The organism is Burkholderia pulmonis (assembly GCF_984667975.1).
This window is the reverse complement of sequence record NZ_OZ480186.1, coordinates 2,787,719-2,898,870: the sequence shown is the minus strand read 5'-3', so window position 1 is coordinate 2,898,870 and position 111,152 is coordinate 2,787,719. Positions and strand designations below refer to the sequence as shown.

The 111,152-nt window shown below is 67.6% G+C and carries 104 protein-coding genes, 1 tRNA gene, 1 other RNA gene and 1 riboswitch (2 of these 107 running past the window's edge); of the genes, 58 read left to right on the top strand and 48 right to left on the bottom strand.

Going from position 1 to position 111,152, the window contains the following annotated elements; translation table 11 throughout:
• On the bottom strand, positions 1–2,421 hold the 5' portion of the coding sequence (ileS, locus tag AC5LXK_RS13455) for an isoleucine--tRNA ligase (protein WP_493389257.1). It extends 417 nt beyond the left edge of the window; 2,421 of the gene's 2,838 nt are visible here — the first part of the coding sequence; the start codon lies at positions 2,419–2,421; the stop codon falls past the left edge of the window.
• Between the two features lie 102 nt (positions 2,422–2,523).
• Entirely contained in the window at positions 2,524–3,516 is a 993-nt protein-coding gene (locus tag AC5LXK_RS13450) for a bifunctional riboflavin kinase/FAD synthetase (RefSeq protein ID WP_493389256.1), read from the bottom strand.
• Positions 3,517–3,639: 123 nt separating this feature from the next.
• Between AC5LXK_RS13450 and purN the strand changes: the two genes are divergently transcribed.
• The 6 genes from purN to nadC all read left to right on the top strand — a co-directional run bounded on the left by purN (position 3,640) and on the right by nadC (position 10,699).
• Positions 3,640–4,302: a phosphoribosylglycinamide formyltransferase gene (purN, locus tag AC5LXK_RS13445; protein WP_493389255.1), complete on the top strand. Its 663-nt coding sequence runs from the start codon at positions 3,640–3,642 to the stop codon at positions 4,300–4,302.
• Entirely contained in the window at positions 4,299–5,564 is a 1,266-nt protein-coding gene (locus tag AC5LXK_RS13440) for an RsmB/NOP family class I SAM-dependent RNA methyltransferase (RefSeq protein ID WP_493389254.1), read from the top strand. The genes purN and AC5LXK_RS13440 overlap by 4 nt, the downstream gene beginning before the upstream one ends.
• A gap of 18 nt (positions 5,565–5,582) precedes the next feature.
• Positions 5,583–6,965 carry a mechanosensitive ion channel family protein gene (locus AC5LXK_RS13435; RefSeq protein ID WP_493389253.1) on the top strand — a complete coding sequence of 461 codons (1,383 nt, stop codon included), beginning with the start codon at positions 5,583–5,585 and terminating at the stop codon, positions 6,963–6,965.
• Positions 6,966–7,185: 220 nt separating this feature from the next.
• Positions 7,186–8,382: a DesA family fatty acid desaturase gene (locus AC5LXK_RS13430; protein WP_493389252.1), complete on the top strand. Its 1,197-nt coding sequence runs from the start codon at positions 7,186–7,188 to the stop codon at positions 8,380–8,382.
• A 302-nt stretch (positions 8,383–8,684) separates the two neighbouring features.
• Positions 8,685–9,821, top strand: a complete 1,137-nt coding sequence (nadA, locus tag AC5LXK_RS13425; protein WP_493389251.1) for a quinolinate synthase NadA — start codon at positions 8,685–8,687, stop codon at positions 9,819–9,821.
• Entirely contained in the window at positions 9,818–10,699 is an 882-nt protein-coding gene (gene nadC, locus AC5LXK_RS13420) for a carboxylating nicotinate-nucleotide diphosphorylase (protein ID WP_493389250.1), read from the top strand. The genes nadA and nadC overlap by 4 nt, the downstream gene beginning before the upstream one ends.
• Before the next feature lie 96 nt (positions 10,700–10,795).
• On the opposite strand, the gene nadB is transcribed toward nadC, so the two are convergent.
• The 4 genes from nadB to radC form a co-directional block, all read right to left on the bottom strand.
• Positions 10,796–12,382, bottom strand: coding sequence for an L-aspartate oxidase (nadB, locus tag AC5LXK_RS13415; RefSeq protein WP_493389249.1), 1,587 nt, complete (start codon positions 12,380–12,382; stop codon positions 10,796–10,798).
• Between the two features lie 160 nt (positions 12,383–12,542).
• Positions 12,543–12,710: a 50S ribosomal protein L33 gene (rpmG, locus tag AC5LXK_RS13410; protein WP_006478046.1), complete on the bottom strand. Its 168-nt coding sequence runs from the start codon at positions 12,708–12,710 to the stop codon at positions 12,543–12,545.
• 17 nt (positions 12,711–12,727) lie between these two features.
• Positions 12,728–12,961, bottom strand: a complete 234-nt coding sequence (gene rpmB, locus AC5LXK_RS13405; protein ID WP_004186391.1) for a 50S ribosomal protein L28 — start codon at positions 12,959–12,961, stop codon at positions 12,728–12,730.
• A gap of 237 nt (positions 12,962–13,198) precedes the next feature.
• Positions 13,199–13,972, bottom strand: coding sequence for a RadC family protein (radC, locus tag AC5LXK_RS13400; protein ID WP_493389248.1), 774 nt, complete (start codon positions 13,970–13,972; stop codon positions 13,199–13,201).
• Here radC and AC5LXK_RS13395 point away from each other — a divergent pair.
• From AC5LXK_RS13395 to AC5LXK_RS13355, 9 genes are all read left to right on the top strand, one after another.
• The gene (locus AC5LXK_RS13395) at positions 13,971–14,096 is read left to right on the top strand and encodes a hypothetical protein (RefSeq protein ID WP_493389247.1); all 126 of its coding nucleotides are present in this window, start codon (positions 13,971–13,973) and stop codon (positions 14,094–14,096) included. The genes radC and AC5LXK_RS13395 overlap by 2 nt on opposite strands.
• A gap of 11 nt (positions 14,097–14,107) precedes the next feature.
• Positions 14,108–14,563 (top strand): FKBP-type peptidyl-prolyl cis-trans isomerase, encoded by a 456-nt coding sequence (locus tag AC5LXK_RS13390; RefSeq protein ID WP_493389246.1) that lies wholly within the window; start codon positions 14,108–14,110, stop codon positions 14,561–14,563.
• Positions 14,564–14,565: 2 nt separating this feature from the next.
• Positions 14,566–15,546: a 4-hydroxy-3-methylbut-2-enyl diphosphate reductase gene (gene ispH / locus AC5LXK_RS13385; RefSeq protein WP_493389245.1), complete on the top strand. Its 981-nt coding sequence runs from the start codon at positions 14,566–14,568 to the stop codon at positions 15,544–15,546.
• A gap of 269 nt (positions 15,547–15,815) precedes the next feature.
• Positions 15,816–16,460, top strand: coding sequence for an amino acid-binding protein (locus tag AC5LXK_RS13380; protein ID WP_493389244.1), 645 nt, complete (start codon positions 15,816–15,818; stop codon positions 16,458–16,460).
• A gap of 211 nt (positions 16,461–16,671) precedes the next feature.
• Entirely contained in the window at positions 16,672–17,622 is a 951-nt protein-coding gene (locus AC5LXK_RS13375) for a branched-chain amino acid ABC transporter permease (protein WP_493389243.1), read from the top strand.
• 19 nt (positions 17,623–17,641) lie between these two features.
• Complete coding sequence (locus AC5LXK_RS13370) at positions 17,642–18,811, top strand: ABC transporter permease subunit (RefSeq protein WP_493389242.1); 1,170 nt, start codon at positions 17,642–17,644, stop codon at positions 18,809–18,811.
• Between the two features lie 24 nt (positions 18,812–18,835).
• Entirely contained in the window at positions 18,836–19,612 is a 777-nt protein-coding gene (locus AC5LXK_RS13365; RefSeq protein ID WP_027785192.1) for an ABC transporter ATP-binding protein, read from the top strand.
• Complete coding sequence (locus AC5LXK_RS13360; RefSeq protein ID WP_493389241.1) at positions 19,612–20,328, top strand: ABC transporter ATP-binding protein; 717 nt, start codon at positions 19,612–19,614, stop codon at positions 20,326–20,328. Before AC5LXK_RS13365 ends, AC5LXK_RS13360 begins: the two co-directional genes overlap by 1 nt.
• Positions 20,329–20,626: 298 nt before the next feature.
• Positions 20,627–21,298, top strand: a complete 672-nt coding sequence (locus AC5LXK_RS13355) for a DUF2278 family protein (RefSeq protein ID WP_493389240.1) — start codon at positions 20,627–20,629, stop codon at positions 21,296–21,298.
• 21 nt (positions 21,299–21,319) lie between these two features.
• Here AC5LXK_RS13355 and AC5LXK_RS13350 read toward each other — a convergent pair whose 3' ends face one another.
• The 3 genes from AC5LXK_RS13350 to AC5LXK_RS13340 form a co-directional block, all read right to left on the bottom strand.
• Positions 21,320–21,775: a GNAT family acetyltransferase gene (locus AC5LXK_RS13350; RefSeq protein ID WP_493389239.1), complete on the bottom strand. Its 456-nt coding sequence runs from the start codon at positions 21,773–21,775 to the stop codon at positions 21,320–21,322.
• A gap of 13 nt (positions 21,776–21,788) precedes the next feature.
• Positions 21,789–22,973, bottom strand: a complete 1,185-nt coding sequence (locus tag AC5LXK_RS13345; RefSeq protein ID WP_493389238.1) for an acetylornithine transaminase — start codon at positions 22,971–22,973, stop codon at positions 21,789–21,791.
• A gap of 294 nt (positions 22,974–23,267) precedes the next feature.
• Positions 23,268–24,299: a CDP-6-deoxy-delta-3,4-glucoseen reductase gene (locus tag AC5LXK_RS13340; protein WP_006478058.1), complete on the bottom strand. Its 1,032-nt coding sequence runs from the start codon at positions 24,297–24,299 to the stop codon at positions 23,268–23,270.
• A 107-nt stretch (positions 24,300–24,406) separates the two neighbouring features.
• Here AC5LXK_RS13340 and AC5LXK_RS13335 point away from each other — a divergent pair, with 107 nt between their 5' ends.
• Positions 24,407–25,444 (top strand): NAD-dependent epimerase/dehydratase family protein, encoded by a 1,038-nt coding sequence (locus AC5LXK_RS13335; RefSeq protein ID WP_493389237.1) that lies wholly within the window; start codon positions 24,407–24,409, stop codon positions 25,442–25,444.
• Here AC5LXK_RS13335 and AC5LXK_RS13330 read toward each other — a convergent pair.
• A complete protein-coding gene (locus AC5LXK_RS13330; RefSeq protein ID WP_011546000.1) occupies positions 25,427–25,615 on the bottom strand; it encodes a hypothetical protein in 189 nt (62 codons plus the stop codon). The two genes, AC5LXK_RS13335 and AC5LXK_RS13330, sit on opposite strands and share 18 nt — an antisense overlap.
• 107 nt (positions 25,616–25,722) lie before the next feature.
• Complete coding sequence (locus AC5LXK_RS13325) at positions 25,723–26,439, bottom strand: pseudouridine synthase (protein ID WP_493389236.1); 717 nt, start codon at positions 26,437–26,439, stop codon at positions 25,723–25,725.
• 114 nt (positions 26,440–26,553) lie between these two features.
• Between AC5LXK_RS13325 and copC the strand changes: the two genes are divergently transcribed.
• From copC to AC5LXK_RS13305, 4 genes are all read left to right on the top strand, one after another.
• Positions 26,554–26,925 carry a copper homeostasis periplasmic binding protein CopC gene (copC, locus tag AC5LXK_RS13320; RefSeq protein WP_493389235.1) on the top strand — a complete coding sequence of 124 codons (372 nt, stop codon included), beginning with the start codon at positions 26,554–26,556 and terminating at the stop codon, positions 26,923–26,925.
• A gap of 65 nt (positions 26,926–26,990) precedes the next feature.
• On the top strand, positions 26,991–27,491 hold the full coding sequence (locus AC5LXK_RS13315) for a DinB family protein (RefSeq protein ID WP_493389234.1): 501 nt from the start codon (positions 26,991–26,993) through the stop codon (positions 27,489–27,491).
• A gap of 179 nt (positions 27,492–27,670) precedes the next feature.
• Positions 27,671–28,444, top strand: a complete 774-nt coding sequence (locus AC5LXK_RS13310; protein ID WP_493389233.1) for an SDR family oxidoreductase — start codon at positions 27,671–27,673, stop codon at positions 28,442–28,444.
• Positions 28,445–28,610: 166 nt separating this feature from the next.
• Complete coding sequence (locus tag AC5LXK_RS13305) at positions 28,611–29,546, top strand: LysR family transcriptional regulator (RefSeq protein ID WP_493389232.1); 936 nt, start codon at positions 28,611–28,613, stop codon at positions 29,544–29,546.
• A gap of 2 nt (positions 29,547–29,548) precedes the next feature.
• Here AC5LXK_RS13305 and AC5LXK_RS13300 read toward each other — a convergent pair whose 3' ends face one another.
• Positions 29,549–30,445, bottom strand: coding sequence for a LysR family transcriptional regulator (locus tag AC5LXK_RS13300; RefSeq protein ID WP_493389231.1), 897 nt, complete (start codon positions 30,443–30,445; stop codon positions 29,549–29,551).
• A 108-nt stretch (positions 30,446–30,553) separates the two neighbouring features.
• Between AC5LXK_RS13300 and AC5LXK_RS13295 the strand changes: the two genes are divergently transcribed.
• Positions 30,554–31,444 carry an alpha/beta fold hydrolase gene (locus tag AC5LXK_RS13295; RefSeq protein ID WP_493389230.1) on the top strand — a complete coding sequence of 297 codons (891 nt, stop codon included), beginning with the start codon at positions 30,554–30,556 and terminating at the stop codon, positions 31,442–31,444.
• Between the two features lie 97 nt (positions 31,445–31,541).
• Here AC5LXK_RS13295 and AC5LXK_RS13290 read toward each other — a convergent pair.
• From AC5LXK_RS13290 to AC5LXK_RS13280, 3 genes are all read right to left on the bottom strand, one after another.
• Positions 31,542–31,626, bottom strand: a tRNA-Leu gene (locus AC5LXK_RS13290).
• 95 nt (positions 31,627–31,721) lie between these two features.
• A complete protein-coding gene (locus tag AC5LXK_RS13285) occupies positions 31,722–32,879 on the bottom strand; it encodes an ABC transporter substrate-binding protein (protein WP_493389229.1) in 1,158 nt (385 codons plus the stop codon).
• 62 nt (positions 32,880–32,941) lie between these two features.
• On the bottom strand, positions 32,942–33,883 hold the full coding sequence (locus AC5LXK_RS13280; RefSeq protein WP_113045514.1) for a CysB family HTH-type transcriptional regulator: 942 nt from the start codon (positions 33,881–33,883) through the stop codon (positions 32,942–32,944).
• Positions 33,884–34,097: 214 nt separating this feature from the next.
• Between AC5LXK_RS13280 and AC5LXK_RS13275 the strand changes: the two genes are divergently transcribed.
• The 6 genes from AC5LXK_RS13275 to cobA all read left to right on the top strand — a co-directional run bounded on the left by AC5LXK_RS13275 (position 34,098) and on the right by cobA (position 40,278).
• Complete coding sequence (locus AC5LXK_RS13275; RefSeq protein WP_493389228.1) at positions 34,098–35,777, top strand: nitrite/sulfite reductase; 1,680 nt, start codon at positions 34,098–34,100, stop codon at positions 35,775–35,777.
• Positions 35,778–35,803: 26 nt separating this feature from the next.
• Entirely contained in the window at positions 35,804–36,346 is a 543-nt protein-coding gene (locus AC5LXK_RS13270) for a DUF934 domain-containing protein (protein WP_493389227.1), read from the top strand.
• The gene (locus AC5LXK_RS13265) at positions 36,343–37,086 is read left to right on the top strand and encodes a phosphoadenylyl-sulfate reductase (RefSeq protein ID WP_493389226.1); all 744 of its coding nucleotides are present in this window, start codon (positions 36,343–36,345) and stop codon (positions 37,084–37,086) included. Before AC5LXK_RS13270 ends, AC5LXK_RS13265 begins: the two co-directional genes overlap by 4 nt.
• Positions 37,087–37,161: 75 nt before the next feature.
• Positions 37,162–38,124 (top strand): sulfate adenylyltransferase subunit CysD, encoded by a 963-nt coding sequence (gene cysD, locus AC5LXK_RS13260; protein WP_493389225.1) that lies wholly within the window; start codon positions 37,162–37,164, stop codon positions 38,122–38,124.
• Positions 38,125–38,146: 22 nt separating this feature from the next.
• Complete coding sequence (locus AC5LXK_RS13255) at positions 38,147–39,463, top strand: sulfate adenylyltransferase subunit 1 (RefSeq protein WP_493389224.1); 1,317 nt, start codon at positions 38,147–38,149, stop codon at positions 39,461–39,463.
• Between the two features lie 65 nt (positions 39,464–39,528).
• Positions 39,529–40,278: a uroporphyrinogen-III C-methyltransferase gene (cobA, locus tag AC5LXK_RS13250; RefSeq protein ID WP_493389223.1), complete on the top strand. Its 750-nt coding sequence runs from the start codon at positions 39,529–39,531 to the stop codon at positions 40,276–40,278.
• 81 nt (positions 40,279–40,359) lie between these two features.
• Here the strand turns inward: cobA and AC5LXK_RS13245 are convergent, their stop codons facing one another.
• Genes AC5LXK_RS13245 through lptF form a run of 3 tightly spaced genes read right to left on the bottom strand, consistent with a single transcriptional unit; the run spans position 40,360 to position 43,014 of the window.
• A complete protein-coding gene (locus AC5LXK_RS13245) occupies positions 40,360–40,743 on the bottom strand; it encodes a sirohydrochlorin chelatase (protein WP_493389222.1) in 384 nt (127 codons plus the stop codon).
• A 27-nt stretch (positions 40,744–40,770) separates the two neighbouring features.
• Positions 40,771–41,919, bottom strand: coding sequence for an LPS export ABC transporter permease LptG (gene lptG / locus AC5LXK_RS13240; protein ID WP_493389221.1), 1,149 nt, complete (start codon positions 41,917–41,919; stop codon positions 40,771–40,773).
• A gap of 3 nt (positions 41,920–41,922) precedes the next feature.
• On the bottom strand, positions 41,923–43,014 hold the full coding sequence (lptF, locus tag AC5LXK_RS13235) for an LPS export ABC transporter permease LptF (RefSeq protein ID WP_493389220.1): 1,092 nt from the start codon (positions 43,012–43,014) through the stop codon (positions 41,923–41,925).
• 122 nt (positions 43,015–43,136) lie between these two features.
• Here lptF and AC5LXK_RS13230 point away from each other — a divergent pair, with 122 nt between their 5' ends.
• From AC5LXK_RS13230 to AC5LXK_RS13220, 3 genes are read left to right on the top strand one after another with little or no spacing between them, the layout of a single operon-like run.
• Positions 43,137–44,648 (top strand): leucyl aminopeptidase, encoded by a 1,512-nt coding sequence (locus AC5LXK_RS13230; protein ID WP_493389219.1) that lies wholly within the window; start codon positions 43,137–43,139, stop codon positions 44,646–44,648.
• Between the two features lie 34 nt (positions 44,649–44,682).
• Positions 44,683–45,099, top strand: coding sequence for a DNA polymerase III subunit chi (locus AC5LXK_RS13225; protein ID WP_128842938.1), 417 nt, complete (start codon positions 44,683–44,685; stop codon positions 45,097–45,099).
• 25 nt (positions 45,100–45,124) lie between these two features.
• The gene (locus AC5LXK_RS13220) at positions 45,125–45,886 is read left to right on the top strand and encodes a DUF2486 family protein (protein WP_493389218.1); all 762 of its coding nucleotides are present in this window, start codon (positions 45,125–45,127) and stop codon (positions 45,884–45,886) included.
• 132 nt (positions 45,887–46,018) lie between these two features.
• Here AC5LXK_RS13220 and AC5LXK_RS13215 read toward each other — a convergent pair whose 3' ends face one another.
• Together AC5LXK_RS13215 and ilvD are read right to left on the bottom strand one after the other, a co-directional pair.
• A complete protein-coding gene (locus tag AC5LXK_RS13215; protein ID WP_493389217.1) occupies positions 46,019–46,345 on the bottom strand; it encodes a c-type cytochrome in 327 nt (108 codons plus the stop codon).
• A gap of 127 nt (positions 46,346–46,472) precedes the next feature.
• Positions 46,473–48,146 carry a dihydroxy-acid dehydratase gene (gene ilvD, locus AC5LXK_RS13210; protein WP_493389216.1) on the bottom strand — a complete coding sequence of 558 codons (1,674 nt, stop codon included), beginning with the start codon at positions 48,144–48,146 and terminating at the stop codon, positions 46,473–46,475.
• 134 nt (positions 48,147–48,280) lie between these two features.
• Here ilvD and AC5LXK_RS13205 point away from each other — a divergent pair, with 134 nt between their 5' ends.
• Both AC5LXK_RS13205 and lgt read left to right on the top strand, forming a co-directional pair.
• On the top strand, positions 48,281–49,195 hold the full coding sequence (locus tag AC5LXK_RS13205) for a LysR substrate-binding domain-containing protein (protein WP_493389215.1): 915 nt from the start codon (positions 48,281–48,283) through the stop codon (positions 49,193–49,195).
• Positions 49,196–49,284: 89 nt separating this feature from the next.
• Positions 49,285–50,175, top strand: a complete 891-nt coding sequence (lgt, locus tag AC5LXK_RS13200) for a prolipoprotein diacylglyceryl transferase (protein WP_493389214.1) — start codon at positions 49,285–49,287, stop codon at positions 50,173–50,175.
• A 114-nt stretch (positions 50,176–50,289) separates the two neighbouring features.
• Here lgt and AC5LXK_RS13195 read toward each other — a convergent pair whose 3' ends face one another.
• The 5 genes from AC5LXK_RS13195 to AC5LXK_RS13175 form a co-directional block, all read right to left on the bottom strand.
• Complete coding sequence (locus AC5LXK_RS13195; protein ID WP_493389213.1) at positions 50,290–51,030, bottom strand: SIMPL domain-containing protein; 741 nt, start codon at positions 51,028–51,030, stop codon at positions 50,290–50,292.
• 180 nt (positions 51,031–51,210) lie between these two features.
• The gene (locus tag AC5LXK_RS13190) at positions 51,211–51,672 is read right to left on the bottom strand and encodes an EVE domain-containing protein (protein WP_493389212.1); all 462 of its coding nucleotides are present in this window, start codon (positions 51,670–51,672) and stop codon (positions 51,211–51,213) included.
• Positions 51,673–51,743: 71 nt separating this feature from the next.
• Positions 51,744–51,925, bottom strand: a non-coding RNA gene (ssrS, locus tag AC5LXK_RS13185) — 6S RNA.
• Positions 51,926–52,009: 84 nt separating this feature from the next.
• Complete coding sequence (locus tag AC5LXK_RS13180) at positions 52,010–52,324, bottom strand: cell division protein ZapA (RefSeq protein ID WP_006478091.1); 315 nt, start codon at positions 52,322–52,324, stop codon at positions 52,010–52,012.
• Positions 52,321–52,671, bottom strand: a complete 351-nt coding sequence (locus AC5LXK_RS13175) for an ATPase (RefSeq protein ID WP_493389211.1) — start codon at positions 52,669–52,671, stop codon at positions 52,321–52,323. Before AC5LXK_RS13175 ends, AC5LXK_RS13180 begins: the two co-directional genes overlap by 4 nt.
• 154 nt (positions 52,672–52,825) lie before the next feature.
• Positions 52,826–53,077, top strand: a riboswitch (cobalamin riboswitch).
• Between the two features lie 159 nt (positions 53,078–53,236).
• On the opposite strand from AC5LXK_RS13175, the gene AC5LXK_RS13170 reads away from it, so the two are divergent.
• The 5 genes from AC5LXK_RS13170 (at position 53,237) to cobC (ending at position 57,499) form a co-directional block, all read left to right on the top strand.
• The gene (locus tag AC5LXK_RS13170; RefSeq protein ID WP_493389210.1) at positions 53,237–54,235 is read left to right on the top strand and encodes a FecCD family ABC transporter permease; all 999 of its coding nucleotides are present in this window, start codon (positions 53,237–53,239) and stop codon (positions 54,233–54,235) included.
• Positions 54,232–55,047 carry an ABC transporter ATP-binding protein gene (locus tag AC5LXK_RS13165; RefSeq protein WP_493389209.1) on the top strand — a complete coding sequence of 272 codons (816 nt, stop codon included), beginning with the start codon at positions 54,232–54,234 and terminating at the stop codon, positions 55,045–55,047. The genes AC5LXK_RS13170 and AC5LXK_RS13165 overlap by 4 nt, the downstream gene beginning before the upstream one ends.
• A gap of 61 nt (positions 55,048–55,108) precedes the next feature.
• Complete coding sequence (gene cobT, locus AC5LXK_RS13160; protein WP_493389208.1) at positions 55,109–56,164, top strand: nicotinate-nucleotide--dimethylbenzimidazole phosphoribosyltransferase; 1,056 nt, start codon at positions 55,109–55,111, stop codon at positions 56,162–56,164.
• On the top strand, positions 56,154–56,930 hold the full coding sequence (locus tag AC5LXK_RS13155; RefSeq protein ID WP_493389207.1) for an adenosylcobinamide-GDP ribazoletransferase: 777 nt from the start codon (positions 56,154–56,156) through the stop codon (positions 56,928–56,930). Before cobT ends, AC5LXK_RS13155 begins: the two co-directional genes overlap by 11 nt.
• Entirely contained in the window at positions 56,915–57,499 is a 585-nt protein-coding gene (cobC, locus tag AC5LXK_RS13150; RefSeq protein WP_493389206.1) for an alpha-ribazole phosphatase, read from the top strand. The genes AC5LXK_RS13155 and cobC overlap by 16 nt, the downstream gene beginning before the upstream one ends.
• A 105-nt stretch (positions 57,500–57,604) precedes the next feature.
• Here the strand turns inward: cobC and AC5LXK_RS13145 are convergent, their stop codons facing one another.
• Genes AC5LXK_RS13145 through cobU form a run of 4 tightly spaced genes read right to left on the bottom strand, consistent with a single transcriptional unit; the run spans position 57,605 to position 61,023 of the window.
• The gene (locus AC5LXK_RS13145) at positions 57,605–58,522 is read right to left on the bottom strand and encodes a cobalamin-binding protein (protein WP_493389205.1); all 918 of its coding nucleotides are present in this window, start codon (positions 58,520–58,522) and stop codon (positions 57,605–57,607) included.
• On the bottom strand, positions 58,519–59,538 hold the full coding sequence (gene cobD / locus AC5LXK_RS13140) for a threonine-phosphate decarboxylase CobD (protein WP_493389204.1): 1,020 nt from the start codon (positions 59,536–59,538) through the stop codon (positions 58,519–58,521). The genes AC5LXK_RS13145 and cobD overlap by 4 nt, the downstream gene beginning before the upstream one ends.
• Complete coding sequence (cbiB, locus tag AC5LXK_RS13135; RefSeq protein WP_493389203.1) at positions 59,531–60,475, bottom strand: adenosylcobinamide-phosphate synthase CbiB; 945 nt, start codon at positions 60,473–60,475, stop codon at positions 59,531–59,533. Before cbiB ends, cobD begins: the two co-directional genes overlap by 8 nt.
• Positions 60,469–61,023 (bottom strand): bifunctional adenosylcobinamide kinase/adenosylcobinamide-phosphate guanylyltransferase, encoded by a 555-nt coding sequence (cobU, locus tag AC5LXK_RS13130; protein ID WP_493389202.1) that lies wholly within the window; start codon positions 61,021–61,023, stop codon positions 60,469–60,471. Before cobU ends, cbiB begins: the two co-directional genes overlap by 7 nt.
• A 74-nt stretch (positions 61,024–61,097) precedes the next feature.
• Here cobU and AC5LXK_RS13125 point away from each other — a divergent pair, with 74 nt between their 5' ends.
• The 4 genes from AC5LXK_RS13125 (at position 61,098) to AC5LXK_RS13110 (ending at position 64,179) form a co-directional block, all read left to right on the top strand.
• Positions 61,098–62,600 (top strand): cobyric acid synthase, encoded by a 1,503-nt coding sequence (locus AC5LXK_RS13125; RefSeq protein ID WP_493389201.1) that lies wholly within the window; start codon positions 61,098–61,100, stop codon positions 62,598–62,600.
• Positions 62,601–62,682: 82 nt separating this feature from the next.
• Complete coding sequence (locus AC5LXK_RS13120; RefSeq protein WP_174992953.1) at positions 62,683–62,820, top strand: hypothetical protein; 138 nt, start codon at positions 62,683–62,685, stop codon at positions 62,818–62,820.
• A 148-nt stretch (positions 62,821–62,968) separates the two neighbouring features.
• Positions 62,969–63,382, top strand: coding sequence for a DoxX family protein (locus AC5LXK_RS13115; RefSeq protein WP_493389200.1), 414 nt, complete (start codon positions 62,969–62,971; stop codon positions 63,380–63,382).
• Between the two features lie 137 nt (positions 63,383–63,519).
• Positions 63,520–64,179, top strand: a complete 660-nt coding sequence (locus AC5LXK_RS13110) for a ParA family protein (RefSeq protein WP_493389199.1) — start codon at positions 63,520–63,522, stop codon at positions 64,177–64,179.
• A gap of 135 nt (positions 64,180–64,314) precedes the next feature.
• On the opposite strand, the gene panD is transcribed toward AC5LXK_RS13110, so the two are convergent.
• From panD to AC5LXK_RS13090, 4 genes are all read right to left on the bottom strand, one after another.
• Positions 64,315–64,701: an aspartate 1-decarboxylase gene (gene panD / locus AC5LXK_RS13105; RefSeq protein ID WP_031398432.1), complete on the bottom strand. Its 387-nt coding sequence runs from the start codon at positions 64,699–64,701 to the stop codon at positions 64,315–64,317.
• Positions 64,702–64,745: 44 nt separating this feature from the next.
• A complete protein-coding gene (gene panC / locus AC5LXK_RS13100) occupies positions 64,746–65,585 on the bottom strand; it encodes a pantoate--beta-alanine ligase (RefSeq protein ID WP_493389198.1) in 840 nt (279 codons plus the stop codon).
• A 259-nt stretch (positions 65,586–65,844) separates the two neighbouring features.
• Positions 65,845–66,717, bottom strand: coding sequence for a segregation and condensation protein A (locus AC5LXK_RS13095; protein WP_493389197.1), 873 nt, complete (start codon positions 66,715–66,717; stop codon positions 65,845–65,847).
• A gap of 4 nt (positions 66,718–66,721) precedes the next feature.
• On the bottom strand, positions 66,722–66,910 hold the full coding sequence (locus AC5LXK_RS13090) for a DUF3460 family protein (protein WP_011352889.1): 189 nt from the start codon (positions 66,908–66,910) through the stop codon (positions 66,722–66,724).
• A gap of 249 nt (positions 66,911–67,159) precedes the next feature.
• On the opposite strand from AC5LXK_RS13090, the gene AC5LXK_RS13085 reads away from it, so the two are divergent.
• The 4 genes from AC5LXK_RS13085 (at position 67,160) to AC5LXK_RS13070 (ending at position 75,044) form a co-directional block, all read left to right on the top strand.
• Complete coding sequence (locus AC5LXK_RS13085; protein WP_493389196.1) at positions 67,160–68,974, top strand: autotransporter assembly complex protein TamA; 1,815 nt, start codon at positions 67,160–67,162, stop codon at positions 68,972–68,974.
• A gap of 28 nt (positions 68,975–69,002) precedes the next feature.
• Entirely contained in the window at positions 69,003–73,037 is a 4,035-nt protein-coding gene (locus tag AC5LXK_RS13080; protein WP_493389195.1) for a translocation/assembly module TamB domain-containing protein, read from the top strand.
• Between the two features lie 271 nt (positions 73,038–73,308).
• Positions 73,309–74,031 carry a hypothetical protein gene (locus tag AC5LXK_RS13075; RefSeq protein WP_493389194.1) on the top strand — a complete coding sequence of 241 codons (723 nt, stop codon included), beginning with the start codon at positions 73,309–73,311 and terminating at the stop codon, positions 74,029–74,031.
• Entirely contained in the window at positions 74,028–75,044 is a 1,017-nt protein-coding gene (locus AC5LXK_RS13070; protein WP_493389193.1) for a methyltransferase, read from the top strand. Before AC5LXK_RS13075 ends, AC5LXK_RS13070 begins: the two co-directional genes overlap by 4 nt.
• 85 nt (positions 75,045–75,129) lie before the next feature.
• On the opposite strand, the gene metG is transcribed toward AC5LXK_RS13070, so the two are convergent.
• Entirely contained in the window at positions 75,130–77,286 is a 2,157-nt protein-coding gene (gene metG, locus AC5LXK_RS13065; protein ID WP_493389192.1) for a methionine--tRNA ligase, read from the bottom strand.
• A 376-nt stretch (positions 77,287–77,662) separates the two neighbouring features.
• Positions 77,663–78,307 carry a YiaD family glycine zipper/OmpA-like lipoprotein gene (locus AC5LXK_RS13060; protein ID WP_493389191.1) on the bottom strand — a complete coding sequence of 215 codons (645 nt, stop codon included), beginning with the start codon at positions 78,305–78,307 and terminating at the stop codon, positions 77,663–77,665.
• 351 nt (positions 78,308–78,658) lie between these two features.
• Here AC5LXK_RS13060 and apbC point away from each other — a divergent pair, with 351 nt between their 5' ends.
• The 5 genes from apbC to AC5LXK_RS13035 all read left to right on the top strand — a co-directional run bounded on the left by apbC (position 78,659) and on the right by AC5LXK_RS13035 (position 84,378).
• Positions 78,659–79,750 (top strand): iron-sulfur cluster carrier protein ApbC, encoded by a 1,092-nt coding sequence (gene apbC / locus AC5LXK_RS13055; RefSeq protein ID WP_493389190.1) that lies wholly within the window; start codon positions 78,659–78,661, stop codon positions 79,748–79,750.
• 133 nt (positions 79,751–79,883) lie between these two features.
• Positions 79,884–80,420 (top strand): superoxide dismutase [Cu-Zn], encoded by a 537-nt coding sequence (sodC, locus tag AC5LXK_RS13050; protein WP_493389189.1) that lies wholly within the window; start codon positions 79,884–79,886, stop codon positions 80,418–80,420.
• A gap of 194 nt (positions 80,421–80,614) precedes the next feature.
• On the top strand, positions 80,615–81,184 hold the full coding sequence (dcd, locus tag AC5LXK_RS13045; protein WP_493389188.1) for a dCTP deaminase: 570 nt from the start codon (positions 80,615–80,617) through the stop codon (positions 81,182–81,184).
• 81 nt (positions 81,185–81,265) lie between these two features.
• Positions 81,266–83,545 (top strand): arginine/lysine/ornithine decarboxylase, encoded by a 2,280-nt coding sequence (locus AC5LXK_RS13040; RefSeq protein ID WP_175846277.1) that lies wholly within the window; start codon positions 81,266–81,268, stop codon positions 83,543–83,545.
• The gene (locus tag AC5LXK_RS13035) at positions 83,545–84,378 is read left to right on the top strand and encodes a lysozyme inhibitor LprI family protein (protein WP_493389187.1); all 834 of its coding nucleotides are present in this window, start codon (positions 83,545–83,547) and stop codon (positions 84,376–84,378) included. Before AC5LXK_RS13040 ends, AC5LXK_RS13035 begins: the two co-directional genes overlap by 1 nt.
• An 81-nt stretch (positions 84,379–84,459) precedes the next feature.
• Here the strand turns inward: AC5LXK_RS13035 and AC5LXK_RS13030 are convergent, their stop codons facing one another.
• The 3 genes from AC5LXK_RS13030 to AC5LXK_RS13020 all read right to left on the bottom strand — a co-directional run bounded on the left by AC5LXK_RS13030 (position 84,460) and on the right by AC5LXK_RS13020 (position 87,563).
• On the bottom strand, positions 84,460–85,143 hold the full coding sequence (locus AC5LXK_RS13030) for an HAD family hydrolase (RefSeq protein ID WP_493389186.1): 684 nt from the start codon (positions 85,141–85,143) through the stop codon (positions 84,460–84,462).
• 96 nt (positions 85,144–85,239) lie between these two features.
• A complete protein-coding gene (argH, locus tag AC5LXK_RS13025; RefSeq protein WP_493389185.1) occupies positions 85,240–86,649 on the bottom strand; it encodes an argininosuccinate lyase in 1,410 nt (469 codons plus the stop codon).
• 104 nt (positions 86,650–86,753) lie between these two features.
• Positions 86,754–87,563 carry a helix-turn-helix transcriptional regulator gene (locus tag AC5LXK_RS13020; RefSeq protein WP_493389184.1) on the bottom strand — a complete coding sequence of 270 codons (810 nt, stop codon included), beginning with the start codon at positions 87,561–87,563 and terminating at the stop codon, positions 86,754–86,756.
• A 218-nt stretch (positions 87,564–87,781) separates the two neighbouring features.
• Between AC5LXK_RS13020 and AC5LXK_RS13015 the strand changes: the two genes are divergently transcribed.
• Positions 87,782–88,534 carry a class I SAM-dependent methyltransferase gene (locus AC5LXK_RS13015; protein ID WP_493389183.1) on the top strand — a complete coding sequence of 251 codons (753 nt, stop codon included), beginning with the start codon at positions 87,782–87,784 and terminating at the stop codon, positions 88,532–88,534.
• 104 nt (positions 88,535–88,638) lie between these two features.
• Here the strand turns inward: AC5LXK_RS13015 and ppc are convergent, their stop codons facing one another.
• Positions 88,639–91,674 carry a phosphoenolpyruvate carboxylase gene (ppc, locus tag AC5LXK_RS13010; protein ID WP_493389182.1) on the bottom strand — a complete coding sequence of 1,012 codons (3,036 nt, stop codon included), beginning with the start codon at positions 91,672–91,674 and terminating at the stop codon, positions 88,639–88,641.
• A 207-nt stretch (positions 91,675–91,881) separates the two neighbouring features.
• On the opposite strand from ppc, the gene hemC reads away from it, so the two are divergent.
• Genes hemC through AC5LXK_RS12995 form a run of 3 tightly spaced genes read left to right on the top strand, consistent with a single transcriptional unit; the run spans position 91,882 to position 96,043 of the window.
• A complete protein-coding gene (hemC, locus tag AC5LXK_RS13005; protein WP_493389181.1) occupies positions 91,882–92,883 on the top strand; it encodes a hydroxymethylbilane synthase in 1,002 nt (333 codons plus the stop codon).
• A complete protein-coding gene (gene hemDX, locus AC5LXK_RS13000) occupies positions 92,883–94,853 on the top strand; it encodes a fused uroporphyrinogen-III synthase HemD/membrane protein HemX (RefSeq protein WP_493389180.1) in 1,971 nt (656 codons plus the stop codon). Before hemC ends, hemDX begins: the two co-directional genes overlap by 1 nt.
• Positions 94,854–94,855: 2 nt before the next feature.
• A complete protein-coding gene (locus tag AC5LXK_RS12995; RefSeq protein WP_493389179.1) occupies positions 94,856–96,043 on the top strand; it encodes a heme biosynthesis protein HemY in 1,188 nt (395 codons plus the stop codon).
• Between the two features lie 80 nt (positions 96,044–96,123).
• Here the strand turns inward: AC5LXK_RS12995 and AC5LXK_RS12990 are convergent, their stop codons facing one another.
• The 5 genes from AC5LXK_RS12990 to AC5LXK_RS12970 all read right to left on the bottom strand — a co-directional run bounded on the left by AC5LXK_RS12990 (position 96,124) and on the right by AC5LXK_RS12970 (position 101,719).
• On the bottom strand, positions 96,124–97,350 hold the full coding sequence (locus tag AC5LXK_RS12990; RefSeq protein ID WP_493389178.1) for an alpha/beta fold hydrolase: 1,227 nt from the start codon (positions 97,348–97,350) through the stop codon (positions 96,124–96,126).
• Complete coding sequence (locus AC5LXK_RS12985; protein WP_493389177.1) at positions 97,347–97,760, bottom strand: helix-turn-helix domain-containing protein; 414 nt, start codon at positions 97,758–97,760, stop codon at positions 97,347–97,349. Before AC5LXK_RS12985 ends, AC5LXK_RS12990 begins: the two co-directional genes overlap by 4 nt.
• Before the next feature lie 213 nt (positions 97,761–97,973).
• Positions 97,974–99,278, bottom strand: a complete 1,305-nt coding sequence (locus AC5LXK_RS12980) for an MFS transporter (protein WP_493389176.1) — start codon at positions 99,276–99,278, stop codon at positions 97,974–97,976.
• 164 nt (positions 99,279–99,442) lie between these two features.
• Positions 99,443–100,201 (bottom strand): SDR family oxidoreductase, encoded by a 759-nt coding sequence (locus tag AC5LXK_RS12975; protein ID WP_493389175.1) that lies wholly within the window; start codon positions 100,199–100,201, stop codon positions 99,443–99,445.
• Between the two features lie 78 nt (positions 100,202–100,279).
• The gene (locus AC5LXK_RS12970; RefSeq protein ID WP_493389174.1) at positions 100,280–101,719 is read right to left on the bottom strand and encodes an aldehyde dehydrogenase family protein; all 1,440 of its coding nucleotides are present in this window, start codon (positions 101,717–101,719) and stop codon (positions 100,280–100,282) included.
• Positions 101,720–102,042: 323 nt separating this feature from the next.
• Between AC5LXK_RS12970 and ppa the strand changes: the two genes are divergently transcribed.
• A complete protein-coding gene (ppa, locus tag AC5LXK_RS12965) occupies positions 102,043–102,570 on the top strand; it encodes an inorganic diphosphatase (protein WP_011352863.1) in 528 nt (175 codons plus the stop codon).
• 54 nt (positions 102,571–102,624) lie between these two features.
• Here the strand turns inward: ppa and AC5LXK_RS12960 are convergent, their stop codons facing one another.
• Both AC5LXK_RS12960 and AC5LXK_RS12955 read right to left on the bottom strand, forming a co-directional pair.
• Positions 102,625–103,440, bottom strand: coding sequence for a GIY-YIG nuclease family protein (locus AC5LXK_RS12960; protein ID WP_493389173.1), 816 nt, complete (start codon positions 103,438–103,440; stop codon positions 102,625–102,627).
• A 49-nt stretch (positions 103,441–103,489) separates the two neighbouring features.
• Entirely contained in the window at positions 103,490–104,524 is a 1,035-nt protein-coding gene (locus AC5LXK_RS12955; protein WP_493389172.1) for a helix-turn-helix transcriptional regulator, read from the bottom strand.
• 151 nt (positions 104,525–104,675) lie between these two features.
• Here AC5LXK_RS12955 and AC5LXK_RS12950 point away from each other — a divergent pair, with 151 nt between their 5' ends.
• On the top strand, positions 104,676–106,934 hold the full coding sequence (locus AC5LXK_RS12950) for a glycoside hydrolase family 3 C-terminal domain-containing protein (RefSeq protein WP_493389171.1): 2,259 nt from the start codon (positions 104,676–104,678) through the stop codon (positions 106,932–106,934).
• A gap of 71 nt (positions 106,935–107,005) precedes the next feature.
• Here the strand turns inward: AC5LXK_RS12950 and AC5LXK_RS12945 are convergent, their stop codons facing one another.
• Positions 107,006–108,184 carry a GNAT family N-acetyltransferase gene (locus AC5LXK_RS12945; RefSeq protein ID WP_493389170.1) on the bottom strand — a complete coding sequence of 393 codons (1,179 nt, stop codon included), beginning with the start codon at positions 108,182–108,184 and terminating at the stop codon, positions 107,006–107,008.
• 108 nt (positions 108,185–108,292) lie between these two features.
• Here AC5LXK_RS12945 and AC5LXK_RS12940 point away from each other — a divergent pair, with 108 nt between their 5' ends.
• Complete coding sequence (locus AC5LXK_RS12940; RefSeq protein ID WP_493389169.1) at positions 108,293–110,011, top strand: NAD+ synthase; 1,719 nt, start codon at positions 108,293–108,295, stop codon at positions 110,009–110,011.
• Between the two features lie 83 nt (positions 110,012–110,094).
• Entirely contained in the window at positions 110,095–110,433 is a 339-nt protein-coding gene (locus tag AC5LXK_RS12935) for a P-II family nitrogen regulator (RefSeq protein WP_006398637.1), read from the top strand.
• 141 nt (positions 110,434–110,574) lie between these two features.
• Here AC5LXK_RS12935 and AC5LXK_RS12930 read toward each other — a convergent pair whose 3' ends face one another.
• Positions 110,575–111,152, bottom strand: partial view of a porin gene (locus tag AC5LXK_RS12930; RefSeq protein WP_493389168.1) — the 3' portion only. It continues 499 nt past the right edge of the window; 578 of the gene's 1,077 nt are visible here — the last part of the coding sequence; its start codon lies off the right edge, out of view; the stop codon is at positions 110,575–110,577.

Here is a 111,152-nt window from a genome sequence, read left to right as displayed (position 1 = left end):
CGTGAAGATCGTGTCGCTGGCCGGCTGGAACACCTTCCACGCTTCTTCCGCCGTGAACGACAGGAACGGTGCGAGCACGCGCAGCAGGCCGTGCGTCAGGTGGTACAGCGCGGTCTGCGCGGAGCGGCGCGCGCGCGAATCGGCCGCGCTCGTGTACAGGCGGTCCTTCAGCACGTCGAGGTAGAAGCCGCCGAGATCTTCCGAGCAGTACGTCTGCAGCTTCGCGACGACCGGGTGGAATTCATACTTCTCGTAGTGGCCGAGCAGTTCCGTCTGCAGTTGCTGCGAGAACGCGACCGCATAGCGGTCGATCTCGAGCCATTCCTCGGCCGGCACCGCGTGCTGCGCGAAGTCGAAGTCCGACAGGTTCGCGAGCAGGAAGCGCAGCGTGTTGCGGATGCGGCGATAGCCTTCGGTCACGCGCTTCAGGATTTCCTCGGAAATCGCGAGTTCGCCCGAGTAGTCGGTCGATGCGATCCACAGGCGGATGATTTCCGCGCCGAGGCGGTTCGCGACTTCATCCGGGTCGATGCCGTTGCCGAGCGACTTGCTCATCTTGCGGCCTTCGCCGTCGACCGTGAAGCCGTGCGTGAGCAGGCCCTTGTACGGCGCGCGGCCGTCGATCATCGACGCGGTCAGCAGCGACGAGTGGAACCAGCCGCGGTGCTGGTCCGAGCCTTCGAGGTACAGGTCGGCCGGGAACTGCAGTTGATCCTTGTGCGAGCCGCGCAGCACGTGCCAGTGCGTCGTGCCCGAGTCGAACCACACGTCGAGCGTGTCGCGGTTCTTCTCGTACAGGTTTGCGTCGTCGCCGATCAGCTCGCGCGGATCGAGCGATTGCCACGCCTCGATGCCCGACTGCTCGACGCGCTTCGCGACTTCCTCGAGCAGCTCGAGCGTGCGCGGGTGCAGCTCGCCGGTTTCCTTGTGCACGAAGAACGCCATCGGCACGCCCCATTGACGCTGGCGCGACAGCGTCCAGTCGGGACGGTTCGCGATCATGCTGAACAGGCGCTGCTTGCCCCACGACGGGTAGAACGCGGTCGCGTCGATGCCCTCGAGCGCCGTTTCGCGCAGCGTCTTGCCGCCGTCCTTCGGCGTCACGTCCATGCCGGCGAACCACTGCGACGTCGCGCGGTAGATGATCGCCGTCTTGTGGCGCCAGCAGTGCATGTAGCTGTGCGTGTACTTCTCGCTGCGCAGCAGCGAGCCGGCCGCGTTCAGCGCGTCGACGATCTTCGGGTTCGCATCCCAGATCGACAGGCCGCCGAACAGCGGCAGCGATTCGATGTAGCGGCCGTCGCCCATCACCGGGTTGATGAAGTCCGAATCGGTCATCCCGTGCGCCTTGCACGACATGAAGTCCTCGATACCGTAGGCGGGCGACGAGTGCACGACGCCGGTACCCGTGTCGGTCGTCACGTAGTCGCCGAGGTAGACGGGCGCCGTACGCTTGTAGCCGGGGTGGGCCGATGCGAGCGGGTGGTGGAAGCGCAGGCCGGCGAGCTTCACGCCCGGCGCGGTCGCGACGACGCGGCCCGTCAGCTTGAAGTCGGTCATGCACGCTTCGACGCGCTCTTCCGCGATGATCAGCAGCCCGCGCTCGGTGTCGACCAGCGCGTAGACGATTTCCGGATGGAGGTTCAGCGCCTGGTTGGCGGGGATCGTCCACGGCGTGGTGGTCCAGATCACGATGCCGCCTTCGGCGCGCGGCAGCGCCGGCAGGCCGAACGCCTGCGCGGTCTTTTCCGGTTCCGCGAACGCGAACATCACGTCGATCGTCGGATCGGTGCGGTCCTTGTACTCGACTTCCGCTTCGGCGAGTGCCGAGCCGCAGTCGAAGCACCAGTTCACCGGCTTCAGCCCGCGGTACACGTAACCCTTCTCGATGATCTTGCCGAGCGCGCGGATTTCTTCCGCCTCGTTCACGAAGTTCATCGTCTTGTACGGATTGGCCCAGTCGCCGAGCACGCCGAGGCGCTTGAAGCCGACCTTCTGCTTTTCGATCTGCTCGGTCGCGTACGCGCGCGCCTTGCTCATCACTTCGGCCGCGGGCAGCGACTTGCCGAACTGCTTCTCGATCTGGATCTCGATCGGCATCCCGTGGCAATCCCAGCCCGGCACGTACGGCGCGTCGAAGCCGGCCATGTTGCGCGACTTGACGACGATGTCCTTCAGGATCTTGTTGACCGCGTGGCCGAGGTGGATGTCGCCGTTCGCATACGGCGGGCCGTCGTGCAGGATGAACTTCGGACGGCCCTTGCTGGCCGCGCGGATCTTCTCGTAGAGGCCGCGCTCTTCCCATTCCTTGACCCACTGCGGCTCGCGCTTGGGCAGGTCGCCGCGCATCGGGAACGGCGTGTCGAGCAGGTTGACCGGATACTTTGCCTGCGGTTTCGAATCGGCTTTCTTGTTGCTCATGATGGGATCGCTATCTAAATCGGGAGACGCTCGGGCGTCGTGAATCGGGGATGCGCGCGAGTAGGCGGCGCGTGGGTGCGGCGCCAGGCGCCGCCGTCCGGATCAGCTAATTCGATCGGTGGCCGACGTCGAGAAGCCCGTGGCGCGGCTGCCCGGCGCACGGTCGCGCTCGATGAAATACGCACGCGCATTCGCGACGTCCAGTGCGATCGCGCGCGATAGCGCCTCGAGATCGTCGAACTTCGCCTCGTCGCGCAGCTTCTTCAGGAATTCGACGCGGACGAGCTTGCCGTATGCATCGCCGTGCCAGTCGAGCAGGTGGACTTCGAGCAGCACGCGGCCCGAATCGTCGACGGTCGGGCGCAGGCCGAGGCTGGCCACGCCCGGCAGCGGGTCGGGGCCGAGGCCGTGTACCTGCACGACGAAAATGCCCATGAGCGCCGGCCGCTTGTGCGCGATCGGCAGGTTCAGCGTCGGGAATCCGAGGTCGCGGCCGAGTTTCAGCCCGTGCGCGACGTGGCCGCTGATCGCATAGCCGTGGCCGAGCGCCTGCGCGGCCGCGTCGAGATCGCCGGCCGCGAGCGCGGCGCGCACGCCGGAGCTGGAGATGCGCGTGCCGTCGCTGCCGGCCACCGTGCCCATCTGCTCGACCTCGAAACCGTGCCGCTCGCCGGCCGCCTTCAGCGTGTCGAACGTGCCCGCGCGCTTCGCGCCGTAGCAGAAATCGTCGCCGACCATCATCCAGCGCGTGTGCAGCCCGTTCACCAGCGTGCGTTCGACGAACGCTTGCGGCGACTGGCTCGCGAAGGTGTGGTTGAAGTGCTCGACGACGACGCGGTCGACCCCGTGATCGCGCAGCGCCTCGAGCTTGTCGCGCAGCATCGCGATGCGCGGCGGCGCGCCGGCCGGGTTGAAGAATTCGCGCGGGTGCGGCTCGAACGTCATCACGCACACGGGCAGGCCGCGCGCGTCCGCTGCCGCGCGCACGCGCGCGAGCAGGGCCTGGTGGCCGCGATGGACACCGTCGAAGTTGCCGATCGTCAGCGCGCACGGGGCGCGGCTCTCGGCGTTGGGCAGGCCGCGGAAGACTTTCACGATAGCGGATGCAGCGTCGGGGGAATGGGCGGTGGGGTGCCGCAAAGCAGAAGATTATAAACGTTCGGGCGGGCCGGCGGCCGAGAAGGCGGGAAACGCGGGGGCGAATGGTAAAATTCGCGGATGAAAAAACTCGTGATCCTGATTTCCGGTCGCGGCAGCAACATGGAGGCCATCGTCCGCGCGTGCGCGCAGGAACGCTGGCCGGCCGAGATTGCCGCCGTGATCGCCAACCGGCCCGATGCGGCCGGGCTGGCTTTTGCCGCGTCGCACGGGGTGGCGACGGCGGTGGTCGACCACCGGTCGTTCGACGGCCGTGACAGCTTCGACGCGGCGCTCGCTGCCGAGATCGACCGTTTCGCACCCGATCTCGTCGTCCTCGCCGGCTTCATGCGCATTCTCACGCCCGTATTCGTCAGACGATACGAGGGCCGGCTGCTGAACGTCCACCCGTCGCTGCTGCCGAGCTTCAAGGGCATCCACACGCACCAGCAGGCGCTCGACGCCGGCGTCGCGCTGCATGGCGCGAGCGTGCATTTCGTCATTCCCGAGCTCGACAGCGGCGCGATCGTCGCACAGGGCGCGGTGCCCGTGCGTGCGGGCGACGACGCGGCCGCGCTCGCGCAGCGCGTGCTGACCGTCGAGCATGTGCTGTACCCGCGTGCGGTTCGCTGGTTCGTCGAGGGGCGTCTGCGCCTCGAGAACGGCCGTGCAGTAGTGGCGCCGGAAGAGGCGCGCTGGATTTTCGCGGATCAACCGCATACCGAAACGAGTGAGGGCGTATGAAGCTGCACGGATTCCTGATCGGCCAGACCGAGACTTTGCTGGCCGAGGTGCTGAAGTTCGCCGGCCCCGCCGACGCGACGACGAGCCGGTTCTTCCGCGCGCACCCGAAGCTCGGGCATGCCGAGCGCGGCGTGATCGCCGAGGCCGTGTTCGCGGTACTGCGCCGGAAGATGGAGTTTTCGCATCTCGCCGAGAGCGGCACGGGCACGCCTGCGCGGCGCCTCACGCTGCTCGGCCTGATGCAGACGGCCGGCCGCAATGCGCTGAAGCCGTTCCTGTCCGACACCGAGTCCGCCTGGCTCGAGCACGTATCGAAGATCGATCCGGCGAGCCTGCCGGTGCGTATTCGCACGAACCTGCCCGACTGGATCCACCAGGCGCTGTCGGCCCGTTTCGACGCTGACGAGCTCGCGCAGCTCGCGGCCGCGCTGAACTACCCGGCGCCGCTCGACCTGCGCGCCAACGCGCAGAAGGCGACCCGCGACCAGGTGATCGACGGCCTGCGCGCAAGCGGCATCGATGCGGGCGCGACGCCGTTCGCGCCGTTCGGCGTGCGCGTGATCGGCAAGCCGGCGCTGACGCGCCTGAAGCTGTTCGAGGAGGGCGCGATCGAGGTGCAGGACGAAGGCAGCCAGCTGCTGTGCTCGCTGGTCGCCCCGCGCCGCGGCGAAATGGTCGTCGATTTCTGCGCGGGCGCGGGCGGCAAGACGCTCGCGCTCGGCGCGATGATGCGCTCGACCGGGCGCCTCTATGCGTTCGACGTGTCGGAGAAGCGCCTCGCGAAGCTGAAGCCGCGCCTCGCGCGCAGCGGGTTGTCGAACGTGAACCCGGTGCTGATCGACAGCGAGCATGACGCGAAGATCAAGCGGCTCGCCGGCAAGATCGACCGCGTGCTGGTCGACGCGCCGTGCAGCGGCCTCGGCACGCTGCGCCGCAATCCGGACCTGAAGTGGCGCCAGGCGCGCACCGCGATCGACGAGCTGGTGCCGAAGCAGGCGTCGATCCTCGCGAGCGCCGCACGTCTCGTGAAGAAGGGCGGCCGGCTCGTCTACGCGACCTGCAGCGTGCTCGACGCCGAGAACGAGCGGATCGTCGAGCAGTTCCTGGCCGACCATCCCGAATTCGTGCTGGTGCCGGCGCAGAAGGTGCTGGCCGACCAGCGCATCGAGCTCGAGATGGGCGACTACCTGTCGCTGTGGCCGCATCGTCACGCGACCGACGGCTTCTTCGCCGCGGTGCTCGAACGGCGCGCCGCGCAGTAACGACAGCCCGGACGGACGATGGAAAATCTGCAGAGCCGCCTGCTGTCGCACCGGCTGGCGTCGGTCATCCGCGATTTCCACCAGCCGGTGATGATCTGGCAGGCGGCGATCCTCGTCGGCGCACTGTGTTTCGCATGGGTGGTCGCGCGCTTCGTGCACGGCCGGATCGACGCACGCCGCCGCGCGGCCGGCCGCACGCCGGGCGCGGGCGCGCAGAGCCTGAAGCGCGCGCTGTTCCCGTTGTTCGGCAGCGTGTTCGTCGGCGGTGCGCAGCTCGCGTTCGATCCGTTCATGTCGACGTCGCTGCTGTCGCTGGCGCTCGTGCCGCTGTTCGGCATCGGGCTGATCTACGTGCTGTTCTTCTTCGCGCGGCGCGTGTTCGCACGCGACGGCCATACGCATGCGTGGCTGTCGATCGTCGAGAAGGTCGTGTCGACCGTCGTGTGGGCCGCGATGGTGCTGACGGTGCTCGGCATCCAGCGCGACGTGCTCGGCTGGCTCGACAGCGTGCAGTTCCGCGTCGCGAACGCGCACCTCACGCTGCTGTCGGTGATTTCCGGCGCGCTGTGGGTGTGCGTGACGCTGATGGTCGCGATGTGGCTCGGCTCGGTGCTCGAGGATCGTCTCACGCGCGCGAGCACGCTCGACGCGAACCTGAAGGTCGTGCTGTCGCGGGTCGGCCGCGCGCTGCTCGTGTTCGCGGCGATCCTGATCGGGCTGTCGCTGGTCGGCATCGACGTGACGGTGCTCGGCGTGTTCGGCGGCGCGGTGGGCGTCGGCCTCGGGTTCGGGCTGCAGAAGATCGCAAGCAACTACGTGTCGGGCTTCATCATCCTGCTCGACCGCTCGCTGCGGCTCGGCGATGCGATCAGCGTCGGCGGGCTGCAGGGCGTCGTCACGCAGATCCGCACGCGCTACACGGTCGTGCGCGGCCTCGACGGCAACGAGACGCTGATCCCGAACGAGAAGCTGATCACCGACGTCGTGCAGAACCAGTCGTCGTACCTGACGCGCGGCTATGCGAAGGTCGCCGTGCAGGTGGCGTACACGAGCGACGTCGAGCACGCGCTCGCGCTGCTCGCCGACGCGGCGAAGGGCGTGCCGCGCGTGCTGGCCGAGCCCGCGCCGACCCCGTATCTGGTGAGTTTCGGCGCGGACGGCATCGACCTGGAGCTCGGTTTCTGGATCGAGGATTCCGCAAAAGGCACGTCGGGCGTGCGTTCGGGCGTGAACCGCAACATCTGGCGGCTGTTCGGCGAGCACGGGATCTCGATTCCGTTTCCGCAGCGCGAAGTGCGGGTGGTCGGATTGCCGGACGGTTTTCCTGCCGCGGGCGCGGCGGCCGGGCTCGATTCCGCTGCCGCGAGCGGTGCGGTGGACGGGCACGCGCCGGCTGCGTAGCGCGCGCCGGCCGTCAAATGGTTTGACCCCGCGACCGAAACCGGATCGCGGGCCTTTCCAGGTCCGCCCGTGGACTGCGCCAGTTGCGCCAGGGCAAGAAAATATTCATTTTTTACAAAGACTTGGAACGGTTGAAGTAAAATTCAAGTCTATACGCGGTATGCTTTCATTTTTCTGACGCTTGCGCGAGCCGGCGTCGCTCTCATCACAGGTAACTGCCTTGTTGAATTCCCTGCTCGATTTTCTTTCCCACGGGCTCCTGCGTTTTTCGTGGTGGCAGGTCGCGTTGTTCGCGCTCGCCGTCACGCACGTCACGATCATCGGCGTGACGGTCTATCTGCACCGTTGCCAGGCGCACCGCGCGCTGGAGCTGCATCCGATCGCGAGCCACTTCTTCCGCCTGTGGCTGTGGATGACGACCGGCATGCTGACGGGGCAGTGGGCGGCGATTCACCGCAAGCACCATGCGAAGTGCGAGACCGAGGAAGATCCGCACAGCCCGCAGACGCGCGGCATCTGGAAGGTGTTCCTCGAAGGTGCTGAACTGTATCGCGCGGAAGCGAAGAACGAAGAGACGATGCGCAAGTTCGGCCACGGCACGCCGAACGACTGGCTCGAACGCAATCTCTATTCGAAGTACCCGATTCTCGGCATCAGCATGATGATGGTGATCGACGTCGCGCTGTTCGGCGTGCTCGGCCTGACCGTGTGGGCCGTGCAGATGGTCTGGATTCCGTTCTGGGCGGCGGGCGTCGTCAACGGCTTCGGTCACTTCTGGGGCTATCGCAACTTCAACTCGACCGACGCGAGCACGAACCTGTTCCCGTGGGGCATCGTGATCGGCGGCGAAGAGCTGCACAACAACCACCACACGTTCGCGACGTCGGCGAAGCTGTCGAACAAGTGGTACGAGTTCGACATCGGCTGGATGTACATCCGCATCATGTCGGCGTTCGGTCTCGCGAAGGTGAAGAAGGTCGCGCCGACGCCGCGCCTGAACAAGCCGAAGACGGTGCTCGACCAGGAAACGCTGCAGGCCGTGCTGTCGAACCGCTACGAAGTGATGGCGCGTTACGGCAAGGCCGTGAAGCGTGCGTATCGCCAGGAGCTCGCGCACCTGAAGGAACTCGGTTCGAGCGAGAAGTACCAGCTGATGCGCGGCGCACGCAAGTGGTTCCACAAGGACGCCGACGGCCTCGACGAGCCGCAGAAGAAGTTGCTGCCGGAAATCTTCGCGAACAGCCAGAAGCTGCATACGTACTTCCAGCTGCGCCAGGATCTGGCCGCCATCTGGGATCGTTCAACCGCATCGCGCGAACAGCTTCTCGCGCAATTGCAGGATTGGTGCCATCGCGCAGAACAAAGCGGCATCAAGTCGCTGCAGGAATTCGCGACGCGCCTGCGCCGCTACGCCTGATTCGAAATCGATTAGAATCTCAGGACGTCACAAACCCCGCGTTGGCGGGGTTTTTTCATTTGGGCCGCCGGTTTTTGAAGGGCGTCGGCAGCGCCGGATTTGTATGAAGCTTGGGGCAGAGTGATGGTGTGCCCCGGGCGAGCGCAGAGGATGGGATCAGGGTGAGTGCCAAAGCGCCAACGCTGATCGACCGCGAAGCATGGGACCCGAGTAAGCGCTCAAGTGCTAACTCGGGTCGACCGCGAAGCATGGGACCCGAGTAAGCGCTAAAGCGCTAACTCGGGTCGACAGGAGATATGGAGATGCAATCGACGATCAAACCCGTCGAGTACGACCGGCCCGTCGCAGCAGGGACCGTGTGCGGCGTGGGACAGGCCTGGGCCAAGGTGCCCGACGCGCCGTCCGCCGCGGAGCGCGCTGCACTGAAGGCACGCATCAAGGCGCTGCTCGTGCGTGAAAAGGCCGTGCTGGTCGCCCACTACTATGTGGATGCCGAACTGCAGGAACTCGCCGACGAAACGGGTGGCTGTGTCGCCGATTCGCTCGAAATGGCCCGCTTCGGCCGCGATCACGACGCGCAGACGCTGGTTGTCGCCGGGGTGCGCTTCATGGGCGAAACCGCCAAGATCCTGAGCCCGAACAAGCGGATCCTGATGCCCGATCTCGACGCGACCTGCTCGCTCGATCTCGGCTGCCCGGTCGACGAATTCTCGGCGTTCTGCGATGCACATCCGGATCGCACCGTCGTCGTCTACGCGAACACCAGCGCGGCCGTGAAGGCGCGCGCGGACTGGATGGTCACGTCGTCGATCGGCCTCGAGATCGTGGCCGACCTGCACGCGCGCGGCGAAAAGATCATCTGGGCGCCGGATCGCCATCTCGGCAGCTACATCCAGAAGAAAACCGGCGCGGACATGCTGCTGTGGCAAGGCTCGTGCCTCGTCCACGACGAGTTCAAGGGCATCGAGCTCGACCTGCTGCGCGCCGAATATCCGGACGCGAAGGTGCTCGTCCACCCCGAATCGCCGGAAAACGTCGTCGCGCAGGCCGATGTCGTCGGCTCGACCACGCAACTGATCGACGCAGCCGTCAAATTCGATGCGACGCACTTCATCGTCGCGACCGATCTCGGCATCCTGCACAAGATGCAGCTCGCGGCGCCCGGCAAGACCTTCATCGCCGCACCGACGGCCGGCAACAGCGCGACCTGCAAGAGCTGCGCGCACTGCCCGTGGATGGCGATGAACGGACTCGCGAACCTCGCCGACGTGCTCGAACGCGGCCACAACGAGATCTTCGTCGACCCTGCGATCGGCGAGCGTGCGCGTTTGCCGATCGACCGGATGCTCGAATTCGCGGCCGCGCACAAGAAGCGCGTGCAGACGAGCGGCGATCTGCAGTGCGACCAGCAACTGTTTGCGAACGTGGGGGCTGCATGAGCGAGGCCGTATCCCCGCTGTTCGGCATTGTCCGCGAGCAATACGGCGCGGCATTCGACGATGCCATCGCGCGCAACGTGGCCGATGCGATCGCGGAAGACGTCGGTAGCGGCGACCAGACCGGGCGGCTCGTGCCGGCCGGCGGGCACCACCGCGCGCGCATCATCGTGCGCGAGGAAGCCGTGCTGTGCGGCGTGCCGTGGTTCGAGGCCGTGATCGCCCGGATCGATCCGTCGATCGTCGTGCAATGGCGCTATCGCGAAGGTGACCGGATGACGCCCGATTCGACCGTCTGCGAACTCGAAGGGCCGGCGCGCGGGCTGCTGACGGCCGAGCGCAACGGGTTGAATTTCCTGCAGCTGCTGTCGGGCGTCGCGACCGCGACGCGCCGTTACGTCGATCGCGTCGAAGGCACGCGCGCGAAGATCCTCGATACGCGCAAGACGCTGCCGGGCCTGCGGCTCGCGCAGAAATACGCGGTGCGGGTCGGCGGCGGCGAGAACCAGCGTCTCGCGCTGTACGACGGCATCCTGATCAAGGAGAACCACATCGCGGCGGCGGGCGGTGTCGGCGAAGCGCTCGACGCGGCATTCGCGCTGGAATCGGGCGTGCCCGTGCAGGTCGAAGTCGAGACGCTCGCGCAACTCGAAACGGCACTCGCGCATCGCGCGCAGTCGGTGCTGCTCGACAACTTCACGCTCGACATGATGCGCGAAGCGGTGCGCGTGGCGAATGGCGGCGCGGTGCTCGAAGTATCGGGCGGTGTCAATTTCGACACGGTGCGCGCGTTCGCGGAGACGGGCGTCGATCGCATTTCGATCGGCGCGCTGACGAAGGACGTACGCGCGACGGACTATTCGATGCGGATCGTCGACTGATCGCACGTCTTTCGGTCAGGTAAAAAAGCCGCTGGCGCGCAAACGCCGGCGGCTTTTTTCATTTCATGTGCGGTCCCGCGACAGCCGGGCGGACGCTCAGCGGCGCGCGCGCGGCGTGAGCACGCTGGGCAACGCCTTCGGCAGCGTATTCGGCCAGTCGCGGCTGTAGTGCAGCCCGCGGCTTTCGCGGCGCGAGTGCGCGCTTTTCACGATCAGCGTTGCCACGTCGACGAGGTTGCGCAGTTCGAGCAGGTCGCGCGTCACGCGGAAGTTCGCGTAGTACTCGTGGATTTCGTCGCGCAGCAGCGACAGCCGGTGCTTCGCGCGTTCGAGGCGCTTGTCGGTGCGCACGATGCCGACGTAGTTCCACATCAGGCGGCGCAGTTCGTCCCAGTTGTGCGCGACGACGACTTCCTCGTCGGCATCCGACACGCGGCTTTCGTCCCAGGCGGGCAGCGTGGCCGGCGTGTCGGCATCGAAGCCGGCCGCCTCGATCGCCTCGGCTGCCGTTCGGCCGATCACGAGGCATTCGAGCAGCGAGTTGCTCGCGAGCCGGTTCGCGCCGTGCAGCCCCGTGTACGACGTTTCGCCGACCGCATACAGGCCTGCGAGATCGGTGCGCCCGGCGAGATCGGTGACGACGCCGCCGCACGTATAGTGCGCGGCCGGTACGACGGGGATCGGCTCTTTCGCGATGTCGATGCCGAATTCGAGGCAGCGTGCATGGATCGTCGGGAAATGTTCGCGCAGGAACGCTTCCGGTTGATGGCTGATGTCGAGATACACGCAGTCGATCCCGCGTTTCTTGATCTCGAAGTCGATTGCGCGCGCGACGATGTCGCGCGGCGCGAGTTCGGCGCGCGGATCGTGCGCGGGCATGAAGCGCGTGCCGTCCGGCAGCTTCAGCAGACCGCCTTCGCCGCGCACGGCTTCCGAGATCAGGAACGATTTCGCATACGGATGGAACAGGCAGGTCGGGTGGAACTGGATGAATTCCATGTTCGACACGCGGCAGCCTGCGCGCCACGCCATCGCGATACCGTCGCCGGTCGCGGTGTCGGGGTTCGTCGTGTACAGGTAAACCTTGCCGGCGCCGCCCGTGGCGAGCACCGTGTGCGGCGCCTCGATCGTGATCGTGCGGTCGTTGTCGACGTCGAGCGCATACAGGCCGTGACAGCGGCGGCCGGGCAGGCCGAGCCGGTCCGACGTGATCAGGTCGATGGCGTGATGATTTTCGAAGAACGTGATGTTCGGATGCTGGCGCGCGCGCTCCGACAGTGTCGCGAGCACCGCATGGCCGGTCGCATCGGCCGCATGGATGATCCGGCGGTGACTGTGACCGCCTTCGCGCGTCAGGTGAAAACCGAGTTCGGCCGCGTCATCCTTCGTGAACGGCACGCCTTGCGAGATCAGCCATTCGATCGCCTCGCGGCCGTGCTCGACGATGTAGCGCGTCGCGCCTTCGTCGCACAGGCCGCCACCGGCGACCAGCGTGTCGTCGACATGGTTCTCGATGCTGTCCGCCGAATCGAGGACGGCCGCGATACCGCCTTGCGCGTGATCGCTTGCCCCCTCCATCATCGAACGTTTCGCGATCAGCGCGACACGTCGCGTGCTGGCCAGGTTGAGTGCGACCGACAGCCCTGCCAGGCCGCTGCCGACGATCGCCACGTCGAATTTCATGCTGCATCTCCATCGTTACGCTTTTGATCTTGTGCGTTCCGGCGGCCGTGGCCGCGGAAAGGGGAGAGCATACCGCGTCGGGCAAGAGCGTGCGCGCAAAACAAAAAGCCCCGCAAGTGCGGGGCTTTTCGGTCGCCGTCAGGCTGGCAGAAACCGGAGATTACTTGATCTTGGTTTCTTTGTATTCCACATGCTTGCGGACGACGGGATCGAACTTCTTGATCGCCATCTTTTCCGGCATGTTGCGCTTGTTCTTCGTGGTCGTGTAGAAGTGACCCGTACCAGCGGTGGACTCGAGCTTGATCTTGTCGCGTGCGCCTTTTGCCATGATTGTGCTCCTTGGGCTTAGGCTTCGCCGCGTGCGCGCAGGTCAGCGAGCACGGAATCGATGCCGTTCTTGTCGATCAGGCGCAGGCCTGCGTTCGAGACGCGAAGGCGCACCCAGCGGTTTTCGCTCTCTACCCAGAACCGGCGGTTTTGCAGGTTCGGCAGGAAGCGGCGCTTCGTCTTGTTGTTGGCGTGGGAAACGTTGTTGCCGCTCATCGGCGCTTTCCCAGTTACTTGGCATACGCGTGCCATGAGAGCACTCCTAATACGCTAAATTCGGGGTTCGATCGCCGGTGAAGGTTCCATCGCACCGCCACGTGATCCATGGCTGCACTCAGAACGCCGTAGCCCTTACAGACAAGGCCCTTCGGTGGCTAGAACTGGTTGGAAAAAAGACAGACGACGATTCTAGCAGAAAAAGTTCAGAAAAATCAAACCTAATTTCGCTTCGTCGTTTCGGCGCCCTGGGGCGGGCTGCCGGCGCACAGTCTACAGCCAACCGGCGCGTGCGAACGAAAAAGTGTCACCGGTGCCGACGACGACGTGGTCCAGCAGCCGCACGTCGACGAGTTCGAGCGCGTCTTTCAGTACACGGGTCAGGCGGCGGTCTTCCGCGCTCGGCTGCACCGCGCCGGACGGATGGTTGTGTGCGACGATCAGCGCTGCGGCGTTCCGCGCCATCGCACGGCGCACGATCTCGCGCGGGTAGACGGCCATGCGCGTCAGCGAGCCGCGCGCGATTTCCTCGATGTCGATCATGCGGTTGCGGGCGTCGAGGAATACCGCGACGAATACCTCATGCGGGCGCGTGCCGATCTTCAGTCGCAGGCAGTCCTCGACGGCGCCCGGCGAATCGATCTGCCTCCGCTCCCGCGCCTTGTCCTCCAGCATGCGTCGCGCGATTTCGGTGACGGCGACCATTCGCGCGGAGCGCGCGGGGCCGATGCCGGGGTGCGCCTCGAAATCGTCGGCGGTTGCTTCGAGCAGCCCGCGCAACGTACCGAACTGCTTGACCAGCGCGTGGGCAGTGACGAATACGTCGTGCCCGGGCTTGCCGGTGCCGAGCAGCAGCGCGATCAACTCGTCGTCGGTCAGTGCGGTCGGCCCGCGCTCGAGCAATCGCTCGCGCGGCCGTTCGGGCCGCCAGTTACCCGGGCGGCGCTTGCGCCGGCGGATCGGGATGACCCGGCCGGGCGGATCGGCCGGCGCATCGGCGGCGTCGCGGCATTCGGCCGGCGGCAGGATGGGGCAGGGTGACGGCATGATCGAAACTCCATTGGCGGCGGGCGGTGTGCGCAACGTCGTCGCACTTTCCGCCTTGCGCGCTCAGGTGACTTACAATATTGGCTTTGCGCCGGGCCATTCGGCCGTATCGGGCGCCGACTGAACGAGTAATTCATGAGCCTCATCGATCTATCCGAAGTGAAGCCCGGTTCCCACGTCACGTTGCATTACCGGCTGGCACTGGCCGACGGCGCCGACATCGTCAACACCTTCGCCGACAAGCCGGCCACGTTGCTGCTGGGCGCAGGGCAACTGGCGCCGTCGCTGGAACAGATTCTGCTCGGGCTCAGGGTCGGCGACCACTCGACTTTTCAGCTAGCCCCCGATCAGGGGTTCGGTCCCCGCAATCCCGACATGCTCCAGCGCGTGACGCTGTCGACGCTGCGTGAGAACGGAATGGTCGGCGACGATTTCACGCCGGGCGAACTGATCGAGTTCAACGCGCCGGACGGCGGCCGCTACGCGGGGGTGCTGAAGGAGGTCGGCGAAACCTCCGCGCTGTTCGACTTCAATCATCCGCTCGCGGGCCAGGCGCTCACGTTCGAAGTGAAAATCATCGGAATCCTGTAATCATGAGCACCACCGATACGCTGTCCGGGCAGACCGTCGCCGCCGATGCCGAAATCCTGCTGGCCCAGCCGCGCGGTTTCTGCGCAGGCGTCGACCGCGCGATCGAGATCGTCGAGCGCGCCATCGCGATGCACGGTGCGCCGATCTACGTCCGTCACGAAATCGTCCACAACAAGTACGTGGTCGAGGATCTGAAGAAGAAAGGCGCGATCTTCGTCGAGGAACTCGAGGAAGTGCCGGCCGGCAACACCGTGATCTTCAGTGCGCACGGCGTGTCGAAGGCCATTCGCGACGAGGCCGACGTACGCGGGCTGCGCATTTACGACGCAACCTGCCCGCTCGTCACGAAGGTGCACGTCGAAGTGGCGAAGATGCGCCAGGACGGCGTCGACATCGTCATGATCGGGCACAAGGGCCACCCCGAAGTCGAAGGCACGATGGGGCAGGTCGAGCGCGGCATGCATCTCGTCGAGAGCGTCGAGGACGTGCAGAAGCTCGAACTCGCCGATCCCGAGCGCATCGCGCTCGTCACGCAGACGACGCTGTCCGTCGACGATGCAGCCGAGATCATCGGCGCGCTGAAGGCGAAGTATCCGAAGATCCGCGAGCCGAAGAAGCAGGACATCTGCTATGCGACGCAGAACCGCCAGGACGCGGTGAAGTTCATGGCGCCGCAGTGCGATGTCGTGATCGTCGTCGGGAGTCCGAACAGCTCGAATTCGAGCCGGCTGCGCGAAGTGGCCGAAAAGCGCGGCGTGGCCGCGTACATGGTCGATGCGCCCGACCAGATCGACCCGGCATGGGTCGCCGGCAAGCGCCGCATCGGCGTGACGGCCGGCGCATCGGCGCCCGAGGTGCTCGCCCAGGCGGTGATCGCGCGGCTGCGCGAACTCGGCGTGCGCAATGTCCGCGCGCTCGACGGCATCGAGGAAAACGTGTCGTTTCCGCTGCCGCGCGGGTTGAACCTGCCGCCTGCCGCCTGATTGCCGCATCGCACCCGCGGAACACCGAAGCGCGCCTCCTGGCGCGCTTTTTTTTGTGTCTTGAAATTGTAATCGCAACCATAATCGATGATTGTGGTGCAACCCGGTTGCTCTCGCGGCGCATAAGCGTCTCTCAAAATTGGTTGCAATGCAGGAAAACCCCATCGAATCAGGTTTATTGGCGTCCTATAAATGGAGTTACAATGCGCCCGTTTTCAAGCCGGAATGGCTTTGAAATCGGATTTTGGCAAGGCGCGGGAGACCATTCAATGCATGTGAAGTTGGCTTACGCCATGTCCGTCGCCGCACCGGTTGCAATGCTTGTCGGGTGCAGCAAAAAGAGCGACGACGGGGCGGGTAGGGAGGCTGCGGTGTGCGCGGCACCGCCGGCCAGCGGCGTGCGCGTCGCCGGAACCGGGCGTGCGGCGCCATCGGCGCGCCGTATCGCGCAACTGGGCAAGGACAAGGAAAACGGGGCACGTTTGACGATCGAGGAAATCAACGCGCCTGGCCGGGCGATCGGTTCGGCAACGGGCACGCGGGTTGCACTGCTGCAGGCCGCCGATCGACGGACGCCGGACGATTACGGCGTTGCAGGCACCGTGCCGAGGTCACCGTCCCCCCTTCATTTCGATTCGACGAAACAGCGAACTGCGGCGACCGATCGTGTCGTGTCGCGCGGGCTGGTTCGTACGACGGATTCCGATGCAGTCCTGACGAAAGTCGGGCGCGGCCGCCGCAACGCCTTGCCGGGCGACGCGGTGCGGAATCCGCTCCGTTCGCGTGCGATGCTCGCGTCGCGCCGGACGGGCCAACGCACGGATGCCGGGAAACCGGACGACGGCCGTCTCGGCATGCTGCCCTACGACTTCAAGGAGGCTACGACCACCGTCCTCGATGTCGTGACGATTTAGCGACGGGACTCATGACGGCACCGGAACAGTGCGGTGCCGTTTTTGTATCCGCTCCGGCGGCAGGTCCGGCCGTACAGGCCGGGCGGCGCGCGCCGGGACGATCCACCCTTACCGGTATCGACTAGTACCCGCAGTGTCGCCGAGAAGGCGCGATTCCTCGCTTACCCGCGGGGCGCAACGTCCTCCGGCAGCACGGGCCAAGGAGCTTTAAATGGATATCTTCGTCCAGCAGGTTCTCAACGGGCTGGTGCTCGGCAGTGTCTACGCCATCATCGCGTTGGGCTACACGATGGTGTACGGCATTCTCGGCATCATCAACTTCGCACATGGCGACGTGCTGATGATCGGCGCGATGGTCGCCCTGTCGGCCATCACCGTGCTGCAGAACCACTTCCCCGGACTCGGCAACGTCGCGACGCTGACGATTGGCCTGGGCATTGCCGCGGTCGTCTGTGCGTTCGTCGGCTTCACGATCGAGAAGGTCGCATACCGGCCGCTGCGCCGCGCGCCGCGCCTCGCGCCGCTGATCACTGCGATCGGCGTGTCGATCCTGCTGCAGACGGCTGCGATGATCATCTGGTCGCGTAACCCGCTGCCGTTCCCGCAGCTGCTGCCGACCGATCCGATCAACGTGATCAAGGCGACCGACACGACGCCCGGCGCGGTGATCTCGGTCACTGAAATCGTGATCATCGCGGTGGCGTTCATCGTGATGGCCGGCCTGTTGCTGCTCGTGCACAAGACCAAGCTCGGCCGTGCGATGCGCGCGATCGCCGAAAGCCCGAATACGGCCAGCCTGATGGGCGTGAACCCGAACTTCGTGATCTCCGCGACGTTCATGATCGGCTCCGCACTGGCCGCGCTGGCCGGCGTGATGATCGCATCCGAATACGGCAACGTGCACTTCTACATGGGCTTCATCCCCGGCATGAAGGCATTCACGGCGGCGGTGCTGGGCGGGATCGGCAACCTCGGCGGCGCCATGGTCGGCGGCGTGCTGCTCGGCCTGATCGAGCAGCTCGGGGCCGGCTACATCGGCAACCTCACGGGCGGCGTATTCGGCAGTAACTACCAGGACGTGTTCGCCTTCATCGTGCTGATCATCGTGCTGGTGTTCCGTCCGTCGGGCCTGCTGGGCGAACGTGTCGCGGATCGCGCGTAACGGAAGGGGAGCAAACAACATGACATCCATTCAACCGATCGAATCGTCGACGTCGCTCGTCGAACAGCGCAATACGGCCAAGACCGTCGTCATCGGCATCCTGACCGCGGCCCTCGTGATCGCCGCGCCGATCGTGATCGGCTCGGCAGGCGGCAACTACTGGGTCCGCGTGCTCGACTTCGCGATGCTGTACGTGATGCTCGCGCTGGGCCTGAACGTGGTGGTCGGCTTCGCCGGCCTGCTCGACCTCGGCTACATCGCGTTCTATGCGGTGGGCGCGTACACCGCGGCACTGCTGAGCTCGCCACACCTGTCCTCGCAGTTCGAGTGGATCGCGGCGCTCGCGCCGAACGGCCTGCACTTCCCGTTCCTGATCATCGTGCCGATCGCGATGGCGCTGGCGGCGACCTTCGGGATCCTGCTCGGTGCGCCGACGCTGCGCCTGCGCGGCGACTACCTGGCGATCGTCACGCTCGGCTTCGGTGAAATCGTCCGGATCTTCATGAACAACCTCGACCGTCCGGTGAACATCACCAACGGCCCGAAGGGGATCACGGGCATCGATCCGGTGCACTTCGGCGACTTCAGCCTCGCGCAGACGCACTCGCTGTTCGGGATCCAGCTGCCGTCGGTGTACCTGTACTACTACCTGTTCGTGCTGTGCTCGCTGATGGTGATCTGGATCTGTACGCGCCTGCAGCACTCGCGTATCGGCCGTGCGTGGGCCGCCATCCGCGAAGACGAAATCGCGGCGAAGGCGATGGGTATCAACACCCGTAACGTGAAGCTGCTCGCGTTCGCGATGGGTGCGTCGTTCGGCGGCCTGTCGGGCGCGATGTTCGGTTCGTTCCAGGGCTTCGTGTCGCCGGAATCGTTCACGTTCTGGGAATCGATCGTCGTGCTCGCTTGCGTGGTGCTCGGCGGCATGGGCCACATCCCGGGCGTGATCCTGGGTGCGGTGCTGCTCGCGATCTTCCCGGAATTCCTGCGCTCGACGATGAGCCCGTTGCAGCACGCGCTGTTCGGTCATGACATCGTCGATACGGAAGTGATCCGTCAGGCGCTGTATGGCCTCGCGATGGTCGTCATCATGCTGTATCGCTCGGAAGGCCTGTGGCCTGCGCCGAAGCACGAGGACAGGATCGCGAAACTGGCGAAGCGCAACAGCAAGAAGCCGGTGCGCGCTTAACCAACGGACACAGGGGATACACACATGAGCGACAAGCAAATCCGACTGTCCGTGCAAGGCGTGAACAAGCGCTTCGGCGGGCTGCAGGCACTGTCCGACGTCGGCCTGCAGATCCGCGAAGGCGAGATCTACGGCCTGATCGGCCCGAACGGCGCCGGCAAGACCACGTTCTTCAACGTGATCACGGGCCTCTACACACCGGATTCCGGCGATTTCAAGCTGGACGGCACGAACTACACGCCGACGGCCGTGCACCAGGTGGCCAAGGCCGGCATCGCACGCACGTTCCAGAACATCCGCCTGTTCGGCGGGATGACGGCGCTCGAGAACGTGATGGTGGGTCGCCACGTGCGCACCAAGCACGGGCTGCTCGGCGCGGTGTTCCAGACGCCGGCCGAACGCCAGGAAGAGCGCGAGATCAAGGAGCGCGCGATCGAGCTGCTCGAATACGTCGGCGTGCTGCAGTACGCCGACTACACGTCGCGCAACCTGTCGTACGGTCACCAGCGCCGGCTGGAAATCGCGCGCGCACTGGCCACCGACCCGAAGCTGCTCGCGCTCGACGAGCCGGCGGCCGGGATGAACGCGACCGAGAAGGTCGAACTCACGCGCCTGCTCGACAAGATCCGCTCGGACGGCCGCACGATTCTCCTGATCGAGCACGACGTGAAGCTCGTGATGGGGCTGTGCAACCGGATGACGGTGCTCGATTACGGCAAGGTGATCGCCGAGGGTCTGCCGCAGGACGTGCAGAAGAATCCGAAGGTGATTGAGGCATATCTCGGCGCAGGGGTGCACTGATGGCAGCGGCAATGTTGAAAATCAAGGGCTTGCAGGTCAACTACGGCGGCATCCAGGCCGTCAAGGGCGTTGACATGGAAGTCCGTCAGGGCGAGCTCGTGACGCTGATCGGCGCGAACGGTGCGGGCAAGACCACGACGATGAAGGCGATCACGGGCCTGAAGCCGTACTCGGCGGGCGACATCGAGTACGACGGCAAGTCGATCAGGGGCATTCCGCCGCACGAGCTGCTCAAGCGCGGCCTCGCGATGGTGCCGGAAGGCCGCGGGATCTTCGCGCGCATGTCGATCATCGAGAACATGCAGATGGGCGCGTACCTGCGCAACGACAACGATCAGATCAAGAAGGACGTCGAGCGGATGTTCGGCTTCTTCCCGCGCCTGAAGGAGCGTGCGTCGCAGCTCGCGGGCACGCTGTCGGGCGGCGAGCAGCAGATGCTGGCGATGTCGCGCGCGATCCTGTCCAAGCCGAAGCTGCTGCTGCTCGACGAGCCGTCGATGGGCCTGTCGCCGATCATGGTCGAGAAGATCTTCGAAGTGGTGCGCGAGATCTCGAAGGAGGGCATCACGGTGCTGCTGGTCGAGCAGAACGCGCGCCTCGCGCTGCAGGCGGCCGACCGCGGCTACGTGATGGACTCGGGTGTGGTCACGATGGAAGGCGATGCGAAGCAGATGCTCGACGATCCGAAGGTGCGCGCCGCGTATCTGGGCGAGTAAGCGGGTGAATGAGCGGGCCCGGTGATGCGCGGCGGCAGGTGCCGCGCGCCGCACCAGGGCTTTCGAAAGGCTGTCACGAAATGCCGTGACGGCCTTTTTTTTCGTGTCGTGCGATTCTTGTCGAACTGTGCACGCGGCAGCGACTCCATTCGATTGTTGCGCCGCGCATGCGGCGCGGGAACGGTGGTGCGCAGGCTCGCGGCCGGTCGCCCGATGCAGGTCGCCCGATGCCGGTCGCCCGCAAATCGACACACGGGCCGCGTAGCATCGGTGGCCCATCCGAACACGGAGAGCACGCATGAGTCTGGACTACGGTTTCGTCAAGGCGAAGGTGACGTCGGTGGCGACGCTCAAGGGCTCGCCGCACGGCAGCGAGATCCAGTATCACATCCACCTGACGCTGGCGCTGCCGTCAGGCGACTGGGATGTCGCGATCAACGTCGGCACCAGCGACGCGGACGACTTGCTGAACTACAAGCTCGTCTACGATTTCCATCACCCCGTCACGCAGACGCTTGCTGCCGCGGCCGAAGGCTACACCGACCTCACGGGGCAGGCCGCGCTGCCTGCGCTCGACTACCTGCGCAGCGACATCCTGAACGAGACGGGCGCGTGGCGCGCGAGTGCGGTGATGGACGGGACCGAGAATCCGGAGCCGATTCCGTCGCTGCTGCGGCTCGTGAACGCCGCGCAGTCACAGGGCCTCGACGTCGTCGTGTTCGGCCGGACCTATTCGGAAGGCAATGGAATCCACGACACACACATGAACCAGGGCTCGACGGGTCCGAACTACCTGCATCGCGCGGGTGACGACCATAACGACCACAACGACGTGTGGCAGGACGGCGCGCTGATCGTGCGCGTGAGCGACACGCAGTGGGCTGCGTACTTTGCGGCGTTCGAGCAGCAGGCCGTGCCGACCGACGCGCTCGGCAATCCGCTGCCGGGCGCGGGGCCGATCACGCGCTGAGACGGGCCGCTGCCGGCTGCATCACGCGGCCGGCAGCGTCTTGCCGAACGAGATGCGTTCCTCGACACGATAGCCGAGTGCCGCATAGAAGCGGCACGCGTCGTCGTTGCCGGGCAGGACCTGCAGGTTGATCTTCATGCAGCCGCGCGCGGCGAGCGCGTGTTCCGCATGCGCGATCAGCGCGCGGCCGACGCCGAGCCGGCGCGCGTCGTTCGCGACGCCGAACGAGTAGAGCCAGCCGCGATGTCCATCGAAACCCGCCATCAGCGTGCCGACGACGCGCGCGCCGCTGGTCGCGACGAAGAACAGCTCCGGCTGCGTCGCGAGCTTCAGCTCGATCGATCGCAGCGGATCGCGGTGCGGCGGCGCACCGGTTTCTTCGTATTGCGGGAACGCATCACGCCATACCGCGAGCACGGCATCGGTGTCGGTGCGTTCGAACGGGCGGATCACGACAGCATCGGCGGCGGCATCCATCGTGGTGGTCTCCTTAGAGCGTGTCGAGGATCGACCGCAGCATCGCCATCATCTGGTCGATTTCTTCGGTCGTCACGTTCAGTGCGGGCATGAAGCGCAGCAGGTTCGGCCGCGCGGCGTTCAGCAGCAGGCCGTCGGGTTGCATGTCGCGCGCCTTCTCGACGATCTGCGGGCCGATGTCCTTGCCGAGCAGCAGCGCGCGCAGCAGGCCTTCGCCGCGTTCGCCCTCGAAGCCGCGCTCTTCCGACAGTTCGAGCAGCTTGCGCTTCAGGTATTCGCCGCGTTCGCGCACGCCTTCGAGGAAACCGGGCGCGACGAGCTGCGAGATCACCGAGTAGCCGGCCGCCGTCATCAGCGGGTTGCCGTTGTACGTGCCGCCCTGGTCGCCGGCCTCGAATACCGCGACATCGGCCTTCGACAGCAGTGCCGCGAGCGGCACGCCGCTGCCGATGCCCTTGCCGAGCGTCATGACGTCCGGCTCGATGTCGGCGAGTTCGTATGCGAACAGCGTGCCCGCGCGGCCGCAGCCGCTCTGCACTTCGTCGACGATCAGCAGCAGGTTGTGCTGCTGCGTCAGCGCGCGCAGCTCGCGCATGAATTCGCGCGTGGCCGGAATCACGCCGCCTTCGCCCTGGATCGGTTCGAGCATCACGGCGACGGTCTTGTCGGTGATCAGCTTCTCTACCGAGTTGATGTTGTTCAGCTCGGCCTTCGGGAAGCCCGGCACCTGCGGTGCGTAGATCGTGTCCCAGCCCGGCTTGCCGCTGGCCGACATCGTCGCGAGCGTACGGCCGTGGAAGCTGTGGTCGAACGTGATGATTTCGTACGCGCCGTTCTTGAACTTGCGGCCCCACTTGCGCGCGAGCTTGATCGCGCCTTCGTTGGCTTCGGCGCCGCTGTTCGTGAAGAACACCTTGTCGAACACGCTGTGCTGCGTGAGCAGGCCCGCGAGCTTCGCCATCGGTTCGTTGTAGAACGCCGGCGACGGGTTCAGCAGCTTCTCGGCCTGCGTCTTCAGTGCGTCGACGACGCCGTCGTTGCAGTGGCCGAGGCTGTTGACGGCCCAGCCCTGGATGAAGTCCAGATAGCGCCTGCCCGTGTGATCGTAGATCCACGAACCCTTGCCGTGCGTAAACACGATGTCGGGGCGGTTCGTGATGTACATCAGCGAGTCGATCGGATAATCGTTCAGGGGCATGGCAGCAGACTCCAGCGGACGTTGAAAGGGAAACGGGCAATAAAAAAGCCACGGAAGGCCGTGGCTGGTGGGTTCGAACAGCTTGTGCGTAACCGGTGAAGCAGTGTGGGTTACGCGCGAGTCCGTGACGAGCCTGCGGCATCCGGGCGGAGCGGCGAGCGGCGACGTCGAAGGGCGGACAGGAAGCAGTTCATGTGCGCAAGCATAAGGCATCCCGCGCCCCACTGTAAACCGCCGCGATGCCACGGATGTGACATGGCGGCGCGCAGCGGGGGACGCGGACGCGCCCGGCGCTCAGACCGGATGTGCGAGATCGGCGGCGCTCGTGAACGAATCCGCGTAGAACTCGTCGGCCGGCAGCGCGTGGTGTTGCGTGAAGTCGCGCTGCGCGGATTCGACCATCACCGGCGCGCCGCACGCGTACACCTGGTGACCCGACAGATCGGGCAGGTCCTCGATCACCGCGCGATGGACGAAGCCCGTGCGGCCCGTCCACTGGTCGGCGTCGTCCGGCTCCGAGAGCACCGGCACGTACTTGAAGTTCGGGATCTCGCGCGCCCACTGCTCGGCGAGTTCGGCGAGGTAGATGTCCTTCTTGCGGCGGGCGCCCCAGTAGAGCGTCATCGGCCGCGTGATGCCCGAGTGCTTCACGTGCTCGATGATCGCCTTGATCGGCGCGAAGCCCGTGCCGGACGCGAGCAGCACGATCGGCTTGTCGGAATCCTCGCGCAGGAAGAACGTGCCGAGCGGGCCTTCGAAGCGCAGGATGTCGCGCTCCTTCATCGCGCCGAACACGTGGTCGGTGAACTTGCCGCCCGGCATGTGGCGGATATGCAGCTCGATCGGGCCTTCCTCGTGCGGCGCGTTCGCCATCGAGTAGCTGCGGCGCGAGCCGTCCTTCAGGATGAACTCGACGTACTGGCCCGCGAGGTACTGCAGACGTTCGTTGGCGGGCAACTGAAGCTTCACGACCATCACGTCGTCGGCCTTGCGCTCGAGCGCGGCGATCCGGCACGGCAGCTTCTTGACCTGCACGCCGTCGACGCCGGCGATTTCACGCACGTCGATCTCGAGGTCGCACTGTGCCTTCGAGCAGCACAGCAGCGCGAGGCCGCGGGTGCGCTCGTCGTTGGACAGCGCCGATGCGGCGTGCGGGCCCTGTTCGATCTGGCCCGACACGATCTGGCCCTTGCAGGAGCCGCACGCGCCGTTCTTGCAGCCGTACGGCAGATGGACGTTCTGGCGCAGCGCGGCCGCCAGCACGGTTTCGTCCGACTCGACCTGGAATTGCCGGCCGCTTTGCTTGAGAGTGACGTTGAATGCCATAGAACCAAACTAGAACAAAATGTGGGGACCGTGCATGTCGCGCACGGCAGCTACAATGCAAAACCGTTGCGCGTCGCGCAACGGCGGCTACTGATTTCGCAACCAACATGATCGCGACACGAATCCTGCGCCGGCCACGCGCCCTGATCGTCGGCTGCGGCGACGTCGGCATGCGCTGCGTCGCGCAATGGCGCGACACGCGCCGCAACCTGCGGATCTTCGCACTGACGAGCCACCCGGCCCGCCGCGACGAACTGCGCGCCGCGGGCGCCACGCCGATCGTCGGCGACCTCGACCGCCCGGCGACCCTTGGCCGGCTCGCGGGCCTTGCCCGCACGATCCTGCATCTCGCGCCGCCGCAATCCGACGGCCGCGATGATCGGCGCACGCGTGCGCTGATCGCCGCAACGTCCATGCCCGCGCGTCGACCGGCGGCTCCGCCGGCTCCGGCGGTCGGCCGGCTCCGAACGCTGCGCACCGCTGCCCGGCAGGCCGGCGCACCCGTTCGGGGAGCGCGTATTGTACCCGACGGCCTTCGCGCGCCGAGGCTCGTGTACGCGAGCACGACAGGCGTATACGGCGACTGCGGCGGCGCGCGCATCGACGAAACGCAGCCGCTGCGCCCGGCGAATCCGCGCGCGTTCCGGCGCGTGTCGGCCGAGCGGCAACTGCGTGCGGCGACGGTGCGCGGCGTGCTGTCCGCCCGCATCGTGCGCATTCCCGGCATCTACGCGGCGAACCGCTTGCCGGTCGCGCGGCTCGAGCGCGGCACGCCGGCGCTCGAGCCGGCCGACGACGTCTACACGAACCACATCCACGCGGACGATCTCGCGGCGATCCTGCGCCGTGCGGCCGAGCGGGGCAGGCCGGCGCGTGCCGTGCACGCATCGGACGACAGCGAACTGCGGATGGGGGAGTATTTCGACCGGGTCGCGCAGGCGCTTGGCCTGCCGAGGCCGCCGCGCGTCAGCCGCGCGGACGCCGAGCGCCAGCTCGAACCGACGCTGCTGTCGTTCATGCGCGAGTCGCGGCGCTTGTCCAACGCACGGCTCAAGGCCGAATTGTGCGTGACGCTGCGCTATCCGACCGTAGATGAATTCCTTCAAACGCTCGCGCCGGGCAGCGCGTCAGGTCAGCGCCGGTAACGCCTCGATCAGCAGGAAGCAGAGCAGCGCACCGATCAGCGCGCCAATCAGGTTCGGATGATATTTGTGCTTCAGGTGCATCGTGGCCAGCAGGCCGCCGATCACGATGACACCGATGACCGCGAACGCGATCATCACCGACGACAGTTCGAAAGAATGGTTGATGTTCATGATGTCCCCCCTGCATCGCTGTTCTCTTACAGCTTGTGATTTCAGTATAGCGGGGGATCATGCGGCCGAGAGGCGCGCGGACGTCGAACGGTCGTGCGGATTTTCCCTTACAGGGTTTTGACGGGATTGCGCAGCAATGAAAGGTCCGCTTCCTCGAGCCACCGCCACGCGCCGGGTTCGAGGTCGCCCGGCAGCGCGAAGCCGCCGATGCTTTCGCGGTGCAGCAACTCGACGCGGTTGCTCGCCGCCGCGACCATGCGTTTCACTTGGTGGTATTTGCCTTCGAGGACGGTCAGCGCGAGCGTGTGCGTGTCGCGCGCGTCGGCGGCGACGGCCGCGATCGGCTTCGGTTCGCCGTGCAGCTGCACGCCGGTGCGCAGCGCGTGCAATTGCGCGTCGTCGAGCGGGTGGCGCACGGTCGCGACGTAGGTCTTCGGCACCTTGCGCTTCGGCGACGTGTACGTGTGCACGAACTGGCCGTCGTCGGACAGCAGCAGCAGGCCGGTCGTGTCCTGGTCGAGACGGCCGACGCACTGCACGCCGCGTGCGACGAGCGGCGCGGGCAGCAGGCTGAACACGCTCGCGTGATGTTGCGGGTCGCGCGAACATTCGTAGCCGGCCGGCTTGTTGAGCGCGAGATACGCGCGCGCATGGAACGGCCATGCCGTATCGTCGATCGAGAACACGAGTCCGTCGGTGTCGAACGCGGCGTCGGGGTTGGTCGCGGCGGTGCCCGCGACGGCAACGCGGCCGGCTTCGATCAGGCCGCGGCACTGGCGGCGCGAGCCGAAGCCCTGAGTGTAGAGAATGCTTTCGAGATCCATAGCGGGCGCATTCTATCAAGCGGCGACGCATGGCCGACATGAACGCGCATGCGCTGGTAAGCTGCCGGAACGCCGCGCGGCGCGCGGTGCACGTTCATTCTTCACGGAAAGTCCATGTCATTCGATTCGTTCACGTTCGGCCGCCAGGCCGCCGCCATCATCGTTGCCGCGACCGTTTCGTCGGCCGCGTTCGCGCACGCGCATCTCGCGAAGAGCGACCCGGCGGCGGGAGCGGTAGCCGCCGCGCCGGCTGCCGTCACGATCGACTTCACCGAGCCGCTCGAGCCGGCATTCAGTTCGATCGTCGTCGTCGACGATAGCGGCAAGACGGTGTCCGACGGCCGCGCACGCATCGACGCGTCGAACCGCAAGCGGATGACGGTGCCGCTCACGGCGGTTGGCGCGGGCGCGTATACGGTGAAATGGGTGGCCGTCGCGACCGACGGGCATCGCACGCAGGGCGCATACGGCTTCAGCGTGAAGTGACGCAACGGCGGCGGCAGGCCCGTGCCAGGGTTGCCGCCGCCCTTATCCGACAGGGGGTCTCCCGCATGAATCCGACGACGCTCGACGCACTCGCCGATTTTCCCCGTCAGCTCGAAGCGCATTTCGCGGCCGTGCCCGACGGCTACGCGCGCTGGACGCCCGACGACTGGGCCGGCATCCCGAGCGAGCATTTCTCGCCGCTCGGGCAGCTGTGCCACGTGCGCGACATCGAGATCGACGGCTATCAGGTGCGGCTGCGGCGGATGCTCGACGAGGACCGGCCACGGCTCGTGTCGATCGACGGTGACGCACTCGCGATCGAGCGCCGCTACAACGACGCCTACGCATCCGACGTGCTCGCGGCGATCCGCGAGGCGCGACACGAGACGCTGGAGCGCGTGTCGCGCCTCACGCCCGACCAGTTCGAGCGTACCGGCGAGTTCGACGGCTACGGCTCGCTGACCGTGCGCGGGCTCGTCCATTACCTGTGCAGCCACGACCAGCAGCACCTGGCCGGCATGCAGTGGCTGCTCGGCAAGATCGACGCGACGCTGCACGGGCGCTGAACCGGCCGGCGGAAGGGGCATCCCTTTCAGATTCGGGCGCCACTGTCGGTGCGGCAACCCACATTGCACCGCTTGGATTGGATCGGTTTTCTGGATAATCCATCCAGCCGCAACCGGCTGACCGGCGCGTCGCGTGTGCCTACACTCCTAGCTTCGTTCAACGAAAAAAGGAGTCAACCGTGGCAACTCATACGCTCGCAGACAAGGTCGTCCTGATCGCAGGCGGGGCAAAGAATCTCGGCGGCCTGATCGCACGCGATCTGGCAAGCCACGGCGCGAAGGCGGTGGCGATTCACTACAACAGCGCGGCGTCGCAGGCACAGGCCGAGGAGACGGCCGCCGCGGTGCGCGCGGCCGGCGCGGAAGCCGCGACTTTCCAGGCCGACCTGACGACGGCCGCCGCGGTCGGGAAGCTGTTCGACGACGCGAAGCAGCGCTTCGGCAAGATCGACATCGCGATCAACACGGTCGGCAAGGTATTGAAGAAGCCGTTCACCGAGATCAGCGAAGCCGAGTACGACGAGATGTTCGCGGTCAACAGCAAGTCGGCGTTCTTCTTCATCAAGGAAGCCGGGCGGCACCTCGAGGATCACGGCAAGCTCGTCACGCTCGTGACGTCGCTGCTCGGCGCGTTCACGCCGTTCTATGCGGCGTACGAAGGCTCGAAGGCGCCCGTCGAACACTTCACGCGTGCCGCATCGAAGGAATACGGCGCACGCGGGATTTCGGTGACGGCCGTCGGGCCCGGCCCGATGGACACGCCGTTCTTCTACCCGGCCGAAGGTGCCGATGCGGTCGCGTATCACAAGACGGCCGCTGCGCTGTCGCCGTTCAGCAAGACGGGCCTGACCGACATCGAGGACGTCGTGCCGTTCATCCGCCATCTCGTGACCGACGGCTGGTGGATCACGGGGCAGACGATCCTGATCAACGGCGGCTATACGACCAAGTAACCCGGCCGCTCGCGGGCCGCGCGGCGCACCGTAATGGCGCGTTTGCGTGGACAATGGACGGGCGCGTAGCCGTGAGGCCACGCGCCCGTTTTCTTTGTGCCGCCGAGGCGCGCCGCGATGCGCGGCGGCTGGCGGCGACTGTCGTTCGAACCCGGGTTCTCCGCCGATGGACAAGCTGGATCAGGTCAGGATCTTCCTGCAGGTTGCCGAGATGGGCAGTTTCATCAAGGCCGCGCGCGCGCTCGACGTGCCGCGCGCGACCGTGTCGGCGGCCGTCCAGCAGCTCGAGACGGGGCTCGGCACGCGTCTCCTGCACCGCACGACGCGTCAGGTGCAATTGACCGCCGACGGCGCGCTGCTGCTCGAACGCGGCCGGCGCCTGCTCGCGGAGGCCGACGAACTCGACCGCCTGTTTCGCCGCCGCGACCGCGACGTGGTGGGGCGGCTGAACGTCGACGTGCCCAGCCGGATCGCGCGCCGCGTCGTGGCGCCTGCGCTGCCGTCGCTGTTTCGCCGCTACCCGAAGCTGCAGTTGTCGCTCGGTTCGACGGATCGCTCGATCGACCTCGTGCAGGAAGGCGTCGATTGCGCGATCCGCGTCGGGCGGCTCGCGGACAGCAGCCTCGTCGTGCGCCCGCTCGGGCAATTCACGCTGATCAACTGCGCGAGCCCCGACTACCTGCGCGAATGCGGGGTGCCCGAGCATCCGGATGCGCTCGCGCATGGGCACTGGGCGATCGGCTATGCATCGCCGACGACGGGGCGCGAACTCGGATGGGAATACCGCGCGGACGGGCAGCGGCACACGCTGACGCTGCCGAGCCGCGTGATCGTCAACAACGCCGAAACCTATATCGCCAGCTGCATCGCGGGAATGGGGCTGATCCAGATTCCACGGTTCGACGTCGGGCATCTGCTGGAGAGCGGCGCACTCGTCGACGTGATGCCCGGCCACCGCGCCGAGCCGATGGACGTGTCGGCCGTGTATCCGCATCGCCGGCACCGGTCGCGCCGGCTCAATGCATTCATCGAGTGGTTCGGCGAGTTGATGACGGATGCGCTGGCGAGGGCCGGGGAAACGCCGGACGCAGCGGGCGACTGACTTCAGTCGGCGCGTGTCGCGAACTGCGTGTCGCGCCCGATTGCCCGCACGGCATCGATCAATGCCGCGCCCGGGCCGTCCGGTTTCGCCGCGAACGCGTAGAAGCGTGCGGCCGGCAGCGCGGGCAGGCCGTCCTGCGGCCCGCATTCGCGCAAGCCGTTGCGCAGCTGGCTGCGGGCCAGCGCGGTGACCGCGAAGCCCGCGAGCGCTGCCGACACGCAGCCGGCCATGCTGCTGCTCTCGAACAGTACGCGGAACGGCCGCAGCGCGGCGGCGAGCGCCGCGACGGCGGCCTCCCGATAGACGCACGGCTGCGGAAACAGCGCGAGCGGCACGTCGCCGCCTGCGTCGAGCGCGCGGTCCGACGCGAACGCCCATACGAGCGGCTCTTCCCACAGCAGCTCGCCCGGCGTGTCGACCTGCCGGCACTGCTTGCCGAATACGACGTCGAGCCTGCCGAGCGTCTGCTCGCGCAGCAGCGACGCGGTGATCCCGACCTTCAGCTCGATCGACGTGCGCGGGTGACGGTCGCGGAACGTGCGCAGCACGAGCGGCAGCCATGCCCCGGCGAAGTCCTCCGACGCGCCGACCCGCAGCGGCCCGTGTGCCGGCGCGCCCCGCAGCCGCGCGCGTACTTCGCGCTCCATGTCGACGATGTTGCGCGCGTACGCATACAGCGTGTCGCCGGCCGGCGTGAGCGCGATACGGCGTGTCGTGCGCGCGAGCAGCACGGTGCCGGCCGCCTGTTCGAGCCGCTTGATGTGGCCGCTGACGGCGGACGGCGTCAACGCGAGGCGTTCCGCGGCCGGGGCGAACCCGCGGCTGTCGACGACTTCGAGGAAGGTGCGCAGCAGCGCGATGTCGAGCGAAGTCGACGCGGGATCGGTCGGCGGTTCCATGGCGATCAATTCAACGTAATACTTGACTAATGAATCATGATACTCCGTGAATCGTGATGAAAGGCCAGCCTACCATCGTGCGTTCAAACTGACCTGACGGAGTACACGATGACGACTTACGCGCAGGCGACGACCGCGTCGCTCGATATTGCCTATCTCGAATGGAATCCGCGGGGCGGGCGCGTGGCCGTGCTGCTGCACGGCTGGCCGGACAGTCCGGTCGGCTGGGAGCCGGTGGCCGCTGCGCTCGCCGCGCGCGGCTACCGCGTGCTCGCACCCGCGCTGCGCGGTTTTGCACCGACGCGCTTTCGCGAGGCTTCCGTGCCGCGCAGCGGCCAGCTTGCTGCGCTCGGGCGCGACCTGCTCGAATTCGTCGACGTGCTCGGCATCGAACGGCCCGTGCTGGTCGGCCACGACTGGGGCGCCCGCGCGGCCGCGAATGCGTGCGGGTTGCGCGACGGCGCCGCATCGCATCTCGTGATGCTGTCGGTCGGGTATGGCACCAACGATCCCGCCCAGCCGCTGTCGCTGCAGCAGGCGCGCAATTACTGGTATCACTGGTTCATGGCGACGCCGCGCGGCGAGCAGGCGCTGCGCGACGATCGCCGCGCGTTTGCCCGCCTGATGTGGGATACGTGGTCGCCGCCGGGCTGGTACCGCGACAGCGATTTCGATGCGGCTGCCGTCGCGTTCGACGGACCCGACTGGATCGACGTCGTGCTGCACTCGTACCGGCAGCGCTGGGGCTTCGCGCCGGGCACGCCGGCGTATGCGGGCGACGATGCGCGGCTGAACCCGGCGCCCGTGCTGGCGGTGCCGACGCTCGTGCTGCACGGCGGCGCGGACACCTGCAATCATCCGGACAGCTCGTCCGGGCGCGAACGGTTCTTCACCGGGCGCTACGAGCGGCAGGTAATCGACGCGGTCGGGCACTTTCCGCAGCGCGAGGCGCCGGCGGCCGTCGCGGACGCGATTCTCCGGTTCTGCGAGCGGGATTGACGATGGCGGAGCCGGGCGGCCCGGGCAATAAAAAACCCGCGAAGCCTTCGGCATTCGCGGGTTCGGATAGCGTTCAGCGCATCGAGCGCTGCAATCTTGGTGCCCAGGGCCGGAATCGAACCGGCACGCCTTGCGGCGGGGGATTTTGAGTCCCCTGCGTCTACCAATTTCACCACCTGGGCTTTGATCCTGGCCGCGCATGCGGTTGTACGCGGCGAAACGCGGATTATGGCGGAAAACGGGGCCCCGGGCAACCCACCCGGTGCCCGATCACACGTTACTGGCTCAGGTAGACGAACCGGCCCTGCTTCACGATTCCCATCACGCTCGCGCGCTGGTCGAGCCCCACGTGATCCTTGTCGCTCGTGTTGACGACGCCGTTCGGCACGACGAGCTCGTGCGCGCGTTCGAGCTCGCGGCGCAGCGCCGCGCGGAACGCGGGCGTGCCGGGCTGTGCGGTCTTCAGCGCGCGGCCGACTGCGTCGGCGAGGCGCGGGTAGACGCCTGCCGCGTCGCCCGCGAACTGCGTGACCGTGCCGGTGCCGTACTTCGCCTCGTATGCATCGACGAACGCGAGCGCGGCCTTGCGGGCCGGATGGTCGGCCGGCAGCGTGCGCGCGACGACGACCGGCTGGGTCGGGAACAGCGTACCGTCGACGTCCTTACCGCCGAGCTTGATGAATTCCGGCGTCGCGATCCCGTGCGTCTGGTAGATGGGGCCCTTGTAGCCGCGCTCGATCAGCGTGCGCTGCGGCAGCACGGTCGGCGTGCCGGCACCCGCGATCAGGATCGCGTCGGGTTTCGCCGCGATCAGCTTCAGCGCCTGGCCCGTGACGCTCGCATCGGTGCGGTTGAAGCGCTCGGTTGCGATGATGCGGATCTTGCGCAGGTCCGCGAAGCGCGTGAATTCGTTCAACCAGCTGTCGCCATAGCTGTCCGCGAAGCCGATGAAGCCGACCGTCTTCACGCCGTGGTTCGCCATGTAGCGCGTCATCACGTCGGCCATCGCGCTGTCGCTCTGCGCCATCTTGAACGCCCAGGTCCGCGCGCCTTCCTGCGGCTCGACGATCGCGGCGGAGCCGACCAGCGTGATCATCGGCGTCTGCGCGGCGGCCACGGCGTCGAGCGCCGCCAGCGCGGCCGGCGTGATGTTCGGCCCGACCACGACGTCGACGTGATCCTCGTCGACCAGCTTGCGGATGTTGCGCACCGCGGTGCCCGGGTCCGATGCATCGTCGAGCACCGTCACCTGCACGGGCTGCCCGGCGATCGTCTTCGGCCACATCAGGATCGCGTTCTTGCTCGTGATGCCGATCGCGGCGGCCGGGCCGGTCGACGACAGGTCGACGCCGACCTTCAGGTCGGCATGCGCGGCCGCGCAGGCCAGCACGAGGGCGGCGCCGGCGGCGCGGCGCAACAGGGCGGGAAGCGTCATGCGGGAATCTCCGTCGGGCAGTAAAAAGGGGCGCGATATGCGTCCCTGTTCGACCAGGCTGGTCAAAGCTCGTACGATTCGGCTTCGCCCTTGAGCGCCTGTTCGATCAGCTTGCGGTTCAGCGTCGGCGACAGCAGCTCGACGAGCGTATACACATAACTGCGCAGGTAGGCGCCCTGCTTCAGCGCGACGCGCGTCACGTTGCTGCCGAACAGGTGGCCGACCGGGATCAGCCGCAGGTTGCGGTCGCGCTCCGGGTTGAACGCGATGTCGGCCATGATGCCGACGCCGAGGCCCAGTTCGACGTAAGTCTTGATCACGTCGGCGTCGATCGCCTCGAGCACGATGTCCGGCGACAGCCCGCGCAGCGCGAACGCATGATTGATCTTCTTGCGGCCCGCGAACGCGTCGTCGTACGTAATCAGCGGGTACTGCGCGAGATCGTCGAGCGTGACCGGCTTGCGTTCGAGCAGCGGGTGGTCGGCCGGCACGACGGCCGCGTGATGCCACTGGAAGCAGGGCAGCGACACCAGCTCTTTGTAGTCGGAGATCGCCTCGGTCGCGATCGCGAGATCGGCCTGGTCGTGGATCACCATCTCGGCGACCTGCGTCGGGCTGCCCTGCAGGATCGACAGGTGCACCTTCGGGAAGCGCTTCTTGAACTCGGCGATCGCGGCCGGCAGCGAGTAGCGGGCCTGCGTGTGGGTGGCGGCGATGGTCAGGTTGCCCTGGTCCTGCGCCGCATAATCTTTTCCGACCCTTTTAAGGCTTTCAACCTCCTGCAGGATCCGCTCGACCGATGCGAGGATGATCCTGCCCGGCTCGGTGAGCGAGCGCACGCGCTTGCCGTGCCGCGTGAAGATCTCCACGCCCAGCTCGTCCTCGAGCTCGATGATCGCCTTCGAAACCCCCGGTTGCGACGTGTAGAGCGCCTTGGCGGCCTCGGTGAGGTTGAAATTCTGCCGGACGGCCTCGCGCACGAAGCGAAATTGGTGCAGGTTCATTTATAACCCTTCCGCATATCAACAGAATTTTTTAGTCGTTTGAAATATAAGGCGAGTTTATTACGATTCACCGGAGTTTTTCAAATATGGATATCTGTTTTCGTCATTAGCAATCCACCCGGCAGCGGATGGGAGCGGTGACGGCGGAACGGAGATTCGGGCGCGACGTGGCTAGGACGTCGCGCGGTCACCACGAAAACCCTGGGGTCCCCGAATGTATCAGTACGACCAATACGACCAGACGATCGTCGACGAGCGTGTCGCGCAGTACCGCGATCAGGTGCGCCGCCGGCTGTCGGGCGAGTTGAGCGAAGACGAGTTCCGGCCGCTGCGCCTGCAGAACGGCCTGTACATGCAGCGCCACGCGTACATGCACCGCATCGCGATTCCGTACGGCAACCTGCGCAGCGACCAGCTCCGGATGCTGGCGCGCATCGCCCGTGAACACGACCGCGGCTACGGCCACTTCTCGACCCGCTCGAACATCCAGTTCAACTGGGTCGAGCTGGAAGACACGCCCGAGATCCTCGCGAAGCTCGCGTCCGTGCAGATGCACGCGATCCAGACGTCGGGCAACTGCATCCGCAACATCACGGCCGACCAGTTCGCCGGCGTCGCGCAGGACGAAGAGATCGATCCGCGCCCGTGGGCCGAGGTCTTGCGCCAGTGGTCGACGTTCCATCCCGAATTCGCATGGCTGCCGCGCAAGTTCAAGATCGCGGTGTCGGGGTCGAAGGACGACCGCGCGGCCGTGCAGATCCACGACCTCGGCGTGTACCTGAAGAAGAACGCGCAGGGCGAAGTGGTCGCGAGCATCCTCGCGGGCGGCGGCCTCGGCCGTACGCCGATCGTCGGCGCGGTGATCAAGGAAGACCTGCCGTGGCAGCACCTGATCACGTATTGCGAAGCCGTGCTGCGCGTGTACAACCGCTACGGCCGCCGCGACAACCTGTACAAGGCGCGGATCAAGATCCTCGTGAAGGCGCTGTCGCCGGCGAAGTTCGCGCAGCAGGTCGAGGAAGAGTGGCAGCACCTGAAGGACGGCCCGTCGACGCTCACGCAGGCCGAGCTCGACCGCGTGTCGCAGTACTTCAAGCCGCCCGTCTACGAGAAGCTGGCCGATACCGACGCATCGTTCGAACAGCACCTGCTCGAGAACAAGGCGTTCGCGCGCTGGGTCGAGCGTAACGTCGCGCCGCACAAGGTGCCGGGCTATGCCGCCGTCACGCTGTCGCTGAAGGATCACCGCGTGGCCCCGGGCGACGCGACCGACGCGCAGATGGAGCTGGTGGCCGACTGGGCCGACGCGTACTCGTTCGGCGAGCTGCGCGTATCGCACGAGCAGAACCTGATTCTCGCGAACGTGAAGAAGCACGACCTGTTCGCGGTGTGGGAAAAGGCGAAGGCGGCCGGTTTCGCGACGCCGAACATCGGCCTGCTGACCGACATCATCGCGTGCCCGGGCGGCGACTTCTGCTCGCTCGCGAACGCGAAGTCGATCCCGATCGCGCTCGGCATCCAGCAGCGTTTCGACGATCTGGACTACGTGTACGACCTCGGCGACCTGTCGCTGAATATCTCCGGTTGCATGAACTCGTGCGGTCACCATCACGTCGGCAACATCGGCATCCTCGGCGTCGACAAGGACGGCGCCGAGTGGTACCAGGTGTCGCTTGGCGGCGAGCAGGGCACGGGCCAGAACGGCGCGCGCCTCGGCCGCGTGATCGGGCCGTCGTTCTCCGCGGAAGAAGTGCCGGACGTGATCGCGAAGCTGATCGACACGTTCGTCGAGGCACGCGTCGACGGCGAGCGCTTCATCGACACGTACGACCGCATCGGCATCGCGCCGTTCAAGGAGCGCGTGTATGCGGCGCGCCAGGCAGTGAACGCGTAACCAACCGGGTAGAAGGAATTTTGCAGATGGCTTCGATTATCAAGAACCGCGCAGTGATCGACGATGCATGGCAGGTCGTGCGCGCGGCGGAAGACGGTGCGCTGCCCACGGTCGACGCATTGCCGGCCGGCAAGGTGCTGGTGCCGTTCGCGTTCTGGCAGGCCGAGCGTGCGGCGCTGGTCGCCGCGAAGACGAAGGACGAACTCGGCGTGTGGCTTGCGCCGGACAGCGAACCGGCCGACCTCGTGGCCGATTTCGGCGCGATTTCGCTGATCGCGGTCGAATTCCCGCGCTTCGCGGACGGCCGCGGTTACAGTATCGGCCGCCTGCTGCGCGAGCGTCACGGCTGGACCGGCGAGCTGCGCGCGATCGGCGACGTGCTGCGCGACCAGCTGCTGTACATGTCGCGTTGCGGCTTCGACGCCTTCGCGGTGCGTGCCGACAAGGACATCCGCGACGCGCTGAATGCGTTCTCGGAATTCACGCAGCGTTACCAGGGCGCGTTCGACGAGCCGGCACCGCTGTTCCGCCGCCGCGCTGCCGCCGCCGACGCGAAGGTGAGCGCATGAGTTCCGCCACCGCGCTGACGCCGGAACTCGCCGCGAAGGTCGAGCGCCTCGATGCGCTGCTCGCGCAGATCGGCGCCCGTCACGACAAGGTGAAGTTCGCGAGCAGCCTCGCGGCGGAAGACATGCTGCTCACGCACGCGATCCTGTCGAAGGGCGTGTCGATCGGCATCTTCTCGCTGAACACGGGCCGCCTGCATGCGGAAACGCTCGGCATGATCGACCGCGTGCGCGAGCGCTACGGCTACGAGATCGAGCAGTTCCACCCGCAGCAGGACGCGGTCGACCAGTACGTTGCCGCGCACGGGCTGAACGCGTTCTACGAGAGCGTCGAGCTGCGCAAGTCGTGCTGCCACATCCGCAAGGTCGAGCCGCTGAACCGCGCGCTGGCGGACGTCGGCGCGTGGGTCACCGGCCAGCGCCGCGAGCAGTCGGTCACGCGTGCGGAGCTGCACGAGGAAGAACAGGACGACGCGCGCGGGATCGTGAAGTACAACCCGCTCGCCGACTGGACGGAAGCCGACGTGTGGACGTACCTTGACGCGTTTGACGTGCCGGTCAACCCGCTGCATGCGCGCGGCTACCCGAGCATCGGCTGCGAGCCGTGTACGCGAGCGATCCGCCCCGGCGAGGACAGCCGCGCGGGCCGCTGGTGGTGGGAATCGCGCGATACGAAGGAATGCGGCCTGCACATCACGATCACGCCGATTCCCGCGGAAGCCGAAGCTGGCGCCACGCACTGAAAGCCGACAAGAAACTGAATATTGCGCCGCCGGCGAAAGCGGGCGGCACGAACCCAGAAGAGAAGGACTGAAATCATGAGCACGACGCTCGAGCAATCCGCCTTTGCCCCGGCCACCGGCGCAGACAGCCGCATGGGCCACCTCGACTGGCTCGAAGCCGAGTCGATCCACATCCTGCGCGAGCTGGTTGCCGAGTGCAGCAAGCCGGCGCTGCTGTTCTCGGGCGGCAAGGATTCGGTCGTCGTGCTGCATCTGGCCCTTAAAGCGTTCGGCCTCGGCGCGAACCGCAAGACGACGCTGCCGTTCCCGCTCGTGCACATCGACACGGGCCACAATTACGAAGAAGTGATCGATTTCCGCGATCGCCGTGCGCAGGAGCTCGGCGCCGAGCTGATCGTCGGCCACGTCGAGGATTCGATCAAGCGCGGCACGGTCGTGCTGCGCCGCGAAACCGATTCGCGCAACGCCGCGCAGGCCGTCACGCTGCTCGAGACGATCGAGCAGTACGGCTACACGGCGCTGATCGGCGGCGCGCGCCGCGACGAAGAGAAGGCGCGTGCGAAGGAGCGCATCTTCTCGTTCCGCGACGAATTCGGCCAGTGGGATCCGAAGGCGCAGCGCCCGGAACTGTGGAGCCTGTACAACGCCCGCCTGCACAAGGGCGAGCACCTGCGCGTGTTCCCGATCTCGAACTGGACCGAGCTCGACGTGTGGCAGTACATCGCGCGCGAGAACCTCGAACTGCCGTCGATCTACTACGCGCACCAGCGCGAGATCGTGCGCCGCAACGGGCTGCTCGTGCCGGTCACGCCGCTCACGCCGATGCGTGACGGCGAGACGAGCGAGCTCGCGCAAGTGCGCTTCCGTACGGTCGGCGACATCAGCTGCACGTGCCCGGTCGAAAGCGATGCGGACGACGTCGAGAAGATCATCGCCGAGACGGCGGTGACCGAGATCACCGAACGCGGCGCGACCCGGATGGACGACCAGGCGTCCGAAGCCGCGATGGAACAGCGCAAGAAGCAAGGTTATTTCTGAAGCACACGAGGACATTCACATCATGAGCATCATCGAGAACACCGAAGACCTCGGCGTGTTGCGTTTCATCACCGCGGGCAGCGTCGACGACGGCAAGAGCACGCTGATCGGCCGCCTGCTGTACGACAGCAAGGCGGTGCTGTCCGACCAGCTGTCCGCGCTGTCGCGCGCGAAGAACAAGCGCACGGTCGGCGACGAGCTCGATCTCGCGCTGCTGACGGACGGCCTCGAAGCCGAGCGCGAGCAGGGCATCACGATCGACGTCGCGTACCGCTACTTCGCGACCGCGAAGCGCAAGTTCATCATCGCCGACACGCCGGGCCACGAGCAGTACACGCGCAACATGGTGACGGGTGCATCGACCGCGCACGCGGCGATCATCCTGATCGACGCGACGCGCGTGACGATCGAGAACGGCGTGGCGGATCTGCTGCCGCAGACCAAGCGCCACAGCGCGATCGTCAAGCTGCTCGGGCTGCAGCACGTGATCGTCGCGATCAACAAGATGGACCTCGTCGAATACAGCGAGGCGCGCTTCAACGAGATCCGCGACGCATACGTCGCCCTCGCGAAGCAGCTCGGCATCACCGAGGTGCGTTTCGTGCCGGTGTCGGCGCTGAAGGGTGACAACATCGTCGGCGCGAGCGAGCGCATGCCGTGGTACGCGGGCGAACCGCTCCTCGACGTGCTCGAGTCGCTGCCGGTCGAGACGCAGGCGCATGACGCGCTGCGCTTCCCGGTGCAGTGGGTCGCGCGCCAGGATGGCAGCTCGGCCGACGATTTCCGCGGCTACATGGGCCGGATCGAGTCGGGCGAAGTGAAGGTCGGCGACGAGATCGTCGTGCTGCCGTCGAACCGCACGGCGACGGTCGCCGAGATCGTCGCGCCGGTGCCGGGCGGCACCGCGTCGGTCGCGCACGCGTTCGCGGGCCAGACGGTGACGATCCGCCTCGGCGAGGATGTCGACGTGTCGCGCGGCGACATGTTCGTCACGACCGCCGAGCCGGTCGAGCCGGCCAAGAAGCTCGAGGCCGACCTGTGCTGGTTCGACGAGACGCCGCTGTCGTCGCAGCGCAAGTACCTGCTGAAGCAGACCACGAGCACGGTGTTCGCGAAGATCGGTGCGGTCAAGCAGGTGCTCGACGTGCATACGCTGTCGCACGCCACCGACCGTCACGAACTGAAGATGAACGACATCGGCCGCGTCGCGCTGACGCTGCAGAAGCCGATCGTCTGCGACACGTACGATGCGCATCCGGGTACGGGCGCGTTCGTGCTGATCGACGAGGCGACGCACCACACGGTCGCCGCGGGCATGATCCGCGCGTTCTCGGCGTAATCGTCAATCTGAGCGGCGTGCGGGCCGGCCGGCCGCCGTCGCAGGACCCTAGCGAAGCGACAAACATGGGCAAGGTGTATCTGATCGGAGCAGGGCCGGGCGCGGCCGACCTCATCACGGTGCGCGGCGCGCGCCTGCTCGCGCAGGCGGATGTCGTGCTGCACGACGCGCTCGTCGAGCCCGCGATGCTCGACTACGCGCCGAACGCGCGCCGGATCGCGGTTGGCAAGCGCTGCGGGCAGCGTTCGACCGCGCAGCATTTCATCAACAAGCAGATCGTCGACGCGGCGCGCGAGCACGCGTGCGTCGTGCGGCTGAAGGGCGGCGACCCGATGCTGTTCGGTCGCGCCGAAGAGGAAATGCGCGCGCTCGAGGCGGCCGGCATCGACTACGAGGTCGTGCCGGGCATCACCGCGGCGCTGGCCGGCGCGGCGACGCTGAAGCGCTCGCTGACGTTGCGCGGCGTGTCGCGCAGCGTCGCGTTCGCGACGCACAGCCGTGCACCGGGCAGCGACGAGATCCGCGAGGCCGCGCGCGCCGATTCGATCGTCTACTACATGGGCCGCGACAGCGCGCCCGGCATCGCGCAGGAACTGATCGACGCCGGCCGTGCACCGGCGACGCCCGTGGCGATCGTCGAGGCATGCAGTACCGCGCGCGAGCGCTCGCTGACGCTGACGCTCGCGCAGATGGCGGCGGGCGACGCGCAGGCGTGGCTCGATCCTGCGGAGCCGAGCCTGCTGATGATCGGCGATGCATTCGCCGAGCGAGCCCGGCAGATGAGCGCGGGCGATCCGCTGCGCAATGCCGCCTGAGCGCGGTTCGACGGCAGTCCGAAACGAAAAAAGCGCTGGCTTCGGCCAGCGCTTTTTCTTTGTGCACGGGGAAAGGGTGGCCTACGCGTCGTCGCCGATCTGGTCGACGCAATAGCGCGCGATCGCGTCGAGCACGCCGTCGTCTTCGCCGACGGCCGTCGCGCAGCGGATCTCGATGCCCGGATGTGCGGCGCGGCATGCATCGACGAGCTGCGGCAGGTCACGGCGGACGTGGCCGCCCTGGCCGAAGAACACGGGCACCACGGTGATGCGCGTGCAGCCGGCCGCGACTTGCGCGGCGACGGCCTCACCGAGCGACGGTGTCATCAATTCGAGAAACGCTAGCGACACCTGCGCGGCAGGGGAGCCGGTGCCGCGCAACCGCGCGGCGAGCCGCTCGAACGGCTCGGCCCAGCGCGGGTCGCGAGCGCCGTGGCCGAACAGGACGATGCCGTGCGAACGCATGTCGAAGCCTCCGTCGTGGCGCGGCGCTCAGTGCCGGTCGACCCACTTGAGCGCGAACAGCCCGAGCGCGAGATAGATCAGGCCCGGCGTCGCCGCAGTGAGCGGTGCCGGCCACGTGTTCAGCGTGCCGATGTGAGAGAACAGCGTATTGAGCAGCTGGAAGCTCATGCCGAGCATGATGCCGCCGAACACCTTCACGCCGACCACGCCCGCACGCGTGTGCAGGTACGCGAACGGCAGCGACAGCACGAGCATCACGAACACCGCGAACGGATACAGCAGCTTGCGCCACAGCGCGATGTCATAGCGCTGCGTGTCCTGCTGGTTTTCGCGCAAGTGCTGGATGTAGCGGAACAGGTTGATGATCGACATGCGCTCCGGCGACACGAGCAGCACCGACAGGATCTGCGGCGTCAGGTCGGAGCGCAGCCGGTATTCGGGTAGCGACACCTGCTGCGACCGGTACACCGGGTTCAGCGCGTCGGCCGGCTGGCCGGTGACCGGCTTGATCGGCGTGAGCTCGGTTTCGGTGACGCCCTTCAGCAGCCAGTGGCCAGGCGGCTCGTAGCTGCCCGTCTGCGCGATCCGCACGTTCCGCAGCTGAAATTTCGAGTCGAATTCGTAGATGCGCACGTTGCTGATCGTCGAGTCGGGCGACAGGCTGCCGACGTTGACGAAGCGCGTGACCTGCTCGCCGTTTTCGCGGGCCGCGAGCGTGTCCTTCACCCACACGCCCGACTGGAAGTTCGACGACACGGACGCGCCGAGTGCCTGCAGCCGCACACGTTCCGACAGCTGGTCGGCGTACGGGCCGACGAATTCGCCGATCAGGTAGGTGACGATCACGAGCGGCACGCCGATCTTCAGCAGCGAGCGCAGCGCCTGGTTGGTCGCGAGGCCCGACACGCGGAAGATCGTGAATTCCGAGTTCGCGGCCATCTGCGCGAACACGTAGATCGCGCTGATCAGTGCGGCGACCGGGATGATCTCGTAGAAGCGCGACGGCGTCTGCAGCGCGACGCGCAGCACCGCGTAGCCGAACTTGTAGTTGCCGTGCCCGACCGAATTCAGTTCGCTGATCAGGTCGAAGAAGAAGAACAGGCCCGAAAACGCGAACAGGATGAAGACGAACGTGATGTAGATCTGTCGCGCGAAGTACTTTTCATAGAGCCGCATCGATCATGCTCCCGAGCGGCCGAACAGCGCGCGTGTAAACAGCGGACGATTGCGCACGCGCAACCAGAAAATGAACGCGACGATCACCGCGACGAGCGCGTGCAGGCCGACGAGGCCGACGCCGAACGACATCTTGCCCTGCTCGATCTGCGCCTGCACGACGTTCAGCAGGTTCGAGTACGTCAGGTAGATCAGCACGGCCATCACGAGGTTGATCGTACGGCTGCGGCGCGGGTTCTGGTACGCGAGCGGGATGCCGAGCACCATCAGGTTGAGTGCGATCAGCGGCAGCCCCGCGCGCCACGCGAATTCCGCGAGATTGTCGCGGGTCGGGTTGCGCAGCAGGTCGAGCGTCGGCGTGCTGTTGGTGGTCGGCACGTTGACGACCGGGGTGCTCGTGATCTTCACGCCGTAGCGTTCGAACTCCATGATCTTGAAGTTCGGCTGGCCGGGCGTGCCGTCGTAGCGGCGGCCGTCTTCCAGGACGACGAAACGGTTGCCGTCCAGCGTTTCCGTGTGCCCCGTCTGCGACACGACGACGTTGACCTTGCCGTTCTCGGTCGACGTGACGAATACGTTCTGCACCTTGCTCTGGTCAGGCGACATCTTCTCGATGAAGAACACGCGGTGGTTCGTGGCCGACTCGCGGAACTGGCCCGGCGCGAGCAGCGAGATCTCGTCGCGCTGCTGGAAGCGGGCCTTGATCATCTTGCTCTGCTGGTTCGACCACGGCCAGCCGACGAACGCGAAGAACGCGATCAGCAGGACGATCGGCGTGGCGAACACGCCGATTGGCTTGATGAGGCGCGTGAGGCTCACGCCCGACGCGAGCCACACCACCATTTCGGAGTCCCGGTACCACCGGGTCAGCACGAACAGGATCGACACGAACAGCGTGACGACCAGCATCACGGCGAGATAGCCGATCACGGTCAGGCCGATCAGCACGAGCACGTCCCGCGGATCGATTTCACCGGACGCGGCATAGCCGACGATGCGGATCATCATCGTCGTGAGCATGATCGTGAGCAGCACCATGAACACGGCGCCAGCCGTATACGCAAGCTCGCGCTGGAGGGAGCGTTCGAAGATCATTCTTGATGAGAAGAGGGCGGGAGGCTGCGCACGCGTGGTGGAGCGCTCGCGCCGCCACGGGAAAAATAGCGGATAATTGCGGCTTTCATCCTTAGCCCAGATTTTATCCGAGGACAAGCGCGATGGACTTTAGCATAAAAGGCTGTGATTGGAGCAAAGGCGAGGCCAAGGGGTTCCTGACCGGGAAGTCCGACTGCATCGTGCTCGGCATCTTCGAGGCGCAGACCCTTTCGGGCGCCGCACTCGACATCGACACGGCCACCAAGGGCCTGATTTCGCGCGTGGTGAAGGCCGGCGACATGGACGGCAAGCGCGGCAAGACGCTGTTCCTGCACGAAGTATCGGGCATCGGCGCATCGCGCGTGCTGCTCGTCGGGCTCGGCAAGCAGGATGCTTTCAATCAGAAAGCCTACAACGATGCGGTGACGGCCGCCTGGCGTGCGCTGCTGGCGACGAAGGTCGTCCAGGTCACGTTCTCGCTCGCGCAACTGCCGGTTGACGAGCGTAGCTCCGACTGGGGCGTGCGCGCCGCGATTCTCGCGCTGCGCAACGAGACCTACCGCTTCACGCAGATGAAGAGCAAGGTGGAGCCGGTGTCGCACACGCTCAAGCGCGTCGTGTTCAGCGTCGACCCGGCGGACGAAAAGGCCGCGAAGGTCGCGGTCAAGCAGGCCGTCGCCCTCGCGAACGGGATGGATCTGACCCGCGATCTCGGCAACCTTCCCGGCAACGTCTGCACGCCGACCTACCTCGGCAACACCGCGAAGAAGATCGCGAAGGATTGGGGCCTGAAGGCGGAAGTGCTCGGCCTCAAGCAGATCCAGGCGCTGAAGATGGGCTCGTTCCTGTCGGTCGCGCGTGCGTCGGTCGAGCCGCCGCAATTCATCGTGCTGCATTACCAGGGCGCCGCCGCGAAGGCCGCGCCGGTCGTGCTGGTCGGCAAGGGCATCACGTTCGACACGGGCGGCATCTCGCTGAAGCCGGGCGAGGGCATGGACGAGATGAAGTACGACATGTGCGGTGCGGGCTCGGTGCTCGGCACGATGCGCGCAGTCGCCGAGATGGGCCTGAAGATCAACGTCGTCGCGATCGTGCCGACCTGCGAGAACATGCCGGGCGGTAACGCGACGAAGCCGGGCGACATCGTCACCAGCATGAAGGGCCTGACGATCGAAGTGCTGAACACCGACGCCGAAGGCCGCCTGATCCTGTGCGATGCGCTCACGTATGCCGAGCGCTTCAAGCCGGCTGCGGTGATCGACGTCGCGACGCTGACGGGCGCGTGCGTGATCGCGCTGGGCGGCCACAACAGCGGCCTGTTCTCGACCAACGACGCGCTCGCGGGCGAACTGCTCGACGCGTCGCGCGAGGCGAACGACCCGGCATGGCGCATGCCGCTCGACGACGAGTACCAGGACCAGCTGAAGTCGAACTTCGCGGATCTCGCGAACATCGGCGGCCGGCCGGCCGGCGCCGTGACGGCCGCGTGCTTCCTGTCGCGCTTCACGGAGAGCTATCCGTGGGCCCACCTCGACATCGCGGGCACCGCCTGGAAGGGTGGCGCGGCGAAGGGGGCGACGGGCCGTCCGGTGCCGTTGCTCGCGCAGTTCCTGATCGACCGCGCCGGCCAGTGATGGCGGTGCTGACGACGATGCGGGTACGCGGGCAATGACGCGGATCGATTTCCACTCGAACGTCGGCGATTCGCTCGCGTACGCGTGCCGGCTGCTGCGCAAGGCCTACCAGGCCGGGCAGCCGGTCGTCGTGCTCGCCGAGCCTGCGCGCCTGCGCGCGCTCGACGAGCGGCTCTGGACGTTTTCGCCGCTCGATTTCATCCCGCATTGCGGCGTCGACAGCGAGCACGCAGCCGGCACGCCTATCGTGCTGGCCGCCGATCTCGACCGCACGCCGCATCATCACGTGCTGCTGAACCTCGGCGCGGCCGTGCCCGCGCAGTTCGCCCGCTTCGAGCGTCTGCTCGAAGTGGTCGGCAACGCGCCGGACGAGCTCGCCGCGGGCCGCGACCGCTACCGGTTCTACCGCGATCGCGGATACGCGCTGAACAACTACAAGCAGGGCAGCTAGCCGCAACCGTCGACGGAGTGTTCCCGTGACAGAAGCCGATTCATCCTCGATTCCGACGCTGACCGATGTCCTGGTGCCGGGCAAGCCGGTGCCGGCACGCTCGCCTGCGTCTGCCGCACCGCAGCCGCACGACAGTGCGGCGATTCCGGTGCTCACCGACGTGATCGCACCGGGTGCCGCGGGCGCGGCGCCGGCCGGTCCCGTCAATATGGAAACCGACCCCGAATCCGTGGTCGTTGAACCCGTACCGACGCCGCATGTACCGGCCGTCGAACTTCCGGGCGACGTGGCGACGGTCGCTGCGGCCGCCGCGGGCGAGACCGATGCGCCGGCCGAGCCGGCCGCCGCGGAGCATGTGGTCGCCGACGATGCGGCGGCGATGACGGCGCCGCTGCAGTCGTCGCTGGTCGATGGCGACATGCCGCCGCACGCGTTTGCCGGGATGGCGCACGAAACGGTCGGGCAGGCGCCTGACACGGCAATGCCGGAGGCGGTTCTGCCCGGCGCAGTATCACAACCGGATGTGCAGGCTGCAGCCGGGCTGACGCCGGAAGATGCGCAGCATATCGCCGAGCGTCTCCGCAATCGCCTGACGAACTATCTGACCGGAGCGGGGCGGGAAGCGATCGAAGCACGCTGTCGCGACGCGCTGCACGAGCATTCGGCCTGGCTCGTCGGCCAGATCACGCGCGAAGTCGCACTCGCGCTGGAAACCGAGGTCATGGATTGGGTTCGCGACGCGGTCGACGAAGAGATCGCGCGCCGCCGCACCGGTCATTCGGGCTGAAAGCGCGATCGTTTGCGACGGCGCAAAGAGGGTGCGGTTCCGGTCGATGCCGGCGAAGCTGCCGGTGAGGCACCGGTCAGTCGGTGCAGGCGCGCCTGGTACAACGGGCTCACCTCGTCCGGGGCAACCGGTTCAGCGCACCGACAGCACCCATTGGGCAAGCGTGTGGGCTTCGGCGTTCGTCAGTTGCGTATTGGCGGGCATCGGCACGCTGCCCCATACGCCGACACTGCCTTTCACGATCGACTGGGCCAGATAGTCGACGGCGTCGCCGCGCGCCGCGTATTTGGCGGCGATGTCGCGGAACGACGGACCCATCAGCGGCTTGCCGATCGCGTGGCAGGCCATGCAGTTCTTGCGCTGCGCAAGTGCGAGCCCGTCAGCCTGGTCGGCGCGCGCCGCCGCTGTGCTGCCGATCAGCAGCGTGGCGAGCAGGCCGCGCAATATCGTTTGTTTCATGCGGTTCTCCGCCGGCGGGGACAGCCGGCTTCATGGTCCGCGCATTATAAAAGCAAAGGGGAAGCGCGTTTTGCGCGTTCCCCGGGCAGCCATGCCTATTGGGGGCGCATGGGTTGACGCGCCCGCGTCAACCCGTGACGGCACCCTTGTTCGCCGGCCGGGCGAGCGCCGCGAACTTCGCGAGCACCCCACGCGTATAGCGCGGTGCCGGCTGCCGCCACGCGGCACGGCGGCGCGCGAGTTCCGCATCGTCGACGTTCAGTTGCAGCAGCAGGCGGTGCGCGTCGATCGTGATCGGGTCGCCTTCCTGCACGAGCGCGATCGTGCCGCCGACGAACGCCTCGGGCGCGACGTGGCCGACCACCATGCCCCAGGTGCCGCCCGAGAAACGGCCGTCGGTGATGAAGCCGACCGATTCGCCGAGCCCCTTGCCGATGATCGCGGAAGTCGGTGCGAGCATTTCCGGCATGCCGGGGCCGCCCTGTGGGCCGAGGTAGCGCAGCACGAGGATGTCGCCCGCTTGGATCCGGTCGCCGAGAATCGCATCCATCGCGCTTTGTTCGTCGTCGAACACGCGGGCCGGGCCCGTGATCACGGGATTCTTCAGGCCGGTGATCTTCGCGACCGCACCGTCTTCCGCGAGATTGCCCTTCAGTATCGCCAGATGGCCCTCCTTGTACAGCGCGCGGTCGATCGGGAAGATCACGTCCTGGTCGGCGCGCGGCACGCCCGGCACGTCCTTCAGCTCGTCGGCGATCGTGCGGCCGGTGATCGTCGTGCAGTCGCCGTGCAGCAGCCCCGCGTCGAGCAGGATCTTCAGCACCTGCGGAATCCCGCCAGCCCGATGCAGATCGGTCGCGACGTACTTCCCGGACGGCTTCAGGTCACAGATCACGGGCACGCGCTTGCGGATGCGCTCGAAGTCGTCGATCGTCCAGTCGACCTCGGCTGCGTGCGCGATCGCGAGATAGTGCAGCACCGCATTGGTCGAGCCGCCCGTCGCCATGATCACCGACACAGCGTTCTCGATCGATTCCTTCGTGATGATGTCGCGCGGCTTCAGGTCGCGCTTCACGGCTTCGACCAGCACGCGCGCCGATTCGGCGGCCGAATCGACTTTTTCCTGGTCGGGGTTCGCCATCGTCGACGAATACAGCAGCGACATCCCGAGCGCCTCGAACGACGAACTCATCGTGTTCGCCGTGTACATCCCGCCGCACGAGCCCGACGTCGGGCACGCATTCTTCTCGACCCCTTCGAAATCCTCCTGCGACATCCGGCCCGCGGTGAATTCGCCGACGGCCTCGAACGACGACACGATCGTCAGGTCCTTGCCCTTCCAGTGGCCGGGGCGGATCGTGCCGCCGTACACGTAGATGCCTGGCACGTTCAGGCGCGCAAGCGCGATCATGCCGCCCGGCATGTTCTTGTCGCAGCCGCCGACCACCACCACGCCGTCCATCCACTGGCCCTGCACGCAGGTCTCGATACAGTCGGCGATCACCTCGCGCGACACGAGCGAGTACTTCATGCCTTCGGTGCCCATCGACATGCCGTCCGAAATCGTCGGCGTGCCGAAGATCTGCGGGTTCGCGCCAGATGACCGCACGGCGTCGACGGCGGCGTCCGACAGGCGCTGCAGGCCGGAATTGCACGGAGTGATCGTCGAATGGCCGTTCGCGATGCCGACCATCGGCTTGTCGAAATCGTCCTTCTGGTAGCCGAGTGCGTAATACATCGAGCGGTTCGGCGAACGGGCCACGCCTTGCGTGATGTGCTTCGAGCGACGGTTGTACGACATGGGGGGCTCCATCGTTGTAGGGGCATCGCTCGTGAGGGCGCGCCGGTTCGGATCAATCAAGAATGGAGTTTCCTGATTGGGATGTCCAATATATTATTTGTCGCTTATTAAGTTGTTTTATGAATGAGTCGAGCATGGCCGATCCGACCCCCGACCTGCGCCAGTGGCGCTATTTCGCAACCGTTGCCGACGAGCGCCATTTCGGCCGTGCGGCCGAGCGCCTGTCGATGACGCAGCCGCCGCTGTCGCAGGCGATCCGGGCGCTGGAGGACGCGCTCGGCGTCGCGCTGTTCGTGCGCACCAAGCGCTCGGTGGCGCTGACGACGGTCGGCGCGGCGTTGTTGCCCGACGTGCGCCGCCTGCTGGAGTCGGCAGACGCGCTGCCGCCGCTGGCGCGACGGCTCGCGCGCGGCGAGGCCGGTTCGCTGTCGCTCGCGTTCGTGTCGACGGCCGATTACGGGCTGCTGCCGTCGTTGCTGCGGGCGTTCGGCGCGCGCTATCCGCAGGTGCGCCTGCAGCTGGCGGAGGCGACGAGCGACGTGCAGATCGACGAGCTCGTCGCCGGGCGCATCGACGCGGGGCTCGTCATTCCGCCCGTGCCGCCGCGCCATGCGGCCGGGCTGTCGTACCTGCCCGTCGTGCGCGAGCCGCTGGTCGTCGCGATGCCGGCCTCGGCGTCCGACGGGCCCGAGGACGCGCCCGTGCATCTCGCCGAGGTCGCCGCATTGCCGCTCGTGATCTTTCCGCGTCGTTTGGCGCCCGGCTTTTATGACATCATTACGGGCTGCTACGGCGCAGCGGGGGAAACCCCGCACATCGGCCAGGAGGCGATCCAGATGCAGACGATCGTCAGCCTCGTGTCGGCCGGCATGGGCGTTGCACTGGTGCCGCAATCGCTGCGTAACCTGCGGCGCACCGGCGTGGTCTACCGGCCGCTCGCCGGTCACGCGCCGGTCGTCGAGACGGGGCTGGTGTGGCGCACGGGCGACGTGAGCCCCGTGCTCGCCGGCTTCATCGACGTCGTGCGCGCGCAGGGTCTTGCCGCATGACGTGAACGATGGTGCGCGCGTACCGTCCAACGCGCGGTGCTGCGCACGTGCGGCGGCCGTACCGTATTCGAAAACTTCTTCGCTAACCCATGATCATTCACCCGAATTTCGACCCCGTTGCGATCCATCTCGGGCCGCTGGCCGTGCGCTGGTACGGCCTCATGTATCTCGTCGGCTTCATCGCGGCGATCGTCGTCGGCCGGATCCGCCTGAAACTGCCGCACGTCGCGGCGCAGGGCTGGACCGCGAAGGACATCGACGACATGATGTTCTACGGCGTGCTAGGCACCGTGCTCGGCGGCCGGCTCGGCTACGTGCTGTTCTACAAGGCCGATTTCTACTTCTCGCATCCGCTCGACGTGTTCAAGGTGTGGGAAGGCGGCATGTCGTTTCACGGCGGCTTCCTCGGCGTGACGCTCGCGATGGTGCTGTTCGCGTGGCAACGCAAGCGGCACTGGCTGCAGGTCACCGATTTCGTCGCGCCGATGGTGCCGACGGGGCTCGCGGCCGGGCGGCTCGGCAACTTCATCAACGGCGAGCTGTGGGGCCGCGTGACCGATCCGACGTCACCGTGGGCGATGATGTTCCCGGGCGCGATGCGCGACGATGCGGCATGGCTGCCGAAACATCCGGAGCTCGTCGAGAAGTGGCATCTCGCCGACGTGTTCATGCAATACCAGATGCTGCCGCGCCATCCTTCGCAGCTCTATGAAATTGCGCTCGAAGGTATCGCGCTGTTCTTCGCGCTGTTCTTCTTCTCGCGCAAGTCGCGGCCGATGGGTGCCGTGTCGGCGCTGTTCCTGATCGGCTATGGCCTCGCACGCTTCACGGTCGAGTTCGCACGCGAACCCGATGACTTCCTCGGCCTGCTTGCGCTCGGCCTGTCGATGGGCCAGTGGCTGTCGCTGCCGATGATCCTCGCGGGTATCGCGCTGATGGTCTGGGCGTATCGCCGCCGCGCGGCGAATGCGGCTGCGTGACGCGGTATCGATGTACGCGCGACCCGCGCGTGCATCGCCCATTCGGATGCAGATGAAAAAAACGCCGGCCCTCGGGCCGGCGTTTTTCGTTTCTGACAAGCTGCGCGACGCGCGTTACTTCATCTGCACCGAGCCGTTGACGGTGACCGACACGGTGGCCTTGCCGCCTTCGACCGCGATCGGCGCGCTCATCTTCGCGCTGTCCATCGGTGCCGCGGCCATCGCCATCATGCGCGTGTACGGCTGCACGTTGCGGCCGCTGCCGACATTCACGTCGCGGATCGTGTAGCTGCTGTAGCCGAATGCCTTGGCCGCTTCATCCGCGCGTGAGCGGAACGACTTGATCGCTTCGGTCGTGAGCTTCTGTTCGGCCGTGCGCTGTGCTTCAGGCGACAGCGAGAACTCGACGTTCGCGACCTGCATCAGGTTCGACAACTGGCCTGCCAGCTTCGACGCCGCGGCGAAATCGCGCGATTCGAGCGCCACCTCGGTACGGCCGCGCCATGCGGAGATCTTCCCGTCGCGATCGGTGCTCGGATACACGGAGAACGCGCCCGTGTGTGCGGTGACGCCCGATACGCCCTTCGCCTGCGACAGGGCCGCGTCGGCGCGCTGGTTCAATTGCGCCGTCAGGCTGCCCGGATCCTTGGCCTGCTGCTCGTAGAACAGCGTGATGTGGATGATGTCCTGCGGCACGTCTGCACTGGCCTGCGACGAAAGCGACAGCACGCCGGCCGGCTCCGGAAAATGCGGATTCGCCGTCTGTGCGTGCGCGGCGGGCGACGCGAGCGTCAGCGCGACGGGAACGGCGGCGGCGAGGGCGAGCGACAGCGCGAGTGCGGATTTCTTGGTCATTGTTGGACTCCTTGTGCGAGGGCGTGCACGCGGATCACGCGTGCACGACGCGGGCGTACCGCGCGACAAAAAAACGACAGCCGGCCCGATCGGCCGACAGCGGTTGCTTAGGCTGCGCGAAAGTGCCGCGAGTTCCGTCGCGGCGGTACAGGCTGACCAGATTTGACCTTTGGCGCACGCCTACTTCATCAGCTTTTCGGTGATGAACCGCCATTCGGCGCGTGTGACGGGCGTGATCGACAGCCGGTTGCCGCGCGCGAGCACGCGCATGTCGGCGAGTTCGTCGTGGTCGCGCAGCGCGGCGAGCGGCACGAGCGGCGACTTCTTCACGTAACGCACGTCGACGAGCAGCCAGCGCGGCGCTTCCTGCGTCGATTTCGGGTCGTAATAGGGGCTTTTCGGATCGAACTGCGTGGGATCGGGGTAGGGCGTCGACGACACTTCGGCGAGGCCCGCGATGCCCGGCTCGGGGCAGCTCGAGTGATAGAACAGCACGCCGTCGCCGATCTTCATCGTGTCGCGCATGAAATTGCGCGCCTGATAGTTGCGCACGCCGGTCCACGGCAGCGAGCGCTGCGGGGCGTTGGCGAGATCGTCGATGCTTGCTTCGTCCGGTTCGGACTTCATCAGCCAGTATTGCATGGATCGTGATCGACGCAGAAAGAGGCTGCTACAAAAGAAAACGGCATCGGGATTCGCCCGATGCCGTTGGATAGGCCCCCGCCTTGGCCGCTAGGCCGGCATCCTGAACCTGGGGTTCAGAATTGGTCGCAGTTAGCAGCACTTCGGGTACATCAGACAGAGTGACGCGCGCGCCCGTGCTACAAATTTCCGCAACCGTGCACATGGCATTGGTTCAAGGAATATATGACCTTGGCGAACCAGGCAGGGAAGCTGACTGAACTGTGATTCTTCGATGCGCCAATTTGACCACCGTTGATCGCCGAGATCAAGGGGAATCGACGCATCGATTAAAACGTTACTGCGTCTCGTGCTGTGCGAGCACCGCGCCGAGCTGTTCGTTCATCTGATGCATTGTACGACGGATTTCCTCCGCCGGAAATGCTTCACCGTGTCGCACGCTCGTTTGCAGCCGCAGCAATTCCGATGCGAGCGACAGCGCCGCCATCACCGCAATGCGATCGGTGCCGCGCACCGAGCTGTTCGAGCGGATTTTCGACATTTCGGCGTCGACGCGCGCGACTGCCTCGAGCAGCGCCGCTTCGGTCTCGGCCGAACAGGCGAGCCGATAGGGCTGACCGAGGATCGAGACTTCGATCTGCTTGGTGCTCATGCATGTTCTCCGTGGCTGGCCGCGTCATCGCCATCCGCACGCGCCTGCGCATCCAGCAGGTCGAGCTGGTTGTCGGCTTGCTCCGCGCTTTTCGAGCGCGGCAGCTTTTCGAGAATCGCGTTCAGTTTCACCTGAGCGTCGTCGATCTTTGCCGACAGCGTGTCACGCTCGGCCGCGAGCGCATTGCGTTCGTCGCGCAGTTCCGCGAGTTCCGCGCGGACCGTGTCCGCTTCCGCGCGCAATTGCGCGACCTGCTCCTCGAGCGCGAGCCGTTCCGAGTGATAGCGCTTGTTCAGCGAAATCAGACGGCCAATATTTTGAGATAAGGTTTCGAGTTCGTTGAGCATTTGCTGCGTCCTCTAAAGACCCAGCATTTTAGCGCGGAATAACGCGCAAACCGACATCTGTAACGTTTCCAGTCGTAACTGCCCTGCTTCTTGCCGTGAATCGGTGCTTCATGCGCGGGTTCGGGCGCTTCCTTGACGCTTGTGCGACCGGCTCCTAAACTGGCGCCGCCTCGGTGCTCGCGCGTGGCACGCGCGGTTAAACGGGAAGCAGGGCGCACGCTCCGGGAGCGTGTCAACCTGCGCTGCCCCCGCAACGGTAAGCGGCCGCGTTCGTTGACGCAGGCCGGCTCGGGCGCGTTTTGCGTGCAGCTGTCGCACGCGGGCGCGGGCCACTGCGCGTGAAACGCGCGGGAAGGCGAGCCGGACCGCCGCCAGCCCGGATACCGGCCGAGACGGGAAGCCCGCACGGGCTTCGTGACGCGCGGCCTGCGGGGAAGCGGGGCGCGCAATGCTTGACGGAATGTTCTTCGATGCCGACCCCAATCATCCGCCAGGCGCCGATGTCGCGCCCGGCCGGCTACCGCCAGCGGACGCGCCGCGCGTCATGCGCACGGCTGCGCGCGGCATGAGCGCCGCACGCGCCACCGCGATCTGGGCCGCGCTGGCTACCGTCGTCGCGTTGCTGTTCGTCGCGTCGCTGTCGATCGGCAGCGTGCCGATGTCGCCGTGGCAGGCGCTCGCGTCGCTCGTGCCGCATGGCGGCGATGCGCTGTTCGCCGATATCGTCCGGACGCTGCGCCTGCCGCGCGCGCTCGCGGGTTTCGCGTGCGGCGCGCTGCTCGCGCTGGCCGGTGCGCTGCTACAGGTGCTGCTGCGCAATCCGCTCGCGGAGCCGTACGTGCTCGGCGTGTCCGGCGGTGCAGCCGGCTTCGCGTTCGTGGCGATGATCGCGGGCGGTGCGTGGTGGCTCGTCGACGCGTCGGCGTTCGCCGGTTCGCTCGTCTCGGTCGCGCTCGTGCTCGGTCTTGCACGCCGCGAGCTGTGGCGCGGCGATTCGCGCGATGCGTCGCCGCGGCTGCTGCTCACGGGCGTCGTGATCGCGGCGGGGTGGGGCGCACTCGTCACGCTGCTGTTGTCGCTCGCGCCCGATGCGCGGTTGCGCGGCATCATCTTCTGGCTGACGGGCGACCTGAACGGCGTGACGGCGCCGTGGTTCGCGTGGGGCGCGCTGTTGCTGGCCGCATGCGTCGCGCTGCCGGCCGCGCCGCAGCTGAACGTGCTGTTGCGCGGCGACGCGACCGCGCTCGCGCTCGGCGTGCCGGTCGCGCGCCTGCGCGTGCGGATCTATCTCGTCGCGTCGCTGGCCGCGGCGGCCGCAGTGACGACCGCCGGCACGATCGGTTTCGTCGGCCTCGTCGTGCCGCATGCGCTGCGGCTTGCGTTCGGCAACGACCAGCGGATGTTGTTGCCGGCCGCGATGCTCGCGGGCGGCGGTGGCGTGATGGCGGCCGACCTGCTCGCCCGTACCGCGATCGCGCCCGCGCAATTGCCGGTCGGCGTGATGACCGCGTTGATCGGCGTACCGGTGTTCCTGTGGATGTTGCTGAGGAGGCCGATGCGATGACGGACAACGCGTTGCATGCCGCTGCCGGCGACATGCGTTACATGGCTGCCGCTCTGACGCTGAAGGCCGGCGCACGCACGCTGCTCGACCGCTTCACGCAGGCGTTCCGCCCCGGCGAGATCTGGTGTGTCGCGGGGCCGAACGGCGCGGGCAAGACGACATTGCTCGCGACGCTCGCGGGGCTGCAGCCGCCGGCCGGCGGACAGGTCGAGATCGACGGCCGGCCGCTAGCCGCATGGCGGCCCGAGCAACTCGCGCAGCGTCGCGCACTGATGCCGCAGCAATTGCACGACGCGTTCAGCGCGACCGTGTTTGACACGGTGCTGCTCAACCGCTTTCCGTATCTTGGCGGCTGGGGCTGGGAGCGTGACGGCGACCGTGAGGCCGTGCGCGATGCGCTCGCGACGTTCGATCTGGCCGCGCTCGCGTCGCGCGACGTGCTGTCGCTGTCGGGCGGCGAGCGGCAGCGCGTCGCGCTGGCCGCGACGCTGTGCCAGGATGCGCCGCTGATGCTGCTCGACGAACCGCTCGCGCATCTCGACCTGCATCACCAGATCGATTGCCTGACCGCGCTGGCCGCATGGCTCGACGGGGGCCCGCGCACGGTGCTGTTCTCGTGCCACGACCTGAATCTCGCGCGGCGTTTCGCGACGCATGCGTTGCTGCTCGATGGCCGCGGCCACGCATGGGCCGGCCCCGTGCACGACGTGCTGACGCCCGAGCGTGCAAGCGATGCGTTCGGCTATCCGCTCGTGCTGATTCGCGAGAACGGCCGCGATGCGCTGCTGCCGGCGTGGCCTGCGCGACAATGACTTTTCCTTTCCCGATTCTTCCGATGCGCGGTGCATGCCGCGCGAACGACACGGCTTCTCGATGACGACTCCGACCCACTTCCCGCCCGCGATCGCGCCGCTCGACGACGCGCTGCGTAAGCGCCTGCAGCATGTGATCGACCACAAGACCAAGCCGCCCGGCAGCCTCGGCCAGCTCGAGGCGGTCGCGCTGCAGATCGGCCTGATCCAGTGCACCGAGCGGCCGGTCGTGCAGCGTCCCGTGACGATCGTGTTCGCCGGCGACCACGGGATCGCGGCCGAGGGCGTCAGTCCTTATCCGCAAGCGGTGACCGCGCAGATGGTCGCGAATTTCCTGGCCGGCGGCGCGGCGATCAACGCGTTCTCGGGCGTCGCGCAGAGCACGCTCGAGATCGTCGATGCGGGCGTCGCGTCGCCGCTGCCCGTGTCGGACCGGCTGGTGTCGCTGTCGGTCGCGCGCGGCACGCGCAACTTCGCGGCGGAGCCGGCGATGACGCGCGACGAGGCAATGACGGCGCTGGCCGCCGGCGCGGCGCGCGTGCGCCTGCACGCATCGCTCGGCACGAACGTGATCGGCTTCGGCGAGATGGGGATCGCGAACACGTCGTCGGCCGCGTGCCTGATGAGCCGTCTGCTCGACGTGCCGATCGACGCATGCGTCGGCCGCGGCACGGGCCTCGACGACCAGGGGCTTGCGCACAAGCGCGCAGTGCTCGGCCGTGCGCTCGTCAGGCATTCGCACGCGGTTGCGCCGCTCGACGTGCTCGCGACGTTCGGCGGCTTCGAGATCGCGATGATGACGGGCGCGTACCTCGCGGCCGCGAGCGAGCGGATGACGATCCTGGTCGACGGCTTCATCGCGACGGCCGCGCTGCTCGTCGCCGAACGCATCGCCCCCGGCGTGCGCGACTACTGCGTGTTCTCGCATACGTCGCACGAGGCCGGGCACCGGCGCATGCTCGAGCATTTCGGCGCGAAGCCGCTGCTCGCGCTCGACCTGCGGCTCGGCGAAGGTACGGGCGCGGCGCTCGCGCTGCCGCTCGTGCGCGCGGCGGCGGCCTTCCTCAGCGAGATGGCGAGCTTCGAGTCCGCCGGCGTCGACAATCGTGACGCCTGATCGCGCGCGCGGCGTGCGGGCCGAACTGCGTTACTTCTTCGTCGCGCTCGGCTATTTCACGCGCGTGCCGGTGCCGCGTTCGATCGGCTATGCGGCCGGCGATCTCGACCAGGCCGCGCGATATTTCCCGCTCGTCGGCGCATGCGTCGGCGCGTGGGGTGCGCTGGTCTATCTGGTGGCGCTGCGCGCGCTGCCGGTGTCGATCGCGGTCGGGCTGTCGATGGCCGCGACGCTGCTCGCGACCGGCGCCTTCCACGAAGACGGCCTGGCCGACAGTTGCGATGCGTTCGGCGGCGGCTATACGCGCGACGACGTGCTGCGCATCATGCACGATTCGCGGATCGGCACGTTCGGCGCGGTCGCGCTCGTGATCTCGCTGGGCGTGAAATGGCAGGCGCTTGCGTCGATGCTGCCGTTGCGTGCCGCATGGACGATGATCGCCGCGCATGCGGCGAGCCGCGCGACCGCCGTGAGCCTGCTGATGACGCTCGACTACGTGCGGCCCGAAGGCAAGGCGAAACCGGTCGCGCAACGGATGGGCGCGCGCTCGGCATGCGTCGCGGCGGTATTCGGATTGCCCTGGCTGTTCTGGCCGGACTGGCGCATGGGCGTTGCCGCATGCGTCGCGCTCGTCCTCGTGCGCGCGTGGGCGGCCCGCTATTTCGTGAAGCGGATCGGCGGTTATACGGGCGACTGTCTTGGCTTCGCGCAGCAGCTGAGCGAACTGGCGATCTATCTCGTGGTGCTCGGATGGACGTCGTCCTGATCCGTCACCCGGCCGTCGGTGTCGAGCCAGGCGTATGCTACGGCCGCAGCGACGTGCCGCTCGCCGCGCCGGCCGACGCCGGCGCGCAGGCGGTGCGCGCGCATCTGTCGGATCTCGGCGCGCCGCTGCCTGAACAACTGTGGACGAGCCCGCTGACGCGCTGCGCGTCGGTTGCCGAACGGCTGGCGCGGGCATTCGACGTGCCGCTGCAGTGCGATGCCGACTGGCAGGAGATGGATTTCGGTGCGTGGGAAATGCAGCGTTGGGACGACATCGACCGCGCGGCACTCGACGCATGGGCGGCCGACCTGATGCATGCGTGCGTACACGGTGGCGAAAGCGTCGCGCGGTTCGTCGCACGTGTGGCACGGCGGGCCGATGCGATGGCACAGATCGACGGGTCGCAATGGGTCGTCACGCACGCGGGCGTGATCCGTGCATTCGCATCGCATGCGTTGCGTGTGCCGCTCGATACGCTGCTGTCGCGGCCGGTGCCGACCGGCGGTGTCGTCTGGCTGCGTGCGGATGCCGCGACGCGAGTGTGGGAAGTCGTGCGCTGGGACGCATAGGCGCAACGGCGTCCGCATGTGAACGACGCGGCGTGCGGTCAGCGGCATCCGATGCATCGGATGCGCCACGCACCGGTGCGCGACGCGCGCACCAGTCGCCGAAAATCAGTGCGCCGGCCGCCGCGTACGCGCGGCATCGAGATCCTCGCACAGCGCAGCTGCGCCTTGCGCGATCCGCGGCGATGGCCGCGTCAGCAGATCGCCGTCGATCGCGAACAGGTTGTTGCGCGCCACGGCCGTCAGCGCGGGCCATGCGCGCCAGCGGGCAAGGCTCGGCAGCGCGTCGTTCGAACGGGTCGCGCCGGCGCTCGTCGTCACGATCGCCTCCGGATTTGCCGCGAGCACGGCTTCGTCGGTGACGGTCGGCACGAGCGGCTTGAGCGATGCGAACACGTTACGGCCGCCGCACAGTTCGATCACGTCGTTGATCAGGTGTGCGCCGTTGAGCGTCATCAGCGGCCGGTCCCAGACCTGGAAGAACATCGTGACGGGCGGGCGTGCCGCATAGCGTGCGCGCAGCGCCGCGATGTCGCGCGTGTAGGCGTCCGCGGCCGCATCGGCCGCCGGTTGCGTGCCGAGCAGCGTGCCGAGCCGGCGCAGCGACGACGACACGTCGTCGAGATGCTTCGGTTCACTGAAGAACAACGGGATGTGCAGCGCGCGCAGCGCGTCGGTCTGCCGCTCGGCGTTGCCGTGCCGCCAGACGACGATCAGGTCGGGCTTCAGTGCGGCGATTCGCTCGAGGTCGAGCGCCTTGTTGTCGCCGACGCGCGGCACGGCCTGCGCAGCGGGCGGATAGTCGCTGTACGTGACGGTGCCGACCAGTTTTGTCCCGCCGCCGGCCGCGTCGACGAGTTCTGTCGCGTGCGGGGCGAGGCTGATCACGCGCTGTGCGGGCGCAGGCAGCGTGACCGTATTGCCGGCGTCGTCGCGTGTCGAGACATCGGCGTGGGCAAGCGGCACGTGAGTGAGCGCGGCGAGTAATGCGACCGGCGCGAGCCGGTGAAGCATGCACGGATTCATGCGGATTCCTGTTGCAGCGTCGGCACGCAATGCGCGAGCGCGTCGCCGAGCCGTTGCCATTCGGCTTCGCTGCCCGGCAGGCCGACGCGCATGCTCGACGGTGTCGGGAAGTGTCGCGTCCAGATTCCGTGTGCCGCGAGCGCCGCATGCAGCGCGGCGGCGCGCGGGTCGTCGGTCCAGCTGAAGAGCGGTGTCGCACGAACCGCGAAGCCGTGCGCGCGCAGCAGCGCGGCCAGGCGTTCGCCGTCGGCCGTGAGCCGTTCGCGGGCGGCGGCCTGCCACGCGCGATCGGCGAACGCCGCGGCCACCGCGTGACGTGCCGGACCGCTGACTGTCCACGCGCCGAGCATGTCGCGCAACGCGACGATCCGGTCGGGACACGCGAGCACGAAGCCCGCACGGATACCGGCGAGCCCGAAGAACTTGCCGACCGAGCGCAGCACGACGAGCCCCGGGCGATCGACCTGCGGCGCAAGCGATGGCGTTGCGCCCGTATCGGCGAACGCCTCGTCGACGATCAGCGTGCCGCCGCGCGCGGCGAGCTGCGCATGCCAGCCGAGCAGGCGCTCGGCCGGTACGCATTCCGCGGTCGGGTTGTTCGGATTCCCGACGATGACGTGGCGCAGTGTCGCTGGCAGCGTAGCGGCGCGGATATCGAGTGGAACGACGCGATGGCCGTGACGCGTGAACGCAGGCGCATATTCGCCGTAGGCGAGTGCCGCGACACCGGCGTCGCCGGCCGGCAACAGCGCCGGCAGCGCACGGATCGCGGCCTGGCTGCCGGCAACCGGCAGCACGTGTGCGGGATCGGGTGCGTGGTAGTACTGCGCGGCGCAGGCCGCGAGGTTGTCGCCGTCGTCGGGCAGCCGGCGCCACGCATCGGCCGGGACGGGCGGCACCGGATAGCCGACGGGATTGATGCCGGTCGACAGGTCGAGCCATGCGTCGTACGGAATGCCGTGGCGGCGGGCGGCCTCATGCAGGTTGCCGCCGTGCGCGATGCGTGTATCAGACATGATGGGTGGCCATGGCGAGTGCGCCGCTCGCGACCAGCAGCGCGAGCCACAACGCGAGTGTGCGCGTGACGAGCGACAGCGCAGCGACGATGTGGAGGGCGGTGGCCGTCGCGCCCGTGCCGAGCGCCGGGCGATCCTCGATTTCGCCGTGATAGACGGCCGGGCCGCCGAGCTGAACGTTCAGGCTGCCGGCGCCCGCGGCCATCACCGGGCCGGCGTTCGGGCTGTCCCAGTGGCGCGCCTGCGTGCGCCAGCAGCGCCATGCGGCAGCCGTGTCGCCGAGCAGCGCGTAGCTTGCGGCCGTGAGGCGCGCGGGTATCCAGTTCAGCGCGTCGTCGAGGCGCGCGGCGGCCCAGCCGAAGGTCAGGAAGCGCGGCGTGCGGTAGCCCCACATTGCGTCGAGCGTGTTCGCAAGGCGGAACAGCAGCGCGCCGGGGCCGCCCGCGACGACGAACCAGAAGAGGGCGCCGAAAATCGCGTCGTTGCCGTTCTCGAGTGCCGATTCGACGGCCGCGCGCGACAGCGCGCCTTCGTCCGCGTCGCTCGTGTCGCGCGACACGATGCGCGCAGTCAGCGTGCGGGCGGCCGCGAGGTCGTGCCGCAGCAGCGCGGCGGCGATCGGTGCGACATGGTCGGCGAGGCTCTTCGCGCCGAGCGCGAACCACAGCAGCGCGACGTGCAGCGCGGCCGCGAGCGGCCACGGCAGCACGGACACGAGCCATGCGGCGACGGCCACCGGCGGCACGACGGCCGCGAGCCACGCGGCGACGCCGATCATGCGGCCGCGCCGGCCGGTGTTCAGTGCGCCTTCGATGCGTGCGGCGAGCCGCCCGAACGCGACGAGCGGATGCCAGCCGGCCGGCTCGCCGATTGTGCGGTCGACGATCGCGGCCGCGACCGCGAGCATCGCGACGACGGGCAGCGACAGCATCAGCATGACGGCGCTCCCGCCTTGAGGTCGAGCGGCAGCCCGGCGACGAGCAGCGTCACATGGGTGGCGAGCGCGGCGACGCGCTGGTTCAGGCGTCCGAGCTCGTCGACGTAGCGGCGCGTGACCGACCCGAGCGGCACGACGCCGAGCCCGATCTCGTTGCTGACGACGATCACCTTCGCGCGCGCGCCGCGCAATGCGCGCTCGAGCCGCTCGACCTGCGTCGCGTACTGCGCATCGTCGAGCGGTTCGCCTTCGGCCGGGCACAGCAGGTTCGTGAGCCACAGCGTCAGGCAGTCGACAAGCAGGCATGCGTGCGGATCGTCGAGCCCCGCGAGCGTGCCCGGGAGGTCGACGGGCGCGTCGGCGAAGCCCCAGGCGGCCGGCCGGCGCGCGCGGTGATGCGCGATGCGCTGCGCGAATTCCGCATCGGCGGCAGTCGCGGTCGCAATATAGGTCACGGGGCGGCCGCTGTCGGCGGCGAGCTGCTCGGCGTACGCGCTCTTGCCCGAACGCGCGCCGCCGAGGACGAAGGTGAGGTCGTGCGGAATCATCGCGTGATTGTAACGGCGCGGGCTTGCCGGCGCGGGCGATAATGCGGCCTTCGCTTCGCCACGACCCTTACACGATGAATGCACCCGAGCCGCGGCCGCGCGGCACGCTGATGATCCAGGGCACGACCTCCGACGCGGGCAAGAGCACGCTCGTCGCCGGCCTGTGCCGCCTCGCCCGCCGCGCCGGCGCGCGCGTCGCGCCGTTCAAGCCGCAGAACATGGCGCTCAACAGCGCGGTGACGGCCGACGGCGGCGAGATCGGCCGCGCGCAGGCGTTGCAGGCGCTGGCCGCCGGCGTCGCGCCGCATACGGATTTCAACCCCGTGCTGCTGAAGCCGACGAGCGACCGCGGCGCGCAGGTGATCATTCACGGCAAGGCGCGCATGAACCTCGACGCACGCGCATATCACGACTACAAGCCGGTCGCGTTCGACGCGGTGCTCGAGTCGTACGCGCGCTTGCGCGCCGGTTACGACACGGTGATCGTCGAAGGCGCCGGCAGCCCGGCCGAGATCAACCTGCGCGCGGGCGACATCGCGAACATGGGATTTGCCGAGCGCGTCGACTGCCCGGTCGTGCTCGTCGCCGACATCGATCGCGGCGGCGTGTTCGCGCACCTGGTCGGCACGCTCGCGTGCCTGTCGGACAGCGAGCGCGCACGCGTGCGCGGCTTCGTGATCAATCGCTTTCGCGGCGACATCAAGCTGCTCGAACCCGGGCTCGACTGGTTGCACGAGCAGACGGGCAAGCCGGTGTTCGGCGTGCTGCCGTACCTGCACGGGCTGCTGCTCGACGCAGAGGACATGCTGCCCGCGCAGGCGTGCAGCGCCGCAGCACGTGGCGAGGCCGGCGTGCTGCGCGTCGTCGTGCCCGCGCTGCCGCGCATCAGCAACCACACCGATTTCGATCCGCTGCGTGCGCATCCGCAGGTCGAATTCACGTACTGGAAGAGCGGCCCGGTGCCCGACGCCGACCTGCTGATCCTGCCCGGTTCGAAGAACGTTCAGCGCGATCTCGCCTGGCTGCGCGATGCGGGCTGGGAGGCGGTGATCCGTCGCCACCTGCGCTACGGCGGGAAGGTGATCGGCATCTGCGGCGGAATGCAGATGCTCGGCCGCACGCTCGACGATCCGCTCGGCCTCGAAGGCGCACCCGGCAGCGTGCCGGGGCTCGGGCTGCTCGATTTCGACACGACGCTGCAACCCGACAAGACGCTGAAGAACGTCACGGGGCAACTTGCGCTGCCGGGCGCGGCTGCCGTGCGCGGCTACGAGATCCACATGGGCGACACCCGCGGGCCCGCGCTCGCGACACCCGCGCTGATGCTGGCAGCCGATGCCGCGCAGGATGGCGCGCGCCCCGACGGCGCGATGTCGGCTGACGGCCAGATCCTCGCGACCTACGTGCACGGGTTGTTCGACGCGCCCGATGCATGCGCGGCGCTGCTCGCGTGGGCCGGGCTCGACGGCGCGGAGCGCATCGACTATCCGGCGCTGCGTGAGGCATCGCTCGAGCGGCTGGCCGACACGTTCGCCGAACATCTCGACCTCGACGCGCTGTACGCCGAATTTCGTTGAGACGACGGCGGTTCGCGCTCGCATTTTCCGCCCGATCGCGTACAACAGAGGAGGGTGGAGGTCCGCCCGAAGGAGTGCGACGATGAAGGCTCGATGGTGGTGGAGCGTGCTGCTCGCGGCGCTGCTGGGCGCGTCGGCGGTGGCGCACGCGTGCGATTCGTACGCGCCGGGCGGCCAGTCCGGTTCGGGCGACGCCACACAAGGCAAGAGCGGTTACTGAGCAGGATGCAGGGCATGATCGGTCATGCCCTTTTTTTGACTTGATTATTTCCGTTAGGGAATCAATTAAAGCGGATTGACGTATTTATCGGCGTGATCGATTCGAATAGAGTGCGATCCATCCCCATCCACTCTTGAAGGAATCCGCCATGAACCCCGATCGTCTCAACGATTTCGCCGCGACGCTGCTGCGCGTCGCACTCGGCGTGCTGTACCTCGCGCACGTCGCGCAGAAGGTGTTCGTCTTCACGCTGCCGGGCACTGCGCAGTTCTTCGCGTCGATCGGCCTGCCGGGCTGGCTCGCGTACCTGACGACGGCCGTCGAACTGGCGGGCGGTCTGGCGCTGCTCGCGGGCTTCCGCGTGCGCGTCGCCGCGCTCGTGCTGCTGCCGTTCATGCTCGGCGCGACCGCCGCGCATCTGCCGAACGGCTGGAGTTTCTCGTCGCCGAACGGCGGCTGGGAATATCCGGCGTTCTGGGCCGTCACGCTGGCCGTGCAGGCGCTGCTGGGCGGCGGCGCGTTCGCGATCGGCGCGCGCGAGGCTGCGGTCCGGCACGCGTAAGGCAGCCGAAAGCGGCGCGCGGCCCGGCGCAACCCGTTCCGGTGACCCCCCGTTTGCCGATATCATCGCTCCCTGTATCCGCAATCGAGCGGCGCCTGCCATGCGGCCGGCGCCGCGTGGCTTTTTCGGGGGAATTCATGACGGTGATCGTGGTGGCGAATCCGAAGGGCGGCGTGGGGAAGAGCACGCTGTCCACCAATCTGGCCGGCTACTTCGCGGCGCAGGGCGCCTGGGTCGCGCTGGCCGACCTGGACCGGCAGCAGTCCGCGCATGCATGGCTCGATCTGCGGCCGGCCGGCTTGCCGCCGATCGAGGCATGGGATCTCGACCCGGATGCGCCGTCGAAGCCGCCACGCGGCCTCGAATATGCGGTGATCGACACGCCGGCCGGCCTGCACGGCACGCGGCTCAACGTCGCGCTGCAACTGGCCGACAAGGTGATCGTGCCGCTTCAGCCGTCGATGTTCGATATTCTCGCGACCCAGCAGTTTCTGGAGCGCCTCGCCGGCGAGAAGGCCGTGCGCAAGGGCAGCGTCGAGGTCGGGATCGTCGGGATGCGGGTCGATGCGCGCACGCGCTCGTCCGACCAGCTGCACCGCTTCGTCGAAGGGCTCGGCCTGCCGGTGCTCGGCTACGTGCGCGATACGCAGAACTACGTGCAGATCGCCGCGCACGGCCTGACGCTGTGGGACGTCGCGAAGAGCCGTGTCGAGAAGGATCTCGAACAGTGGCGGCCGATCGTCGAATGGGCCGAGCGCCGCGCGCCGAAGGCGGAGAAGGCCGCGAAGGCATCCTGAGCGCGCGGCCGCCGGGCCGGCGCGAGACCCGATGAGAAAGGGCCGGATCCCGTGGTGTACGGAATCCGGCCCTCCGGTCGCCTGCCGCTTCGCCGCACCTGCGCGCCAGGGCACGCGGGCGGCGAGTCGGTCAGGTTACGTCCAGTTCTGCGTCGGCACGTGATCGCGGTGCCCCTTGATCTTGTTGCCGTCGTCGATGAACACGAGCTTCGGCTTCCAGCCGGCCTGCAGTTCGGCTTCGTCGACCATCGCGAATGCCGCGATGATCACGAGGTCGCCGAGCTGCGCACGACGCGCGGCCGAGCCGTTCAGCGAGATCATCCCGCTGCCGCGCTCGCCCTTGATCGCGTACGTCGAGAACCGCTCGCCGTTGTTGATGTTCCAGATGTCGATCCGTTCGTTTTCGACGATGTTCGAGGCTTCGAGCAAGTCTTCGTCGATCGCGCACGAACCTTCGTAGTGCAGTTCGCAGTGCGTGACCGCCGCACGGTGGATCTTCGATTTGAGCATGTGGCGCTGCATGGTGTCTCCGTGATGCGTCGTGAGAGGCGCGGGCGGGCCGCCCGTCAGATTTCCAGGTTGTCGATGAGGCGCGTCGGGCCGAGCTTCGCGGCCGCGAGCACGACGAGCGGCTCGCCGGCTTCGAGTTCGGCGGCGCTCGGTGCGATCAGGTTCGCGCGACGGCGGATCGACAGGTAGTCGGGCGCCCAGCCGCGATCGGCCAGGTGCGTGCGGGCCTGCTGCTCGAGCTTGCCGAGGTCGCGCTCGCCGGCGAGCACGCTTTCGCGCATGCGCTGCAGCGTCTTCGCGAGCTCGGGCGCTTCCTTGCGCTCGTCGGTCGACAGGTAGCGGTTGCGCGACGACAGCGCGAGGCCGTCCTCGTCGCGCACGGTTTCGGCGGCGATGATGTCGACCGGCAGCGCGAGTTGCTGGCACATGCGGCGCACGATCATCAGCTGCTGGTAATCCTTCTTGCCGAACACGGCGACGCGCGGCTGCACGCAGGCCATCAGCTTCGACACGACCGTGCACACGCCGGTGAAGAAGCCGGGCCGGAACTCGCCTTCGAGGATGCCGCCGAGATCGTCCGGCGGCAACACGCGGTATTCCTGCGGCTCGGGGTACATGTCGCGCTCGGTCGGCGCGAACAGCACGTACACGTTTTCCTTCTGCAGCTTCTCGATATCGTCCTGCAGCGTGCGCGGATACTTGTCGAAATCCTCGTTCGGGCCGAACTGCAGCCGGTTGACGAAAATGCTCGCCACGACCGGGTCGCCGTGCTGGCGCGCGAGGCGCATCAGCGACAGGTGCCCTTCGTGCAGGTTGCCCATCGTCGGCACGAACGCCGTGCGGTTCTGTCCGCGCAGCTGGTCGCGCAGTTCATGGATCGAGCTGATGACTTTCATGATCGGGTAGCGGGTTCCTCGCGCATGCGCGCGTTGGCGCCGCAGCAGCGGCGTCGGGGTCGAAGCGGAGAACGTCGGCGCGCGGGCGGCGCATCGGGCGTCGGCGGATTGTAGAGGATTTGGCCGCCGGACGCATCGATAAAAGAACGATCGTTCACTTTTTATTCGGGCGTGCCGGAAACCTGCCTGACGGCCATCCGCCGCGATGAAGCGGCGGGCGTCAGGGGGAGCCGGGAACCGGAAGCGGCGGGGGCGGGTTTTACGCGGGCAGGTATGCGAGGCGCACGTAGATCGGCGCGAACGGCTCGGCCTGCGTGATCTCGAGGAGCGATTCGCGCGCGAGCTCGAGCATCGCGATGAAGTTCACGACGACGACCGGCACGCCGCGCGACGTGTCGAACAGGTCGGCGAACTCCATGAAGCGCGCGTTCTGCAGCCGGCGCAGGATCAGGCTCATGTGTTCGCGCACCGACAGCTCCTCGCGGGAGATCTTGTGGTGCTGGACGAGCTTCGCGCGCTTGAGCACGTCGGCCCATGCGGCGCGCAGGTCGTCCGAATTCACGTCGGGAAAGCGCGGCGTGACGCTTTGCTCGATGTACACGTCGGCGCGCAGGAAATCGCGGCCGAGTTGCGGCAACCGGTCGAGCCGCTGCGCGGCGAGCTTCATCTGTTCGTATTCGAGCAGCCGGCGCACGAGTTCGGCGCGTGGATCCTCGGCTTCCTCGCCGGTGTCGGCCTTCTTGACCGGCAGCAGCATCCGCGACTTGATCTCGATCAGCATCGCGGCCATCAGCAGGTACTCGGCCGCCAGCTCGAGGTTCGACTCGCGGATCTGGTCGACGTAGCCCAGATATTGCGCGGTGACCTGCGCCATCGGGATGTCGAGCACGTTGAAGTTCTGCTTGCGGATCAGGTACAGCAGCAGGTCGAGCGGGCCTTCGAACGTCTCGAGGAAAATCTCGAGCGCATCGGGCGGGATGTAGAGATCCTGCGGGAGCTTGAAGAGCGGCTCGCCGTACAGGCGAGCGAACGCCGCGACACCGTCGACCGTGTCGGGCGTCGAATCCGCGCCCGCGGGCGCGGCGATCGCGTCGTCCTGCCGGGCGGCGCTGGCCTCGTCGGCGGCGCTCACGTCGTCAGAAGTTCTGGTAGTAGACGTAAGACGTTTGCTTCACGCGCGATTCCTGCTGCTCGGCGCGTTCTTCGAGGTCGATCGGCTGCTTGTCCCACAGCAGGGAACGGCCCTTGCGCTGCTCGTCTTCGAGCGTCGGCTTCTGTTGCTTGAGCTGGTTCAGGAACTGCGTGACGTCGGACTGGTACGGCATGGCTGGATCTTCCGTTTCGGGCGGCGCACGATGCGCCGGATTCTCGATGGCGGGATTTTACCGCATCGCGGGGAACAGCCGGCGCCAATCGCGCGTCGAATCGGCTGGCGCGGTGCCGGCACGCGTCCCGTGGCCGTATTGCCGGGAGCTGGCACTCTTTCACAATCGTTTGGCTGTCACGCCCGTACCCTGTGGTCAAATACAGGGTTTTCCACGAAACCGTAACAATCCAGGACGGCGAGGTCATATTTGGCGGGGCAGTCGAACCAGCAAGCACACACGATGCACGACGCGGGCCCGCGCGCGGTACGCGATCGCGCCGGCGTCGCGGCCCGTGTCGCTCGGACGGCCCTGGCGGGTTGCCTCGCCGCGTTCTTCGCGCTGCCGGCCCATGCGAAGTACGACGTCGACATCGACGCGCCGCGCTCGATCCGCACGCTCCTCAAGACGCATCTCGATATCGCGCGCTTCGCGAAGCGCGACGACATCAGCGACGACCAGTTCGACTTCCTCGTGACCGCCACACCGCAACAGGTGCGTGACCTGACCGCGACGGCCGGCTATTTCTCGCCGGTCGTGCGCACCGACGTGCGCACGCGCGACGGCAAGCGCGACGTGCGCATCGCGGTCGATCCCGGCAAGCAGACCGTCGTGTCGACGGTCGACCTGACGTTCAAGGGGCCCGTCGACACCGAGGATCCGAAGCAGGAGGCCGCGACCCGGTTCGCCTTTTCGCTGAAGCCGGGCGACCCGTTCACGCAGTCCGACTGGGACGGTGCGAAGGGCGCGGCGCTCAAGCAGCTGCAGTCGCGCCGTTATATCGGCGCGAAGATCGTGTCGTCCGAGGCCCGCATCGATCCGCGTACGCAGCGCGCGACGCTCGCGGTGACGTTCGACAGCGGCCCGACGTTCACGATCGGCAAGGTCGACGTCGAGGGCGTGCGTCGCTATCCGGAGAAGATCGTCACGAACGTCAATCCGCTGTCGGAAGGCGAGATCTACGACGTGCAGCGGATCGCCGAATTGCAGCGGCAGTTGCAGAACACGCCGTACTACGCGAGTGTCGCGATCGACGTCGGCGACGATACGTCGAAGCCCGAGCGCACGCCCGTGCACGTGAAGGTCAGCGAGTTCCCGTACAACAACATCCGTGGCGGCGTGGGTTTTGCCACGGATACCGGGCCGCACGTGCAGGGCTCCTATACGTATCTCGACACGTTCGGCGCCGCGTGGCCGCTGACCGTATCGGGCCGGCTCGACCAGATCCAGCAGTACGGGCAGGTCCAGCTGTCGATGCCGCCGGGCGAGAAGGGCTGGACCAACAGCGTGCTCGCGTCGTACACGAACACCAACGTGTCGGACACGCGCATCTACAGCGCGCGGATCGGCGCGCAGCGCACGCGCACCGGCCAGTTCATCGACTATTCGTATTCGCTGATGTTCTACCAGGACCGGCTCGACCAGAACGGCGCCGGGCCGACCACGAGCCGCGCACTCGTGCCGCAATGGGCGTGGACGCGCCGCAACGTCGACGATCCGCTGTTCCCGCGCTCGGGCAACCTGATTCACGCGGAGGCCGGCTTCGCGGTCAAGGGCCTGCTGACCGACCAGACCTTCGTTCGCGGCTACGCGCGCGGCCAGCAGTACCTGCCGGTCGGCAAGCGCGACCTGTTCGTGTTCCGCGCGGAGCTCGGCGGCGTGTTTACGGGCGGCAGTTCGACCGGTGTGCCGGCATCGCTGCTGTTCCGCGCGGGCGGCTCGAATTCGGTGCGCGGCTACGGCTACCAGAGCATCGGTAACAGCGTCGACGGCTCGGTGCTGCCGACCAAGTACCTGATGACGGGCACGGCCGAATATCAGCACTGGTTCAACCGCGACTGGGGCGCCGCGACGTTCTTCGACATCGGCACCGCGACCGATGCGTGGGGCGAGCGCGTGTTCTACCCGGGTGTCGGCGTCGGCGCGCGCTGGCGCAGCCCCGTCGGCCCGATCAACGTCGACGTCGCGTACGGGTTGCGCAACCATAGCGTGCGCCCGTACCTGACGCTCGGCATCGCTTTCTGACCGTACTGCTTCATCGACGACGAACCGCATGACGAAGGACCCGAACGACACGCCGCCGCCTCACGATCCGGACTCGCCCGACGGCGCGCCCGACACGCCGCCGCGCGCGCCGCGCCGCGGCCGGGCGGTGCGCGTCGCCGCGTGGACGCTCGCGACGGTGGTGCTGCTCGTCGTGCTGGCGGCAGGGCTCGTGCTGGGTGCGGTGACGACCGAGCGCGGCACGCGGCTCGCGTGGCAGGTGGCCGGGCACGTGCTCGGCAAACGGCTTGCGGGCACGCTCGACGGCGGCTCGCTCGCGACCGGCGTGCGGCTGCGCGGCTTCGCGTGGACGAGCCCCGACGGCTCGGGCACCGAGGTCCGCATCGACCGGCTCGACGGGCGCTGGGCGCTGACGCGTGCGCCGTGGCGGCTGTCGATCGCCTACCTTCGCGCCGGCACGATCGACGTGCGGATCGCGCCGGGACCGTCGACGCCGAGCACGACGCCGCAGGACCTGAGCTTGCCGCTGCAGTTGCGGATCGACGACCTGCGCGTGGATCACCTCGCGATCCACGACGGCGGCTCGACGACGCAGCTCGACCACCTCGCGCTGAACGGCCGCAGCGACGGCCGTCACCATGAACTCGTGCTCGACGGCGTCGATACGTCGTTCGGTGCGCTGACCGCGCGCGCGAAGCTCGACGGCGTGAAACCGTTCGCGCTGACGGGCGAAGCCACCTACGCGGGCAAACTGTCCGACGAGCCGGTCGACGCGCGGGCCCGTGTGTCGGGTTCGCTCGAGGCGCTCGTCGCCGATGTCGACGCGAGCGGGATGAAGCTGAACGGGCGCGCGCACGTCGAGGCCGCGCCATTCGGCGCGGTGCCGCTCACGCGCGCGTCGCTCGCGTTCGATCACGTGAACCCGCAGGCACTTTCGCCCGGCGCGCCGGCAGCCGATCTCGCGGTACGTGCGGAACTTGCGCCGGTGACGGCGCCGGCCGGCGCGGCGCCCGCGAAGGGTTTTGCGGTGACGGGCCCCGTGTCGATCGTCAACGCGAAACCCGGCACGCTCGGCGACCACCTGCTGCCGGTGATCGACGCGCATGCGAACGTGCATCTCGACGCGCACGCGCAACGGATCGACGATCTCGCGCTGAAGCTGATCCGCGACGGCAACGTGACCGGCAGCGGCACGCTCACGGGCGGCAAGGGCCGCTTCGACCTGAAGGTCGCGAACCTCGACCTGAACGCGTTCGTTGCGGAGCTGCGGCCGATGCGCCTCGGCGGCCCGCTCGGTGTGACGCTCGCAGGTGACGTGACGACCGTCGACTTCAACCTCAACGACCCGAAGCTTGCACTCGGCGCACGCGCGAAGGTTGCGCTGACGGCGCAGCAGACCGTGCTGACCGACGCGCGCGTGACGGCGGGCAAGGGGCGTATCGACCTGACGGGCGTGTTCCGCCATGACGCGCATTCGAGCTACGACGCGAAGGCGACGCTGACCGCGTTCGATCCGCTGCTGCTCGCCGCGATGAATGCACCGAAGGCGGGCGGCGGCAAGGCGGCCGCCAAGGCACCGGCCAAGCGCGGCGAGACGCGCGTGTCGGGCACGCTGACGGCGTCGGGCGCGTTCGCGCCGCAGGTCACGACGAAGGCGACGTTCAAGCTCGGCGACAGTCTGTACGACGGCGTGCCGTTGACGGGCGCCGGCGTTGTGCAGCTCGCAGGCTCGCGGATCCTGCCGAGCAACGCGAACCTGTCGATCGCGGGCAACCACGTCGATTTGCGCGGCAGCTTCGGCGCGCCCGGCGACCGGTTGCGCTTCGTCGTCGATGCACCGCAGCTCGACCGGCTCGGCTTCGGCGTCGAAGGGCTCGTGCAGGCGCAGGGCGACCTGACCGGCAGCTTCGCGCATCCGAACGTGACGGCCACCTACAAGGCCGAGCACGTCGTCGTCGGCTCGAACCGGATCGGCACCGCACAGGGCCGCGCGGACATTCGCGACGGCGCCCACGGCGCGCTCGTGTTCACGGCCGACGCGTCCGACATCGCGCTCGGCTCGCTGAAGCTGAAATCGTTGCGCGCGAACCTCGACGGCACGCGCGCGAAGCACACGCTCGACGCATCGGCGCTCGGGATGGCCGGCGGCCGCGTGATCGACGTGACGCTCGCGGCGAACGGCGGCGTGGTCGAGAGCCGCGACGGGATGCGCTGGGACGGCACCGTCACGCGCCTCGCGAACCGCGGCACGCCGAATGTCGCGCTGCAGGCGCCGCTGACGGTGTCGGCCGGCGCGGGCCGCGTGACGCTCGGCGCGACGCGGCTCACGCTCGAAGGCGCGGCGATCGACCTGAAGTCGTTCGTGTTCGATCATGGCCAGATGCGCTCGGCGGGTTCCGTCAGCGGCGCGTCGGTCGCACGCTTCTTCGAGGTTCGCCAGGAACTGACCGGCCAGCGGCCGCCGGTGCGGACCGACGTCGTGCTCGATGCCGACTGGGATTTCTCGCTCGGCGCGAACGCGACGGGTTACGTGCAGGTGAAGCGCCGCGGCGGCGACGTGACGATCGAGAGCGGCCGCGGCATCGCGTCGCTCGGACTGACCGACCTGTCCGCGCGCGCGAACTTCACGCCCGGCAACCGGCTCAACGTGACCGCGCTCGCGAAGGCGAGCCGGATCGGCACGCTCGACGCGAACGTCACGGTGCCGTTCGCGCTGCGCGACGGCGTGTTCGGCGTCGTCAACGACGGGGCGCTGTCGGGCCGCATCGACGCCGACGTCCCCGCGCTGAAGACGACCGGCAACCTGTTCGGGCCGAGCTACCTGCTCGGCGGGCGCGCGGCGCTGAAGCTGACGGTCGCCGGTACGCCGGTGAAGCCGAACCTGTCGGGGATGCTGACGGGCGACGACCTGTCGGCGACGCTCATCGACCAGGGCGTGCAGCTGAAGGACGGCATCGTGCGCGTGAAGCTGTCGGACAACCTCGTCGAATTCCAGCAGGTCGAGTTCCACGGCGGCGACGGTACGCTGCGCGCGCTCGGCCGCGTGCGCCTCGATGGCGAGGCGCCCGACCTGACCGCGAGCATCGTCGCGGACAAGCTCGAACTGTTCGCGGCGCCGGACCGCAAGCTGTCGCTGTCGGGCAAGGCGACCGTCGCGAACGACGGGCCGCGCGGTGCGCTGTCGATCGACGGCAAGTTCGTCGTCGACCGCGCGCTGTTCGACCTGCCCGAGCAATCGGCGCCGCACCTGTCCGACGACGTCGTGATCGTGCAGCCCGACGGCACGGTGCGCGGCGAGACGCCGACCGGCACCGCGGTTGCGAAGCCGAAGCCGGTCGCGGACAAGCCGGCGTCGTCGCTCGCGCCGCGCGCGAACATCGACATCGGTCTCGGCAACAACTTCCGCTTCAAGGGCCACGGCGCGGATCTCGGGCTGCGCGGCACGATCACCGTGATGAGCGCGCCGGGCGTGCCGCTGCGCGCGGTCGGCAACGTGCGCGTGACCGAAGGGTCGACGTACACGTCGTTCGGCCGCAAGCTGGCGATCGAGAACGGCTTCTTCACGTTCAACGGCCCCGTGTCGAACCCGGGCGTCAACATCCTCGCGATGCGGCGCAACCAGGAGGTCGAGGCCGGTGTGCAGGTGACGGGCACGATCCAGTCGCTGACGGTCAAGCTCGTGTCGGAGCCGAACGTTACCGACAACGAAAAGTTGTCGTGGCTGCTGTTCGGGCACGGCACCGACCAGGGCAACAACGTCGGCCAGCAGGGGGCGATGACGGCGGCGCTCGGGCTGCTCGGCAGCGTGACCGGCAAGCGCGTCGCGCAGACCTTCGGTCTCGACGAGGTCTCGGTCGGCCGCAGCGAAGTCGGCTTGACCGATCCGCAGGTCGTGCTGGTGTCGAAGGCGATCAACGAGCGGTTCGTGCTCGGCTTCGAGCAGGGGCTGCAATCGGCGGCCAACGCGTTCAAGGCGACGATCAACCTGACGCGCTTCTGGTCGGTGTCCGCGTACGGCGGTACGTTCCAGGGCGTCGACCTGAACTACACGCGGCGCTTCGACCGCTGGTTCAGTCAACGGTGACGGCGGGCGCGGTGTGCGGCGGATGTCGTGCATCGCGCCGATTGATTCCGCCACGTGTGGTTTGTGCACGCTTCCTTGACATTCGTTCAAATCCTTCTAGATTGATCACGTTCGCGTGATCAATGCCGAGCCGGCATTCGGTGCAATGCACGCGGACGTTTCGATTTCGTCAACGATACGCAATGGGCACGGGGCGGCATGATCGGCGGGCGCGCAGCCGGCGGCCGGTCGCGTCACGTCCGCGTCGATCGCGTCATGCAGGAGCGCGCCGATGGAAGCGGTACTGGCTCATGTGAGGCGGAACAGACAGGACTACGAAAATCTTCCGCTATTCGACCGATTGCGCAACGACCGCCTGCCGCCGCTGGTGCGGCTCGAGTTCATCCGCGGCTTCATGTTCTTCGTGATGGCATTCGGCGACCTGAACCGCTACGTGCTGCGTGTGGAGCCGCCGCCCGACGCGCATCAGGCACGCGTGAACGCGCATACGCGCGAGGACGATCATCATTGGCCGTGGTTTCTCGAGGATGTCGAGACACTCGGCTGGAACGATCCGGCGACGCTGACCGATACGCTGCGCATGTTATGGAGCGAGCAAACCTGTCGCAGCCGTCTGCTGATGTACGAGCTGTGCGCGATCGTCGGCGCTGCTGACGGCGTCGAGCGGCTTGCCGTCATCGAAGCGATCGAGGAAACCGGCAACGTGCTGTTCTCGCTGACGACGCATGTGGCCACGCAGGTGCGTGCGCAGACGGGACGCGAGCCGCGCTATCTCGGGGCATTTCATTTCGCGCTCGAGTCGGGCCATCTGTGCAACGGCGAGCACGCGGAACGCGTGTCGATCACATTGGGCGGAGACAGCCGCGCGCGCTGCATCGCGCTGGTCGATCGTGTGTTTCGTGCGTTTGCCGCGTGGACGCACGAAGCGACGACGCAGATCGATGCGGCTGCCGCCGGGGCCGCTACCGTTGCCGTTGCGCGGAGTCTGTCATGAGCGCCGCGCTGCCGCGTCACGACGACCGCGCCGCATACGATATCGCCCGTGGCCTGTTCGTCGGGCCCGCGATGCTGATCGCGCATCGGCTCGGCCTCTTCCGCTGCCTCGGCGACGGGCCAGCGACCCTTGCGGAACTCGGCGCCGCGCTCGGGCTGGCGCGCCGGCCGACCGAGGCGCTGGCGAATCTCGCGGTTGCGCTGGGTTTCGTGCGGCGCGACGCCGATCGTTATGTGCTGACGTCGCTCGGCGAGGACCTGCTGCTCGAACGGAGCCCGACGTACTTCGGCGCGTTCTGGGATCTGATGTACGACAACGCCGATACGTTCTCGGTGGCCGGGCTCGAAGCCGCGTTGCGACGCGACGCACCGCGCGCATATGGCGATGCGGACATCTTCCGCTCGCACGAGCAGCAGGTCGAACTCGGGTTGCGCTTCATGCGGGCGATGGAGAGCCTGAGCGCGTCGCATGCGCCCGTGTGGCCGACGCGTATCGATCTCGGCGCACACCGGCACATGCTCGACGTTGGCGGGGGTTCCGGCGCGCACATCAAGGGGGCGCTGGCGGCATGGCCGTTGCTGCGCGCGACACTCTTCGATCTGCCGACCGGGTGCGAACTGGCCGCGCACTTCGTTGCCGCGCCGCCGTGGCACGCGCGGGTGGCCTTGCATCCTGGCGACATGTGGCGCGATCCGTTTCCGGACGCCGACCTGCATTTCTATTCGAACATCTTTCACGACTGGCCGGCCGAGCGCAACGCGTTCCTTGCCCGCAAGAGCTTCGATGCGCTGCCGTCCGGCGGGCGCATCGTGCTGCACGAAGTGCTCTATCACGACGACAAGAGCGGCCCGCTTGCGGCACCCGCATACAGCCTGATGATGCTCGGGTGGACGCAGGGCGAGCAGTACTCGGCGCACGAGCTCGAAGCTTTGCTCGCGGACGCCGGATTCGTGGCGATCGAAACCGTGCCGAGTTTCGGCGATCATAGCCTCGTGACGGGCCGCAGGCCTTGACGAGGCAGGCGGGGGCGACACCCGGAAATGAAAAAGCCCCGCACGATTCGTGCGGGGCTTTTTCTTCGCAAGCAGCGTGTGAGGCTTACTTCACGCGCATGCCGGGCTTCGCGCCGCTGTGCGGTTCGAGGATGTAGAGGCCCGGCTCCGACTTCTCGTCGGTGGCCGATGCAGCGAGCACCATCCCTTCGGACAGGCCGAACTTCATCTTGCGCGGTGCGAGGTTCGCGACCATCACCGTCAGCTTGCCGACGAGCTGCTCGGGCTGGTACGCGGACTTGATGCCCGAGAACACGTTGCGGGTCTTTTCCTCGCCTACATCGAGCGTCAGCTGCAGCAGCTTGTCCGAGCCTTCGACGGCCTGGCACGCGACGATCTTCGCGATGCGCAGGTCGATCTTCGCGAAATCGTCGATCGAGATCGGTGCATCGTCGGCGCCGTTCACGACGGGCTGCTTCGCGTTCGCCTTGGCATTGTTCTTCGCGTCCTTCGCGGCATTGGCGCTCGCGGCGGCCGCACCGGTTGCCTCGGCCTGCAGCGAATCGCGGTTCGCGGCGAGCAGCGCTTCGATCTGCTTCGAATCGACGCGCGTCATCAGGTGCTGGTACGCCTTGATCGGCTGTGCCGACGACAGCGGCTTCGCGGCATCGGCCCACGCGAGCGGCGCGATCCCGAAGAACGCCTCGACGGCTTTGGCCACGCGCGGCATCACCGGCTTCAGTGCGAGCGACAGCAGGCGGAACGACTCGAGGCTCACGCTGCAGGTTTCGTGCAGCGCGACCGCGTTGGCCGGATCCTTCGCGAGATCCCACGGCTTCGCGCCGTCGACGTACGCGTTCACTTCATCCGCGAGCTCCATCGTATGGCGCAGTGCGCGGCCGTACTCGCGTGCTTCGTAGTTCGCGGCGATCTGCGGAATCGCTTCGCGCAGCTTCGCGACGAGCGGGTGGTTCATCGCGCTGTCCTGCACGCGACCGTCGAAACGCTTGATCAGGAAACCGGCCGCGCGGCTCGCGATGTTCACGTACTTGCCGACGAGGTCGCTGTTCACGCGCGCCTGGAAGTCGTCGAGGTTCAGGTCGATGTCTTCCATCGTCGCGTTCAGCTTCGCGGCGAAGTAGTAGCGCAGCCACTCGGGGTTCAGGCCCGTGTCGATGTAGCTCTGCGCGGTGATGAACGTGCCGCGCGACTTCGACATCTTCGCGCCGTCGACCGTCAGGAAGCCGTGCGCGAACACGTTGGTCGGCGTGCGATGGCCCGAGAACTCGAGCATCGCGGGCCAGAACAGCGTGTGGAAGTACAGGATGTCCTTGCCGATGAAGTGGTACTGCTCGGCCTTCGAGCCCGGACGGATCCACGCGTCGAAATCGACGCCGTTGCGGTCGCACAGGTTCTTGAAGCTCGCGTAGTAGCCGACCGGCGCGTCAAGCCACACGTAGAAGTACTTGCCGGGCGCGCCCGGGATCTCGAAGCCGAAGTACGGCGCGTCACGCGAGATGTCCCAGTCGGCGAGCTTGGCTTCGCCGGCGTCGCCGAGCCATTCGCGCATCTTGTTGGTCGCTTCGGGCTGCGCAAGGCCGCTCACCCATTCGCGCAGGAACGACTCGCAGCGCGGGTCGGACAGGCGGAAGAAGTAGTGCTTCGACGTCTTGCGCACCGGCGTCGCGCCCGACACGACCGAATACGGATTCAGCAGTTCGGTCGGCAGGTAGGTCGAGCCGCACACTTCGCAGTTGTCGCCGTACTGGTCCTTCGCGTGGCACTTCGGGCACTCGCCCTTGATGAAGCGGTCCGGCAGGAACATTTCCTTGACGGGATCGTAGGCCTGCTCGATCTCGCGCTCGGCGATCAGGCCGGCTTCCTGCAGCGCGACGTAGATCTTCTCGCTCAGCACGCGGTTCTCGTCCGAGTCGGTCGTGTAGAAGTTGTCGAACGACACGCCGAAGCTGTCGAAGTCGCGCTTGTGCTCGGCCCACACGCGATCGATCAGCTGCTTCGGCGTCAGGCCTTCCTTCTCCGCACGCAGCATGATCGGCGTGCCGTGCGTGTCGTCGGCGCCGATGTAGTAGACCTCATGGCCGTGCATTCGCAGCGTCCGCACCCAGATGTCGGTCTGGATGTACTCGACCAGGTGGCCGATGTGGATCTGCCCGTTGGCATAGGGCAGTGCGGACGTAACGAGGATCTGGCGGCCGCCTTGCGGCGCCGCAGCCTGCACGGAAGTGAGGTCGGATGCGGACATAGGGTCTGTAGAGGAACAGCGGAAAACGACGGGAAAGTGCGATTCTAGCAGGGGCGCGCGCCGGCGATGCGCGCGGGCGCCGCGGGCCGGGCGCCAGAGGAGGCGGAGCGGAGCAGGCGATGTGCCCGGCGGTGTTGTGCTGCAATGCAGCACGAATATTGCAGGCAAAAAAAACCGGGGCGGATACGGCCCCGGAGCAACAACGACAAGAGGAGAATGGTGACGCGCCGGCAACACCAGCCGCGTACCGTAAATACTGACCGCGGCCTGTAGCGGAAGTTCGAAATTTTTTTCGATTTGTTACCGGCGCCGCCGAAAGCCTTGTCCGGCGGCGCTGCGCGGGCAGCGCAGCCCGCGCATTCTCCTCGTCGCGTGCTTACTGCGCCTGGGATGCGCGCAGGTAGATTTCGACGCGGCGGTTCTGTGCGCGGCCGGCTTCGGTCGCGTTGTCCGCGATCGGGTTCGACGCGCCCATGCCTTGGGCCGACAGGCGGCCGCCGTTCACGCCACGCTGCGCGAGTGCGTTCACGACGCTTTGCGCGCGGTTCTGCGACAGCGTCTGGTTCAGCTGTGCCGAACCGGTGCTGTCCGTGTAGCCGACGATCGAAGCCGTCACTTGCGGGTTCTGGTTCAGCGTCGTGGCCAGGTCGTTCAGCAGCGGCGTGAAGGCCGGCGTGATTGCGTACTGGTTCGTCGCGAACGTGACCGAGCTCGGCACGTTCAGCTTCAGCGAGCCGTCCGGCTGTTCGGTGACCTGCGTGCCCGTCTTCGCTGCCGACGGCGCGAGCTTGTTCTTGATCGCTTGCCAGTTGTAGCCCGTCACGCCACCGACCAGTGCGCCGACGCCTGCGCCGATCGCAGCGCCCTTGCCACCGCCCGCCAGCGCGCCGATGCCTGCGCCCAGCGCCGCACCCGTGCCGGTACCGACGGCCGTATTGTTGCCTTGCTGCGTGGCGCAGCCTGCCAGCAGTGCGCCGGCCAATGCGAAGACGGACAAGCGGGTCGCGATTTTCATGTTCATCTTGGATTCCTCTCTTGGTTGAACGAGTCGACAACGACGACAACAACAGTTACGGCTCCCTGCGCGGGCCGCCCGAAAAAGGCGGGCAGGCCTGCGCTCGCGGCAGCCGCCGAGGCGGCCGCATGCCCTGTCCGTCAGCGTGGCTGTTCGGACAGCGCGACGCGTCAGCCTCTACAATATAGGCGGTATGTGGCCGATTTGGCCCTATAGCGTGCCGCACGCGAAGAGTGCGCCGGGTCGTGCGTTCGCGCAATGGCGTGCAACAGATTCTTTCACTTTTCCCGATTTTCGCAGCGTAATTTGATATTTTTTGACGTTTGCGCGCGAGAAAAACGTTTTCACGGAGTTTCAATGAGCATTGACCGGGCACAAGTCGACGCCGCGCTGGCGGCAGTCGTCGACCCCAATACCGACCGCCCGTATGCGGCGAACAAGGGCGTGCGCAACGTCGCGATCGACGGCGATGTCGTGGCGCTCGAGGTGGTGCTCGGTTATCCCGCGCGCAGCCAGCACGACGACGTGCGTGCGCGCATCGCCACGGCGCTCCAGGCGGTGCCGGGCGTGCGCGAAGCGCGCGTCACCGTGTCGCAGGACATCGTCGCGCACACGGTGCAGCGTGGCGTGAAGCTGTTGCCGAACGTGAAGAACATCGTCGCGGTCGCGTCGGGCAAGGGCGGCGTCGGCAAGAGCACGACGGCCGTGAACCTCGCGCTCGCGCTGGCCGCGGAAGGCGCGTCGGTCGGCATCCTCGACGCCGACATCTACGGTCCGTCGCTGCCGACGATGCTGGGCATCCACGGCCAGCGCCCCGAGTCGCCCGACAACCAGTCGATGAACCCGCTCGTCGGCCACGGGCTGCAGGCGAACTCGATCGGCTTCCTGATCGAGGAAGACAACCCGATGGTGTGGCGCGGCCCGATGGCGACGTCGGCGCTCGAACAGCTGCTGCGCCAGACCAACTGGCGCGAGCTCGACTACCTGATCGTCGACATGCCGCCCGGCACGGGCGACATCCAGCTCACGCTCGCGCAGCGCGTGCCGGTCACCGGCGCGGTGATCGTCACGACGCCGCAGGACATCGCGCTGCTGGATGCGAAGAAGGGCCTGAAGATGTTCGAGAAGGTCGGGATCCCGATCCTCGGCATCGTCGAGAACATGAGCATCCACATCTGCTCGAACTGCGGCCACGAGGAGCACATCTTCGGCGCCGGCGGCGCCGAGCGGATGGCCAAGGATTACGACGTGAACGTGCTCGGCAGCCTGCCGCTCGACATCGCGATCCGCGAGCGGGCCGACAGCGGCACGCCGACGGTCGCGGCCGATCCCGACGGTGCGCTCGCGCGTCGTTATCGCGACATCGCGCGCGGCGTGGCGCTGGCGATTGCCGAGCGATCGCGCGACATGACGTCGAAGTTCCCGTCGATCGTTGTTCAAAATACGTAAAACCCTTGCGGGGCGGGGCCTTACGCTGTTTACGGCGCCGCGAGGCGCGGTATCATGGCGACTTTTCCCGGGTCCCTTTACCCGCCCGGCGCGGCCGTCGTGTCAAACGGCCGCCAGCCGGCATGAGGATCGAATGAAACAACGACATCACGGCGCGCGCGCCGGCCGCGCGCAGCGCGCGCTGCTGGCCGCCGCCGCGCTGGGCCTGCTGGCCGGCTGTACCTCCTTTTCCTCGTCGCACGAAAAACGGGCCGACGCACAACTGCAGCCGACGGTCGGCGCGCAGGCGCGCGGCGCGGTGACGTTCGTCGAGCGCCCGGACGGCGTGCAGGTGACCTACAACCTGGTCGGCCTGCCGCCGAACAGCGATCACGCGCTGCAAGTGCACGAGCGCGGCGACTGCAACGCGGGCGACGGCTCGAGCGCCGGCCAGGTGTTCGCGCCGGCGGCCGACCGGCTGCGCGCCGGCGCGCGCGTCGCCGGCGACCTCGGCAACATCCACGCGGATGCGAACGGCGTCGCGGCCGGCTTCATTGTCGCGCCCGATCTGGCCCTCGATGGCGTGCGCTCGGCGATGAACCGCGCGGCGCTGGTGCACCGCGACCCGAGCGATCCCGCGTTTCCGAACCATGGCGCGGGGCCGGCGCTGGCCTGCGGCGTGATCCGTTGACGGCCGCCGCGTGCGCCGGCCGATGATCGCGTAAAATGTCCGCCTTCCCGGCCGCTGCCTTGCGCGAGCGGCCCTCCCTGACTGTCACGCAGCGTTTCCTGGCGCCCCGATATGAAACGACCCCAACGCTCACCTTGTTCGCTGTCGCCCGTGGCGACGGCCAGCCTCCTTGGGACGGCCCTGCGGAGGCTGGCATGAGCATCAAGTCCGACAAATGGATTCGGCGCATGGCCGAAGAGCACAAGATGATCGAGCCGTTCGTGCCCGATCAGGTCCGCTCGTCCGAGGACGGCCGCCGGATCGTCAGCTACGGCACGTCGAGCTACGGCTACGACATTCGCTGCGCGGACGAATTCAAGATCTTCACGAACATCAACTCGACGATCGTCGATCCGAAGAACTTCGACGAGGGTTCGTTTGTCGATTTCAAGGGCGACGTGTGCATCATCCCGCCGAACTCGTTCGCGCTGGCCCGCACCGTCGAATATTTCCGCATCCCGCGCACCGTGCTGACGGTCTGCCTCGGCAAGTCGACCTATGCGCGCTGCGGGATCATCGTCAACGTGACGCCGTTCGAACCCGAGTGGGAAGGCTACGTCACGCTGGAATTCTCGAACACCACGCCGCTGCCCGCGAAGATCTACGCGAACGAAGGCGTCGCACAGGTGCTCTTCTTCGAGAGCGACGAAGTGTGCGACGTGTCGTATGCCGATCGCGGCGGCAAATATCAGGGGCAGCGCGGTGTCACGCTGCCGAAAACCTGATCTGGTTGCATAACGTCTCACCAGTTTCCGGGTGACCGCTGCGCGTGACGCGCCGCGGTCGTTCTTTTTGGAGAATCGCCCATGAAGTTTCGTTTCCCCGTCGTCATCATCGACGAAGATTTCCGCTCCGAGAACATTTCGGGCTCCGGCATCCGGGCGTTGGCCGAAGCGATCGAGAAGGAGGGCGTCGAAGTCCTCGGCCTCACGAGCTACGGCGATCTGACGTCGTTCGCGCAGCAGTCGAGCCGCGCGTCGTGCTTCATCCTGTCGATCGACGACGACGAACTCATGCTCGGCGAAACCGGCCCGGACGGCGAACTGCCCGAGCTCGCGACCGCGATCATCGAGCTGCGCGCGTTCGTCACCGAAGTGCGCCGCCGCAACGCGGACATCCCGATCTTCCTGTACGGCGAGACGCGCACGTCGCGCCACCTGCCGAACGACATCCTGCGCGAACTGCACGGCTTCATCCACATGTTCGAGGACACGCCGGAGTTCGTTGCGCGCCACATCATCCGTGAAGCGAAGGTCTATCTCGACTCGCTCGCGCCGCCGTTCTTCAAGGAACTCGTCAAGTACGCGGACGAAGGCTCGTACTCGTGGCACTGCCCGGGCCACTCGGGCGGCGTCGCGTTCCTGAAGAACCCGCTCGGCCAGATGTTCCACCAGTTCTTCGGCGAGAACATGCTGCGCGCGGACGTCTGCAACGCGGTGGACGAACTCGGCCAGCTGCTCGACCACACGGGCCCGGTCGCGGCGTCCGAGCGCAATGCGGCGCGCATCTTCAGCGCCGACCACCTGTTCTTCGTGACCAACGGCACGTCGACGTCGAACAAGATCGTCTGGCATGCGACCGTCGCGCCGGGCGACATCGTGCTGGTCGACCGCAACTGCCACAAGTCGATCCTGCACGCGATCACGATGACGGGCGCGATTCCCGTGTTCCTGACGCCGACGCGCAACCATTTCGGCATCATCGGGCCGATCCCGCGCGACGAATTCAAGCCGGAGAACATCCGCAAGAAGATCGAGGCGAACCCGTTCGCGCGTGAAGCGATGCGCGAGAATCCGGACATGAAGCCGCGGATCCTGACGATCACGCAGAGCACGTACGACGGCGTCGTCTACAACGTCGAGATGATCAAGGACCTGCTCGGCGACCTGCTCGACACGCTGCACTTCGACGAAGCGTGGCTGCCGCACGCGACGTTCCACGATTTCTACCGCGACATGCACGCGATCGGCGACGGCCGTCCGCGCACGGGCGCGCTCGTGTTCGCGACGCACTCGACGCACAAGCTGCTGGCGGGCATCTCGCAGGCATCGCAGATCGTCGTGCAGGATTCGGAGAACCGCACGTTCGACAAGCACCGCTTCAACGAGGCGTACCTGATGCACACGTCGACGAGCCCGCAGTACGCGATCATCGCGTCGTGCGACGTCGCGGCCGCGATGATGGAGCCGCCGGGCGGCACCGCGCTCGTCGAGGAATCGATCGCCGAGGCGATCGACTTCCGCCGCGCGATGCGCAAGGTCGACGCCGAGTACGGCGACGACTGGTTCTTCAGCGTGTGGGGCCCGGACAACCTGTCCGAGGAAGGCATCGGCTCGCGCGAAGACTGGATGCTGAAGCCGAACGACCACTGGCACGGCTTCGGCTCGCTGGCGGAAGGCTTCAACATGCTCGACCCGATCAAGGCGACGATCATCACGCCGGGGCTCGACGTCGACGGCGAGTTCGGCGAGACGGGCATTCCGGCCGCGATCGTCACGAAGTACCTGGCCGAGCACGGGATCATCGTCGAGAAGACCGGCCTGTACTCGTTCTTCATCATGTTCACGATCGGCATCACGAAGGGCCGCTGGAACTCGATGGTGACCGAACTGCAGCAGTTCAAGGACGACTACGACAACAACCAGCCGCTGTGGCGCGTGCTGCCGGAATTCGTCGCGCAGCATCCGCGCTACGAGCGCGTCGGCCTGCGCGACCTGTGCACGCAGATCCACGACGTGTACCGCGCGAACGACATCGCCCGCCTGACGACGGAGATGTACCTGTCGGACATGGAACCGGCGATGAAGCCGTCGGACGCGTTCGCGAAGCTCGCGCACCGCAAGATCGACCGCGTGCCGCTCGACGAGCTCGAAGGCCGCGTGACGAGCATCCTGCTCACGCCGTACCCGCCGGGCATTCCGCTGCTGATCCCGGGCGAGCGCTTCAACAAGACGATCATGAACTACCTGCGGTTCGCGCGCGACTTCAACGAGCGTTTCCCGGGCTTCCACACCGACATCCACGGCCTCGTCGCGGAAGAGGTGAACGGCCGCGTCGAGTACTTCGTCGACTGCGTGCGCGACTGATGGCGGCGCACGGACGATTCCGGGCGATGCGCGCGGCGCTGGCCGCGCTCGTCGTCTGGGCGGCAGGCGCGGCGGGGCTGGCCGGGTCGGGCGTCGCGCACGCGGAAGTCGCGGCGGCCGACCCGATCGACGTCGCGATGCGGCAATGCCTTGCGCGGCGCGACCGGTCGTCGCCGGCCGGCCAGATCCAGTGCATGGGCGAAACGCAGCAGCAGTGGCAGGCCGTGATGGACGGCGCGTACCAGCGCCTGTTGAAGGATGCACCGGCCGATGCGAAGCGCGGCTGGCAGGACAGCCAGCGCCATTGGCTCACGTGGCGCAAGGATGAAGTGCATCTGCTGAAGGCCGTGTACGACACGACGCGCGGCACCGCGTATGCGATGTCGAGCGCCGATATGCAGCTGCAGCCGGTGCGCGATCGCGCGCTGGCGCTGCGCGGGGCGGCCGATCGCTATGCGCCGCCGCCCGCTGCCGTACCGGTTGCGGCGACGAGCGGCGCGCAGGGCGGTGCGAGCGCGGCCCAGGTTGCCGCCGCCGCACCGGCGGGCGGCAAGCCGGCGAACGCGCCGCGCGATCCGGCCGTACGCCGCGTGCGGCCGTGCGTGCAGGATGCAGCGTGCGAGCACGCGATCTTCGACCTGAACCGCTATTACCAGAAACTGCGTCGCAAGATGCCTGCGCATTCGGCCGCGACGCTCGTGCGTGCGCAGCGCGCGTGGGTGGCGTTTCGCGATGCGACGGCGCCGCTCGTCGGCGAGGACGGGCGCGTCGACCTGATCGGCGCGCGTATCGCGACGATGAAGCGGCTGTCGGAGACGGCGGGCAACCGGTAAGGCCGTTGCGACGCAGGCTGCGTGGCAACACGACAAAACGGGCACCCGAGGGTGCCCGTTTTGCATGGCGAGGCGAATTTTCTACGCGGGCTGCGACCTACCCGGCAGGCCGAACCACGACGGGACGAGCGCGACTGCATCGTCGAGCGAAGCGAGCACGTGCAGGCTCAGTGCGACGATTTCGGGCGTCGGCGCTTTCAGGTCGGGCACGGTGACGACCGATGCGCCGGCGCCGGCGGCCGACTGCGCGCCGAAGTCGCTGTCCTCGAACGCGACGCACGCGTGGGCCGGCACGCCGAGGCGTTCGGCCGCGAGCCGGTAGACGGCCGGGTCGGGCTTGCCGCGCGCGACTTCGTCGCCGCCTGCGATCGCGCGGAAGAACGGCAGCACGCCGACCGCGTCGAGCCGCGTGCGGATCACGTCGCCGGCGGACGACGACGCGACCGCGCACGGAATACCGGCCTGCGCGAGCGTATCGAGCAGCGCGAACGCGCCGGGTTTCAGCGGAAACTTCGGATGCGGTTCCGGTGCCGCGAGCTGTTCGCGCACGCGGGTGCGCACGGCGTCGAACGTATCGGGGTTGCCGATCAGCCGCGCCAGGATGACCTGGCCTTCGGCGAACGAGCGGCCGACGATCTGCAGGTAGTCGGCGACGGACAGTGCGACCCCGTGTGCATTCGACACATCGATCCACGTGTTCATGATGGTCCGCTCGGAATCGACGAGCAGGCCGTCCATGTCGAAGAGCGCGGCGGAAAAGGTCATCGGCGGCATCCGGGAAGCGGGGCAGGCGACGGGCGGCGCAACGGCCGCCCGAATGAAAAACGGACGCCGAAGGCGTCCGTCCGGAACAGCAGGCTGTTACTGGCCGAGTGCGGCGCGAGCCGCCTTGACGGCCGCGCGCACCTGGTCGGGTGCGGTGCCGCCCGGATGGTTGCGGCTCGCGACCGAACCCTCGAGCGTCAGGTAGCCGAACACGTCGTCGCCGATCAGGTGCGCGACGTTCGGCAGCTCCTGCTTCATCTCGTCGAGCGTCAGGTCGGCGAGGTCGATGCCGCGGTCGTCGCAGATCTTCACGGCGTGCGCGACGGCTTCGTGCGCGTCGCGGAACGGCAGGCCGCGCTTCACGAGGTAGTCGGCGAGGTCGGTGGCGGTCGAGAAGCCCTGCAGCGCGGCCGCGCGCATCGCGTCCGGCTTCACGGTGATGCCGGCAACCATCTCGGCGAAGATCCGCAGCGTGTCGGCGACGGTGTCGACCGTGTCGAACAGCGGTTCCTTGTCTTCCTGGTTGTCCTTGTTGTACGCGAGCGGCTGGCCCTTCATCAGCGTGAGCAGCGCCATCAGGTGGCCGTTCACGCGGCCGGTCTTGCCGCGCGCGAGCTCGGGCACGTCCGGGTTCTTCTTCTGCGGCATGATCGAGCTGCCGGTGCAGAAACGGTCGGCGATGTCGATGAAGCCGACGCGCGGGCTCATCCACAGTACGAGTTCTTCGGAGAAGCGCGACACGTGCGTCATCACGAGCGCCGATGCGGCCGTGAATTCGATCGCGAAGTCGCGATCGGACACCGCGTCGAGCGAGTTCGCGCAGATGCCGTCGAAGCCGAGCGTCTTCGCAACCGCGTGACGGTCGATCGGATAGCTCGTGCCCGCGAGTGCGGCCGCGCCGAGCGGCAGGCGGTTCACGCGCGTGCGGCAGTCGCGCATGCGCTCTGCGTCGCGCGAGAACATTTCCACGTAGGCGAGCAGGTGGTGGCCGAACGTGACGGGTTGCGCGACCTGCAGGTGCGTGAAGCCCGGCATGATCGTGCCGGCGTTCTGTTCAGCGAGGTCGATCAGCGCGCCGCGCAGGTCGTTCAGCAGGCCGCCGATACGGTCGATCTCGCCGCGCAGCCACAGGCGGATGTCGGTCGCGACCTGGTCGTTGCGCGAGCGGCCCGTGTGCAGGCGCTTGCCGGCGTCGCCGATCAGCGCGGTCAGGCGCGCCTCGATGTTCAGGTGGACGTCTTCCAGGTCGAGCTGCCATTCGAATTCGCCGCGCTCGATTTCGCCCTTGATCTGCGCCATCCCGCGTTCGATCGCGGCCAGGTCGTCGGCGCTGATGATCTTCTGCGCGGCGAGCATGCTCGCATGCGCGAGCGAGCCGGCGATGTCGACGAGCGCGAGGCGCTTGTCGAAAAACACCGACGACGTGTAGCGCTTGACCAGCTCCGACATCGGTTCCGAGAAGCGGGCCGACCAGGCCTCGCCCTTTTTGTGCAGTTGGGACGTCATGGCGATTCTTCGAAGGGGAGTTGGGCGGCGTGCGCCGCCGAGGGAATCCCGCGATTCTAACATTCGCGGGCCTGCCGGCCGTGGCCGGCACGGGGCCGGACCGCTCAGTCGCGCACGAGCACGACGAGCTTCAGGTCCTCGCGGTGCGCGGGCTTCAGCGTGATCTGCTGGTACACGAGGCGGCCGTCGGCCGGATGGTCGAATTCGCGCAGCCCGCCTTCGCGTTCGAACACGTCCTGCGACGCCCAGTACTGCGCGAACGCGTCGCTGCCGGCGGTCAGCACGTCGATCAGCGTGCGCGTCGGCGCATCGGTCAGATGACGGATCGAGTCGGCGCGGAATTCGGCCGCGAGCCGTCGTGCGCGGGTTTCCCAGTCGACGATCAGCGTGCGGGCGGCCGGCGACATGAACGTGAAGCGCAGCAGGTTGCGGTCGTGCTCGCCGTCGAGCCAGCCGGAAAAGAGCGCGGCGGCCGGCGCATTCCACGCGAGCGCGTTCCATTGCCGGTCGAGCACGTAGGCGGGCGTTGCGATTGCCGCGACGGTCGCGGCGAGCGTCGGCGGCAGGTCGCCGCCCGCGACGTCGGGCTCGGCCGGGTCGCGCTGCGCGGCCAGCTCGAACAGGTACGCGCGTTCGGCCTTCGACAGTTGCAGCGCGACGGCGATTCGCGCGAGCGCGTCGGCCGACGCCGACACCGGGCGGCCCTGCTCGATCCACGTGTACCAGGTCGGGCTGACGCCGCACAGTTGCGCGACTTCCTCGCGTCGCAGCCCCGGCGTGCGGCGGCGCGGGCCGGGCGGCAGCCCGACGGCCTGCGGCGACAGCCGTTCACGGTGGGCGCGGATGAATTCGCCGAGCGCACGGGCGGGCGTGGCGTCGAGCGGCGGGACGGGAGCGGAGGACGGCTGGTTCATGCGGAAACGGCGAAATGAAAGCGAAGACGCGGCAACGATCAGACGGGTGGATCGAATACCAGAATAACTGCTTAACTTGTACTGGTACAAGCGCAGGCCTATTGTAGCGTCTCGCGCGCTGGCAGGGCAGCGGGCGTCCCCCACAACGCGTTGCACGGGGCCGGATCGAGCGCTGAGGCGCCGACGCCGGCCGGCTGCATCAAGGAAAGGAGCGAACGATGAAACACCACGACCAGGTCGCCGACGCATTCGGCACGACGGCTGCTGCCTATCTGACGAGCACGGTCCATGCGACGGGCGCCGACCTGCAGACGCTCGCCGACGCGGTGAGCGCGACGCCCGGGGCCGCGGTGCTCGATCTGGGCTGTGGTGCCGGCCATGCAAGCTTCGCGGTCGCGCCGCACGTGCGCGACGTGGTTGCCTACGATCTGGCCGCACCGATGCTCGCGACCGTCGACGCCGCCGCACGCGAACGCGGGCTCGCGAACATCCGCACGCAGCAGGGCCCGGCCGAACGGTTGCCGTTCGACACGGCGACGTTCGACTGGGTCGTGAGCCGGATGAGCGCGCACCACTGGCACGACATGCGCGCGGCGCTCGCCGAGGTGCGCCGCGTGCTGAAGCCGGGCGGCCGCGTGCTGATGATCGATATCGCGGGTAACGATCATCCACTGCTCGATACGTACCTGCAGGCCGCGGAAGTGCTGCGCGACGCGTCTCACGTGCGCGACTACCGCGCGGACGAATGGCTCGCGATGTTCCGCGAAGCCGGTTTCGACGCGCAGGTGCACAGCCGCTGGCGGCTGCCGATCGATTTCGACACGTGGGTCGCGCGCATCCGCACGCCGGCCGATAGCGTGACCGGCATTCGCGCACTGTGGACGCATGCGCCGGACGAGGTGCGGGGCTATTATGCGGTGCAGCCCGACGGTTCGTTCGAGCACGACGCGCTGTTGATCGACGCGCACTGAGCGGGCGGCGCGCCTGCACATGAAAAAAGCCGCGATACGCACCGGCGCGTATCGCGGCTTTCGTTGTCACGGCCGGCGCGGAACGTGCCCGCGCCGCGTGCGGATCAGCCCGTGTTGCGCAGGCCGGCCGCGATCCCGTTGATCGTCAGGTGAATCCCGCGGCGCAGCCGTGCGTTCGTGTCGCCCGCGCGGTGGCGCTTGATCAGCTCGACCTGCAGGTGGTTCAGCGGGTCGAGATAGGGGAAACGGTTCTTGATCGAACGCGCGAGCAGCGGGTTGGTCGCGAGGCGACCGTCGTGCCCGGTGATTTCCGCGAGCGCCTGCGACGTGCGCTCCCATTCCGCGACGATGCGCTCGAACACGTGCTTGCGCAGCTTGCGATCGGACACGAGCTGCGCGTAGCGCGACGCGACCGCGAGGTCCGTCTTCGCGAGCACCATGTCCATGTTCGACAGCAGGTTCGAGAAGAACGGCCAGGTCTTGTTCATCTTCTTCAGCAGCGTGACGCGCTTCGTGCGTTCGGCGTCGTCCCGGGCGCTGTCGAGATATGCGCTCACCGCGCTGCCGAAGCCGTACCAGCCGGTCAGCAGCAGCCGGCACTGGCCCCACGAGAAGCCCCACGGAATCGCGCGCAGATCCTCGATCTTGCGCTGCTTCGGATCCTGCAGCTTGCGCGATGCCGGGCGGCTGCCGATGTTCAGCTCGGCGATCTCGGTGATCGGCGTCGACGAGAAGAAGTAGTCGGTGAAGCCCGGGGTCTCGTAGACGAGCGCGCGGTACGCGGCCATCGCCGAGTCGGACAGCGTCTGCATCGCGGCCTCGAACGCGGGCAGCTGCGCCGGCGCGTTCGACTGCGGCAGCAGCGATGCCTCGAGCGTCGCGGCGACGACCGTCTCGAGGTTGCGTCGGCCGATCGACGGGTTCGAGAACTTGCTCGCGATCACTTCGCCCTGTTCGGTCAGGCGGATCTGGCCGTTCACGGTGCCCGGCGGCTGCGACAGGATCGCCTGGTAGGTCGGACCGCCCCCGCGGCCGACCGTGCCGCCGCGGCCGTGGAACAGCCGCAGCGTGATCTTGCGGTCGCGGAACAGGTCGACGAGCGCGAGTTCCGCGCGATACAGCTCCCAGTTCGACGTGAGGAAACCGCCGTCCTTGTTGCTGTCCGAGTAGCCGAGCATCACTTCCTGTTCGGCGCCCTGGTGCGCGATCAGCGCGTCGATGCCCGGCAGCGCGAAGTATTCGCGCATGATGCGTGACGCGTCGCGCAGGTCGGGAATCGTCTCGAACAGCGGAATCACCATCAGGCTGTTCTTCGCGTCGCTGCCCGGCACGCCGAGCGCGCCGTCGAGCAGCCCCGTTTCCTTCTGCAGCAGCAGCACCTCGACGAGGTCGCTGACGGTTTCCGTATGCGAAATGATGTAGTTGCGCACCGCGCGCGCGCCGAATTGCGCGCGGACTTCGCGCGCCTTCTCGAACACGCCGAGCTCGCTCTGCGCGAGCGCCGAGTATTCGAAATACGGCGAGCGCAGCGGGCGCGGATCGGCGAGCGCGGCGAGCAGCACGCGCAGCTTGTCTTCCTCGGCGAGCGCCGCATAGTCGGCCTCGACGCCCGCGCGCGCGAACAGCTCGGCGACCACCGCTTCGTGGATGTCGGAACTCTGGCGCAGGTCGATGCTCGCGAGATGGAAGCCGAATACTTCGGCCGCGCGCACGAGCGGCGCGAGGCGCGGTGCGGCGAGCGACGTGCCGTGATGCTCGTCGAGCGACGCGGTGAGCACCTTCAGGTCGGCGACGAACGCTTCGGAATCCGCATACGGGATCGCGCGCACGGGCGGCGCGCCGCGGCCTGCGCTGCGCACCGGCACCGTGCCTTCGCCGACGCGCACGCGCGCGCTCGCGGCGAGCCGCGTGTAGATGCCGATCAGCGCGCGGCGATACGGTTCGTCGACGCGGTGCGGCGACTGGTCGGGCGACGCGGCGGCCAGCGCCTTCACGGCGTCGTTCGCGCCGACGAGCAGGTTCGACACCGACAGCTCGGCGCCGAGCTTGTGCACCTGTTCCAGGTAGTGCTCGAGGATCACCGCGGCCTGCCGGTTGATCGCCTCGTCGAGCGTCGGCGCGGTCACGTTCGGGTTGCCGTCGCGGTCGCCGCCGATCCAGCTGCCCATCTGGAAGAACGCCGGCACGCGCGCGGACAGGCCGTGCTCGGCGAGTGCGGCCTCGATGTCGCCGTACAGCGCGGGCAGCTCGTCGAGGAACGTCGCGCGGTAGTACGACAGCGCGTTCTCGATCTCGTCGCCGACGGTCAGGCGCGAGTCACGCAGCATGCGGGTCTGCCACAGCGCGGTCACGCGCGCGCGCAGCATGGCTTCGTTGTACTGGCGCTCGCGCGCGGTCAGTTCCTGGTCGCGTTCGGCGAGCAGGCGCGCGATGTGGTGTTGCGCATCGAGAATGCTCTTGCGCTGCACTTCGGTCGGGTGCGCGGTCAGCACCGGGACGATCAGCGCATCGTCGAAGAAGCGCTGCAGCAGGCGCTTCGACGCGTTGCCGGTCGTCTTCAGCTGTTCGAGCGCGTACGCGACGGTACCCGGCTGCGACGCGGAGCCGGCCAGTGCGTGGATGCGGCGGCGGCGGTTGTGGTGGCGGTCTTCCGCGATGTTCGCCAGATGCGAGAAATAGCTGAACGCGCGCACGACGCTCACCGTCTGTTCCGGCGTCAGTTTGCGCAGTTTCTTTTCGAGCGTCTGCGCGGCTTCGCTGTCGTCTTCGCGACGGAACTTGACCGCGGTCTGGCGGATCGTCTCGACGACGTCGAATACCGTGTCGCCTTCCTGTTCGCGCACGACATCGCCGAGCAGGCGGCCGAGGAAGCGGATGTCCTCGAACAGCGGGCCGTCCTTGTCCTCGCGCGTGCGTGTGCCGGCCTTCGGCGCGACGGCCTTGCGGGCAGCGGTGCGGGCAGCGGGGCCGGCAGTTTTCACCGCGCTTTTCGTCTGACGTATCGGGTCTTTCGGTTTCGTTGCCGTTTTCGCACGGCCGTTCGCGGCGGTGGCGACGGTGGCGACGGTGTCCGTCGGGGCGTCGGAGGAGGACAGGGCAGCATTGCGGCGCGCCGTACGCGCCGATCCGGAAGACTTCACGATGGGTTTCCTTGGGAAAGCTCGAGTCAAAAGGAACTGCGGAAACTGCGGAACTGCGGTCAAGCAACCAGCTACGTGCGGCACATCCGCGCATCGGCGCCGCGGCCCGCACAGGGGCAGGCCGGGCGCAGGCTCCGGGCCCGGGCGGGCCGGGGCGTGCGTGCTACCATTGTTCGATCTTCAATCCCGTCCTTCGATGTTCCAGCAATGAATTCCGAGATCCCTGCGGCCGGGCCGCAACAGGCACAGCCGCCCGCGACGTTGACGATTGCTTCGCGAGAGAGCCGCCTGGCGATGTGGCAAGCCGAACATGTGCGTGATGCGCTGCGCAAATTATATCCAGCTTGTGACGTGAAAATCCTCGGGATGACGACGCGCGGCGATCAGATTCTCGATCGCACGCTGTCGAAGGTCGGCGGCAAGGGCCTGTTCGTGAAGGAACTGGAGGCCGCGCTGGCCGACGGCCGCGCCGATCTCGCCGTGCATTCGCTGAAGGACGTGCCGATGGCGCTGCCCGACGGCTTCTCGCTGGCCGCGATCATGGAGCGTGAGGACCCGCGCGACGCATTCGTGTCGAACGACTACGCGTCGCTCGACGCGCTGCCGGCCGGCGCGGTCGTCGGCACGTCGAGCCTGCGCCGCGAAGCGATGCTGCGTTCGCGCTATCCGCATCTCGAGGTGCTGCCGCTGCGCGGCAACCTCGACACGCGCCTCGCGAAGCTCGACCGCGGCGACTATGCCGCGATCATCCTCGCGGCCGCCGGCCTGAAGCGCCTCGGCCTCGAAGCGCGGATCCGCGCGCTGATCGACGTCGAAGCGAGCCCGCCGGCGGCCGGCCAGGGCGCACTCGGCATCGAGATCGCCGCGCACCGCGACGACGTCGCCGCGTGGCTCGCGCCGCTGCACGACCGGCAGACGGCCCTCGCGGTCGAGGCCGAACGGATGGTGTCGCGTGCGCTCGGCGGCAGCTGCGAGGTGCCGCTCGCCGCGCACGCGGTGTGGCGCGCGGGCGAGCTGTACCTGACGGGCCGCGTGTCGACGACCGACGGCAAGCGCGTGCTGACGGCCGAGGCGTGCGGCGCCGTCATGACCGTCGCCGATGCGCTTGCGCTCGGCCGTGCGGTGTCCGACGAGCTCGAGGAGCAAGGCGCGCTCGACATTGTCCGGGCGCTGCTCGCAGCCTCGCAGGCCGGCAAGGGCGACGCCTGATGGCGGGCGGCGCGCGCGCGTTCACCGCTGTCCTGACGCGTCCGGACGGCCAGTCGGACGCGCTTGCGTCGCAACTGGCCGATGCCGGTTGCGACGTGCTCGAATTCCCGTTGATCGACATTGCGCCGGTCGACGATCCGGCGCCGCTCGACGCCGCGTTCGCGGCGCTCGCCGACTACGCGCTGGTGATTTTCGTCTCGCCGAACGCGATCGATCGCGCGCTCGCGCAGTACGGCGCGATCTGGCCGAACGCGTTGCCGGTCGGCGTGGTCGGGCCCGGCAGCGTCGCGGCGCTCGAGCGTCACGGCATCGCGGCGCCCGCGCATCGCGTGATCGCGCCGCAGGCGCCGGCCGACGGTGGCGTACCGCATTACGATTCCGAAAGCCTGTTCGCGTGCATCGAGACCGCGTTCGGCGGCGCGCAGGCGCTGGCCGCCAAGCGCGTGCTGATCGTGCGCGGCGACGGCGGCCGCGAATGGCTCGCCGACCGCCTGCGCGAGGCCGGTGCGGACGTCACGCTCGTCGCCGCCTACCGGCGCGTCGTGCCCGAGCCGCGCGTCGGTGCGTGGGAGCGCGTGCACGCGCTGCTCGACGGCCAGCCGCATGCGTGGCTCGTCACGAGCTCGGAAGGCGTGCGCAACCTGCACGAGCTCGCGCGGGCGCACCTGAACGATGCCGAGATCGACGCGCTGAAGCATGCGCCGCTCGTCACGCCGCACCCGCGGATCGAGCAGACCGCGCGCGCACTGGGTTTTGATAGGATTACGCTGACCGGCGCGGGCGATGAGCGCATCGTCCGCGCGTTTCGAACGATGGCCGACGAGGCCGTCCAACCGGCGACAGCCGCACCGGTGACTAAACGCATGACAGATACCAACGATTCCAAAAGCGTCGCTTCCCAGCCGGCCGCTGCATCCGCACCGCCGTCCAGTCCCCCTTATCTCGCGCCCGAGCCGCACGCGCGCCGCGGCGGCAGCGCGGTGCTGTGGTTCGTCGTCGTCGTGCTCGGCTGCGCGGCGGGTGTCGGCGGCTACGCGCTGAACCGCAAGATCGACCGGCTCGACGGCACGTTCGTTGCGCGCCAGAAGGCGCTCGATGCGCAGACGGCCGAAACGCGCATGAAGACCGAACAGGCGCTCGCCGGCACGCACCAGGTCGACACGCAGCTCGCGCAGCTCGACGGCAAGCTCGCCGATGCGCAGAGCGCGCAGCAGGCACTGCAGCAGCAATACCAGGACCTGTCGCGCAACCGCGATGCGTGGATGCTCGAGGAAGTCGACCAGATGCTGTCGAGCGCGAGCCAGCAGCTGCAGCTGACCGGCAACACGCAGCTCGCGCTGATCGCGCTGCAGAACGCCGACGCACGCCTCGCGACGTCGCAGAGCGCGCAGGCCGTCACGGTGCGCAAGGCGCTCGCGCAGGACATCGAGAAGCTGAAGGCCGCACCGGCGGCTGACCTCACGGGCCTCGCGATCAAGCTCGACGACGCGATCGCGAAGATCGACGCGCTGCCGCTGTCCGGCGAGGCGATCGTGCCGCACGCGGAGCAGAAGGCCGCGCCGGCCGAAGCCGCATCGTCGGCCGTGGCCGGCGAGCCGCGCTGGAAGGTGTGGTGGCACGACTTCTCGGCCGGCCTCGGCCAGCAGTTGAAGAGCCTCGTGCAGGTGCGCCGGATCGACAACGCGGACGCGATGCTTGCGTCGCCCGACCAGGGCTACTTCGTGCGCGAGAACGTGAAGCTGCGCCTGCTCACCGCGCGGCTGTCGCTGCTCGCGCGCAACGACAGCGCGATGAAGGCCGACCTGCACGCCGCGCAGGCGTCGCTCGGGAAGTATTTCGATCAGGCGTCGAAGGACACGCAGACCGTCGAGGATCTGCTCAAGCAGGTTGACGGCGCATCGCTGACGGTTGCGGTGCCGAACCTGAACACGAGCCTGAACGCCGTTCAGCAGTTCAAGAGCCGGGGGTAACGATGACGCTTCGAGGAATCGTCTGGCTCGCGGTCCTGTTCGCGATCGCCGCGGCGCTTGCCACCGTCGGCCGTTTCGACGCGGGGCAGGTGCTGCTCGTCTATCCGCCGTACCGGATCGACGTGTCGCTGAACCTGTTCGTGATCGCCATCGTCGTGCTGTTCATCGTCGTGTACGCGCTGCTGCGCATCGTACGCAACATCTGGCGCATGCCGCAGCGGGTCGCCGCGTATCGTGCGCGCTCGCGCAACGAGAAGGCGACGGCATCGCTGCGCGATGCGATCGCGAACCTGTACGCGGGCCGCTTTTCGCGGGCGGAGAAGGCCGCGCGTGAAGCGCTGTCGGTCGATGCGAACCTGGGTGCCGCGAGTCTCGTCGCGGCGACGGCCGCGCACCGGATGCACGAGTACACGCGTCGCGACGACTGGCTGTCGAAGGTCGATGCGCCCGAATGGCAGGATGCGCGGCTGCTCGCTGCGGCCGACATGCGCGCGGATGCGCGCGATGCCGACGGCGCGCTCGCCGCGCTGGCCGACATGCAGGCCGGCGGCAAGCGCATTCATGCGCAGCAGGTCGCGCTGCGTGCGCAGCAGCAACTGAAGAACTGGGCCGAGGTGCTGAAGCTCGCGAAGGCGCTCGAGAAGCGCGAGGCGCTGCATCCGGCCGCAGCCGTGCGGCTGCGCCAGCAGGCGGCGGAAAACCTGCTGCGCGAACGCCGGCACGACCCGGATGCGCTGCTTGAAGTGTGGCAGTCGCTGTCGCCGGTCGAGCGCCAGTCGCCGCGTCTGGCCGATCTCGCCGCCGACTTGCTCGTGCCGCTCGAGCGTCGCAACGAAGCGCGCCGCATCGTCGAGGATGCACTCGCGCACAACTGGGATGCGCGCCTGCTGCGCCGCTACCCGGACACGGCCGGCGCCGATGCGCTGCCGCTGATCCAGAAGGCCGAAGGGTGGAAGAAGGATCATCCGGAAGACGCCGACCTGCTGTTCGCACTCGGCCGCCTCTGCCAGCAGCAGCAGCTGTGGGGCAAGGCGCAGTCGTTCCTCGAATCGGCGCTGAAGCTGGCCGACAACGAGGCGCTGAAGGTGCGTGCGCATCGCGCGCTCGCCCGCCTGTTCGAGCATCTCGGCGAAACCGACAAGGCTGCGAAGCATTACCGCGAAAGCGCGCTCGCGATCACCGTGGTCTGACGTACCGCTGCGTGGCAAGCCCCGAACGCCGATCGGCCTTCGGGGCTTTTTTTCGTCCGTCGCGGGCCGACCCCGGTGCGTTACGCGCCGAGCCTGCGCAGCAGGTCGTCCTCGCTCGCCACGAACCATACCGACTGACCGCGATTGGATTCGCGAACGAGCGCACGCAGCGCTTCGCTGCGCGAGAGCCAGCGGTCGATGTCGCCGACCACGCCGAGCCGGACGCCGTAGTTGACGAGCTTCTGAAGTACCGCACCGGCCAGCCCGCTGTCGAGCCGGTAGAAGTCGTCGTGCAGCGCGTCGGCGGGGACCGCGATCCAGTCGGCCTCATGCTCGTGCGCGAGCGCGACGAGATCGAGTGCGTCGCTTTCCCGCTGCACGAGGCCGGCGGAGGGATCGCGGACCAGCACACGGCTGCCGGCTGCCTGAACGATTCGATGGGGCATGTGGATGATTTCCGTCGAGGCGAGAAATGCGAGCACGGTGTCGCGCTGCCCGCGTATGAAGTGGGGCTGATCGGGAAGCAAGCGCACCTGTGCGTGCGGCACGAGACGCGTCAGGCGATCGTGCGTGTCGCGTGAGTCGAGCATCACGTCGCGGCCGCCGACGATCGCCAGCACGGGCACCGACAACGTGCGGAGCGTATCGTCGTCGAACAGCGGGATCGTTTCGATGCGCGGGCGAAAGCCGCGATCCACGGCGCGCATGAGTGCGAGCGCGTCGCGTTCCGCCGCGGTCGACGCGGGCGGCAGACGGCCGAGCACGCGTCGTCGCACGCACGCGCGCCCGACGTCGCCGAGCAGCAACAGCGGCAGCGCCCACCACAGAAACGGCTTCTGCCTGCCGATGCCGGACGGGCAGAGCAGTGCGAGCCGCGTGACGCGCGCCGGCCGGCGCAACGCGAAGTCGAGTGCCGTTCGCGCACCGAGCGAGATGCCGGCGAACGCCGCGTGCGATACCTGCAGGCCGTCGAGCACGTCGTCGAGCCACTGCGCGTACGCGTCGCTCGCAAACGGCGGGCGCGACGGCGCGCTCGGCCCCGCTTCGCCGATCACGTCGATCGCGTAGAGACGAAAGTGTGTCGACCATGCGGCTGCATAGTGCTGCCAGCTTGCCGCCGTCGTCTGCGCGCCGTGGATCAGCACGACCGGCGGTGCGTGTTCGGGGCCGCAGGCGATCACGTGCGTCGCGCCATGGCGCGTCTGTACCGTGATGCGCCGATGCCCGGCCGGCCAGTGCGACAGCGCGGCTGCGTACGCCGCGCGAATCGCGCGTGCGTGGCGGGGCGACCGGAAGACCGCGCTCATGTCCCGCTTTTCTGCAGCAGCATGTCGAGCGACGACATCAGCGCAGCGGTGTCGGCCGGCGTCGCGGCGACGATGATCTTGACCACGCTCGCGGCGGGGTCGAACGTCACGTCGATCCGCACGGGATCGACATACGACGTGCGGCCCGACGCCATCGCATGCAGCGGTCGCGACAGGTACTGGTGCAGCGACTGCGACGCCTCCGGAATGTCGACGATGCTGGTGACGCGCACCGCACGCGGCACAGGCGCGGCCGGCTCCGTCGGCGCGAATGCGGCAAGGTCGGCATCGAGGATGCGGTATGCGCGGCCGACCCGCGTCGCGCGCAGCTTGCCGCCGCGGATGAATCGCAGGACGGTCTTCGGGTGGACGCGCAGGCGCGCGGCAGTGTCTTCGACGGTGTGGAACATGGTCGGTGGTTGATTTCCTTAATATTTTTTATTGTTCCATATAACAGGGAACATAAGGGAATATATAGGTGAATGTAGTGCCGTCATTCGGCCGATCGAGGTTTTGCCGGTCCGGAATGAAAAACGCCCCGGCGGCCGGGCAATGCCGGCCGTCGGGGCGTTTCGGGGGCCGGCAGCGGGCCGGCGTATTCGGAGACCGCTATGCGTCGCGCATCACTTGTCGACGAGCCGCTTCGGCACCGACAGCGCCAGCAGCCCGCCGAGCACGAGGAACGCGGCAAGCATGTACATGCCCGCGTCGTTGGCGCCCGTCGCCTGCTTGAGCCAGCCCATCATGTACGGGCTCAGGAAGCCGGCGAGGTTGCCGATCGAGTTGATCATCGCGATGCCGGCGGCGGCGGCCGTGCCGCCGAGGAACGCGGTCGGCAGGCTCCAGAACAGCGGCAGCGTCGTCAGGATGCCGATCGTCGCGAGCGTGAGGCCGAGCATCGCGAGCGAAGTCTGGTGCGCCCAGATCACCGACAGCACGAGCCCGATCGCGCCGATCGCGGCCGGAATCGCGACGTGCCAGCGACGTTCGCGATGTTTGTCCGCGCTGCGCGCGATCAGGATCATCGCCACCACCGCGGCGGCATACGGAATCGCCGACAGCAGGCCGATCGTGAACGTGTCGATCACGCCGGTCGCCTTGATGATCGTCGGCAGCCAGAAGCCGACGCCGTAGAGCCCCATCACGAACGAGAAATAGATCAGCGCCATCAGCCATACGCGCGGGCTCGACATCACTGCGCCGAGCGGCAGGTCTTCCTTGGTCGCCTCTTCCGCGTCGACGTTGCGGGTGAGCAGCGCCTTTTCCTCGTCGGTCAGCCACGCCGCCTTCGAGATCCGCTCGTCGAGCTTGAGGAACACGACCACGCCGACCAGCACCGACGGAATGCCTTCGAGCAGGAACAGCCATTGCCAGCCGTGCCAGCCGCTCGCGCCGTCGAAGGCCTTCAGGATGAAGCCCGAGATCGGCCCGCCGATCACGCCGGACAGCGCAACGGCCGTCATGAAGAACGTCGTCATCCGGCCGCGCCGGTGCGCGGGATACCAGTAGGTGAGGTAGAGGATCACGCCGGGGAAGAAACCCGCTTCGGCCACGCCGAGCAGGAAGCGCATCACGTAGAACATCGCGGGCGTCGTGACGAACATCGTCAGGATCGAGATCACGCCCCACGTCGCCATGATGCGGGCGATCCACACGCGTGCGCCGACCTTGTGCAGGATGATGTTGCTCGGCACTTCGAACAGGAAATAGCCGAAGAAGAAAATCCCGGCGCCGAGCCCGTAGACGGTATCGCTCAGGTTCAGGTCGGTCGCCATCTGCAGCTTCGCGAAACCGACGTTCACGCGGTCGAGATACGCGACCACGTAGCACAGCAACAGGAGCGGCACGAGCCGCCACGACACCTTGCGATAGGTTGCTTCCTCGAATGCGCCGGACGAGCCCGGCAGCGACTGCGTCGATGTTGCCATGTTGTCTCCTGTCGATCGAAGTGAGCGCTTGAGCGGTTACCTGGATCCCATGCGCCGCTGTCCTTGTTGTTGGCCGGAGCAGACGCGTCGGCGCCCGATCCGGTTTCGTGCGAAGCAATGCGCGGGTGCCGGCCGGCGGGTGAGCGCCGGTGCGGCAGGTACGACTAGATGCAGCGCCCGCCGTCGACTTCGAGGCAGACGCCGGTGATGAACTCGGCTTCGTCGGAGGCGAGGTAAAGCGCCGCGTTCGCGATGTCCTGCGGCGTCGAGAAGCGGCCGAGCGGGATCGTCGCGAGGAAGCGGCGGCGGTTCTCGGGCGTGTCCTCGCAGCCCATGAACTCGGTCATCAGCGCCGTTTCGCCGAGCACGGGGTTGATGCAGTTCACGCGGATGCGGTCGGCGCCGAGCTCGGCCGCGAGCGACTTGCTCGCGGTGATCATCGCGCCCTTCGTGCTGTTGTACCAGACGAGGCCCGGGCGCGGGCGCACGCCGGCCGTCGACGCGACGTTCACGAACACACCGCCGCCCTGTGTGCGGAAGTACGGCACGAAGGTCTGCACGCACCAGAACAGGCTCTTCATGTTGACCGCGTACACGCGGTCGAACTCGGCTTCCGTCACGTCGAGCACGGGCTTGTTGCGGTGTGTGGTGCCTGCGTTGTTCACGACGATCTGCACCGCGTGGAAATCGTCGAGCGCGGCCTGCAGCAGCGCATGCCAGTCGTCTTGCTTCGACACGTCGCCGGCCACCGCGATCGCCTTGCCGCCCGCGAGCGCGATCTCGCTCGCGACGCGCTCGGCCGCCGCGCCGTTCAGGTCGTTGACGACGACGTTCGCGCCTTCGCGCGCATACGTCTTCGCGATGCCTTCGCCGAAACCCGAGCCGCCGCCCGTGACGATGGCCGTCTTGCCGCTCAACCGCATGGTGTGTCTCCTGTGCTGGTGATCAGAGTCGTCGTGTATCGATCGTCGGCCGGGTACGGCCGGCCGCGTGCCGCGCGCTCAGCCGTGCCGGATCGCGATCGTCTTCAGCGCGGTGAAGCCGTACAGCGCCTCGAAACCTTTCTCGCGGCCATGGCCCGAATGGCCGACGCCGCCAAAGGGCAGCTCGACGCCGCCGCCCGCGCCGTAGTTGTTGATGAACACCTGACCCGCGCGCAGGCGTCTTGCGAGCCGCATCTGGCGCGCGCCGTCGCGGGTCCAGATGCCCGCGACGAGGCCGTACGGCGTGCCGTTCGCGAGCGCGACGGCTTCGTCCTCGTCGACGAAACGCATTGCCGCGAGCACGGGGCCGAACACTTCCTCCTGCGCGAGCCGATGCGACGGCGGCACGTCGCGCAACAGCGCGGGCGCCTGGTAGAAGCCGCTTTCGGGCGCGTCGGCGACAACCTGCCCGTGCGCGGCCATCGGAATGCCGTCGTGCTGCGCGTCGGACAGGAAGTCCCACACGCGCTGCTGCTGTTTCGCGTTGATCAGCGGGCCGCAGTCGAGATCGGCGCGGCTCGGCCCGACGCGCAGCCCGTTGAACGCGGTGGCGAGGCGCTCGACGAGCGGCTCGTACACCGCGCGCTCGATCAGCACGCGGCTGCCGGCCGAACAGGTCTGCCCGCCGTTCTGCACGATCGCCGACACGAGCACGGGCAGCGCCGCTTCGAGATCGGCGTCGGCGAACACGATCTGCGGCGACTTGCCGCCGAGTTCGAGCGTGACGGGCACGTGATTCTCGGCCGCCATCTGCGTGACCAGCTTGCCGGTGGCCGGCGAACCCGTAAACGAGATGTGGTCGATGCCCGGATGGCGCGCGAGCGCGGCACCGGCTTCATGGCCGTAGCCGGTGACGATGTTGAGTGCGCCGGCCGGCAGCCCGGCCTCGGCGGCCAGTTCGGCGACGCGCAGTACCGACAGGCATGCGTCTTCGGCCGGCTTGACGACGCATGCGTTGCCGGCCGCGAGCGCCGCGCCGACGCTGCGCCCGAAGATCTGCATCGGGTAGTTCCACGGCACGATGTGGCCCGTGACGCCGTGCGGCTCGCGCACGGTCAGCACCGTGTAGCCGGCCTGGTAGGGGAGGGTTTCGCCGTGCAGCTTGTCGGCGGCGCCTGCGTAGAACTCGAAGTAGCGCGCAAGCGCGGCCGCGTCGGCGCGTGCCTGTTTCAGCGGCTTGCCGGTGTCGCGCGCCTCGATCGCGGCGAGTTCCTCGATCGAATCGGCCACGCGCGCCGACAGCCGCATCAGCACGCGGCCGCGTTCGGCGGCGCTTGCGGCGCCCCACGGGCCCGCGAAGGCGTCGCGGGCCGCGGCGACTGCGCGTTCGATGTCGGGCGCCGTGCCGCGCGCGATCGTCGCGAACGGCTGGCCGTCGGACGGATCGACGACAGCGATGGTTTCCAGTTGCGCGGGCAACGTCCATTCGCCCGCGATGAAGTGCTTCGCCTCTTCCATGCCAGCTCCTGTCGACCCGAGTTGGCGCTTTAGCGCTTAGTCGGGTCCCATGCTTCGCGGTCGACCCGAGTGGGCGCTTTAGCGCCTGGTCGGGCTCCATGCTTTGCGGTCGACCGGCGCCGGCGCTTCAGCGCCGACGCCGATCCCATACAACGCGGCCGGTGGTTCGACGTCCGACCATCCGGAACGATTATCGCGCCGATCGTCATCCGGACGCCACCGGTCGATTGGCTATAATGGCGCATTCCCTTGGGGGACGCCCGCGGCGGTGCATCGGCCGCGGCGCCCTGTCCCGAATTCCCATCGACCTACAGAGAGTGCTCATGAGCTTCAATCATGTTCCGGCCGGCAAGGACCTGCCGCAAGATTTCAACGTGATCATCGAGATTCCCGCGCAAAGCGATCCGGTGAAGTACGAGGCGGACAAGGAACTGGGCCTTCTCGTCGTCGACCGCTTCATCGGCACGGGCATGCGCTATCCGGTGAACTACGGCTACATCCCGCAGACGCTGTCGGGTGACGGCGATCCGGTCGACGTGCTGGTGATCACGCCGTTCCCGCTGCTAGCCGGCTCGATCGTGCGTTCGCGCGTGCTCGGCATGCTGCAGATGACCGACGAGTCGGGCGTCGACGCGAAGCTGGTTGCCGTGCCGCACGACAAGGTCTGCCCGATGACGGCGAACCTGAAGTCGATCGACGACGTGCCCGAATACCTGAAGGACCAGATCAAGCACTTCTTCGAGCAATACAAGGCGCTCGAGAAGGGCAAGTGGGTGAAGGTCGAAGGCTGGGCCGGCATCGAAGCCGCGCACAAGGAAATCACCGACGGCGCCGCGAACTACAAGAAGTAAGCGGCGTACCGGCCGACGGCCGGTTCGTGCGGAACGCAAACCGCGCGTGTCTCCTCAGGAGGCCGCGCGGTTTTGTTTTGTGCGCGCGGGTTTCTTGCGCGCGGAGGTGGAAGCCGGCGAGGGCGGCGTGGCCGGTGCACCCTTCGCGCGTTTTGCGCGGGGCGGGGCCGCGGATGGAACGGCCGCTTCGGCGGCTTTCGTAGCAGATGCACGGCGGCGGGAAGGCGCAGACGCTGCGTCTTTACGTATCTTCGTGACAGGTTGGTCGGTGGCGACCGGCGCGTGTCTTTTCGACGACACGGATGTGGACGCCCCGGTTTTCTTTACCGACGAACTAGGCGACGAGGGCTTTTTTACGACTGCATCGCCGCCGGCTTTCGCACGTCTCGTGTCCGGCGTTGCCTTCATGGCCTTCGAAGCCTGCTTGCCTTTCGCGGTCTTCGCAGACGTGGCAGCTTTCCCGATCTTCACGTCTTTCCCGGCAGCCTGCTTCGTTGCAGCCGTCTGCGCCAGGGTGTCGACGGCCTCTGCCTTCACCTTCTTCCGCCCGCGGACAGCCGCTTTCAACCCTGTCGAGTCATCGCTCTCGTCGGGCACCACCACCGGCAACACCGATTCCAGCGTCCGCAATCCGGCCGCCAGTTCCCGCTTCTGCGCAGGCGTGAGCCGTTTCACCCAGTATTCGGCGCGCGACGCGCTCGACCGGTCGGGCAGCGGGAACGACGCGAGTAACGCGCGCGGCTTGCGCGAGCGCGTGTAGCGTGCGCCCTTGCCGGACGCGTGTTCGTCGAAGCGCGCGGCTACATCGGTCGTGATGCCCGTGTAGACGCTGTCGTCGGCGCATTCGATCAGATACAGAAACCAGGACATGGCGGGGCGGCGGGATGCGAAGCCGCCAGTGTCTCAGAAAAAAGGTGCGTCAACGCCACCGGCCGCCGTGTCCGTCGCGAAAGCGGCTCGGCGCGGCGCCGAGTTCACGCGTGAAGAAGCGTGTGAACGCGCTCGTCGAACGGAAGCCGACGCGCACGCCGATCTCGCCGATCGGCAACTGCGTATTGAGCAACAGGTCACGCGCTTCGCCGAGGCGCGCCTGTGCGACGAGCGCATGGAAGCCGACGGCTTCGCGATGCAGCCGCCGGCGCAGTGTCCAGCGCGACATCGCGAAGCGCGTGCACACATGCTGCATCAGCGTGTCGGTCGGCACGTCGATTTCGTCGGACGTGCGCAGCCAGTCGCGCACGCACTGCTCGACCGACGAGCCGAACGTCGAGCGTGCACGCACGCGCTCGCGTGCGGTGTCGGCGGCATGACGCTGGATGCCGGCAAGCGGCGCGTTGTAGCGCTCGAACGGCGTGTCGAAGTGCGCGGAGTGCAACACGATGCGGTTGTGCGCGGCGTCGAACGACACCGGCGCGCCAAGCATGTCGCGCAGCGCGGCAGCGGGCGCGAATGCCCGGCCGGCGAATTCGGCGTCGTGGACGCGCACGTGCGGGTCGTAGAGCCGTGCGAGCGCCGCGAGGATCGCGAGGTTCGCGAACGCGCTGCCCGCGTGCCGGCCGTCGCCTTCGTTCACGTATTCGAGTGCGATCGCGTCGCCGTTCTCGTGCGCGAGGACCCAGTCGACGTTGCCGATCAGCTCGCGGTAGCGCAGGTAGCCGTGCAGCGCATCGCGCAGCGTCGCCGCGTTGCACGTGATGCCGGCGAGTTCGGGAAACGGCACGAGCCACGGCACGACCTGCGGCGGCGGGCGATGCCACGACAGCGGCCAGCCGCTCGTCAGCCGTATCGCGGCGACGTGCCGGTCGCCCGCGATGCGGCGTGCATCGTCGGCGAGCTCGGCGGGCCCGATGCCGAGCGTGTCGTACAGCGGTGCGAGATCGATGCCGCTCGTGCGCGCGTCTTCGCACAGCCAGCGGTAGATCCGGACGGATACCGATTTCTGTTGCAACTCCATGTCTGTCCCCCTGTCGTCATGCCGTTCGGGTTTGTCCCCGCTGCGAGAGGTCAACGCATGCTCCTGCCGGTCAAGCGTGGTGACCGGTCAATTTTTAGACTCGGACGCTGGAGTGAGGGCATAAGTACAACAGAACGATTCTGGAGGATCAATGAAAACTTCGCTGTTCCGGTGTTCGACGATTGCGTCCGCGTGCGCGCTCACGGTGCTGCTCGCGTCGTGCGGCGGCGACGACATCCACGCGGGCCCGACCGTGCCGGCCGACCCCGACGCGGCGGCCGACCAGCGCGCGGCCGCGCTCGTCGCGCAACTGACGACCGACGAGAAGCTGCAGCTCGTGCACGGCACGGGCATGCCCGCGCTCGACCTGGGCGGCCCGTTTCCGGCCGACGCGCTGAACGGCGCAAGCTACATCCCGGGCGTACCGCGCCTCGGCATTCCGGCGGTCAGCAGCGCCGATTCGGCGGGCGGCGTGAACGTGAAGAATGCGCGCGTGACCGCGCTGCCCGCGCCGGTCGCGCTCGCGGCGACATGGGACCCGGCGCTCGCGGGCGCATACGGTACGCGCATCGCGCTCGAACTGCGCGCGCTCGGCTTCGCGGAAGGGCTCGGCGGCGGCGTGAACCTCGCGCGCGAGCCGCGCAACGGCCGCACGTTCGAATACATGGGCGAGGATCCGGTGCTCGCGGGCACGCTGAGCGCCGCGCGCACGCAAGGGACGCAAGCGCAGAAGGTGATCGCGACGATCAAGCATTTCGCGTTCAACGACCAGGAAACCAACCGGATGACGATCGATTCGGTCGTCGACGAGCGGACCATGCGCGAGGCCGAACTCCTCGCGTTCGAAATCGGCGTGAAGGACGGCCAGCCGGGCAACGTGATGTGCTCGTACAACAAGCTGAACGGCGTGTATGCGTGCGAGAACCCGTACCTGCTGACGACCGTGTTGAAGAACGAGTGGGGCTTCAAGGGCGTCGTGCAGTCGGACTGGGGCGCGACGCACTCGACGGTCGCCGCCGTGCAGGCCGGGCTCGACGAGGAACAACCGGGTGCGGCCGACGACGGCAACGCGCCGCTCGGCTCGTACTTCAATTCGAAGCTGCGCGCGGCGCTGCAGGCTGGCAGCGTGTCGGCTGCGCGGCTGAACGACATGGTGCAGCGCAAGCTGCGCACGCTGATCCGCATCGGCGTGATGGATGCGCCGCCGAAGCCGGGCGGTGCGATCGACGAAGCTGCCGGCAATGCCGATGCGCTCGCGATCGCGCGGCAGTCGGCGGTGCTGCTGAAGAACGCGGCCGCGCCGGGCGATGCGCAGCCCGTGCTGCCGCTTGCGGCAGGCGCGCTCAAGTCGGTCGTCGTGATCGGCGGGCATGCGGACGCGGGTGTATTGTCGGGCGGCGGTTCGGGTGCGGTGCCGGCGATCGATGGCAACGCGGTGACGACCTGCCAGCAACCGGCCGGCACGCTGTTCGGCGGGTGCGCGACCTGGTACAAGTCCGCGCCGCTCGCGGCGATCCGCGCGAAGGCGCCGAACGCATCGGTCAGCTATCTCGACGGGACCGACGCGAATGCGGCAGCGACCGCGGCCGCGCAGGCCGACGTCGCGATCGTGTTCGCGACGCAGTGGCAGACGGAAGGGCTCGATCTGGCGAGCCTGTCGCTGCCCGATGCGAAAGCCGATCCGTACAACCAGCAATACGACCAGAACGCGCTGATTGCCGCGGTCGCCGCGAAGGCGAAGCGCGTGATCGTCGTGCTCGAGAACGGCAGCCCCGTGCTGATGCCGTGGCTCGCGAACGTGCATGGCGTGCTCGACGCGTGGTATCCGGGCGTGCAGGGCGGCCAGGCGATCGCCGACCTGCTGTTCGGCGACGCGAACCCGTCGGGCCGGCTGCCGCTGACGTTCCCGAAGCAGGAGGCCGACCTGCCGCAGCCGACGATCGATCCGACGCGCACGCAGACCGTCTATGCGGAAGGGCTCGCGTACGGCTATCGCTGGTTCGACGCGAAGGCGATCGAGCCGCTGTTTCCGTTCGGCTACGGGCTGTCGTACACGACGTATGCGTTGTCGGCGATGTCCGCGCAGGCCGATGCAGCGGGCAACGTGACGGTCGGCGTGACGGTGACGAACACGGGAGCGCGGGCCGGCGCGCAGACGGTGCAGATCTACGCGGCGCTACCCGCATCGCTCGGCGAACCGCCGAAGCGGCTCGTCGGCTGGACCAAGGTCACGCTGCAGCCGGGCGAGGCACGCACGGTCAGCGTCGCGGTGCCGGCGCAGCGCTTTGCGGTATGGGATGCGAATGCGCACGCATGGCGGATCGGCGCGGGCAGCTACATGCTGTCGGCGGCCGCGTCGTCGCGCGACCCGCAGGCGCTGTCGCAGGCAGTGACGCTCGCCGCGCACTGAACCGGAGGCGGCCGTGCGTCATGCGGCGAGGCCGGTCGTGGCCTCGCCGCATGACGATGCGCCGGACGACGCTACTCGGTGCCGCGCCGGAACGGATCGTGTTCGCGCAGTTCGTCGACGTACGCGTGAATATGCTCGGTCTCCCGTTCGAGAAAGCGCGCGACCGCGTCGGAGAACGCCGGGTGCGCGAGCCAGTGCGCGGAGTGCGTGACGGTCGGCAGGAAACCGCGCGCGAGCTTGTGTTCGCCCTGCGCGCCGCCTTCGAACGTGTCGAGCCCGGCCTCGATGCAGAATTCGAGCAACTGGTAGTAGGCCGTTTCGAAATGCAGGCAGGGCACGTGCTCGATGGCCCCCCAGTAGCGGCCGTACAGCGTGCCGCCGCCATGCTCGCCGCGCCGGTACACGGCGAGCGCGCTCGCGATTGGCCGGCCGTCGGCTTCCGCGATCACGAGCAGCAGGTTCTCGGGCATCGTCGCGCCGATCGTGCGGAAGAAGTCGAGGTTCAGGTACGGGCTCGAATAGTGCTCGCGGTAGGTCTGCCGGTAGCAGCGCGAGAAGAAGCGCCAGTCGGCGTCGGTGATCCGGTCGCCGGTCAGCCGCCGGAACGTCACGCCCGCGTCGTGCACCTTGCGCCGCTCCGCGCGGATGTTCTTGCGTTTCTTCTGCTCCAGCGTGGCGAGGAAATCGTCGAAGTGGCGATAGCCGTCGTTGATCCAGTGGAACTGCACGCCTTCGCGCAGCATCATCCCCATCGACTCGAGCAGCCGCGCTTCGTCGCCGGTCGGGAACAGCACGTGCAGCGACGACACGTCGCTCTGCTCGGCGAACGCGAGCAGCGTGGCCGCGAGCCGCCGGCGCGCGTCGTCGTCGGCCGCGAGCAGGCGCGTGCCCTGCACCGGCGTGAACGGCACAGCGCACAGCAGCTTCGGGTAGTAGGGCAGGTCGTTGCGCTGGTACGCATCGGCCCATGCCCAGTCGAATACGTATTCGCCGTACGAATGCTGCTTCGCGTAGACGGGCGCGGCGGCCGCGAGGCGGCCGGTGCTCGCGTCGGTCAGCGTGACGAAGTGCGGCGACCAGCCGGTATCGTCGACCGCGCAGCGCGCGACGTGCAGCGCGTCGAGGAATTCGTGGCGCAGGAACGGTGTCGGCTGCGTGTCGCGCGCGAGCAGCGCGTTCCATTCGTCGGCCGGCACCTCCGCGGGGGACGACAGGATGCCCGTGCGATAATCGATGCGTTCGTGTTTCAAGCGTGAATCCGTACCGTTGGATGTTGCCGGATGCGTGCCGCGGTGGCCGCGCCCGGGTCGATTTCGTCAGCCGTTCAGGGCGCGCCGCCGGGTTGCGCCGATCCCGCCATGAAGACCCGACTCGCTCTCGCCCAGATCAACGTCACCGTCGGCGACTTCGCCGGCAACGTCGCGCGGATCGTCGCGGCCGCGCGCGCCGCGCACAACGATGGTGCGCAGCTGATGGTCGCGCCCGAACTCGCGCTGTCCGGCTATCCGCCGGAAGACCTGCTGCTGCGACCCGCGTTCTACGCGGCGGCCGCCGCCGCACTCGACGCGCTGGCCGACGCGCTGAAGGCGTTCGACGGGCTCGCGGTGCTGGTCGGCCATCCGTTGCGCGGTGCGGGCAGCGGTGCGGGCGACGATGCACGCGCGCCAGCCGTCGATGGTAATGCAAACCGCCCGATCGAGCGCGGCGTGCCGCCCGTCGACACCTTCAACGCGGTGTCGCTGATCGTCGGCGGCGAAATCGTCGGCACCTACCGCAAGCAGGATCTGCCGAACGCCGAGGTGTTCGACGAGAAGCGCTACTTCGCGACGGACGCCGAGCCGCTCGTGTTCGCGCTGAACGGTGTGAAATACGGCGTGATCATCTGCGAGGACGCGTGGCACGCATCGGCCGCGCAGATCGCGAAGGCGGCCGGTGCGCAGGTGCTGCTGATCCCGAACGGCTCGCCGTACCACATGAACAAGGAAGCGGTGCGCATCGACATCCTGCGCGCGCGGATCCGCGAGACCGGGTTGCCGATGGTGTACGTGAACCTCGTCGGCGGCCAGGACGAGCTCGTGTTCGACGGCGGCTCGTTCGTGCTCGATGCGCAGGGCGCGCTCGTCGCGAAGATGCCGCAGTTCGACGAAGGGCATGCGATCGTCGAATTCGACGGCGCGCGGCCGCTGCCCGGTGCGGTCGCGCCCGAGCTGTCGACGGATGCGCAGGTGTATCGCGCGCTCGTGACCGGCGTGCGCGACTACATCGGCAAGAACGGATTTCCCGGTGTGCTGATCGGGCTGTCGGGCGGCGTCGATTCGGCGCTGGTGCTGGCCGTCGCGTGCGATGCGCTCGGTCCCGGGTGCGTGCGCGCGGTGATGATGCCGTCGCGCTTCACGGCCGACATTTCGACCGCCGACGCGGCGGAGATGGCGCGGCGCGTCGGCGTGCGCTACGACGAGATCGCGATCGCGCCGATGTTCGATGCGTTCCGCGCGGCGCTGGCCGGCGAGTTCGCGGGCCGCGCGGAAGACGCGACGGAGGAGAACATCCAGGCGCGCATCCGCGGCACGCTGCTGATGGCGCTGTCGAACAAGTTCGGCTCGATCGTGCTGACGACCGGCAACAAGAGCGAGATGGCGGTCGGTTACTGCACGCTGTACGGCGACATGGCCGGCGGCTTCGCGGTGATCAAGGACCTCGCGAAGACGCTCGTGTACCGGCTCTGCCGCTATCGCAACGAAACGGCCGACTACCCGCTGCGCGACGTGATTCCCGAGCGGATCCTGACGCGCGCGCCGTCGGCCGAGCTGCGCGAGAACCAGACCGACCAGGACAGCCTGCCGCCGTACGACGTGCTCGACGCGATCATGCGGATGTACATGGAAGAAGACCGGCCGCTCGCCGAGATCGTCGCGGCCGGGTATGCGCAGGCCGACGTCGAACGCGTGACGCGGCTCATCAAGATCAACGAATACAAGCGCCGCCAGGCGCCGATCGGCATCCGCGTCACGCATCGCGCATTCGGGCGCGACTGGCGCTACCCGATCACGTCACGCTTTACCGAACGTCTCGATTGAGCCGCGCTGGGCCGGATGCGGCCCGCAGGCTTACAATCGGGATCGCGATTTTTCATCCAAACGAGCATTGGGGGACAACCACCATGAAACGCATCACCGCCATCATCAAGCCGTTCAAGCTGGACGAAGTCCGCGAAGCGCTCGCCGAAGTGGGTCTCACGGGCCTGACCGTGACGGAAGTGAAGGGCTTCGGCCGCCAGAAGGGCCACACCGAGCTGTATCGCGGCGCCGAATACGTCGTCGACTTCCTGCCGAAGATGAAGATCGAGGTGGTCGTTGCCGAAGCGCAGGTCGACCAGGTGATCGACGCGGTGATCGGCGCGGCACGCACGGGCAAGATCGGCGACGGCAAGATCTTCGTGTCGGACGTCGAGCGCGTGATCCGCATCCGCACCGGCGAAGAGAACGAAGCGGCCGTCTGAGCGGCCGCACTCGTCACAGGGCCGCGCAAAGTCGGCCCCGCCAATAAAAAACGGTGCGATACCCGATTGGGTACCGCACCGATACGCGCCTCTCGCAGCAGCGTGGAAAGTGTTGTCGAATCGTTCGTTGACGGCGCCTGATCAGAACAGGTGCTGGATGCCGGCGTAGACGCCGGTCTGGCTGCCGCCCGGATTCGGGTTGCCCGTCGACACGGCCGTACCGGCGCCGTTCGCGTTCAGGCCGAAGTTCGCGTTCTTGCTGTTGCGCACCGTTGCGACCTGCAGGTCGAACAGCGTGCGCTTCGAGATGTTGTACGAGCCGCCGACCGTGTAGATGTTCGCGTTGCCGCCGCCGTTGTTCGCGTTCACGTGATACGCGGCTGCGATCAGCGCCGCTGCCGGCGTAGCCTGCCACGTCACGCCGCCCCAGACCTGCTGGGTGCCGGTGATGCCGCCGTTCACGGCCGGGCCGCCGCTGCCGTCCGCGCGCGATGCCTGGTACGCTGCCTGCAGCTTGAACTGGCCGAGGAACACGTTCACGCCCGCGAAGTATTCGCGCGAGTAGTTGAACACGTCCGAGAAGCGGCCGTTGCTGTCGCGCGTTTCGTCGTAGATGCCGCGCAACTGGAACAGCGAGTTCGTGTAGGTAACCTGACCGCCCATTGCACGGCCCGGTTGGCCGGCCGTCGTGTTGCCGTTGAAGCTGGTCGAGTTCGAGA

What these genes read in the sequence shown, in the direction of transcription:
- nadC (WP_493389250.1), top strand. Translation starts at nt 9,818, where the DNA reads ATGAGCGAGGCCGTATCCCCGCTGTTCGGCATTGTCCGCGAGCAATAC.
- AC5LXK_RS13115 (WP_493389200.1), top strand. Translation starts at nt 62,969, where the DNA reads ATGAACCCCGATCGTCTCAACGATTTCGCCGCGACGCTGCTGCGCGTC.
- AC5LXK_RS12980 (WP_493389176.1), bottom strand. Translation starts at nt 99,278, where the DNA reads ATGGCAACATCGACGCAGTCGCTGCCGGGCTCGTCCGGCGCATTCGAG.
- AC5LXK_RS13080 (WP_493389195.1), top strand. Translation starts at nt 69,003, where the DNA reads ATGACGAAGGACCCGAACGACACGCCGCCGCCTCACGATCCGGACTCG.
- AC5LXK_RS13230 (WP_493389219.1), top strand. Translation starts at nt 43,137, where the DNA reads ATGGACTTTAGCATAAAAGGCTGTGATTGGAGCAAAGGCGAGGCCAAG.
- AC5LXK_RS13440 (WP_493389254.1), top strand. Translation starts at nt 4,299, where the DNA reads ATGAAGCTGCACGGATTCCTGATCGGCCAGACCGAGACTTTGCTGGCC.
- AC5LXK_RS13395 (WP_493389247.1), top strand. Translation starts at nt 13,971, where the DNA reads ATGATCGAAACTCCATTGGCGGCGGGCGGTGTGCGCAACGTCGTCGCA.
- AC5LXK_RS13110 (WP_493389199.1), top strand. Translation starts at nt 63,520, where the DNA reads ATGACGGTGATCGTGGTGGCGAATCCGAAGGGCGGCGTGGGGAAGAGC.
- AC5LXK_RS13205 (WP_493389215.1), top strand. Translation starts at nt 48,281, where the DNA reads ATGGCCGATCCGACCCCCGACCTGCGCCAGTGGCGCTATTTCGCAACC.
- AC5LXK_RS13380 (WP_493389244.1), top strand. Translation starts at nt 15,816, where the DNA reads ATGCATGTGAAGTTGGCTTACGCCATGTCCGTCGCCGCACCGGTTGCA.
- AC5LXK_RS13040 (WP_175846277.1), top strand. Translation starts at nt 81,266, where the DNA reads ATGAAGTTTCGTTTCCCCGTCGTCATCATCGACGAAGATTTCCGCTCC.
- lptG (WP_493389221.1), bottom strand. Translation starts at nt 41,919, where the DNA reads ATGCGGCTCTATGAAAAGTACTTCGCGCGACAGATCTACATCACGTTC.
- cbiB (WP_493389203.1), bottom strand. Translation starts at nt 60,475, where the DNA reads ATGCTGATGCTGTCGCTGCCCGTCGTCGCGATGCTCGCGGTCGCGGCC.
- ppa (WP_011352863.1), top strand. Translation starts at nt 102,043, where the DNA reads ATGAGCTTCAATCATGTTCCGGCCGGCAAGGACCTGCCGCAAGATTTC.
- AC5LXK_RS13375 (WP_493389243.1), top strand. Translation starts at nt 16,672, where the DNA reads ATGGATATCTTCGTCCAGCAGGTTCTCAACGGGCTGGTGCTCGGCAGT.
- AC5LXK_RS13330 (WP_011546000.1), bottom strand. Translation starts at nt 25,615, where the DNA reads ATGAACATCAACCATTCTTTCGAACTGTCGTCGGTGATGATCGCGTTC.
- dcd (WP_493389188.1), top strand. Translation starts at nt 80,615, where the DNA reads ATGAGCATCAAGTCCGACAAATGGATTCGGCGCATGGCCGAAGAGCAC.
- ilvD (WP_493389216.1), bottom strand. Translation starts at nt 48,146, where the DNA reads ATGTCGTACAACCGTCGCTCGAAGCACATCACGCAAGGCGTGGCCCGT.
- hemDX (WP_493389180.1), top strand. Translation starts at nt 92,883, where the DNA reads ATGGCGGGCGGCGCGCGCGCGTTCACCGCTGTCCTGACGCGTCCGGAC.
- AC5LXK_RS13305 (WP_493389232.1), top strand. Translation starts at nt 28,611, where the DNA reads ATGGACAAGCTGGATCAGGTCAGGATCTTCCTGCAGGTTGCCGAGATG.
- AC5LXK_RS13270 (WP_493389227.1), top strand. Translation starts at nt 35,804, where the DNA reads ATGGCTTCGATTATCAAGAACCGCGCAGTGATCGACGATGCATGGCAG.
- AC5LXK_RS13020 (WP_493389184.1), bottom strand. Translation starts at nt 87,563, where the DNA reads ATGAACCAGCCGTCCTCCGCTCCCGTCCCGCCGCTCGACGCCACGCCC.
- AC5LXK_RS13225 (WP_128842938.1), top strand. Translation starts at nt 44,683, where the DNA reads ATGACGCGGATCGATTTCCACTCGAACGTCGGCGATTCGCTCGCGTAC.
- AC5LXK_RS13285 (WP_493389229.1), bottom strand. Translation starts at nt 32,879, where the DNA reads ATGACGCTTCCCGCCCTGTTGCGCCGCGCCGCCGGCGCCGCCCTCGTG.
- purN (WP_493389255.1), top strand. Translation starts at nt 3,640, where the DNA reads ATGAAAAAACTCGTGATCCTGATTTCCGGTCGCGGCAGCAACATGGAG.
- metG (WP_493389192.1), bottom strand. Translation starts at nt 77,286, where the DNA reads ATGTCCGCATCCGACCTCACTTCCGTGCAGGCTGCGGCGCCGCAAGGC.
- nadB (WP_493389249.1), bottom strand. Translation starts at nt 12,382, where the DNA reads ATGAAATTCGACGTGGCGATCGTCGGCAGCGGCCTGGCAGGGCTGTCG.
- AC5LXK_RS13195 (WP_493389213.1), bottom strand. Translation starts at nt 51,030, where the DNA reads ATGACCAAGAAATCCGCACTCGCGCTGTCGCTCGCCCTCGCCGCCGCC.
- AC5LXK_RS13275 (WP_493389228.1), top strand. Translation starts at nt 34,098, where the DNA reads ATGTATCAGTACGACCAATACGACCAGACGATCGTCGACGAGCGTGTC.
- AC5LXK_RS13300 (WP_493389231.1), bottom strand. Translation starts at nt 30,445, where the DNA reads ATGGAACCGCCGACCGATCCCGCGTCGACTTCGCTCGACATCGCGCTG.
- AC5LXK_RS13125 (WP_493389201.1), top strand. Translation starts at nt 61,098, where the DNA reads ATGAATGCACCCGAGCCGCGGCCGCGCGGCACGCTGATGATCCAGGGC.
- apbC (WP_493389190.1), top strand. Translation starts at nt 78,659, where the DNA reads ATGAGCATTGACCGGGCACAAGTCGACGCCGCGCTGGCGGCAGTCGTC.
- rpmB (WP_004186391.1), bottom strand. Translation starts at nt 12,961, where the DNA reads ATGGCACGCGTATGCCAAGTAACTGGGAAAGCGCCGATGAGCGGCAAC.
- AC5LXK_RS12975 (WP_493389175.1), bottom strand. Translation starts at nt 100,201, where the DNA reads ATGCGGTTGAGCGGCAAGACGGCCATCGTCACGGGCGGCGGCTCGGGT.
- AC5LXK_RS12995 (WP_493389179.1), top strand. Translation starts at nt 94,856, where the DNA reads ATGACGCTTCGAGGAATCGTCTGGCTCGCGGTCCTGTTCGCGATCGCC.
- copC (WP_493389235.1), top strand. Translation starts at nt 26,554, where the DNA reads ATGTCATTCGATTCGTTCACGTTCGGCCGCCAGGCCGCCGCCATCATC.
- AC5LXK_RS13340 (WP_006478058.1), bottom strand. Translation starts at nt 24,299, where the DNA reads ATGGCATTCAACGTCACTCTCAAGCAAAGCGGCCGGCAATTCCAGGTC.
- AC5LXK_RS12985 (WP_493389177.1), bottom strand. Translation starts at nt 97,760, where the DNA reads ATGTTCCACACCGTCGAAGACACTGCCGCGCGCCTGCGCGTCCACCCG.
- cysD (WP_493389225.1), top strand. Translation starts at nt 37,162, where the DNA reads ATGAGCACGACGCTCGAGCAATCCGCCTTTGCCCCGGCCACCGGCGCA.
- cobC (WP_493389206.1), top strand. Translation starts at nt 56,915, where the DNA reads ATGGACGTCGTCCTGATCCGTCACCCGGCCGTCGGTGTCGAGCCAGGC.
- AC5LXK_RS13325 (WP_493389236.1), bottom strand. Translation starts at nt 26,439, where the DNA reads ATGGATCTCGAAAGCATTCTCTACACTCAGGGCTTCGGCTCGCGCCGC.
- lgt (WP_493389214.1), top strand. Translation starts at nt 49,285, where the DNA reads ATGATCATTCACCCGAATTTCGACCCCGTTGCGATCCATCTCGGGCCG.
- AC5LXK_RS13280 (WP_113045514.1), bottom strand. Translation starts at nt 33,883, where the DNA reads ATGAACCTGCACCAATTTCGCTTCGTGCGCGAGGCCGTCCGGCAGAAT.
- AC5LXK_RS13345 (WP_493389238.1), bottom strand. Translation starts at nt 22,973, where the DNA reads ATGCCCCTGAACGATTATCCGATCGACTCGCTGATGTACATCACGAAC.
- AC5LXK_RS12990 (WP_493389178.1), bottom strand. Translation starts at nt 97,350, where the DNA reads ATGAGCGCGGTCTTCCGGTCGCCCCGCCACGCACGCGCGATTCGCGCG.
- AC5LXK_RS13215 (WP_493389217.1), bottom strand. Translation starts at nt 46,345, where the DNA reads ATGAAACAAACGATATTGCGCGGCCTGCTCGCCACGCTGCTGATCGGC.
- lptF (WP_493389220.1), bottom strand. Translation starts at nt 43,014, where the DNA reads ATGATCTTCGAACGCTCCCTCCAGCGCGAGCTTGCGTATACGGCTGGC.
- AC5LXK_RS13190 (WP_493389212.1), bottom strand. Translation starts at nt 51,672, where the DNA reads ATGCAATACTGGCTGATGAAGTCCGAACCGGACGAAGCAAGCATCGAC.
- sodC (WP_493389189.1), top strand. Translation starts at nt 79,884, where the DNA reads ATGAAACAACGACATCACGGCGCGCGCGCCGGCCGCGCGCAGCGCGCG.
- cobU (WP_493389202.1), bottom strand. Translation starts at nt 61,023, where the DNA reads ATGATTCCGCACGACCTCACCTTCGTCCTCGGCGGCGCGCGTTCGGGC.
- AC5LXK_RS13295 (WP_493389230.1), top strand. Translation starts at nt 30,554, where the DNA reads ATGACGACTTACGCGCAGGCGACGACCGCGTCGCTCGATATTGCCTAT.
- AC5LXK_RS13120 (WP_174992953.1), top strand. Translation starts at nt 62,683, where the DNA reads ATGAAGGCTCGATGGTGGTGGAGCGTGCTGCTCGCGGCGCTGCTGGGC.
- AC5LXK_RS13165 (WP_493389209.1), top strand. Translation starts at nt 54,232, where the DNA reads ATGACGGACAACGCGTTGCATGCCGCTGCCGGCGACATGCGTTACATG.
- AC5LXK_RS13035 (WP_493389187.1), top strand. Translation starts at nt 83,545, where the DNA reads ATGGCGGCGCACGGACGATTCCGGGCGATGCGCGCGGCGCTGGCCGCG.
- AC5LXK_RS13245 (WP_493389222.1), bottom strand. Translation starts at nt 40,743, where the DNA reads ATGCGTTCGCACGGCATCGTCCTGTTCGGCCACGGCGCTCGCGACCCG.
- AC5LXK_RS13090 (WP_011352889.1), bottom strand. Translation starts at nt 66,910, where the DNA reads ATGCCGTACCAGTCCGACGTCACGCAGTTCCTGAACCAGCTCAAGCAA.
- AC5LXK_RS13365 (WP_027785192.1), top strand. Translation starts at nt 18,836, where the DNA reads ATGAGCGACAAGCAAATCCGACTGTCCGTGCAAGGCGTGAACAAGCGC.
- radC (WP_493389248.1), bottom strand. Translation starts at nt 13,972, where the DNA reads ATGCCGTCACCCTGCCCCATCCTGCCGCCGGCCGAATGCCGCGACGCC.
- AC5LXK_RS12955 (WP_493389172.1), bottom strand. Translation starts at nt 104,524, where the DNA reads ATGGAGTTGCAACAGAAATCGGTATCCGTCCGGATCTACCGCTGGCTG.
- ispH (WP_493389245.1), top strand. Translation starts at nt 14,566, where the DNA reads ATGAGCACCACCGATACGCTGTCCGGGCAGACCGTCGCCGCCGATGCC.
- AC5LXK_RS13015 (WP_493389183.1), top strand. Translation starts at nt 87,782, where the DNA reads ATGAAACACCACGACCAGGTCGCCGACGCATTCGGCACGACGGCTGCT.
- AC5LXK_RS12935 (WP_006398637.1), top strand. Translation starts at nt 110,095, where the DNA reads ATGAAACGCATCACCGCCATCATCAAGCCGTTCAAGCTGGACGAAGTC.
- AC5LXK_RS12970 (WP_493389174.1), bottom strand. Translation starts at nt 101,719, where the DNA reads ATGGAAGAGGCGAAGCACTTCATCGCGGGCGAATGGACGTTGCCCGCG.
- panD (WP_031398432.1), bottom strand. Translation starts at nt 64,701, where the DNA reads ATGCAGCGCCACATGCTCAAATCGAAGATCCACCGTGCGGCGGTCACG.
- panC (WP_493389198.1), bottom strand. Translation starts at nt 65,585, where the DNA reads ATGAAAGTCATCAGCTCGATCCATGAACTGCGCGACCAGCTGCGCGGA.
- AC5LXK_RS12940 (WP_493389169.1), top strand. Translation starts at nt 108,293, where the DNA reads ATGAAGACCCGACTCGCTCTCGCCCAGATCAACGTCACCGTCGGCGAC.
- AC5LXK_RS13350 (WP_493389239.1), bottom strand. Translation starts at nt 21,775, where the DNA reads ATGGATGCCGCCGCCGATGCTGTCGTGATCCGCCCGTTCGAACGCACC.
- argH (WP_493389185.1), bottom strand. Translation starts at nt 86,649, where the DNA reads ATGACGTCCCAACTGCACAAAAAGGGCGAGGCCTGGTCGGCCCGCTTC.
- AC5LXK_RS13070 (WP_493389193.1), top strand. Translation starts at nt 74,028, where the DNA reads ATGAGCGCCGCGCTGCCGCGTCACGACGACCGCGCCGCATACGATATC.
- AC5LXK_RS13315 (WP_493389234.1), top strand. Translation starts at nt 26,991, where the DNA reads ATGAATCCGACGACGCTCGACGCACTCGCCGATTTTCCCCGTCAGCTC.
- cobA (WP_493389223.1), top strand. Translation starts at nt 39,529, where the DNA reads ATGGGCAAGGTGTATCTGATCGGAGCAGGGCCGGGCGCGGCCGACCTC.
- AC5LXK_RS13060 (WP_493389191.1), bottom strand. Translation starts at nt 78,307, where the DNA reads ATGAACATGAAAATCGCGACCCGCTTGTCCGTCTTCGCATTGGCCGGC.
- AC5LXK_RS13170 (WP_493389210.1), top strand. Translation starts at nt 53,237, where the DNA reads ATGAGCGCCGCACGCGCCACCGCGATCTGGGCCGCGCTGGCTACCGTC.
- AC5LXK_RS13255 (WP_493389224.1), top strand. Translation starts at nt 38,147, where the DNA reads ATGAGCATCATCGAGAACACCGAAGACCTCGGCGTGTTGCGTTTCATC.
- AC5LXK_RS12960 (WP_493389173.1), bottom strand. Translation starts at nt 103,440, where the DNA reads ATGTCCTGGTTTCTGTATCTGATCGAATGCGCCGACGACAGCGTCTAC.
- AC5LXK_RS13370 (WP_493389242.1), top strand. Translation starts at nt 17,642, where the DNA reads ATGACATCCATTCAACCGATCGAATCGTCGACGTCGCTCGTCGAACAG.
- AC5LXK_RS13355 (WP_493389240.1), top strand. Translation starts at nt 20,627, where the DNA reads ATGAGTCTGGACTACGGTTTCGTCAAGGCGAAGGTGACGTCGGTGGCG.
- hemC (WP_493389181.1), top strand. Translation starts at nt 91,882, where the DNA reads ATGAATTCCGAGATCCCTGCGGCCGGGCCGCAACAGGCACAGCCGCCC.
- AC5LXK_RS13175 (WP_493389211.1), bottom strand. Translation starts at nt 52,671, where the DNA reads ATGCTCAACGAACTCGAAACCTTATCTCAAAATATTGGCCGTCTGATT.
- AC5LXK_RS13435 (WP_493389253.1), top strand. Translation starts at nt 5,583, where the DNA reads ATGGAAAATCTGCAGAGCCGCCTGCTGTCGCACCGGCTGGCGTCGGTC.
- AC5LXK_RS13075 (WP_493389194.1), top strand. Translation starts at nt 73,309, where the DNA reads ATGGAAGCGGTACTGGCTCATGTGAGGCGGAACAGACAGGACTACGAA.
- AC5LXK_RS13390 (WP_493389246.1), top strand. Translation starts at nt 14,108, where the DNA reads ATGAGCCTCATCGATCTATCCGAAGTGAAGCCCGGTTCCCACGTCACG.
- AC5LXK_RS13360 (WP_493389241.1), top strand. Translation starts at nt 19,612, where the DNA reads ATGGCAGCGGCAATGTTGAAAATCAAGGGCTTGCAGGTCAACTACGGC.
- AC5LXK_RS13265 (WP_493389226.1), top strand. Translation starts at nt 36,343, where the DNA reads ATGAGTTCCGCCACCGCGCTGACGCCGGAACTCGCCGCGAAGGTCGAG.
- AC5LXK_RS13145 (WP_493389205.1), bottom strand. Translation starts at nt 58,522, where the DNA reads ATGAATCCGTGCATGCTTCACCGGCTCGCGCCGGTCGCATTACTCGCC.
- AC5LXK_RS13180 (WP_006478091.1), bottom strand. Translation starts at nt 52,324, where the DNA reads ATGAGCACCAAGCAGATCGAAGTCTCGATCCTCGGTCAGCCCTATCGG.
- AC5LXK_RS13335 (WP_493389237.1), top strand. Translation starts at nt 24,407, where the DNA reads ATGATCGCGACACGAATCCTGCGCCGGCCACGCGCCCTGATCGTCGGC.
- nadA (WP_493389251.1), top strand. Translation starts at nt 8,685, where the DNA reads ATGCAATCGACGATCAAACCCGTCGAGTACGACCGGCCCGTCGCAGCA.
- AC5LXK_RS13030 (WP_493389186.1), bottom strand. Translation starts at nt 85,143, where the DNA reads ATGACCTTTTCCGCCGCGCTCTTCGACATGGACGGCCTGCTCGTCGAT.
- cobD (WP_493389204.1), bottom strand. Translation starts at nt 59,538, where the DNA reads ATGTCTGATACACGCATCGCGCACGGCGGCAACCTGCATGAGGCCGCC.
- rpmG (WP_006478046.1), bottom strand. Translation starts at nt 12,710, where the DNA reads ATGGCAAAAGGCGCACGCGACAAGATCAAGCTCGAGTCCACCGCTGGT.
- cobT (WP_493389208.1), top strand. Translation starts at nt 55,109, where the DNA reads ATGACGACTCCGACCCACTTCCCGCCCGCGATCGCGCCGCTCGACGAC.
- AC5LXK_RS12950 (WP_493389171.1), top strand. Translation starts at nt 104,676, where the DNA reads ATGAAAACTTCGCTGTTCCGGTGTTCGACGATTGCGTCCGCGTGCGCG.